The sequence below is a fragment of the Pelomonas margarita genome, from assembly GCF_043555875.1.
Lineage (GTDB): Bacteria > Pseudomonadota > Gammaproteobacteria > Burkholderiales > Burkholderiaceae_C > Pelomonas > Pelomonas margarita.
In genome coordinates, this window is sequence record NZ_JBIGHW010000011.1 from 1 (window position 1) to 111667 (window position 111667).

At 69.1% G+C, this 111667-nt stretch carries 99 protein-coding genes, 1 other RNA gene and 1 pseudogene (1 of these 101 cut by a window edge); 62 read left to right on the forward strand and 39 right to left on the reverse strand.

Translation table 11 applies throughout. The features are described from left to right. The 10 genes from ACG0Z3_RS17765 to tolA all read left to right on the forward strand — a co-directional run. Window positions 1-972, forward strand: a 972-nt coding sequence (locus tag ACG0Z3_RS17765) for a reverse transcriptase domain-containing protein (RefSeq protein ID WP_394399890.1), incomplete at its 5' end; no start/stop codon positions are given. A gap of 117 nt (window positions 973-1089) precedes the next feature. Further along, window positions 1090-2121 carry a bifunctional diaminohydroxyphosphoribosylaminopyrimidine deaminase/5-amino-6-(5-phosphoribosylamino)uracil reductase RibD gene (ribD, locus tag ACG0Z3_RS17770; RefSeq protein ID WP_394399892.1) on the forward strand — a complete coding sequence of 344 codons (1032 nt, stop codon included), beginning with the start codon at window positions 1090-1092 and terminating at the stop codon, window positions 2119-2121. Window positions 2122-2145: 24 nt separating this feature from the next. After that, window positions 2146-3243 (forward strand): bifunctional 3,4-dihydroxy-2-butanone-4-phosphate synthase/GTP cyclohydrolase II, encoded by a 1098-nt coding sequence (gene ribBA / locus ACG0Z3_RS17775; protein ID WP_394399894.1) that lies wholly within the window; start codon window positions 2146-2148, stop codon window positions 3241-3243. A 16-nt stretch (window positions 3244-3259) separates the two neighbouring features. Next, on the forward strand, window positions 3260-3733 hold the full coding sequence (gene ribH / locus ACG0Z3_RS17780; protein WP_394399896.1) for a 6,7-dimethyl-8-ribityllumazine synthase: 474 nt from the start codon (window positions 3260-3262) through the stop codon (window positions 3731-3733). Beyond that, window positions 3730-4221, forward strand: a complete 492-nt coding sequence (nusB, locus tag ACG0Z3_RS17785) for a transcription antitermination factor NusB (RefSeq protein WP_394399898.1) — start codon at window positions 3730-3732, stop codon at window positions 4219-4221. The genes ribH and nusB overlap by 4 nt, the downstream gene beginning before the upstream one ends. Further along, window positions 4221-5411, forward strand: coding sequence for a pyridoxal phosphate-dependent aminotransferase (locus tag ACG0Z3_RS17790; protein WP_394399900.1), 1191 nt, complete (start codon window positions 4221-4223; stop codon window positions 5409-5411). The genes nusB and ACG0Z3_RS17790 overlap by 1 nt, the downstream gene beginning before the upstream one ends. Beyond that, entirely contained in the window at window positions 5408-5803 is a 396-nt protein-coding gene (gene ybgC, locus ACG0Z3_RS17795) for a tol-pal system-associated acyl-CoA thioesterase (RefSeq protein ID WP_394399902.1), read from the forward strand. Before ACG0Z3_RS17790 ends, ybgC begins: the two co-directional genes overlap by 4 nt. Next, complete coding sequence (tolQ, locus tag ACG0Z3_RS17800; RefSeq protein WP_394399904.1) at window positions 5800-6474, forward strand: protein TolQ; 675 nt, start codon at window positions 5800-5802, stop codon at window positions 6472-6474. The genes ybgC and tolQ overlap by 4 nt, the downstream gene beginning before the upstream one ends. A gap of 81 nt (window positions 6475-6555) precedes the next feature. Next, on the forward strand, window positions 6556-6990 hold the full coding sequence (tolR, locus tag ACG0Z3_RS17805; RefSeq protein ID WP_268165972.1) for a protein TolR: 435 nt from the start codon (window positions 6556-6558) through the stop codon (window positions 6988-6990). After that, window positions 6990-7862 (forward strand): cell envelope integrity protein TolA, encoded by an 873-nt coding sequence (gene tolA / locus ACG0Z3_RS17810; RefSeq protein WP_394399906.1) that lies wholly within the window; start codon window positions 6990-6992, stop codon window positions 7860-7862. Before tolR ends, tolA begins: the two co-directional genes overlap by 1 nt. On the opposite strand, the gene ACG0Z3_RS17815 is transcribed toward tolA, so the two are convergent. Genes ACG0Z3_RS17815 through ACG0Z3_RS17830 form a run of 4 tightly spaced genes read right to left on the reverse strand, consistent with a single transcriptional unit; the run spans window position 7846 to window position 10133 of the window. Next, on the reverse strand, window positions 7846-8328 hold the full coding sequence (locus tag ACG0Z3_RS17815; protein WP_394399908.1) for a DoxX family protein: 483 nt from the start codon (window positions 8326-8328) through the stop codon (window positions 7846-7848). The genes tolA and ACG0Z3_RS17815 overlap by 17 nt on opposite strands. Continuing rightward, on the reverse strand, window positions 8325-9026 hold the full coding sequence (locus ACG0Z3_RS17820) for an HvfC/BufC N-terminal domain-containing protein (protein WP_394399910.1): 702 nt from the start codon (window positions 9024-9026) through the stop codon (window positions 8325-8327). The genes ACG0Z3_RS17815 and ACG0Z3_RS17820 overlap by 4 nt, the downstream gene beginning before the upstream one ends. Then, window positions 9023-9856 carry an MNIO family bufferin maturase gene (gene bufB / locus ACG0Z3_RS17825; protein ID WP_394399912.1) on the reverse strand — a complete coding sequence of 278 codons (834 nt, stop codon included), beginning with the start codon at window positions 9854-9856 and terminating at the stop codon, window positions 9023-9025. The genes ACG0Z3_RS17820 and bufB overlap by 4 nt, the downstream gene beginning before the upstream one ends. A 10-nt stretch (window positions 9857-9866) precedes the next feature. Next, complete coding sequence (locus tag ACG0Z3_RS17830; protein WP_394399914.1) at window positions 9867-10133, reverse strand: BufA1 family periplasmic bufferin-type metallophore; 267 nt, start codon at window positions 10131-10133, stop codon at window positions 9867-9869. Between the two features lie 99 nt (window positions 10134-10232). Here ACG0Z3_RS17830 and ACG0Z3_RS17835 point away from each other — a divergent pair, with 99 nt between their 5' ends. Both ACG0Z3_RS17835 and ACG0Z3_RS17840 read left to right on the forward strand, forming a co-directional pair. Beyond that, entirely contained in the window at window positions 10233-10811 is a 579-nt protein-coding gene (locus ACG0Z3_RS17835; protein WP_394399916.1) for a sigma-70 family RNA polymerase sigma factor, read from the forward strand. Beyond that, entirely contained in the window at window positions 10808-11002 is a 195-nt protein-coding gene (locus tag ACG0Z3_RS17840) for an anti-sigma factor family protein (protein ID WP_394399918.1), read from the forward strand. The genes ACG0Z3_RS17835 and ACG0Z3_RS17840 overlap by 4 nt, the downstream gene beginning before the upstream one ends. Before the next feature lies 1 nt (window position 11003). On the opposite strand, the gene pcp is transcribed toward ACG0Z3_RS17840, so the two are convergent. Next, window positions 11004-11654 carry a pyroglutamyl-peptidase I gene (gene pcp, locus ACG0Z3_RS17845; RefSeq protein ID WP_394399920.1) on the reverse strand — a complete coding sequence of 217 codons (651 nt, stop codon included), beginning with the start codon at window positions 11652-11654 and terminating at the stop codon, window positions 11004-11006. A 68-nt stretch (window positions 11655-11722) separates the two neighbouring features. On the opposite strand from pcp, the gene ACG0Z3_RS17850 reads away from it, so the two are divergent. The 14 genes from ACG0Z3_RS17850 to ACG0Z3_RS17915 all read left to right on the forward strand — a co-directional run bounded on the left by ACG0Z3_RS17850 (window position 11723) and on the right by ACG0Z3_RS17915 (window position 28785). Then, complete coding sequence (locus ACG0Z3_RS17850; RefSeq protein ID WP_394399922.1) at window positions 11723-14224, forward strand: GspE/PulE family protein; 2502 nt, start codon at window positions 11723-11725, stop codon at window positions 14222-14224. A 103-nt stretch (window positions 14225-14327) separates the two neighbouring features. Then, window positions 14328-16052: a GspE/PulE family protein gene (locus tag ACG0Z3_RS17855; RefSeq protein ID WP_394399924.1), complete on the forward strand. Its 1725-nt coding sequence runs from the start codon at window positions 14328-14330 to the stop codon at window positions 16050-16052. Window positions 16053-16143: 91 nt separating this feature from the next. After that, a complete protein-coding gene (locus tag ACG0Z3_RS17860) occupies window positions 16144-17394 on the forward strand; it encodes a type II secretion system F family protein (protein ID WP_394399926.1) in 1251 nt (416 codons plus the stop codon). Window positions 17395-17541: 147 nt separating this feature from the next. Continuing rightward, window positions 17542-17946, forward strand: a complete 405-nt coding sequence (locus ACG0Z3_RS17865) for a type II secretion system protein (protein ID WP_394399928.1) — start codon at window positions 17542-17544, stop codon at window positions 17944-17946. After that, a complete protein-coding gene (locus ACG0Z3_RS17870) occupies window positions 17946-18434 on the forward strand; it encodes a type II secretion system protein (protein WP_394399930.1) in 489 nt (162 codons plus the stop codon). The genes ACG0Z3_RS17865 and ACG0Z3_RS17870 overlap by 1 nt, the downstream gene beginning before the upstream one ends. Before the next feature lie 38 nt (window positions 18435-18472). Then, window positions 18473-19027 (forward strand): type IV pilus modification PilV family protein, encoded by a 555-nt coding sequence (locus tag ACG0Z3_RS17875; RefSeq protein ID WP_394399932.1) that lies wholly within the window; start codon window positions 18473-18475, stop codon window positions 19025-19027. Then, complete coding sequence (locus ACG0Z3_RS17880; RefSeq protein ID WP_394399934.1) at window positions 19005-19823, forward strand: PulJ/GspJ family protein; 819 nt, start codon at window positions 19005-19007, stop codon at window positions 19821-19823. The genes ACG0Z3_RS17875 and ACG0Z3_RS17880 overlap by 23 nt, the downstream gene beginning before the upstream one ends. Window position 19824: 1 nt before the next feature. Next, window positions 19825-20289, forward strand: a complete 465-nt coding sequence (locus ACG0Z3_RS17885; RefSeq protein WP_394399936.1) for an agglutinin biogenesis protein MshP — start codon at window positions 19825-19827, stop codon at window positions 20287-20289. Continuing rightward, complete coding sequence (locus ACG0Z3_RS17890) at window positions 20286-24266, forward strand: DUF6701 domain-containing protein (RefSeq protein WP_394399938.1); 3981 nt, start codon at window positions 20286-20288, stop codon at window positions 24264-24266. The genes ACG0Z3_RS17885 and ACG0Z3_RS17890 overlap by 4 nt, the downstream gene beginning before the upstream one ends. Then, window positions 24266-25261, forward strand: coding sequence for a hypothetical protein (locus tag ACG0Z3_RS17895; protein ID WP_394399940.1), 996 nt, complete (start codon window positions 24266-24268; stop codon window positions 25259-25261). The genes ACG0Z3_RS17890 and ACG0Z3_RS17895 overlap by 1 nt, the downstream gene beginning before the upstream one ends. Beyond that, window positions 25261-25932, forward strand: coding sequence for a PilN domain-containing protein (locus tag ACG0Z3_RS17900; protein ID WP_394399942.1), 672 nt, complete (start codon window positions 25261-25263; stop codon window positions 25930-25932). Before ACG0Z3_RS17895 ends, ACG0Z3_RS17900 begins: the two co-directional genes overlap by 1 nt. Next, complete coding sequence (locus tag ACG0Z3_RS17905; RefSeq protein WP_394399944.1) at window positions 25929-26606, forward strand: hypothetical protein; 678 nt, start codon at window positions 25929-25931, stop codon at window positions 26604-26606. The genes ACG0Z3_RS17900 and ACG0Z3_RS17905 overlap by 4 nt, the downstream gene beginning before the upstream one ends. Further along, a complete protein-coding gene (locus tag ACG0Z3_RS17910) occupies window positions 26603-27004 on the forward strand; it encodes a hypothetical protein (protein ID WP_394399946.1) in 402 nt (133 codons plus the stop codon). The genes ACG0Z3_RS17905 and ACG0Z3_RS17910 overlap by 4 nt, the downstream gene beginning before the upstream one ends. After that, on the forward strand, window positions 27001-28785 hold the full coding sequence (locus ACG0Z3_RS17915) for a secretin N-terminal domain-containing protein (protein ID WP_394399948.1): 1785 nt from the start codon (window positions 27001-27003) through the stop codon (window positions 28783-28785). Before ACG0Z3_RS17910 ends, ACG0Z3_RS17915 begins: the two co-directional genes overlap by 4 nt. Before the next feature lie 3 nt (window positions 28786-28788). Here ACG0Z3_RS17915 and metE read toward each other — a convergent pair whose 3' ends face one another. Beyond that, the gene (gene metE / locus ACG0Z3_RS17920; protein ID WP_394399950.1) at window positions 28789-31080 is read right to left on the reverse strand and encodes a 5-methyltetrahydropteroyltriglutamate--homocysteine S-methyltransferase; all 2292 of its coding nucleotides are present in this window, start codon (window positions 31078-31080) and stop codon (window positions 28789-28791) included. 99 nt (window positions 31081-31179) lie between these two features. Between metE and ACG0Z3_RS17925 the strand changes: the two genes are divergently transcribed. Further along, the gene (locus ACG0Z3_RS17925) at window positions 31180-32079 is read left to right on the forward strand and encodes a LysR family transcriptional regulator (protein ID WP_394399952.1); all 900 of its coding nucleotides are present in this window, start codon (window positions 31180-31182) and stop codon (window positions 32077-32079) included. On the opposite strand, the gene ACG0Z3_RS17930 is transcribed toward ACG0Z3_RS17925, so the two are convergent. Beyond that, window positions 32066-32989, reverse strand: coding sequence for a LysR family transcriptional regulator (locus tag ACG0Z3_RS17930; protein ID WP_394399954.1), 924 nt, complete (start codon window positions 32987-32989; stop codon window positions 32066-32068). The genes ACG0Z3_RS17925 and ACG0Z3_RS17930 overlap by 14 nt on opposite strands. A 95-nt stretch (window positions 32990-33084) precedes the next feature. On the opposite strand from ACG0Z3_RS17930, the gene ACG0Z3_RS17935 reads away from it, so the two are divergent. Beyond that, on the forward strand, window positions 33085-33933 hold the full coding sequence (locus ACG0Z3_RS17935) for a uroporphyrinogen decarboxylase/cobalamine-independent methonine synthase family protein (RefSeq protein WP_394399956.1): 849 nt from the start codon (window positions 33085-33087) through the stop codon (window positions 33931-33933). On the opposite strand, the gene mmsB is transcribed toward ACG0Z3_RS17935, so the two are convergent. The 4 genes and pseudogenes from mmsB to ACG0Z3_RS17955 all read right to left on the reverse strand — a co-directional run bounded on the left by mmsB (window position 33917) and on the right by ACG0Z3_RS17955 (window position 38322). Beyond that, a complete protein-coding gene (gene mmsB, locus ACG0Z3_RS17940) occupies window positions 33917-34813 on the reverse strand; it encodes a 3-hydroxyisobutyrate dehydrogenase (RefSeq protein WP_394399958.1) in 897 nt (298 codons plus the stop codon). The genes ACG0Z3_RS17935 and mmsB overlap by 17 nt on opposite strands. Window positions 34814-34839: 26 nt before the next feature. Then, a pseudogene (locus ACG0Z3_RS17945) lies at window positions 34840-35621 on the reverse strand (enoyl-CoA hydratase). A 13-nt stretch (window positions 35622-35634) separates the two neighbouring features. After that, entirely contained in the window at window positions 35635-36795 is a 1161-nt protein-coding gene (locus ACG0Z3_RS17950; protein WP_394399960.1) for an acyl-CoA dehydrogenase family protein, read from the reverse strand. Window positions 36796-36804: 9 nt separating this feature from the next. Further along, complete coding sequence (locus ACG0Z3_RS17955) at window positions 36805-38322, reverse strand: CoA-acylating methylmalonate-semialdehyde dehydrogenase (protein WP_394399962.1); 1518 nt, start codon at window positions 38320-38322, stop codon at window positions 36805-36807. A 122-nt stretch (window positions 38323-38444) separates the two neighbouring features. Between ACG0Z3_RS17955 and ACG0Z3_RS17960 the strand changes: the two genes are divergently transcribed. Beyond that, window positions 38445-39341, forward strand: coding sequence for a LysR family transcriptional regulator (locus ACG0Z3_RS17960; RefSeq protein ID WP_394399964.1), 897 nt, complete (start codon window positions 38445-38447; stop codon window positions 39339-39341). 18 nt (window positions 39342-39359) lie between these two features. On the opposite strand, the gene ACG0Z3_RS17965 is transcribed toward ACG0Z3_RS17960, so the two are convergent. The 4 genes from ACG0Z3_RS17965 to prpC are packed head-to-tail and all read right to left on the reverse strand — an operon-like array spanning window position 39360 to window position 45185. Then, window positions 39360-40220 carry an isocitrate lyase/PEP mutase family protein gene (locus ACG0Z3_RS17965; protein ID WP_394399966.1) on the reverse strand — a complete coding sequence of 287 codons (861 nt, stop codon included), beginning with the start codon at window positions 40218-40220 and terminating at the stop codon, window positions 39360-39362. A 17-nt stretch (window positions 40221-40237) separates the two neighbouring features. Continuing rightward, window positions 40238-41419, reverse strand: coding sequence for a 2-methylaconitate cis-trans isomerase PrpF (prpF, locus tag ACG0Z3_RS17970; RefSeq protein WP_394399968.1), 1182 nt, complete (start codon window positions 41417-41419; stop codon window positions 40238-40240). Then, window positions 41416-44034 (reverse strand): Fe/S-dependent 2-methylisocitrate dehydratase AcnD, encoded by a 2619-nt coding sequence (acnD, locus tag ACG0Z3_RS17975; protein ID WP_394399970.1) that lies wholly within the window; start codon window positions 44032-44034, stop codon window positions 41416-41418. The genes prpF and acnD overlap by 4 nt, the downstream gene beginning before the upstream one ends. After that, window positions 44031-45185 (reverse strand): bifunctional 2-methylcitrate synthase/citrate synthase, encoded by a 1155-nt coding sequence (gene prpC, locus ACG0Z3_RS17980; protein ID WP_394399972.1) that lies wholly within the window; start codon window positions 45183-45185, stop codon window positions 44031-44033. Before prpC ends, acnD begins: the two co-directional genes overlap by 4 nt. A 174-nt stretch (window positions 45186-45359) precedes the next feature. Between prpC and ACG0Z3_RS17985 the strand changes: the two genes are divergently transcribed. Then, a complete protein-coding gene (locus ACG0Z3_RS17985) occupies window positions 45360-46775 on the forward strand; it encodes a short-chain fatty acyl-CoA regulator family protein (protein WP_394399974.1) in 1416 nt (471 codons plus the stop codon). A gap of 15 nt (window positions 46776-46790) precedes the next feature. Here ACG0Z3_RS17985 and ACG0Z3_RS17990 read toward each other — a convergent pair whose 3' ends face one another. After that, the gene (locus ACG0Z3_RS17990; protein WP_394399976.1) at window positions 46791-48635 is read right to left on the reverse strand and encodes a right-handed parallel beta-helix repeat-containing protein; all 1845 of its coding nucleotides are present in this window, start codon (window positions 48633-48635) and stop codon (window positions 46791-46793) included. A 106-nt stretch (window positions 48636-48741) separates the two neighbouring features. Next, window positions 48742-49665 carry a family 43 glycosylhydrolase gene (locus ACG0Z3_RS17995; protein WP_394399978.1) on the reverse strand — a complete coding sequence of 308 codons (924 nt, stop codon included), beginning with the start codon at window positions 49663-49665 and terminating at the stop codon, window positions 48742-48744. Window positions 49666-49808: 143 nt separating this feature from the next. Between ACG0Z3_RS17995 and ACG0Z3_RS18000 the strand changes: the two genes are divergently transcribed. Continuing rightward, the gene (locus tag ACG0Z3_RS18000; protein WP_394399980.1) at window positions 49809-52187 is read left to right on the forward strand and encodes a beta-galactosidase; all 2379 of its coding nucleotides are present in this window, start codon (window positions 49809-49811) and stop codon (window positions 52185-52187) included. Here the strand turns inward: ACG0Z3_RS18000 and ACG0Z3_RS18005 are convergent. From ACG0Z3_RS18005 to ACG0Z3_RS18030, 6 genes are all read right to left on the reverse strand, one after another. After that, window positions 52151-53050, reverse strand: coding sequence for a DMT family transporter (locus tag ACG0Z3_RS18005; protein ID WP_394399982.1), 900 nt, complete (start codon window positions 53048-53050; stop codon window positions 52151-52153). The genes ACG0Z3_RS18000 and ACG0Z3_RS18005 overlap by 37 nt on opposite strands. Next, window positions 53047-53538 carry a methylated-DNA--[protein]-cysteine S-methyltransferase gene (locus ACG0Z3_RS18010; protein WP_394399984.1) on the reverse strand — a complete coding sequence of 164 codons (492 nt, stop codon included), beginning with the start codon at window positions 53536-53538 and terminating at the stop codon, window positions 53047-53049. The genes ACG0Z3_RS18005 and ACG0Z3_RS18010 overlap by 4 nt, the downstream gene beginning before the upstream one ends. Continuing rightward, window positions 53535-54995 carry a DNA-3-methyladenine glycosylase 2 family protein gene (locus tag ACG0Z3_RS18015; protein ID WP_394399986.1) on the reverse strand — a complete coding sequence of 487 codons (1461 nt, stop codon included), beginning with the start codon at window positions 54993-54995 and terminating at the stop codon, window positions 53535-53537. The genes ACG0Z3_RS18010 and ACG0Z3_RS18015 overlap by 4 nt, the downstream gene beginning before the upstream one ends. A gap of 64 nt (window positions 54996-55059) precedes the next feature. After that, window positions 55060-55797: a substrate-binding periplasmic protein gene (locus tag ACG0Z3_RS18020; protein WP_394399988.1), complete on the reverse strand. Its 738-nt coding sequence runs from the start codon at window positions 55795-55797 to the stop codon at window positions 55060-55062. A gap of 50 nt (window positions 55798-55847) precedes the next feature. Continuing rightward, the gene (locus ACG0Z3_RS18025) at window positions 55848-56597 is read right to left on the reverse strand and encodes a LytR/AlgR family response regulator transcription factor (RefSeq protein ID WP_394399990.1); all 750 of its coding nucleotides are present in this window, start codon (window positions 56595-56597) and stop codon (window positions 55848-55850) included. Window positions 56598-56620: 23 nt separating this feature from the next. After that, window positions 56621-57742, reverse strand: coding sequence for a sensor histidine kinase (locus tag ACG0Z3_RS18030; protein WP_394399992.1), 1122 nt, complete (start codon window positions 57740-57742; stop codon window positions 56621-56623). A gap of 150 nt (window positions 57743-57892) precedes the next feature. Between ACG0Z3_RS18030 and ACG0Z3_RS18035 the strand changes: the two genes are divergently transcribed. From ACG0Z3_RS18035 to ACG0Z3_RS18045, 3 genes are read left to right on the forward strand one after another with little or no spacing between them, the layout of a single operon-like run. After that, on the forward strand, window positions 57893-59290 hold the full coding sequence (locus ACG0Z3_RS18035) for a phosphomannomutase/phosphoglucomutase (protein WP_394399994.1): 1398 nt from the start codon (window positions 57893-57895) through the stop codon (window positions 59288-59290). A 7-nt stretch (window positions 59291-59297) separates the two neighbouring features. Beyond that, entirely contained in the window at window positions 59298-59498 is a 201-nt protein-coding gene (locus tag ACG0Z3_RS18040; protein ID WP_394399996.1) for a hypothetical protein, read from the forward strand. Next, on the forward strand, window positions 59495-60784 hold the full coding sequence (locus ACG0Z3_RS18045; protein WP_394399998.1) for a 3-deoxy-D-manno-octulosonic acid transferase: 1290 nt from the start codon (window positions 59495-59497) through the stop codon (window positions 60782-60784). The genes ACG0Z3_RS18040 and ACG0Z3_RS18045 overlap by 4 nt, the downstream gene beginning before the upstream one ends. Here the strand turns inward: ACG0Z3_RS18045 and ACG0Z3_RS18050 are convergent. The 4 genes from ACG0Z3_RS18050 to ACG0Z3_RS18065 all read right to left on the reverse strand — a co-directional run bounded on the left by ACG0Z3_RS18050 (window position 60747) and on the right by ACG0Z3_RS18065 (window position 65855). Then, the gene (locus tag ACG0Z3_RS18050; RefSeq protein ID WP_394400000.1) at window positions 60747-62165 is read right to left on the reverse strand and encodes an efflux transporter outer membrane subunit; all 1419 of its coding nucleotides are present in this window, start codon (window positions 62163-62165) and stop codon (window positions 60747-60749) included. The genes ACG0Z3_RS18045 and ACG0Z3_RS18050 overlap by 38 nt on opposite strands. Before the next feature lie 16 nt (window positions 62166-62181). After that, complete coding sequence (locus ACG0Z3_RS18055; protein WP_394400002.1) at window positions 62182-63768, reverse strand: DHA2 family efflux MFS transporter permease subunit; 1587 nt, start codon at window positions 63766-63768, stop codon at window positions 62182-62184. A gap of 144 nt (window positions 63769-63912) precedes the next feature. Then, complete coding sequence (locus ACG0Z3_RS18060) at window positions 63913-65019, reverse strand: HlyD family secretion protein (protein ID WP_394400004.1); 1107 nt, start codon at window positions 65017-65019, stop codon at window positions 63913-63915. Beyond that, window positions 65016-65855: a pirin family protein gene (locus tag ACG0Z3_RS18065; protein WP_394400006.1), complete on the reverse strand. Its 840-nt coding sequence runs from the start codon at window positions 65853-65855 to the stop codon at window positions 65016-65018. The genes ACG0Z3_RS18060 and ACG0Z3_RS18065 overlap by 4 nt, the downstream gene beginning before the upstream one ends. 89 nt (window positions 65856-65944) lie before the next feature. Here ACG0Z3_RS18065 and ACG0Z3_RS18070 point away from each other — a divergent pair, with 89 nt between their 5' ends. Continuing rightward, entirely contained in the window at window positions 65945-66886 is a 942-nt protein-coding gene (locus ACG0Z3_RS18070) for a LysR family transcriptional regulator (RefSeq protein WP_394400008.1), read from the forward strand. Here ACG0Z3_RS18070 and ligA read toward each other — a convergent pair. Together ligA and ACG0Z3_RS18080 are read right to left on the reverse strand one after the other, a co-directional pair. Next, complete coding sequence (gene ligA, locus ACG0Z3_RS18075; RefSeq protein ID WP_394400010.1) at window positions 66840-68963, reverse strand: NAD-dependent DNA ligase LigA; 2124 nt, start codon at window positions 68961-68963, stop codon at window positions 66840-66842. The two genes, ACG0Z3_RS18070 and ligA, sit on opposite strands and share 47 nt — an antisense overlap. Window positions 68964-69019: 56 nt before the next feature. Then, window positions 69020-70996: a TonB-dependent receptor plug domain-containing protein gene (locus ACG0Z3_RS18080; RefSeq protein ID WP_394400012.1), complete on the reverse strand. Its 1977-nt coding sequence runs from the start codon at window positions 70994-70996 to the stop codon at window positions 69020-69022. Between the two features lie 191 nt (window positions 70997-71187). On the opposite strand from ACG0Z3_RS18080, the gene ACG0Z3_RS18085 reads away from it, so the two are divergent. Together ACG0Z3_RS18085 and ACG0Z3_RS18090 are read left to right on the forward strand one after the other, a co-directional pair. Next, window positions 71188-72927 (forward strand): cytochrome D1 domain-containing protein, encoded by a 1740-nt coding sequence (locus tag ACG0Z3_RS18085; protein ID WP_394400014.1) that lies wholly within the window; start codon window positions 71188-71190, stop codon window positions 72925-72927. Window positions 72928-73000: 73 nt separating this feature from the next. Continuing rightward, on the forward strand, window positions 73001-73321 hold the full coding sequence (locus tag ACG0Z3_RS18090; protein WP_394400016.1) for a c-type cytochrome: 321 nt from the start codon (window positions 73001-73003) through the stop codon (window positions 73319-73321). Here ACG0Z3_RS18090 and paeA read toward each other — a convergent pair. The 4 genes from paeA to smc form a co-directional block, all read right to left on the reverse strand. Beyond that, window positions 73311-74624, reverse strand: a complete 1314-nt coding sequence (paeA, locus tag ACG0Z3_RS18095) for a polyamine export protein PaeA (RefSeq protein ID WP_394400017.1) — start codon at window positions 74622-74624, stop codon at window positions 73311-73313. The two genes, ACG0Z3_RS18090 and paeA, sit on opposite strands and share 11 nt — an antisense overlap. A gap of 31 nt (window positions 74625-74655) precedes the next feature. Continuing rightward, a complete protein-coding gene (locus ACG0Z3_RS18100) occupies window positions 74656-77328 on the reverse strand; it encodes an EAL domain-containing protein (RefSeq protein WP_394400019.1) in 2673 nt (890 codons plus the stop codon). A 202-nt stretch (window positions 77329-77530) separates the two neighbouring features. Further along, window positions 77531-78580 carry a cell division protein FtsZ gene (locus ACG0Z3_RS18105; protein ID WP_394400021.1) on the reverse strand — a complete coding sequence of 350 codons (1050 nt, stop codon included), beginning with the start codon at window positions 78578-78580 and terminating at the stop codon, window positions 77531-77533. Window positions 78581-78632: 52 nt separating this feature from the next. Further along, on the reverse strand, window positions 78633-82145 hold the full coding sequence (gene smc / locus ACG0Z3_RS18110) for a chromosome segregation protein SMC (RefSeq protein WP_394400023.1): 3513 nt from the start codon (window positions 82143-82145) through the stop codon (window positions 78633-78635). Between the two features lie 164 nt (window positions 82146-82309). Here smc and queF point away from each other — a divergent pair, with 164 nt between their 5' ends. The 6 genes from queF to ACG0Z3_RS18140 are packed head-to-tail and all read left to right on the forward strand — an operon-like array spanning window position 82310 to window position 88736. Next, entirely contained in the window at window positions 82310-82750 is a 441-nt protein-coding gene (queF, locus tag ACG0Z3_RS18115) for a preQ(1) synthase (protein WP_394400139.1), read from the forward strand. Further along, a complete protein-coding gene (gene dapC / locus ACG0Z3_RS18120; RefSeq protein ID WP_394400025.1) occupies window positions 82750-83943 on the forward strand; it encodes a succinyldiaminopimelate transaminase in 1194 nt (397 codons plus the stop codon). The genes queF and dapC overlap by 1 nt, the downstream gene beginning before the upstream one ends. Next, a complete protein-coding gene (dapD, locus tag ACG0Z3_RS18125) occupies window positions 83940-84764 on the forward strand; it encodes a 2,3,4,5-tetrahydropyridine-2,6-dicarboxylate N-succinyltransferase (protein ID WP_394400027.1) in 825 nt (274 codons plus the stop codon). Before dapC ends, dapD begins: the two co-directional genes overlap by 4 nt. Window positions 84765-84766: 2 nt before the next feature. Beyond that, window positions 84767-85930 carry a PilT/PilU family type 4a pilus ATPase gene (locus tag ACG0Z3_RS18130; protein ID WP_394400029.1) on the forward strand — a complete coding sequence of 388 codons (1164 nt, stop codon included), beginning with the start codon at window positions 84767-84769 and terminating at the stop codon, window positions 85928-85930. Then, window positions 85927-86787, forward strand: a complete 861-nt coding sequence (prmB, locus tag ACG0Z3_RS18135; RefSeq protein WP_394400031.1) for a 50S ribosomal protein L3 N(5)-glutamine methyltransferase — start codon at window positions 85927-85929, stop codon at window positions 86785-86787. The genes ACG0Z3_RS18130 and prmB overlap by 4 nt, the downstream gene beginning before the upstream one ends. Beyond that, window positions 86784-88736 carry an ATP-binding cassette domain-containing protein gene (locus tag ACG0Z3_RS18140; protein ID WP_394400033.1) on the forward strand — a complete coding sequence of 651 codons (1953 nt, stop codon included), beginning with the start codon at window positions 86784-86786 and terminating at the stop codon, window positions 88734-88736. Before prmB ends, ACG0Z3_RS18140 begins: the two co-directional genes overlap by 4 nt. A 7-nt stretch (window positions 88737-88743) precedes the next feature. Here the strand turns inward: ACG0Z3_RS18140 and ACG0Z3_RS18145 are convergent, their stop codons facing one another. Continuing rightward, entirely contained in the window at window positions 88744-89103 is a 360-nt protein-coding gene (locus tag ACG0Z3_RS18145; RefSeq protein WP_394400035.1) for a DUF1304 domain-containing protein, read from the reverse strand. A gap of 116 nt (window positions 89104-89219) precedes the next feature. On the opposite strand from ACG0Z3_RS18145, the gene ACG0Z3_RS18150 reads away from it, so the two are divergent. Continuing rightward, the gene (locus ACG0Z3_RS18150) at window positions 89220-89714 is read left to right on the forward strand and encodes a MarR family winged helix-turn-helix transcriptional regulator (RefSeq protein ID WP_394400037.1); all 495 of its coding nucleotides are present in this window, start codon (window positions 89220-89222) and stop codon (window positions 89712-89714) included. 64 nt (window positions 89715-89778) lie between these two features. Further along, window positions 89779-90213 (forward strand): organic hydroperoxide resistance protein, encoded by a 435-nt coding sequence (locus ACG0Z3_RS18155; RefSeq protein ID WP_394400039.1) that lies wholly within the window; start codon window positions 89779-89781, stop codon window positions 90211-90213. A gap of 45 nt (window positions 90214-90258) precedes the next feature. On the opposite strand, the gene ACG0Z3_RS18160 is transcribed toward ACG0Z3_RS18155, so the two are convergent. Further along, window positions 90259-91194 carry an asparaginase gene (locus ACG0Z3_RS18160; RefSeq protein ID WP_394400041.1) on the reverse strand — a complete coding sequence of 312 codons (936 nt, stop codon included), beginning with the start codon at window positions 91192-91194 and terminating at the stop codon, window positions 90259-90261. 65 nt (window positions 91195-91259) lie between these two features. Between ACG0Z3_RS18160 and lexA the strand changes: the two genes are divergently transcribed. From lexA to ACG0Z3_RS18180, 4 genes are all read left to right on the forward strand, one after another. Then, a complete protein-coding gene (gene lexA, locus ACG0Z3_RS18165) occupies window positions 91260-91928 on the forward strand; it encodes a transcriptional repressor LexA (RefSeq protein WP_394400043.1) in 669 nt (222 codons plus the stop codon). A 94-nt stretch (window positions 91929-92022) separates the two neighbouring features. Beyond that, window positions 92023-92778 carry a phage major capsid protein gene (locus ACG0Z3_RS18170; RefSeq protein ID WP_394400141.1) on the forward strand — a complete coding sequence of 252 codons (756 nt, stop codon included), beginning with the start codon at window positions 92023-92025 and terminating at the stop codon, window positions 92776-92778. A gap of 123 nt (window positions 92779-92901) precedes the next feature. Continuing rightward, complete coding sequence (locus tag ACG0Z3_RS18175; RefSeq protein WP_394400045.1) at window positions 92902-93054, forward strand: hypothetical protein; 153 nt, start codon at window positions 92902-92904, stop codon at window positions 93052-93054. Continuing rightward, window positions 93051-93746, forward strand: a complete 696-nt coding sequence (locus tag ACG0Z3_RS18180; protein WP_394400047.1) for a hypothetical protein — start codon at window positions 93051-93053, stop codon at window positions 93744-93746. The genes ACG0Z3_RS18175 and ACG0Z3_RS18180 overlap by 4 nt, the downstream gene beginning before the upstream one ends. Before the next feature lie 469 nt (window positions 93747-94215). Here ACG0Z3_RS18180 and ssrA read toward each other — a convergent pair. The 4 genes from ssrA to ompA form a co-directional block, all read right to left on the reverse strand. Next, window positions 94216-94588, reverse strand: a transfer-messenger RNA (tmRNA) gene (ssrA, locus tag ACG0Z3_RS18185). A 13-nt stretch (window positions 94589-94601) separates the two neighbouring features. Next, a complete protein-coding gene (locus tag ACG0Z3_RS18190) occupies window positions 94602-95240 on the reverse strand; it encodes an HAD-IA family hydrolase (RefSeq protein ID WP_394400143.1) in 639 nt (212 codons plus the stop codon). Between the two features lie 35 nt (window positions 95241-95275). Beyond that, window positions 95276-95980: a bifunctional 2-polyprenyl-6-hydroxyphenol methylase/3-demethylubiquinol 3-O-methyltransferase UbiG gene (gene ubiG / locus ACG0Z3_RS18195; protein WP_394400049.1), complete on the reverse strand. Its 705-nt coding sequence runs from the start codon at window positions 95978-95980 to the stop codon at window positions 95276-95278. A 75-nt stretch (window positions 95981-96055) separates the two neighbouring features. Continuing rightward, a complete protein-coding gene (gene ompA / locus ACG0Z3_RS18200; protein ID WP_394400051.1) occupies window positions 96056-96715 on the reverse strand; it encodes an outer membrane protein OmpA in 660 nt (219 codons plus the stop codon). Window positions 96716-96978: 263 nt separating this feature from the next. Here ompA and gyrA point away from each other — a divergent pair, with 263 nt between their 5' ends. From gyrA to ACG0Z3_RS18265, 13 genes are all read left to right on the forward strand, one after another. Further along, a complete protein-coding gene (gene gyrA, locus ACG0Z3_RS18205; RefSeq protein WP_394400053.1) occupies window positions 96979-99621 on the forward strand; it encodes a DNA gyrase subunit A in 2643 nt (880 codons plus the stop codon). 5 nt (window positions 99622-99626) lie between these two features. Then, window positions 99627-100217, forward strand: a complete 591-nt coding sequence (locus ACG0Z3_RS18210) for a DUF2059 domain-containing protein (RefSeq protein WP_394400055.1) — start codon at window positions 99627-99629, stop codon at window positions 100215-100217. Window positions 100218-100230: 13 nt separating this feature from the next. Continuing rightward, entirely contained in the window at window positions 100231-101322 is a 1092-nt protein-coding gene (gene serC, locus ACG0Z3_RS18215; protein WP_394400057.1) for a 3-phosphoserine/phosphohydroxythreonine transaminase, read from the forward strand. Then, a complete protein-coding gene (gene pheA, locus ACG0Z3_RS18220) occupies window positions 101315-102490 on the forward strand; it encodes a chorismate mutase (RefSeq protein ID WP_394400059.1) in 1176 nt (391 codons plus the stop codon). Before serC ends, pheA begins: the two co-directional genes overlap by 8 nt. A gap of 83 nt (window positions 102491-102573) precedes the next feature. Beyond that, complete coding sequence (locus ACG0Z3_RS18225) at window positions 102574-103470, forward strand: prephenate dehydrogenase (protein ID WP_394400061.1); 897 nt, start codon at window positions 102574-102576, stop codon at window positions 103468-103470. Then, window positions 103470-105470, forward strand: coding sequence for a bifunctional 3-phosphoshikimate 1-carboxyvinyltransferase/cytidylate kinase (locus tag ACG0Z3_RS18230; RefSeq protein ID WP_394400063.1), 2001 nt, complete (start codon window positions 103470-103472; stop codon window positions 105468-105470). Before ACG0Z3_RS18225 ends, ACG0Z3_RS18230 begins: the two co-directional genes overlap by 1 nt. Before the next feature lie 185 nt (window positions 105471-105655). Continuing rightward, window positions 105656-107368, forward strand: coding sequence for a 30S ribosomal protein S1 (rpsA, locus tag ACG0Z3_RS18235; protein ID WP_394400065.1), 1713 nt, complete (start codon window positions 105656-105658; stop codon window positions 107366-107368). A 107-nt stretch (window positions 107369-107475) separates the two neighbouring features. Next, window positions 107476-107775, forward strand: a complete 300-nt coding sequence (locus ACG0Z3_RS18240; RefSeq protein ID WP_394400067.1) for an integration host factor subunit beta — start codon at window positions 107476-107478, stop codon at window positions 107773-107775. Between the two features lie 16 nt (window positions 107776-107791). Further along, a complete protein-coding gene (locus tag ACG0Z3_RS18245) occupies window positions 107792-108085 on the forward strand; it encodes a lipopolysaccharide assembly protein LapA domain-containing protein (protein WP_394400069.1) in 294 nt (97 codons plus the stop codon). After that, window positions 108075-109217, forward strand: coding sequence for a lipopolysaccharide assembly protein LapB (lapB, locus tag ACG0Z3_RS18250; RefSeq protein ID WP_394400071.1), 1143 nt, complete (start codon window positions 108075-108077; stop codon window positions 109215-109217). The genes ACG0Z3_RS18245 and lapB overlap by 11 nt, the downstream gene beginning before the upstream one ends. A 4-nt stretch (window positions 109218-109221) precedes the next feature. Further along, complete coding sequence (locus ACG0Z3_RS18255) at window positions 109222-109953, forward strand: glycosyltransferase (protein WP_394400073.1); 732 nt, start codon at window positions 109222-109224, stop codon at window positions 109951-109953. Between the two features lie 7 nt (window positions 109954-109960). After that, window positions 109961-110914 carry a glycosyltransferase family 32 protein gene (locus tag ACG0Z3_RS18260; RefSeq protein ID WP_394400075.1) on the forward strand — a complete coding sequence of 318 codons (954 nt, stop codon included), beginning with the start codon at window positions 109961-109963 and terminating at the stop codon, window positions 110912-110914. Next, window positions 110911-111667, forward strand: the 5' portion of a protein-coding gene (locus tag ACG0Z3_RS18265) for a glycosyltransferase family 2 protein (protein ID WP_394400077.1). 212 nt of this gene lie beyond the right edge of the window; 757 of the gene's 969 nt are visible here — the first part of the coding sequence; it begins with the start codon at window positions 110911-110913; the stop codon falls past the right edge of the window. The genes ACG0Z3_RS18260 and ACG0Z3_RS18265 overlap by 4 nt, the downstream gene beginning before the upstream one ends.

The window sequence follows — 111667 nt, forward strand, 5'->3', positions numbered from 1 at the left end:
GTGCTGGAGCCCATCTTCGAGGAGGACTTCAAGCCGTGCTCGTATGGGTTCCGACCCGGACGCAGTGCAACGATGGCGCTGGAGGAACTCAGGAAACTGGGAGCCCACGGCGTGGATCACGTGCTGGATGCTGACATCGAGAACTACTTCGGCAACATCGAACACGACAAACTGCTGGTGATGGTGGGCCAGCGGGTGAGTGACCGGCGGATGCTCAATCTGGTGAGGCAGTGGCTGCGGGCGGGCGTGATAGAAGACGGCGTGGTGAGCCACCCGGTGGCGGGAACGCCGCAGGGCGGCGTGATCTCACCCTTGCTGTCCAACATCTACCTGCACGTGCTGGACCGGGTGTGGGCGCGACACGGCGCGCAACTCGGGACGCTGGTGCGGTACGCGGACGATTTCGTGGTCATGTGCGAGAGCGCATCGGCCTGCGAACAAGCGCAGAGCCGCATCGAGCATGTGCTGGGCCGGCTGGGGCTGAAGCTGCACCCGGACAAGACCAAGCGAGTGGACTTGGAGCAAGGCGCACAGGGGTTTGACTTCCTGGGTTGCCATCTGCACAAGCGCATGAGTGGCCGCTTGTGGGAGCAGAAGGGGCTCAGGCGGTACTACCTGCAGCGCTGGCCGGGCCACAAGGCGATGAACCGAGTGCGAGAGCGCGTCCGAGATTTGACCCACCGGGATCGCTGTCACCAGGACTTGCGAAGCGTCATTGCTGAGCTGAATCCGGTGTTGCGTGGGTGGGGGCAGTACTTCCAAAAGGGTAACGCGGCCGACCACTTCACGGACGTGGACGACTACGTCGAGAAGCGGCTGCGAAGCCTGCGCGTCAAGCGTGCGGGGCGGCACTTGCGAGCGGGTCAAACCCGGCACTGGGACCGTGCCTACTTCGAAAGCCTTGGATTGCATCGCCTGCGCGGAACGATCCGCTACCCGGGCAAGCCTCCTGGCAACGGGAGCGTCGCGTAATGCTGCGAGCCGACAGACCACCGGTAAGCCGTGTGCGGGAAATCCGCATGCACGGTTTGAGCGGGGGCGTTGGCTCTGAACCCGGCCTTCGGGCCGCTTAGGAACCAACGTCTACCAATGCCCGTTCCCGACATTGACGCCGCGCTGCGGCGTGCCCTCTCGCTCGCCGCGCAGGCCATTGGCCTGACCGATCCCAACCCGCGCGTGGGCTGTGTTCTGCTGGCCGCCGACGGCCGGGAGCTGGGAGCTGGCCATACGCAGCCGGCGGGCCAAGCCCATGCCGAGGTCATGGCGCTGCGCGATGCGGCCGCACGCGGCCACGACGTGCGCGGCGCCATCGCCATCGTCACGCTGGAACCCTGCTCCCACCACGGACGCACGCCGCCCTGCTGCGACGCCCTTATTGCTGCCGGTATCGCAGGTGTCGTCGTCGCCGTGCAGGACCCGAACCCTCAGGTGGCCGGCCAGGGCATCGCCCGCCTGCGGGCCGCCGGCATCGCGGTGGAACTTGCCGACGCCTCAACGGCCGATGTCGCCCGAGAACTGAACATCGGCTTCTTCTCGCGCATGCAACGCGCCCGCCCGTTCGTGCGGCTGAAATCGGCCATCTCGCTGGACGGTCGCACCGCACTGCCCGACGGGCGCAGCCAGTGGATCACCGGCGAGGCTGCCCGCACCGACGGCCACGCCTGGCGCCGTCGTGCAGGGGCGGTGCTGACCGGTATCGGCACCGTGCTGGCCGACGATCCCCGGCTGGACGTGCGGCTGGTGCCGACAGCCAGGCAACCGCTGCGCATCGTTCTCGACCCGCAGCAGCGCATGCCGGCGGATGCACGCATCCTGCAGCCGCCCGGCGAAACGCGCGTCATCGGCCCCGGCCGCGCCGACCTGCCGGCACTGCTGGCCGAACTGGGCAGCCAGGGCATCAACGAGCTGCACGTGGAAGCCGGCCCCACGCTGTCCGGCGCGTTCCTCGATGCTGGCTTGGTCGACGAGCTGCTGGTCTACCAGGCACCCCTGCTGATCGGCGAGGGCCGGCCGCTGGCGACGCTGTCGCCGCTGGCCGGCCTGGACCATGCACGCCGCTGGCGCGTCGTCGAAGCCCTGCCCGTCGGGGCAGATCTTCGTCTTCGGCTGCGCCCGACCTAGGGTCGCCACCTACAATCGCCGGCTATGCCCATCTCCCCCATCCCCGAGCTGGTCGCCGAGCTGGCGGCCGGCCGCATGGTCATCCTCGTCGACGAAGAAGATCGTGAGAACGAGGGCGATCTCGTCCTCGCCGCCGACCTCGTCACGCCCGAGGCCATCAACTTCATGGCCAAGCATGGCCGCGGCCTGATCTGCCTGACGCTGCCGCGTGAGCATTGCGAGCGCCTGCAGCTGCCGCCGATGACGCGCCGCAACGGCACGCAGCACGGCACGGCCTTCACGGTGTCCATCGAGGCCGCCAGCGGCGTCACGACGGGCATTTCCGCCGCCGACCGCGCCCGCACCGTGCAGGCCGCTGTCGCGCCGAATGCGAGCGCGAAGGATCTCGTCCAGCCAGGCCACATCTTCCCGCTGCAGGCCCAGGACGGCGGCGTGCTGATGCGCGCCGGCCATACCGAGGCCGGCTGCGACCTGGCCCGCATGGCGGGGCTCTCGGCCACGTCGGTGATCTGCGAGATCATGAAAGACGACGGCACGATGGCGCGCCTGCCGGACCTGGAGATCTTCGCCGCCGAGCATGGCTTGAAGATCGGCACCATCGCCGACCTCATCGAGTACCGCAGCCGCAACGAGAGCCTGGTCAACCGCGTCGCCGAGCGTCCGCTGGCGACGGCCCAGGGCAAGTTTGACTGCCATGTCTTCACGGACCGCACCGGCGGCACCCACCTCGCACTGACGCACGGCGCCTGGCGCGCCAGCGACGAGGTGCTGGTGCGTGTGCACGAGCCTTTGTCGGTCATGGACCTGCTGGAAGCCGGTTCCTGCGGCCACTCCTGGGGCCTGCCCGCCGCGCTGGCGGCCGTCAAGGCCAGCCCGGCCGGCGTCATTGTGTTGCTGAACTGCGGTGAAGACGCCGCCGGCGTGCTGGCCCGTGCCCGCGACGCGGAGCCTGCCGCGCCCGTCCGCAGTGCGATGGACCTGCGCACCTATGGCGTCGGCGCCCAGATCCTGAAGGCGCTGGGCGTTCACCACATGAAGCTGCTCGGCAGCCCGCGCCGCATGCCCAGCATGACCGGCTACGGGCTGGAAGTGACCGGCTTCGTCGCTCCCCCTACCTGCTGAACCCGAGAGACCCGCGATGCAAGACTCCGACCAAGGCCTGCCCGGCTTCGAAGGCGCCCTCGACGGCAGCGACCTGAGCGTCGCCATCGTGCAGGCCCGTTTCAACGACGCCCTCACCTCTGCGCTGGCCAGCGCCTGCCTGGCCGAGCTGTCGGTGCTGGGCGTGCCGGCCGAGGCCATCCGCCACGTGACGGTGCCCGGCGCGCTGGAAGTGCCGCTGGCGCTGCAAGCGCTGGCCGAGACCGACGACTATGACGCCCTCATCGCGCTGGGCTGCATCATCCGCGGTGAGACCTACCACTTCGAGCTGGTCGCCAATGAAAGCGGCTCGGCCGTCACGCGCGTCGGGCTGGATCATGGCATCCCGATCGCCAACGCCATCCTGACCGTCGAGAACGAAGCCCAGGCCTGGGCCCGCGCCGAGCCCAAGGGCCGCGACGCGGCGCGCGTGGCCGTCGAGATGGCCAACCTGCTGAAAGAAATCGAGTGAACACGCCCAACAAGACCGCACCCAAGACGGCCAACAAGCCCGCCGGCAAGAAGCCGGCCGTCAAGTCAGCCCGCCGCCGCTCCCGCGAGGCCGCGCTGCAAGGCCTCTACCAGTGGCTGCTGACCGGCGAGGACATTGGCGTCATCGTCGCGCTGGGCCGTGAGCAGGAGGGCTATGCCAAGCTCGACCTCAAGCACTACGAGGCGCTGCTGGGCGGCTGCGTGCACGAGGCCGCCGACCTGGATGCCATTCTGTCCCGCCACGTCGACCGCAAGACGACCGAGCTGTCGCCCATCGAGCACGGCATCCTGATGATCGGCGCCTACGAGCTCAAGCACTGCCTTGACATCCCGTACAAGGTTGCCATCAACGAGGCGGTGGAGCTGGCCAAGTCCTTCGGCGGCACCGACGGCCACAAGTACGTCAACGGCGTGCTGGACCGCGCGGCCGTGGACCTGCGCCCCCTCGAGGTCACCGCCAAGCGCTGATGAGACTGGCAGCGCGGCTGGACCGCATCGAGCCTTTCTATGTGATGGAGCTGGCCAAGGCGGCGGCGCAGCTCGCGGCTGGGCCACTGTGCGACCCGGCCCGCGGCGGCCGGCGCATGATCAGGCTCAACATCGGCGAGCCCGACTTCGGCGCGGCGCCCGCAGTGCGCGAGGCTGTAGCGCGCATCGCGCAGGGCGACACGCCCTACACCGACGCGCTGGGCCTGCCGGCACTGCGCGAGGCCATCTCGCGCTGGTACGGTCAGCGCTTCGGCCTGGCCATTGCGCCCGAGCGCATCGCCATCACGGCGGGCGCCTCGGCCGGCCTGCAGCTCGCCTGTCTGGCGCTCTTCGAGCGTGGCAACGAGGTGCTGATGCCCGATCCCTGCTACCCGTGCAACCGCCACTTCGTGACGGCTGCGGACGCCACGCCGCGCCTGCTGCCCACCGGTGCGGCGGAGCGCTTCCAGCTTGGCGCGCAGCAGGTGCGCGACGCCTGGACGCCGGCCACGCGCGGTGTGCTGCTGGCCTCGCCCAGCAACCCAACCGGCACGTCCATCGCGCCCGAGGTGCTGGCCGACATCGCCGGCTTCGTGCGCGATCGCGGTGGCGTCACGGTCGTCGACGAGATCTACCTGCCGCTGAGCTACGACGACCGCTTCGGCCATAGCGCGCTCGGGCTGCCGGGCGGGCTGGGCGACGACATCGTGTCGGTCAACAGCTTCTCCAAGTACTTCGGCATGACCGGCTGGCGGCTGGGCTGGCTGGTGCTGCCCCCGGCCCTCGTGCCCGCCGTCGAGCGGCTGGCGCAGAACCTCTACATCTGCCCGTCCACGCTGGCGCAGAAGGCGGCGCTGGCCTGCTTCGAGCCGGCGTCCATCGCCGAGTTCGAACGCCGTCGCGCGGTGTTGCGCGAACGTCGGGACTACATCGTGCCGGCGCTCAACGCGCTGGGCCTGACCGTGCCCGTCGCGCCCGACGGCGCGTTCTACGCGTGGATGGATGTGTCGCGCTTTCACGCCGACAGTTGGACCTTCGCGCATGAGCTGCTGCAGAGAGCCCAGGTCGCGCTGACGCCCGGCCGTGACTTCGGCCTGGCCGACCCGCAACGCTGGATGCGGCTGTCGTTCGCATCCTCCCTCGACGATCTGCAGGAAGCCGTCGCCCGCCTGCGCGAGGTGCTTGCATGAGTTTCCGTTGGCCGGTCCGCGTGTACTGGGAGGACACCGATGCCGGCGGCATCGTGTTCTACGCCAACTACCTGAAGTTCTTCGAGCGCGCCCGCACGGAGTGGTTGCGCGCGGCCGGCGTCGAGCAGCACCAACTGCGCGAAGACACCGGCCTCATGTTCGTCGTCGCCGCCACCAGCCTGCGCTATGCGGCGCCGGCGCGGCTGGACGACCTGCTCACCATCACCGTCGAGCCCGAGCCGGCAGGCCGCGCCAGCCTCGTCGTGCGCCAGCGCGCGCTGCGCGGTGACACGTTGCTGGCCGAGGGCGAAATCCGCATCGGCTGCGTGCGTGCCGAAGACCTGAAACCCCAACGCCTCCCTGACGCCGTCATCTCGGCGATCGCTTCATGAACCAAGACCTCTCCATCGTCTCCCTGATCCTGCACGCCAGCCTGGCCGTGCAGTTGGTGATCGCCGGCCTGCTGCTCGTGTCGCTTGCGAGCTGGAGCGTCATCTTCGGCAAGCTCATCGGCCTAGGCCAGATCAAGCGCCGCAACGACGCCTTCGAGTCAGAGTTCTGGAGTGGCAAGAACCTCAACGACCTCTACCAGTCGGTGGGAAACCGCCAGGATGGCGCGCCGCTGGAGCGCATCTTCGCGTCCGGCATGCGCGAGTTCCTGAAGCTGCGCGAGAAGCGCGTGGCCGACCCCAGCGCGCTGCTTGACGCCGCCCGCCGCGCGATGCGCGCCAGCTTCCAGCGCGAGCTGGACGCGATGGAAAGCAACCTGTCCTTCCTCGCGTCGGTCGGCTCGGTGTCGCCGTATGTGGGCCTGTTCGGCACCATCTGGGGAATCATGCACGCCTTCGTCGGCCTGTCCAACCTGCAGCAGGTGACGCTGGCCACTGTGGCACCGGGCATCGCTGAGGCGTTGGTGGCCACAGCCATCGGCCTGTTCGCCGCCATTCCGGCGGTGCTGGCCTACAACCGCTTCGCGCGCCAGATCGACCGCACGGCGATCACGCTGGAGACCTTCATCGAGGAGTTCTCCAACATCCTGCAGCGCAACTCCGCGCAAAGCTGAGGTCATGATGCCCCCACGTTCGCTTTGCTCACTGCCCCCCGAGGGGGCGCATCAGCGCCTTCGGGCGGCCGGGCGGCGCTGATGGCCGCCGTCTCCGCCCGCGGCGGCCGCCGGCGCCGCACGATGAACGAGATCAACATGGTGCCGTTCATCGACGTGATGTTGGTGCTGCTGATCATCTTCATGGTCAGCGCGCCCATGATCACAACCGGCCTGGTGGACCTGCCCAGCGTGGGCAAGAGCCGCCAGCAGCCGGATCACGTCATCCAGGTCATCGTCGGCACCGACGAGCGGCTGAAGATCAAGGTCGACCAGCTGGAGCCCGAAAGCATCCCGGTGAACCGCCTGGCCGAGCGCGTCAAGAAAGCCCAGGGGGGTGACGCCAGCAACCCGGTCGTCATCTCTGCGGACAAGAACGTCAAGTACGAGGCTGTCGTACAGGTGATGGACACGCTGCAGCGCGCCGGCGTGCAGCGCGTGGGCCTGGCCGTGAAGAGCGGCGCCGCCTCCAACTGATGTCGACAGCCACCCTGCGCCCTCCCGAAGCCGCCGGCATGGGCCGCGGCCTGCTGTTCGCGCTGGCCGCGCACGGCCTGCTGCTGGCGGCGTTGAGCTGGTCGGTCAACTGGCGCAGCAACAGCGAGCCGGCCTTCGAGGCCGAGCTGTGGTCGTCGGTGCCGCAGATTGCCGCGCCGCGCGAAGAAGCCCCACCCGAGCCAGAGCCCGAGGCGCCCAAGCCGCCGGAGCCCGATCGTGCCGCCCAGCAGCGCGCCGCCGAGGAAGAGGCCGCCGAGCAGCGCGAAGCTGAGATCGCCATCGCCAAGGCCAAGAAGCTGAAGGAAGAAAAGGCCCGCCAGGAGGCCGCCAAGCTCGAGCGCGAGAAAGAAGCCAAAGAGAAGGCTGCCAAGGACAAGGCGGCGAAGGAAAAGGCCGCCAAGGAAGAGCAGGAGCGCAAGAAGGACAAGGCTGCCAAGGACGCCAAGGACGCCAAGGAGGCCAAACTGGCCAAGGAGGCCGATGCCCGCCGCGAGGCGCAACGCCAGGAGTTCCTCAAGCGCATTCAGGGCATGGCCGGCGGTACGCCGGGCTCCACCGGCACGGCCGCGCAGAACGCGGCCCCGTCGGCGGGCTGGGTGGGGCGCGTCAAAGGCAAGGTGCGCCCGCTCATCATCTATGCCGATGACGGCGGCGCCAACCCGATGACCGAGGTGCAGGTGGCCCTGGCGCCGGATGGGCGCATCCTGGGGAGCAAGGTACTCAAGACCAGCGGCGACCCCGAGTGGGACCGCGCCGTGCTGCGTGCCGTCGAGAAGGCCGAGACGCTGCCTCGTGACACCGACGGCCGCGTACCGTCGGTGATCATCCTGACTTTCAGGCCGCGCGAATAAGGCGGTCGGCCGACCAGCGGCCGGCGCCCCACAGCACCACTGCCAGGGCCAGCACGCCCCACAGGGCGTGCTGCGCCTGCGCCGCGGGCGACAGGTCATCGGCGCTCAGCGACAGCACGGCCACGAGGTTCACGACGAACAGCCCTGCGCCGGCAAAGCGCCCCGCCAGGCCCAGCACCAGCAGCACGGGCAACACCAACTCGCCGCTCGTGCCCAGCCAGGCGGCCAGCACCGGCGGCAGCAGCGGCACCTGGTAAATGTCCTGGAACAAGGCCAGCGTGGACGACCAGTCCCGCAGCTTGGTCAGCCCCGACAGGAAGAACACCTGCGCGACATACAGCCGCGCGCCTAGCAGCGCCAGCGATTGCAGGTGGCTGGTGAGCGTACCCAGCGATGCGGGCAGCCGCGTCGGTGCAAGGCCGGGGTCGGTGAAGGCGCGCAGCGCGGCGCAGAGCAGAGCGTTCATGGCATGTCGATCCGGTTCGCGGGGGTCGACCTGACCGCTTGAAGCCAGGCCTTGCGCAGCGCGGCTTGCAGCCACGCGCCGAAGTCGAAGTCGGTTTCGGCGCCCGGACCTTTCACATCGGCGGCGATTTCCAGCGCGGCGGCCAGGTTCGAGCCGTCCAGCAACGCGCGCATGAAGGCGGCATCTGGCGCCGGCAGCGGCTGCGATACACCGCGCCAGCCATCGCGCCACACCAGCACGGCACCGGCCCGCTGCGCCAGCAGCGTGACACCCGGGCGCAGTTGCAGCCACAGGCCGTCGGGTGGCGTGCTGCCCAGCCATTGCAGGGAGTCGGCGTCCAGCGCGGCGTCAGCGGCGCGCTCGGCGTTGTGGATGGCCCAGTCCAGCCTCGCCAAGTCGGGCAGGCCGGAAGCCTCGCCAGCGCGCTCGGCCAGAAACCACGCCAGCGCACCGCCCCATTCGCCCAGGTCACCGCTGCTGGGCGGGTGGGCGCGCCAGAACGTCCAGGCTAACTGCGCGAACTCATCGTCGCCCAGCGCATCTCGCACTCGCGTGAAAGGCACGGCCAACGCCTGCCGGGCCAGCGCGCTGAGGTTGTGGCGGTAGGCTGCGAGGCCGCGCTCGCCGCCGGTCAGCGTGACGGGGGCGTCAGCGCGCCCCAGCAGCGCGTCGACGAAGGCCTGTTGCGCCGCCTTCATCGCTGCAGCGCCCTCGCCTGTGCGGCCTCGGCGAGCAGGACGTCGAGCGCGGGCACGTCGGTGTCCCATTCCACCAGCGTGGGCGTGGGCCCGAAGCGCTGGATGGCGTGCGCATAGACGCGCCAGACCTCATCGCACACGCGGCTGCCGTGGTCGTCGATGACGAGACCGTCGTCCCGCTCGCAGTGGCCTGCCACGTGAATCTCGCCGACGCTGCCGGGCCGGATCGCCTCCACCCAGCGCATCGCCTCGGCCATGGCCGCCGCCGCGTCACGGCCGGCATTGCGCGCGTTGACGAACAGGTTGTTGACGTCCAGCAGCAGGCCGCAACCGCTGCGGCGCGTCAGCTCGTTGAAGAATTCGGGTTCGGCCAGCGTGTCGCCGGCCCAGCCGACATAGGCGCTGATGTTTTCCACGAGCATGGGGCGGCTCAGACGCTGCTGCACCTCGTCCACATGCCGGCACATCAGCGCCAGCGATTCGTCGGTGAAGGGAATGGGCAGAAGGTCGGCCGCATGCAGGCCGGTGCCGGTGCGGGCGAAGCAGGCATGGTCTGACACCCAGCGCGGCTGCGTGCGCTCGACCAGCCGGGCCAGGCGCGCCAGATGGCGTGCGTCCAGCCCAGCCGCCGAGCCCAGCGCCAGGCCCACGCCGTGCAGGCTCAGCGCGTAGGCTTCGCGACCAGCCTCCAGCAGGGCCAGCGTGACGCCGCCCTCGGCGAAGAAGTTCTCGGCATGCACTTCGATGAAGCCCAGCGCCGGCCGCTGGGCCAGCAGGGCTTCGTAGTGCGCATGGCGCCAGCCGATGCCGACGACAGGTTCCGGCGCCATGCGGCGGCCCTTACTTCTTGGCCGGCGGCTTGGTCGAGCCGCCTTCCTTCTCGCAACTGCCCTTGGGCACGAACTTCCATTCGTTGGGGTCCTTGTCAGCCTTGGCCTGGCCGGCACAGGAATGGCTGCCGTTGGCGGAGGCGCAATCGTTCTGGCCTGCCTTGGCGACGCCGTAGCACTTTTCCTTGGCGGCCTTGTCCTGGGCCTCGGCCTGGGCGACGAGGCCCAGGGACAGCGCGGCGGCCAGCGCCGAAGAAACGAGAGCTTGTTGCTTCATGAGGGATCTCCGTATCGGGTGGGGTCCAAAAGGCGGCCGATCATCCAGCCGCAGCGCTGATGTCGCAAGCGCCCGCGCGATCCTTACACTCGCGCCGCCATGCCCAACGCAGATTCCGAGTTCAGCCAGCGCGTCCAAGCCCTCCAGCCGGTGCTGCTCAAGTACGCGCGGCTGCAATTGCGCAACCCGGCCTGGGCCGAGGATGCCGTGTCCGAGACCATGCTGGCGGCGCTGGAGAAGCCGCAGGCCTTTGCCGGTAACAGCCAGCTCAAGACCTGGCTCATCGGCATCCTCAAGCACAAGCTCATCGACCAGATCCGCCGCAACAGCCGCGAGTTGTCGACCACCGCCACCCGCGAGGACGGCGAGGACCTGGACGAGCTGCTGTTCACCGCAGACGGGCACTGGCGCGAGTCGCCACACGACTGGGGCAATCCGGAAGATGCGCTGCGCCAGGTGGATTTCATGAAGGTGCTGGAGCTCTGCGTCGAGAAGCTGCCGGGCCAGCAGGGGCGTCTGTTCATGATGCGGGAGTGGCTGGAGCTGGAGTCCGACGAGATCTGCAAGGAACTGGCGATCACGCCGACCAACCTGTGGGTCATGCTGCACCGTGCCCGGCTCCGCCTGCGCGAATGCCTGCAGCTGAACTGGTTCGGCACGACGGGAGCCGCCACGTGAGCAAGCTGATGATCACCTGCCGCGAAACGACAAGGCGACTGCTCAAGTCGCAGGAGCAACCCTTGGCGCTGGTCGAGCGCCTGGGCATGCTTCTGCATCAAAGCCTGTGCAGGCACTGCCGCCGCTTTGCCGGGCAGATCGCGTTGATGCGCCGGGCCGGCGAGCGTTGGCGCGGCTACAAGGAAGACTGATTCAGCTCGTCGGCGCACCCTCGTCCGCCACGGCGGCGTGCTCCGGGTGGCCTGCCAGTGCGACCGCCAGCGCCAGCCGGATGGCGACCACCTGTGCCGCCAGGCCCATGCTGGGCGGCACCGGCTGCGCCCGCGCGGCCTGTTCGGGCAGCGACGGCAGGTGGATGAAGCCGCTGCGCACGCCCGTGCCCGCCAGCCGGTGCTGCAGCTCGAAGAAGACCTGGTTGCAGACGAAGGCGCCCGCCGTCAGCGACAGCCCCGCCGGATGGCCGGCGTCCCGCAACGCGTCGCGCATGGCCTTGACGGGGAGCGTCGAGAAATAGGCGGCCGGTGCGTCGGCGCGCACCGGCAGGTCCAGCGGTCGGTGGCCGTCGTTGTCGGCGATGCGCGCGTCGATCAGGTTCACGGCGACACGCTCGATCGAAATCTCGGCCCGCCCGCTGGCCTGGCCCAGCGCCACGACCACGGCCGGCGCCAGTTCGGCCAGCGCCCGGGCGAGCTGCTCGGGCGCGCCGGTGAAGCTCGTCGGCAGGCGGCGCGCGTGCACCCGCGCCGCGCCTATGGGTTGGCAATCCAGTGCACGCGCAACCTCCCAGGAGGGGTTGATAGCCTCGCCGCCAAAGGGATCGAAGCCGGTCAGCAGGATGTTCATCGCCGGATTGTCGCCACGCAGGCACGTCGTCGCTCCGAAGGCCTCCGGGGGGCCTCCATAATCACCGCATGACCGACCCATTCGAGCCCCTACCCTGGCCCCATGGAGAGGCCGAGGCCGGCCAGTCTGAAGGCTTTGTCTGGCCCAGCCCGCCCTACGCGGCCTACCCCCAGCCGCAGCGCCAGCAGGACCTCGAAGCCTGCGAGATCCTCGGGCTGAACAACAGCCGCAGCGGCGGCCAGCTGCTGATGCTGGACGTCGCCGAGCGCACGGTGCGCATCAACGTACCGCCGGCGCGCAACAGCATGCCGCTGAAGTTCAGCCAGTTCCGCGCCATCAAGCTGATGCGCGCGCTGGTGGCGTCGCCGCGCGACGACCGGCTGGGCGTGGACCAGCGCCCGCGCAGCGACTTCCGCATCGTCTTCAACGGCGGCGACGAGCTCAAGGGCGTGACCATCGGCCACCAGGTCGACGAGCTGGGACTGTTCCTGTTCCCGCCGCTGTCGGAGGCCGACGACTCCGTGCGCCGCGTCTTCGTCCCGCGCGAGATGCTGGCGCATTTCGAGGTGGGCGAGCGCCTCGGCGCGTTGCTGCTCAAGGACAAGCTGGTCACGCAGGAGCAGCTGGCGGCCGCCGCCGTCGAGCAGACACAGCTGCGCCAGCGCCGCGTGGGCGACATCCTCGTGGAGCAGCACATCGTCACCGCCGAGCAGTTGCTGCAGGCCATCGAACAGCAGGCCAAGATGCCCATGGTGCGCATCGGCGAGGCCTTGCTGGCCCTGGAGCTGGTCAAGCCCGAGCAACTGGAGCAGGCGCTGATGCAGCAGCGCACCGACCGCTCCGTGCCGCTAGGCGAGCTGCTGGTGCGCCGGGGCATCATCAGCCGCGCCCAGCTGCAGTCGGCGCTGGCGCGCAAGATGGGCTACCCGGTCGTCGACGTCGAGAACTTCGCCATCGAGCCCGACGCCGTGCGCAAGCTGCCGCATGCGGTGGCCAAGCGGCTGGAGATGCTGCCGCTGGTCCTGCGGGACGGGCGCCTCATCGTCGCGATGGAGGACCCGACACGGCGCGAGGCCATCGACGAGGTGGAGTTCATCACCCAGCTCAAGGTCGTGCCCACGCTGACCAAGCTGGGGACGCTGCAGTTCGCCATCCCGACCGCCTTCGCCCGCTTCGGCGCCGACGCACTGCCGCATGCCGGCAACGAGGCGCTGCCCGACTTCCAGCCCGACTTCGCGCTGGAGTCCTCCAACAAGCTCATCGAGAGCCTGGAGCGCGACAGCAGCGAACGCACCTCGCGGGAGGACGAGTCGCCCATCGAGCAGAGCGACAACAGCCTGGTGCGGCTGATCAACTCGATGATCATCGAGGCGCACAGTCAGGGCGTATCCGACGTCCACATCGAGACCTACCCGGGCCGCGAGAAGCTCAAGATCCGCTTCCGCCGCGACGGCGTGCTGCAGCCCTACCTGGAGCTGCCACACACCTACCGCAACGCGATGATCGCGCGCATCAAGATCATGTGCGACCTCGACATCTCCGAGCGCCGCAAGCCGCAGGACGGCAAGATCAACTTCGCCCGCTTCTCGCCCCAGCACCGGCTGGAGCTGCGCGTGGCCACCATCCCGACCAACAACAACCTGGAAGACGTGGTGATGCGGCTGCTGGCGTCCAGCAAGCCCATCCCGCTGAACAAGATCGGCCTGACGCCCGCCAACCGGCAGGCGCTGGAGACGGCCGTCGGACGGCCCTACGGCATGGTGCTGTGCGTGGGCCCCACCGGATCCGGCAAGACCACGACGCTGCACTCGGCGCTGGCCCACATCAACACGCCGGACCGCAAGATCTGGACGGCCGAGGACCCGGTCGAAATCACGCAGGCCGGCCTGCGCCAGGTGCAGGTCAACCCCAAGATCGACTGGACCTTCGCCAAGGCGCTGCGCGCCTTCCTGCGCGCCGACCCGGACGTCATCATGGTCGGCGAGATCCGCGACCAGGAGACCGCCGAGATCGCCGTCGAGGCCTCGCTGACCGGCCACCTGGTGCTGTCCACGCTGCACACCAACAGCGCTGCCGAAACCATCACGCGGCTGCTGGACATGGGCATGGACCCGTTCAACTTCGCCGACTCGCTGCTGGCCGTGCTGGCCCAGCGCCTGGTGCGGCGCAGCTGCACCGCCTGCCAGGTGCGCGAGCCGCTGGCCGAGGCGGAGCTGGGCGAGCTGCTGGACGACTACCTGCACGTCTTCCCGGCCGACGCGCGGCCCAGCCGGCTGGCGCTGACGGCGGAGTGGATCAAGCACCATGCCCACGACGGCCGGCTGATGAAGTTCACCAGCCCCGGTTGCCCCACCTGCGGCCACACTGGCTACAAGGGCCGTGCCGGCCTGCACGAGCTGCTGTCGGTCTCCAAGGAGCTGCGCCGCATGATCCAGACCGGCGCGCGCGCCGAGGAGCTGCACCGCGCCGGCCTCGCTGAGGGCATGCGCTCGCTGCGCCAGGACGGCATCGTCAAGGTGCTGCAGGGGCTGACCACCATCGCCGAAGTTCACGCAACCAGCAACGCATGAATACATTCAACACAGCCACAGCGGCACACAGACGCAGAGAGGGCATCGCCCCGCCTCCTCTGTGTCTGTGTGCCTGCGTGGCTGTGTTTGCCTTTTGAATTCCATGCCTGAGACCTCAGACACCGCCGCCGCCCGCCCCAAACTCCGCCTCGGCGACGTCCTCGTCGAGCAGCAGCTGATCTCCGCCGAGCAGCTGACGCAGGCGCTGGAGCTGCAGCGCGCCACCGGCAAGAAGCTGGGGCGCCTGCTCATCGAGGCCAACCTCATCACCGAGGAAGCGCTGGCCCACGTGCTGGCCCGCCAGTTGCGCGCGCCCTTCGTCAACCTGAAGACCTTCCCGCTGAAGACCGAGCTAGTTCGCCTTCTGCCCGAGACGCCGGCGCGGCGTTTCCGTGCCCTGGTGCTGGAGGAGCGCGGCGACACGCTGCTGGTGGCCATGGCCGACCCGCTGGACCTGTTCGGCTTCGACGAGCTGGCCAAGATCCTGAAGCGTCGCCTGGCCATGGCGGTGGTGGCCGACAGCCAGCTCGCCGCCGTCTTCGACAAGCACTACCGCCGCAGCGACGAGATCTCCGGCCTGGCCAAGGCGCTGGAGAAGGACATCGGCGACGCGGTGGACTTCGGCACGCTGCAGGCCAGCGTGGGCCAGGAAGGCGCGCCGGTCGTGCGGCTGCTGCAGAGCGTGTTCGAGGACGCCACGCGCGCCGGCGCGTCCGACGTGCACATCGAGCCGCAGGAAGGCGAGCTGCTGATCCGCAACCGGGTGGACGGCCTGCTGCAGACACTCACGCAGGCCGACAAGCGCATCGCGCCCGCGCTGGCCCAGCGGCTCAAGCTGATGGCCGGCCTGGACATCTCCGAGAAGCGCCTTCCGCAGGACGGCCGCTTCACGCTGCGGCTGTCCGACCGCACGCTGGACGTGCGCCTGTCCACCATGCCAAGCCAGTACGGCGAATCGGTCGTCATGCGCCTGCTGGGGCAGGGCTCGGCGCTGCGCCGGCTGGGCGACATCGGCATGCCCGACGACATGCTCAAGCGCTTCCGCGAGCTGCTGGGCCGCGACTCGGGAATGATCCTCGTCACCGGCCCGACGGGTTCGGGCAAGACCTCCACGCTGTACGCCGCGCTGGCCGAGATCGACGCCGAGCAGCAGAAGATCATCACCGTGGAAGACCCGGTCGAGTACCGCCTGCCAGGCCTCACGCAGGTGCAGGTCAACGACAAGATCGAGCTGGACTTCGCCCGCGTGCTGCGCGCGGCGCTGCGCCAGGACCCCGACGTCATCCTCGTCGGCGAGATGCGCGACGCCCAGACCGCCGAGATCGGCCTGCGCGCGGCCATCACGGGCCATCTGCTGCTGTCCACGCTGCACACCAAGGACACCGTCTCCACGCCGTTCCGCCTGCTGGACATGGGCGCCCCGCCCTTCATGGTGGCCACGTCGCTGCAGGCCGTGCTGGCGCAGCGGCTGCTGCGCGGTGTCTGCAAGCACTGCGCCGAGCCGCACCGCGCCACGCCGCAGGAGCAGGCCTGGGTGGAGCAGGTGATGGCGCTGAACGGCGAGACCGCACCGGTCAGCAGCGTGAAGGGCCGGGGCTGCGCGGAATGCAACGGCACCGGCACGCAAGGCCGGCGCGGCATCTACGAGATGCTGGAGCTGGACCCCGACATGGCGCTGGCCATCCAGCGCAGCGACGCAGGAGCCTTCATCGCCGCGGCGCGCCGCTCGCTGAAGGGCAAGACGCTGGCCGACCGCAGCCTCGCGCTGGTGCGCGAGGGCAAGACGTCGTTGGCCGAGGCGGTCCGCATCAGCGTCGACGCCGAATGAAGACCGAGCAAAGCCGCAGAGGCACCGAGCCACGGGGACGGTGTCGTGGCGCTCCGTCGGTGCCGCAGTGGCTCGGCGTCTGTGTTTGGCCATGCAGGCCTGGGTTCAGGTCATGAACTTCGCCTTCAAGGGCCGCAACGGCCGCGGTGAGCTGGTCGAAGGCATCGTCGATGCCGTCAACAGTGATGCCGTGGCTGCGCAGTTGATGGCCGGCGGCGTCGTGCCGGTCAGCATCGAGGCAACGCCGGATGCCGTCAGCGTGGTCGACGGTGGCAACTGGCTGCAGGCGCTGCTGGCCCGACCCATCACCGGCGAGGACACGCTGGTGCTGACGCGCCAGTTCTACACGCTGCAGAAGGCCGGCGTGCCCATCCTGCGGGCGCTGGCCGGGCTGGAGGCGTCGACCGCTCACCCCGGCATCGTCAACCTGCTGCAGGACGTGCGTGCCAGCCTCGACCAGGGGCGCGAGCTGGCCGCCGCCTTCGCGCGCCACCCCACCGTGTTCAGCGCCTTCTATGTCGCCATGACGCGCGTGGGCGAGCTGACCGGCCGCCTCACCGAGGTGTTCCAGCGCCTGTCCGAGCACCTGGAGTTCGAGCTGGACATCCGCGCCCGCATCAAGCAGGCGCTGCGCTACCCGGTCATGGTCATCATCGCGATGGGCATTGCGCTGGTGGTCATCAACCTGTTCGTGCTGCCCAAGTTCGCCGAGGTCTTCGCGCACTTCAAGAGCGAGCTGCCGCTGATGACGCGCATCCTGCTGGGCTTCTCGGGCTGGACGGTGAAGTGGTGGCCGCTGGTGCTGGCCGGCGGCATCGCGGCCGTGTTCGCCTGGCGCAACTGGGTGGCCTCGACCGGCGGCCGCTACACCTGGGACCGCCTCAAGCTGCGCCTGCCCATTGCCGGGGACATCGTGCTCAAGGCCACGCTGGCCCGCTTCGCGCGCAGCTTCGCGCTGGCCAGCAGCTCGGGCGTGCCCATCAGCCAGGCCATGACGGTGGTGGCGCAGACGGTGGACAACGCCTACATCGGCGCCCGCATCGAGCAGATGCGCGACGGCGTGGAGCGCGGCGAGAGCATCTCGCGCTGCGCGACCGGCACCGGCGTCTTCACGCCCATCGTGCTGCAAATGATTGCGGTGGGCGAGGAAACGGGCGAGCTGGACACGCTGATGACCGAGATCGCGCAGATGTACGAGCGCGAGACCGACTACGCGATCAAGGGGCTGTCCGCCGCCATCGAGCCCATCCTGCTGGCCATCATCGGCGCGCTGGTGCTGGTGCTCGCGCTGGGCGTGTTCCTGCCGCTGTGGAATCTCGGCCAGGCGGCGATGGGCCGCTGAAGGTCGGGTGCGTGACGCCTGCAACGGTTTGCAGGCCGCTTGCACCCAGCCCGCGAAGGCGTGCGCTTTTCACTCCTGCGCAGGCCGGGCTTGCACGATAGTGCGTGCATCCCCGGACGACAGCGCGCAGCGCAGGAAGGACTCCCCATGAACAAGCCCCAACAAGCCGGTTTCACGCTCATCGAACTGGTGATGGTCATCGTCATCCTCGGCGTGCTGGCCGCCGTGGCGCTGCCCAAGTTCGTCAACGTCGACGACGACGCCAAGCAGGCGGCCGTCAACGGTGTCGCCGGCGCGCTGAGCTCCGCTTCGGCGATCAATTACGCCAGCCGCAAGGCCAAGGGCGAGACCGGCAGCGCTTCCACGAACAAGACCGTGGCCATCACGACCTGCGCTGGCGTGGCGAACGCGTTGCAGGGCGGCCTGCCGAGCGGCTACACCATCACCGAGCCGACCAGCGGCAGCCCCATCACCGCAGAGGCCACCATCACCAACTGCGTCGTGACGGGCAATGGCAAGACCGCCAACTTCACGGCCACCGGTATCTCCTGATGCGCCTGCCGCGCAACACGCGTGGCTCATCGAACTGCGGCCGTCGCTGCGGTTTTACGCTGATCGAGCTCATCCTCGTCATCGTGATCACAGCCGCCCTGGCGGTGTTCGCGCTTCCCAAGGTGCTGGACACGACGCTGTGGCGGCTGCGTTCGTTTGGCGACGAGCTCATGGCCCGGCACCAGGGGATGCTGCGCCTGGCGCTGCAGCAGCGCCGCCCCATCGTCGCCACCCTCACAGGCACGGGTGTGAGCTGGGCCTACGCCAGCAGCCCGAGCGGCGCCGTCATCGCCAGCCTGCCCTGCCCTGCGGCCGCATCGCCCTGCATCGCCGAGGGCGGCAGCCGCACCGTCACGTTCAACAGCGCCAACAGCGGCAGCACGGCCACCAGCACGGCCGCCAGCCTGACCGTGACCGTGGCCCATGGCAGCTACAGCCGCGCCTACCGCATCGAGGCTGACACGGGGCTGATTTACCCCGCTCCCTAAGCCTTGAGGCCACCCCTTGCTGGGCTAGCATGATGTGCATGCAACTCCACCGCCGCCAGGCCCAGGGCCTCACGCTGATCGAGCTGCTGCTGTTCATCGCGGTCGTCGGCATTGCGCTGGCGGCCATGCTGCGGGTCTTCACGACCGCCACGGCGGCCAGCGCCGATCCCCTCATCCGCCGCCAGCAACTGGCCATCGCCGAATCCCTGCTGCACGAGGTGCAGCTGATGCCGTTCACCTGGTGCGACCCGGAGGACGCCAACGTGACGACGGCCACGTCGGCGGCGGGCTGTGCCAGCCTGGTCGAAGCCCCGGGGCCGGTCGAGAACAGCGAAACCCGCTACGGCCCCGACTACTTCAACAACGTCAACGACTACGCCGGCTTCACGATGACGGGCATCCGCGACATCACGAACGCCGCCGTCGCGGGCCTCAGCGGCTACACCGCCAGCGTGGCCGTGACTAGCGCCGCACTGGACTCCCTGGCTGCCGCCGAGGCGCTCAGGATCACCGTCACCGTTTCCGGCCCCGACAACAGCAGCGTGGTGCTGCAAGGCTGGCGCACCCGTCATGCTCCGACCGCGCCGTTCTGAGCGGGGTTTCACGCTGGTCGAGGCGGTCATGGTGATCGCGATCACCGGCGTCGTCATCGCCATGGTGTCCATCTTCATCGCGCCGGCCACGCTGTCGTACTTCGCGACCGCCGAGCGCACGCAGCTGGGCGACGAAGCCGATACAGCGCTGCGGCGCATCAGCCGCGACCTGGCCAGCGCACTGCCCAACAGTGCACGCGTCAGCGGCAGTAGCCTGGAGCTGATTCCCATCAGCGGGGCGGCCCGCTACGCTGTCGAGAGCGGCGACACGCTGCTGTTCGGCGTGGCCGACGCCAGCTTCGACATCGTCGGCCCCGCGCTGCGCCTGGCCGCCGGCAACCAGCGGCTGGCCTGGTACAACCTGGGCAACGGCGTGCCCGACGCTGACGCCTACACGCAAGCCAATGTCCGCGTGGCGTCCAACGCGGCGGGCAATGCTGCCAACATCAGCCTCACCGGCGCCGCGTTGCCTAATGCCCTGCTAGCGCCGCCCTACCGGGTCTACGCGATCGAGCAGCCCGTCACCTACCACTGCGACACCGCCGCCGGCACGCTGACCCGCCGCACGGGCTACGGCTTCCTGGCCACGCAGGCCAGCCCGCCGTCGGGAGGCAGTGTCACCGTGCTGGCACGCCATGTGCTGAGCTGCAGCTTCAGCCATGACAGCACCGGCGCGTCGGCCCGCCACGCGCTGGTGACACTGCGGCTGCAGCTCGGTGTCGCCGACGCTGGCAGCCCGGCTCGGGACGAGTCGGTCACGCTGTACCGCACGGTTCACCTGGACAACCTGCCCTGATATGAACACGCGCTTCGCCCGCTCGCCTCGCGGCTTCACGATGATGTCCATGCTGTTCATCCTCGTGGTGCTGGCCGCGCTGGGCACGGCGCTGGCGGCGCTGAGCCAACGCCAGCAGCTGGGCATCGCCGGCGAGCTGGCGGCCGCCAAGGCCTACCAGGCGGCGTTCGCCGGGCTGGAGTGGGGCAGCCACCAGATCCTGCGCGCCGGCGGCCAGCCGGCCTGCTTCGCCACGCGCAGCATCGCAATGACCGATCAGCTCGCGGGCAACACCGTGACGGTCAGCTGTACGCGCACGCCCGCCAGCGGCACGGTCGCCGACGGCGATCAGGCGCTGGCCTTCTACACGCTGGTGGCCACGGCCTGCAATCTGCCGGCCAGCGGCGCCTGCCCCAATGCCGCGACCACCGAACCCACCTACGCCGAGCGCCAGCTCAGCCGCAGCCTGAGCATCGCCACGCCATGATCCGCCGGCTCGTCCACCTGCTCGCCACCGCCGCGCTGGCCCTGCCCTCGCTCGCGCAGGCCGTGGCCTACGACCTGCCCAACAACATGCCGCCGGGCTGCTCGCGCAGTGGCAGCAGCTACACCTGCCAGGGCGGCAACCTGGGCCACAACGACACGGTCACCGTCAGCTCGCCCAAGCCAGCGACGGTGACCATCAACGGCAACTTCGGCACCGAGAACGCGCAGATCAACCAGGCCGGCAGCGCCAGCGACCTCACGCTGATCGTCAAAGGCACGCTGACGCTGGGTTACCAGGCGCGCATCAAGGCCAACATCACCGCCAATGCCGTCAACGACGCCGGCGGCGGCGCGGTCAGCCTGGTGGGCAACCTGACGGCCAATGGCGGCAACATCTCGCTGGCCTACCAGACCTCGGTGACCGGCAATGTCACCACCAGCGGCACCGGAACCATCACCACGGGCCAGAACGGCACCATCACCGGCAATGTGTCGGGTGGCAGTGGCAGCATCACCATCAGCGAGACGAGCAGCGTCACCGGCAGCGTGACCGGTACCGGCAGCATCACCATCGTGCAGCGGGCCGTGGTGGCCGGCAACGTCAGTACCAACGGCAACGTCAGCCTGGGTTTCCAGTCGCGCGTGAACGGCAACCTCAGCACCGGCGGCGCCGTCACGCTGGAGCAGGAGTCGCGCGTGGGCGGCACGCTGACCGGCGGGGCCGGCAACGTGGCGGTGGGCTACGCGGCCACCGTCGTCGGCGCGCTGCAGACCTCCACCGGCACCATCAGCTTCGACCAGAACGCCGTGGCCCAGGCCTGCGTGCGCTCCACCGGCAGCGCCAGCATCACGCTGGGCTATCAAAGCAGCATCCACAGCGTGTGCTGCGGCAGCAGCTGCGGCAACAGCTGCGTCACCAACAACTCCACGTACGCCATGCCGCAGGCCTGTGCGGCCAGCGTCAGCCTGCTGGCCGACTACCGCATGGATGAGACCACCGCGTGGAACGGCAACGCCGCCGAGGTGCGCGACAGCAGCGGCAACGCCCATCACGGCCAGGCGGCCACGGCGTCCGCCGGCACACCGGTCGCGACCACGCTGAGCGGCTCGCCGGCCTATGGCACCACCAGCAGCGGCAGTTGCGGCTACGGCCAGTTCAACCGCGCCAGCCCCAGCACCACGCACGCCTATGTGCAGTTGCCTGCCAGCTTTCCAGCGCTGAGCGGCAGCTTTACCGTCATGGCCTGGATACGCAGCAGCTCGCCATCGTCAGCGAACCAGCGCATCTTCGCGCATGACGACAACCAAAACGGCTGGGCCCTGAGCCTGGGCGACTCGGGCAGCGCCGCCATTCGACTTTTCAACCGGAGACTCGGCGCAACAGGTGCTGTCACCACGGGAGGGACCAACGGCAGCGGTGCCGGAAACGCGAACTGCAACAGCGGCACTTTCTGCCTCGACAGCGCCCCCGTTGTCGCCTCCAACACCTGGTACTACGTGGCGGTGCTGGTCGACAGTGCCCACAAGCAGGCAGAGCTACGGATCTACAACACCAGCGGCACGCTGCTGGCCAGTGCCAGCTCGGCTTTCACCAGCACCTGGGCCACCGGCAGCGGCGGCACGACTGTCGGCGGTGAGTCGGCCAGTTCCAGTGAGGGAAGGAGCAGCGGCTTCCACTTCAACGGCAATATCGACGAGCTTCAGGTCTACAGCGGCCTGCTCACCAGCAGCGCCATCAGCGCCCAGCTCAGTCGCTCGCGCAGCTGCCCACTGCCGGCCATCAGCAGCTTCACGTTCAGCGGCACGGGCAGCGCCTCCACCTGCGCCCCGCAGACGCTGACGATCACGGCGAGGGACAGCAATGGCAACACGCTGACCAACTACACCGGCTCCGTCAACCTCAGCACCAGCACGGGCGATGGCGACTGGAGCGCCGGCACCGGCCCGGCGCCATCGGGCACGCTGACACCCGGCGCCACCAACAGCGGCCAGGCCAGCTACACCTTTGCCGCGGGCGATGCGGGCGTCGTCAGGCTGCGGCTGGCCCACAGCCTGGCGCAGAACCTCACGGCTACGGCGGTGGACAGCGTGGTCTCCAGCACCAGCAGCACGTCCGCCGCCATCACCTACCGCGACAACGCCTTCGTGTGGGATGAGGACACCGGCAACCTCGTCAGCGGCAGTTTCGTCGCCGTGGCCGGCCGCAACCACGACATGCGCGTGCGCCTCTACAAGAAGGACCCGAGCACCGGCAACTGCAACGTCGCGACCGACTACACCGGCACCCGCAACCTCAAACTGTGGCGCACTGATAGCGGCGGCAGCTGGGCGGCGCCCAGCGTCGTCAGCCCCGCGCTCACCGTGCCCGCCACCCGGCCCGCCAGCAACAATCTGACGGCGCTGAGCTTCAACGCTGGCGTGGCCACCTTCAGCCTGGCCACGACCAACGTCGGCAAGTACGCGCTGAGCCTGGAAGACGACTCGCTGGCCTATGCCGCCACGGCCATCACCAGCAACAACGACCTGTTGACCGTGCGCCCCTTCACGTTGGCCATCAACGGGCTGACACTGGCCGGCACGGCCAACCCGGGCGGCAGCGCGGCGATCGACAGCGTCTTCGGCAAGGCCGGCGCGCCGTTCTCGGCCACCGTCACCGCCTACCGATGGAGCAGCGGCGCCGACAGCAACAACGACGGCGTGCCCAACAGCGGTGCCACGCTGGCGCAGGTGTCGGCCGGTGGCGTGGCAACAGGCTTCAACAGCGCCGTGTCGTTGACGGTGGCAGCCGGCTCCGTGACGCCTAGCGGCGGCAGCACCGGCACGCTGACCAACAACGTCATCAGCAGCTTCAGCAGCGGCGTCGGCAGCACCAGCACGCTGAGCTACAGCGAGGTCGGTAGCTTTGCGCTGAACACCAGCGCCGTCGTCGGCGCCTACCTCGGCACCGCTGGCCTGAACCTTGACGCGCTGGTGTTCAAGGCCAGCGGCGAGCAGGACGGCCGCGTGGGCCGCTTCGTGCCCGCCGGCTTCGACGTCGGGAACTTCGTCGTCACGCACCGCAGCTCCATGGGCTGCTCACCGGCCTCCACCTTCAGCTACATGGGCGAGGGCATGAACTTCGCGTTCCGGCTCACTGCGCGCAATGCAGCCGGCGGCACCACCCAGAACTACACCGGCGCTTTCGCCAAGTTCGACGCGAGCAACGCTGCCAACTTCAACGTGGCAGGCATCTCTGGCACGACCATGTGGAAGCCCGGAGGCCGCATGACGACGGCCTTCGGCGCCGGCACCTGGAACAGCGGCGTCGTCAACGTCAGCCTGACCGCCAACGGCCAGCGCGGCAGCAGCCCGGACGGCCCCTTCCCCAATGCACAGTTCGGCATCGCCCCGGTAGACAGCGACGGCGTGGGCATGCTGACGCTGAATCTCGACACCGATTCGCCCACCGACGGCGCAGACCGTGCGCTACTTGGCCAGGTTTCGCTCCGATACGGTCGCTTACGACTGCAGAATGCGATGGCCGCTGCAAAACGAGCGCTCAGGTTACCGCTCACCGCCCAATACTGGGACAGCACCACTGCCACCTTCAAGACCAACGACTTGGACGCCTGCACCCGCATCACCGCCGCCAACCTGAGCTTCGGCAACTTCCGCAAGACGCTCACCACGGCTGACGCCGTCATGAGCCCCAATGCCGTCACTGTCAGCCCTACGCAGCCCGCCTTCATCACGCTGGCGGCGCCGGGCGGCGGGCGCGTGGGCAGCGTGGACGTCGCCATCGCGCTGGGCTCCAACAATGCCGATGCTTCCTGTCTGAGCTGGACGCCGACCACCGCCGCCACGGCCGGTGCCAACCTCAATGCAATGCGCGGCGCTTGGTGCGGCAGCGCCTCCGCCCTGCGCGACCCCAGCGCCCGTGCGACGTGGGGGCTGTACCGCGGCGCCGACGGCGTGCTCTACCAGCGGGAGAACTATTGATGCGCTGGCCCTGGTCACCCCGCCGCAATGGGAACCGCCTGCTGCTTCGACGTGACGGACAGGCCTGGGCCTTCGTGCTGACCGACGGCCCGCCCGGCGAGCAACCGGCCCGGCTGCTGCGCTGGGGCCTGCTGCCCGAGTCAAGACCGGTCCCTGCCGGCGACGCCATCGCCCTGTTAGACCCGACCGACTACCAAGTGCTGAAGGTCGACACGCCCAGTGTGCCGCAGGACGAACTGAAGGCGGCCGCCCGCTGGCAGATCAAGGAACTGGTGGATGCCGACGTGGCCGAGCTGACGCTGGATGTCATGCACGTCGGCGGCGACGCCGAGCGGCCCAACGCCACCAGCGCGCGGCAGCTGTTTGTCGTCGCGGCGCGCAACAGCGCCATCAAGGCGCTGGCCGAGGGTGCCGCTGCCGTCAATGATCAGGTGCGCACGGTCGACATCTGGGAGACCGCACTACGCAATCTGGTGGCGGCGCGAGCCCGGGCCGACGACCTGGCCGCCCGGGCCTGCGCAGCCGTGCTCATCGACGGCCAGCACTGCCTGCTGGTGGTGTGCGTGGGCGACGAGCTGTTCTACACCCGCCGCCTGCAAGCCGACCCGCGGCTGCTGGCGCGCGCGGTTGGCGCGGCGCCCGAGGCGCTCGAGGCCGAGGTGCCCCTGGGCTTCGAGTACCTGCCCGGCGGCAGCTTCGACGGCGGTGAGCCGCAGGAGTCGCCGCTCATCGTCGAGCTGCAGCGCTCCATCGACGTGTGGGAGCGCAGTTGGCCCGACCTGCCACTGGCGCGCCTGTATGTCGCCGCAGCCGCCCACGGTCCCGAACTCGCCGCCCTGATCCAGCGCGAGCTGGGCCAGCGCACGGTGGCACTGGACGCGCTGGCCGCCTTCGCGCCTGGCGCTTCCGAGCCAGAGGGCGACGCTGCTCAAGCACGGGCCGCCTGCCTGCCGCTGTTGGGCGCAGCGCTGCGCCTGGACACCAGAAAGCTGTGATGGCCCAGCAGATCAACCTCCTCACTCCCATACTGCTGGCGCCCCGGCGCCACTTCTCTGCGCTGACACTGCTGCAGGCCAGCGCCCTCTTGCTGGCCGTGGGACTGGTCACCGCGCTGTGGCTGCAACAGCGCGACCGCGCCGCCGACGTCGAGCACCAGGCGCTGCTGGCCCGCTACGCCGCCGAGCGCCAGCAACTCACTGCCGCCCGCGCGAGCCTGCCCGCGCCGCAGGATGCCGGCACCCTGCAGCAGCAGTTGCAGGCGCTGGAAGCCGGCAACGCCCAGCGGCGCGCGCTGCTGCACAGCCTGGCCGGCAGCGACACTGGCGCCGGCCAGCGCCACTCGGAGCTGCTGGCCCTGGTGGCGCGCACCCTGCCGGCCTCGGCCTGGCTGGGCGAGCTACGCTACGCCCCCGGGCGTCTGGAGCTCAGCGGCGGCACGCTGAACACAGCCGTGCTGCGCCCTTGGCTGGCGCAGCTGTCGGCCCATCCGCTGCTGACGGGCCAGCAACTCACCGCTCTACGCGTGGAACGCCTGGGCGCGCCGGGGGGCGACGCCGATAGGCCGCTGCTGCCTGCCGCCGACCGGCTGGCCCAGAGCGGCGTGCCGGTGTGGGCCTACCGCGTGGTCAGCGCGCCGGCCGGCGGCGCCTCGGAGGCCGCGCGATGAAGGCCTCCACGCCCATCAGCCTGGCACCACTGCGTGCGGTCTGGGAGCGCCAGGCGCGGCGCATCGACGCGCTGAGCCTGCGCGAGCGTGCCATCCTCTTCCTGAGCCTCGTCGCCGTGCTGGCCGCGCTGTTCGACACCCTGGTGCTCACGCCACAGACGGCCCGCGCCAAACAGCGCAGCGACGCACGCGTCCAGCAGGAGGCCGAGCTGGCGCAGCTGCGCGAGCTGTTCGTGGCCACCAGCCGCACCACCAGCGACCCGGCCCTGGCCTTAAGAACCCAGTTGGAGGCCGCCAGCGCCGAGCGTGCCCAGTTGGACGAGCAACTACTGCATAAGAACGGCAGCGCCGGGGGCGGCCAGGACCTGGCCGTGCTGCTGCAGCGCCTGCTGGCCCGCCAGCCCGGCCTGGTGCTGGAGCGGCTGACACTGCTGCCCGATGCACCGGTGGCCGCCCCGCAGTCGGGCGCGTCGGCACCGGCCGCGCTGGCCGGCATCACTTGGCAGGGCGTGGAGCTACAGCTGCAGGGCGGCTACACCGAGCTGCAGCGCGAGATGCAGGCACTGGAGCGCGAACTGCCCGGCCTGCGCTGGGGCGATATGCAGCTCAGCAGCAGCAGCGCCGAGGCGCCGCGGCTGCGCGCGCAGGTCTTTCTGTTGAAGGTGCAGCCATGAAGCCGCCCAAGCCCTGGATTCCGCTGCTGCTGGGCCTTGGCCTAGCCCTGCCGCTGCTCGTGATAGCGCAGGAAGGCCAGCGCGACCCGACGGCCTGGCCGGAGGCGCTGCGAAGCGCGATGGCCGCGTCGACGCCGGCTTCCAGCGCGTCTGCCGAACGGGCCGGCATCCGCCAGGTCATCTTCAGTAACGGCCGGGGCTACGTCGTGCAGCGCGGCCGCCGCTACGCCGTGGGGGAGCAGCTCGACGGCGCCCGCATCGAACGCATCACCGAGCAGGCTGTGTGGCTACGCGAGGCCGGCCAGCTGCGCCGCGAGTCGCTGTACAGCGGCGTCGAGAAACGCCCGCCCGCGCCTGCCCGCGCCGCGCCCAAGCATTCCAAGGAGAAGCAGCCATGAAGGCTCCCGCCCCCCGACTCCCGCGCCTGCTGTTGCTGAGCGCCGCCCTCGCGCTGCTGGCCGGCTGCGCCGACAAGCCGCTGCGCGTGGCCCAGCCCAGCCAGGCCCTGCGTGACGAGCTGCAGGCGCCCCGCCCTGCGCCGGCCGCCGCGGTGGAGCGCGCCGCCCAGGCGCTGCCGGTGCCTGCCCCCGCGCCTGCCGCGCCGCCGGAGCCGCGCTTCGACCTCATCGTTAACGGCGCGCCGGCGCGCGACGTGTTCTTGTCCCTGGTCAGCGACACGCGCTACAGCATGCTGGTGCACCCCACCGTGACGGGGCAGCTGTCGGTAACGCTCAAGGACGTCACGATCCGCGAGTCGCTGGACGCCATCCGCGACGTCTACGGCTTCGACTACACCATCGACGGCCGCCGCATCACCGTCTTCCCGCCCACGCTGCAGACCCGCGTGTTCACGATCAACGCGCTGGCCCACCAGCGCAGCGGCCGCAGCGAGGTGCGCGTGAGCTCGGGCGCCGCGCCTATTGGCAGTGGTGGCAGTGGTGGCAGTGGGGGCAGCACAGGCGCAGGCGCCTCCGGCGGCGGCAGCGGCGGTAGCAGCGTGCAGCAGCAGGAGAGCAGCCAGCTCAGCACCAAGGTCGCCACCGACTTCTGGGCCGAGACCGCCGCCGCGCTGCGGGCGCTGGTGGGCAGCGGCGAGGGCCGTACCGTCATCACCAGCCCGCAGACCGGCACGGTAGCCGTGCGCGCCATGCCCGAAGAGCTGCGCCACGTGGAGGCCTGGCTCAAGGCCACGCGCATTGCGGTGGAGCGCCAGGTCATGCTGGAGGCCAAGATCGTGGAGGTCGAGCTGCGCGAGGGCTACCAGAGCGGCATCGACTGGTCGCGCGTGGGCGAGCGCGGCGCCATCGGCCAGACCAGCGCCAACCCGTCCACACCGAGCGGCGTGAACAGCATCATCAACCCGCTGGTCAGCAACACGCGCGGCCTGCCCACGCTGTCCAGCGGCACGCAAAGCCCCAGCTGGCCCGACCTCATCCCCCTGCCCTCGGCCGGCGGCGGCACCTTCGGCCTGGCGCTGGCGCGTGGCGGCTTCCAGGCGCTGCTGAGCTTCGTCGAGAGCCACGGCGACACGCAGATCCTGTCCAGCCCACGCATCGCGACGCTGAACAACCAGAAGGCCGTGCTCAAGGTGGGCACGGACGACTACTTCATCACCGGCATCAGCGGCAGCAACAGCGGCACCAGTACCGGCACCAACGGCAACACCACCAACCAGATCCCGACGCTGACGCTGACGCCCTTCTTCAGCGGCATCGCGCTGGACGTGACGCCGCAGATCGACGCGGCCGACATGATCACGCTGCACATCCACCCGTCGGTGTCGGCCGTCACCGAAAAGGTCAAGCAAGTGGACCTGGGCGAGGTGGGCAACTTCCGCCTGCCGCTGGCCAGCGCCAGCGTCAACGAGAGCGACACCGTGGTGCGCATCCCCGACGGCCACATCGTGGCCATCGGCGGGCTGATGCAGATGGAGTCGTCGCGGCGCGGCTCAGGCCTGCCCGGCGCGGACGCGAACCCGCTGACATCGACACTGTTCGGCAACCGCGCCAACAGCGGCCGCAAGCGCGAGCTGGTGGTGCTGATCAAGCCCAGCATCATCCGCAGCGCGGACGACTGGGCGCAGCACAACCGGCTGGTCAGCGAGTCGCTGAGCGACACCGAGAGCCGCGCCCGTCGCGTCATCCGGCTGGACGGCCCCGCCCCGGCCCCGGCCAAATGAGGCTCAGCCCAGCTCGGCACGCAGCTGCCGGGCGGCGGCCACCATGCGTTGCAGAGCCGGGGTCACCTCGGCCCACTGCCGGGTCTTGAGCCCGCAGTCCGGGTTGACCCACAAACGCTCGGCCGGCACCCGCTCAGCAGCACGTTTCATCAGCGTCACGATGTCCGCCTGGCTGGGGATGTTGGGCGAGTGGATGTCGTAGACGCCCGGGCCAATCTGGTTGGGGTAGCGGAAGCTGCGGAAGGCGTCCAGCAACGCCATGTCCGAGCGCGAGGTCTCGATGGTGATGACGTCGGCGTCCATGGCCGCGATAGCCGGCAGGATGTCGCTGAACTCCGAGTAGCACATGTGGGTGTGGATCTGCGTCGCGTCGGCCACGCCGCCCGCCATCAGGCGGAAGCAAGCCACGGCCCAGTCCAGGTAATCGCCCCACTGAGCGCGGCGCAGCGGCAGGCCCTCGCGCAACGCGGCCTCGTCGATCTGGATGATGGGCAGGCCGGCGCGCTCCAGATCCAGCACCTCCTCGCGCAGCGCCAGCGCGAGCTGCCGGCAGGTGATGGCGCGCGGCTGGTCGTCGCGCACGAAGGACCAGTTCAGCATGGTCACCGGCCCGGTCAGCATGCCCTTCATGGGCCGCTCAGTCAGTGACTGTGCATGGCGGCTCCAGGCCACGGTGATGGGCCGCGGGCGGCTGATGTCGCCGAACAGCAGGGGCGGCTTCACGCAGCGTGAGCCATAGCTCTGCACCCAGCCGAACTGGCTGAAGGCATAGCCGACCAGTTGCTCGCCAAAGTACTCCACCATGTCGTTGCGCTCGGCCTCGCCGTGCACCAGTACGTCCAGCCCCAGCGTCTCCTGGGCCTTCACGCAATGCGCGATCTCTCGGCGCATCGCGTCGTCGTAAGCCGCGGCCGTGACCTCGCCGGCCTTGAAGCGGCTGCGGGCCTGGCGGATCTCGGCCGTCTGCGGGAAGGAGCCGATGGTGGTCGTGGGAAAGGCGGGCAGCTGCAACCGCGCAGCCTGCGTGGCGGCGCGTTGCGCATGCGGCGAGGGGCGCTGGCCCAGCCTGGCATCCACGCGGGCCAGGGCCTGCGCGACCGCCGGGTTGTGCACGCGCGGGGACGCCCGCCGTCCCGCAAGCGCTGCGGCATTGGCGGCCAATTCGGCCTGCACGGCGGCGCGCCCCTCGCGCAGCGCGCGCGCCAGCAGCGCCAGCTCGTCCAGCTTCTGCAGCGCGAAGGCCAGCCAGGACCTGAGCTCGGCGTCCAGTTGCTGCTCCTGGGCCAGGTCCACCGGCACGTGCAGCAGCGAGCAGGACGGCGCCAGCCAGAGCCGCTCGCCCAGTTGTCGGGCCACGGGCTCCAGCCAGTCCAGCGTGGCGTTCAGGTCGGTGAGCCAGATGTTGCGGCCGTTGATGACGCCCAGCGACAGCACACGGTCGCCCGGCAAGGCGGCCAACAGCGGCGCCACCTCGTCCCGGGCGTTGACGGCGTCCAGGTGCACGCCCTGCACCGGCAGCTCGGCGAGCAGTGGCAGGTTCTCGCGCAGCGGGCCGAAATAGGTGGCCACCAGCAGCTGCGCGCGGCGCGTGCCCAGCACGGCATAGGCATCCCGGTATGCCTGGGCCCAGCCAGGGTCGAGCTCGGTCGCCAGCAGCGGCTCGTCGATCTGCACCCAGCGGGCGCCGTGCGCCGCCAACGTGTCCAGCAGCTCGGCATAGACCGCCAGCAATGGCGACAGCAGGTCCAGGCGCTCGCTGCCGTCCTTGGCCTTGCCGAGCGCCAGGTAGGTTAGCGGACCGATCAGCACCGGCTTGGCATGCCGGCCCTGGGCCTGGGCCTCGGCCAGCTGCTGCAGCAGTCGCGAGGCGTCCAGGTGGAAGGTCTGACCGGCCCGGAACTCTGGAACGATGTAGTGGTAGTTGCTGTCGAACCACTTGGTCATTTCGCCGGCTGCGACGCCGCAGCAGGCGCCGTGCCCCGCGACCTGCGGGGCCGACCGCCCGCGGGCGACGCGGAAGTAGTTGTCCAGCTCCGGGCCGTCGAAGCCCTGGAAGCGCTGCGGCAGGTGGCCCAACGTGAAGCTCATGTCCAGCACCTGGTCGTAGAGCGAGAAGTCACCGACAGGTACGAGGTCCACTGCGGCCTGCGCCGCCCAGTGGCGCTCGCGCAGCAGTGCGGCCTGGGTGTTCAGCTCAGCCGCGCTGCTGCGGCCTTGCCAGTAGGCCTCCAGCGCGAACTTGAGTTCGCGGCGCGCGCCGATGCGGGGAAAGCCAAGGTTGTGGGTGCGGGTCATGTCGGTCTGGCCAGGGAGTGAAGTGCAGGGAGCGGCATGCTAGGAATCGAAAACCATGAAGTAAAATGGTCATTTTTCAGAGATCGATCGATTTCATTCATGCTTGAGCGCGCCCACCTGGCCATCATTCGCGAAGTCGACCGCCAAGGTTCGCTGACGGCCGCGGCTGGCGTGCTGTGCCTGACGCAGTCCGCGCTGAGCCACGCGATGAAGAAGCTGGAAGGCCAGCTGGGTACGGACATCTGGCTGCGCGAGGGCCGCTCGCTGCGCCTGACGCAGGCCGGCGAGTACCTGCTGGCTGTGGCCAACCGGCTGCTGCCGCAGCTGGACATGGCCGAGCAGCGGGTGCGCCAGTTCGCGGCCGGCACGCGGGGCGCGCTGCGCATCGGCATGGAGTGCCACCCTTGCTACCAGTGGCTGCTGAAGATCGTCTCGCCCTACCTCGAGGCCTGGCCGGACGTGGAGGTGGATGTACGCCAGAAGTTCCAGTTCGGCGGCATAGCCGCGCTGTTCGGGCACGAGATCGACCTGCTCGTCACACCCGACCCGCTGCACAAGCCGGGCCTGCACTACGAGCCGGTGTTCGACTACGAACAGGTGTTGGTGGTGAGCGAGCGCCATGCGCTGGCCGGCGCGGCCCATGTGCTGCCAGCACAGCTGGCGGAGGAGGTGCTCATCACTTACCCCGTCGCGGTGGAGCGGCTGGACGTCTACACGCAGTTCCTGCTGCCCGCCGGCATCACGCCGCGCCAGCACAAGCCCATCGAGACGACGGACATCATGTTGCAAATGGTGGCCAGCGGCCGCGGCGTGGCCGCGCTACCGCGCTGGCTGGTGCAGGAGTACTCGGCCCGGCTGGACATCGTGCCGGTCAAGCTCGGCGAGCACGGCGTGGCCAAGCAGATCTACCTCGGCGCCCGCGAGAGCGAGCTGCAGGTGGACTATCTGCAGGCCTTCATCGACCTGGCCCGCCGCAGCGGCGCCGCTACAGCAGGCTGACGTTGGGCAGGTGCAAGCGCGAGGTCTCGCGCATGATGCGCACGAAGTCGGCCAGGAAGGGCTTGGCCGCCAGGGATGGGGTGCTGACGGCGTAGAGCCGGCCGGTCAGCCCCTGCGCACCGATGCGCTGCCGTGCCACGTAGCCGCGCGCCAGATAGCCCTCCACCGCCCACAGCGGCAGCGCTGCCACGCCGCGGCCGCTGGCCACGAGCTGCAAGATGGCCACCGTCAGCTCGCTGGTGCGGCGCGGCGGGTTGATGCCAGCCGGCTGCAGCACCTGGCGCACGAGGTCCAGCATGTCGTCGGGTACCGGGTAGGTGATCAGCGTCTCGGCCGCGAAATCGGCGGCCGCCAGCCACGGGCGCGCCAGCAGCGCATGGCCCTTGCGCAGCAGCGCGACGATCTCGAAGCTGAACAGCGGGTGTACCACCACGCCGCCTTCGCCTGCGTCCACGTCGGAGACGATGGCCAGCTCGGCGCGGTCCTGGTGCAGCAGGCCGACGGGGTCGGTGTGGAAGCCAGACACGATGTCCAGCTCCACCTCCGGCCAGCGCTCGCGGAAAGCGTCCATGGCCGGCATCAGCCAGTCGAAGCAGGTGTGGCACTCGACCGCAATGCGCAACTGGCCCGCCGAGCCGGCCACCAGCCGGCGCATGTCGGCCTCGGCCGCGTCCACCTGCGGCAACACCAGGTCGGCCAGCGCCAGCAGCCGCTGGCCGGCGACGCCGAACACCAGGGGTTGGCTCTTGCGCGCGAACAGCTCGGTGCCGTAGTGCACCTCCAGCGCCTTGAGCTGGTGCGACAGCGCCGACTGCGTGAGGTTGAGCGCCTGCGCCGCGCGCGACAGGTTGCCCGCCTCGCGCAGTGCGGCCAGCGTGCGCAAGTGGCGCAGCTCCAGAGGCGTCATCATGAATTAACCTATTGGTTAGCCTGAAATTATTTCGTTTGAATCATAGTCGTGCGGCAGGAATGATGCGAACCAATTTCATCCACATCAAGCCTTCCATGATCCGGATTCATGATTCCCACGCCTGGCACTGGCCATCCTCCCCAGCGTTCGATGCCACGGCAGCGCCAACGGCCGCACTGGACCTGCTGACCGTGGGTGAGCCGCCCATGGCCGACGGCCTGCAGGCCCACTGGCAGCTGCTCGGCTGCGAGGCCCCGACCGAGACGGCAACCTGTCCCTGGACCGGCCAGCCCTACCGCCGCCCCGTGCTCGACGACGCCAGCAGCTTTGCGCTGCTGGCCGAGCCCCTGCTCGCGCGGGTGGATGCCGTCATCGCGCGTCCCGCCAGCCCCAAGGTAGCGCTGCTGGGCCCGGTGAGCCTGCTGTCGCTGTGCGCCGAGGCCCAGCCGGGCGGCGACCGCCTGCGCCGGCTACCCGGGCTGTTGGATGTCTACGTGGCTTTGTTGACGCGGCTGGCCGCGCGAGGCGTGACATGGGTGCAGCTGGACGAGCCGCTGTTGTCACAGCCGCTGTCGCCCGCCTGGCAACAGGCGCTGCGCGAGGCCTATGGCCGCCTGAGCCGGGTCGACCAGCCTCTGCTGATCGCGGCCGGCGCGCTGCCGGATGAGGACAACCTGACGCTGGCCTGCGAGCTGCCGGTGGCCGGCCTGCAGGTGGATGCTGGCGCAGCCGCCCTGCCCCAGCTGGCCCGACGGCTGCCATGGGAGCGCGAGCTGTCGCTGGACCTCAGCCGCGCCAGCGCACCGCTGGCCGTGGCGCGCGAGATCCGCGCGCTGCGCGGTGGCCGCATCTGGCTGGCCCAGCCGCCGGGCGCGGCCGCCGCCGCGCAGCTGGGCGCCCTGCGCCGTGCACTGTGGCGCGAGGACTTCAGGCCTTGTCGCTGATCAGCTTCACGACGCTGGAGAAATCCAGCCCGCCGCGGCCGGCCTGCTTGTTCAGCGCATAGAGGTTGCGCGCCAGCTCGCCCAGCGGAATCGTGGCGCCCACGCCCATCGCGGCCTCGACGGCCAGGCCCAGGTCCTTGAGCATCAGGTCGTTGCCGAAGCCGCCGGTGTAGCCGCGCGAGGCCGGCGCGTTCTCCAGCACGCCGGGCCAGGGGTTGCACACCTCGGTGGCCCAGCTGCGGCCGGTGCTGACGGCCATCATCTGCGACAGCACCTTGGCATCCAGCCCATGGGCTGCTCCCAGGGCCAGCGCCTCGCCAGTAACGGCCATGATGACGCCCAGCGCCATGTTGTTGCACAGCTTGGCTACCTGGCCGGCGCTGCTGGCGCCCATGTGGAAGATGTTCTTGCCCATGGCCTGCAGCAGTGGGCGCGCGCGCTCTAGCACTTCAGCCTCGCCGCCAACGATGAAGGTCAGCGTGCCGGCCGCCGCTCCGGCCGTGCCGCCGGACACCGGTGCGTCCAGCATCGCGATGCCGCGCGCACTGGCCGCCTGCGCCACCTTCAGCACCGAGGCCGGCGCGATGGTGCTGCAGTCGATGACCAGCGTGCCGGCCGGCAGCCGGGCCAACAGGCCGTCGTCCGCGAGGTACAGCGCCTCCACATGCCGGCTGGCCGGCAGCATGGAGATGACGACCTGCGCGCCGTCCACGGCGGCAGCGGCCGTGGCGGCGATGCTCACGCCGGCTTGATCGGCCGCCTTGGCACAGGCCTCGGCGCTGAGGTCGAAGGCCTGCACGGCGTGACCGGCCCTGGCCAGGTTGACAGCCATCGGGCCGCCCATGTTGCCCAGGCCGAGGAAGGCGATGCGTGTGCTCATGTGTTTGTCTCCGTATTGAGGCTGGATCAGCCGTTCTTCCACTTCGGCGCGCGCTTGCCCAGGAAGGCGTTGACGCCTTCGCGCTGGTCCTCCGTGTCGAACAGGCCGACGAACAGTTCGCGTTCCTGGATCAGCACCTGCTGGGCCGGCATGTGGCGTGCGCCCTGGATGAGCCGCTTGCAGGCGGCGACGCTGCTGGGGCTCTGCTTCTGCACGGTTTCTGCCATCTGCAATGCGCGGGCCAGACCCTGGCCCTTGTCGGCAACCTCGTCGGCCAGGCCGATGCGCAGCGCCGTGGCGGCGTCCACGCGCTCGCCCAGCAGCACCATGCGCTTGGCCCAGCTCTCGCCGACGGTCCAGGTCAGCCACTGCGTGCCGCCCGCGCAGGGCAGCAGGCCCACGGCAGCCTCGGGCAATGCCATCACCGCGTGGCTCTCGACGACGCGCAGGTCGCAGGCCAGCGCACATTCGAGCCCGCCCCCATCGCATAGCCGTTGATGGCCGCGATGCTGACGCCGCGGAAAGCAGACAGCGCCTCGAAGGCGTCGCCGAAGCGCTTGGCCATGGTCGCCGCCACGCCCTTGTCGCCGTCGGCAAACAGCTTCAGGTCGGCGCCGGCGCTGAAGAACTTCTCGCCATCGCCGGTGATGATCAGCGCGTAGATCTCACGATCGGCGTTCAGGTCGTGCACCAGGCGCGTCAGCGCCGCGAGGCTGTCGGCCGTCCAGGTGTGGGCGGGCGGGTTGTGCAGCGTGACGAGGGCGGTGTGGCCGCGCTTTTCGAGCTTCAGGCCGGTGTGGTCCGTCATGTCGATTCCTTGTTCAGCGGATGGCGTCACCGGCGTCGTCCTGCAGCACGCGGCGGGACACGATGACACGCATGATTTCGTTGGTGCCTTCGAGGATCTGGTGCACGCGGGTATCGCGCACCAGCCGCTCCAGCGGGAACTCGTTCAGGTAGCCATAGCCGCCGTGCAGCTGCAGCGCCTCGTTGCAGACGGTGAAGCCCGCGTCAGTCGCGAAACGCTTGGCCATCGCGCAGTAGGTGGACGCCTCGGCATGGCCGGCGTCCAGCTTGGCGGCGGCCAGGCGCACCATCTGGCGTGCGGCCACCAACTCGGTGGCCATGTCGGCGATGCGGAACTGCAGCGCCTGCAGGCTGGCCAGCGGCTGGCCGAATTGGCGGCGGTCGTGCAGGTAGCGGCGCGCGGCATCCAGCGCGCCCTGCGCGGCGCCCACCGAGCAGGTGGCGATGTTGATGCGCCCGCCGTCCAGCCCCTTCATCGCGAGCTTGAAGCCCTCGCCTTCGGCGCCCAGCAGCGCCTCCGCGCCGACGCGCACGCCGTCGAACGCGATGGTGCGCGTCGGCTGGCTGTTCCAGCCCATCTTGTGCTCCTGCTTGCCGTAGCTGACGCCCGGCGCATCGGCCGGCACGACGAAGGCCGACACGCCCGACGGCCCGGCGCCGCCGGTGCGCGCCATGACGATGAGCACATCGGTCGCGCCCGCACCCGAGATGAAGGCCTTGCCACCGTTCAGCACCCACTGGGCGCCATCCCACTCGGCACGCGTCTTCAGCGAGCCGGCATCGGAGCCAGCGCCGGGTTCGGTCAGGCAGTAGGACGCCAGCTTGGCGCCGCTCACCAGGTCGGCGCCCCAGCGCTCGCACACGGCATCGCTGCCCCAGATGCCAAGCATCCAGGTGGCCATGTTGTGGATGGTGAGGAAGGCTGTCGTCGACGGATCGGCCGCAGCCAGTTCCTCGAACACCAGCGTCGCGTCCAGCCGCGGCAGCGCCAGGCCGCCAATGCGCTCGGGCGCGTACAGGCCGCAAAAGCCCAGCTCGCCGGCCGCGCGCAGCGTATCGCGCGGGAAGACGTGCTCGCGGTCCCATTGCGCGGCGAACGGCGCCAGCTCGCTGTGCGCAAAGCTGCGCGCGGTGGCAGCGAAGGCACGCTGGTCTTCGCTTAGTTCGAAGTCCATCGCGCGGCCTTACTTGAGGGAGATGGTGGTGTTGACGCCGGTGGACACGTCGTCATCGAACCAGCGCGCGGTGATCGTCTTGGTCTGCGTGTAGAACATGATGACCTGCTTGCCGTAGGGGCCCAGGTCGCCCAGCTTGGACGCGCGTGAGCCGGTGAACGAGAACAGCGGCACCGGCACCGGGATGGGCACGTTGATGCCGACCTGGCCGACGTCAATCTCTTCCTCGAACTTGCGCGCCGCGGCGCCGCTCTGCGTGAAGATGGCTGTGCCGTTGCCGTTGGGGTTGGCGTTGATCATGGCGATGGCCTCGTCCATGGTCTCGGCCTCGGCGATGCACAGCACGGGGCCGAAGATCTCCTGCTCATAGATGCTCATGCCGGGCTTGACGCCCGAGAAGATGGTCGGGCCGACGAAGTTGCCCTCGCGCAGCACGCCGTCCAGCGCCGGCTTGCGACCGTCCAGCTCCAGCCGCGCGCCCTCGGCGATGCCCCGCTCGATCAGCCCTTCCACGCGCTCACGCGCCGCGCAGGAGATGACTGGGCCCACATCGGTGCCGGCCGCGTCGCCCGCGCCGACCTTCAGCGTACGGGCCTTGGCCACCAGCTCGGGCACCCAGCCGCGAGCCTCACCCACGAGGATGGCCACCGACACCGCCATGCAGCGCTGGCCGGCAGCGCCGAAGCTGGCGCCGGCCAGCGCGTTCAGCGTCTGCTCCTTGTGCGCGTCAGGTAGCACGATGGCGTGGTTCTTCGCGCCCATCATGCATTGCACGCGCTTGCCCGAGGCAGACGCACGGTGGTAGACATGGGTGCCGACCTTGGTGGAGCCGACGAAGGACACGGCCTTGATGTCCGGGTGGTCACACAGCGCGTTGACGACGTCCTCGCCGCCGTGCACGACGTTGAGCACGCCAGCCGGGATGCCGGCCTGCAGCGCCAGCCGCACGAGTTCCATCGTCACCATCGGGTCCTGCTCGGACGGCTTCAGTACAAAGGTGTTGCCGGTAGCGATGGCCATCGGGAACATCCACAGCGGGATCATGGCGGGAAAGTTGAACGGCGTGATGCCAGCGCACACGCCCAGCGGCTGCAGCAGCGTGTAGGTGTCAACGCCGCCGGCAACGTTGTGCGCGCGCTCGCCCATCTGCAGGCTGCCGATGTTGGCGGCATGCTCCACCACCTCCAGGCCGCGGAACACGTCGCCCTCGGCGTCGGCCAGCGTCTTGCCCTGTTCGGCGGTCAGCGTCGCGGCCAGTGACTTCATGTTCTCGCGGATCAGCTGCTGGTACTTCAGGAACACACGGGCGCGGGCGCCGATGGGCGTTTTCTTCCAGGTCTTGAACGCGGCCTGCGCGCTGGCGATGGCCGCGGCCACTTCGTCCGGCGTGGCCATGGGCACGCGGGCCAGCACCTGCTGCGTGGCGGGATTCACGACGTCGCGCCAATGCGTCGTGCGGGACTCGACGAACTCGCCGTTGATCAGCAACGGGATGGTGGGCACGGCGTGGGCAAGGCTGGCGGTCATGAGTGTCTCCGGCGGTGTCGGGTGAAGAGGTGTTGCGGTCATCCCAGCTTTGCAAATTTGCCTGAACAAGGCGCAAATTCGCGCCTGCGGTTTGCAAAAATGCAAAATTGACCGAGGTGGCGATGGACTGGAACAACCTGCGTTTTTTCATGGAGCTGGCCCGGGCAGGCACGCTGCACGCGGCCGCGCGACGGCTGGAGGTGGACCACACCACCGTGGCCCGCCGCATCCGGGCGCTGGAGCAGCAGACCGGCGCCACGCTATTCACGCGCGAGGCCGACGGCCACCGCCTCAGCGAGGCCGGCCGGCAGCTGCTACCCAAGGTGGAAGCCATGGAGGCGGCCTTTCGCCAGATGGAGCGCAGCGGGCCGCTGGCGATGGCGGCCGACGAGGGGCTGTCCGGCGTCGTGCGCATCGGCGCCACCGAGGGACTGGCCACACGGGTGCTGGCGCCAGCGCTGGCGCAGTTCTCACGCCTGCACCCACGGCTGGTGGTAGACCTGCTGGCCCTGCCCCGCCTCGTACATCTGTCGCGGCGCGAGGCCGACATCGTCATTTCCCTGGAGCGGCCCGCGCGCGGGTCGGTCGTGGTTGCGAAGCTGGCCGACTACAGCCTGCACCTGTACGCCAGCCGCGACTACCTGGGCGACCAGCACGGGCCGCAGACGGTGGAAGAGCTCGCCGGCCACAGCTTCGTCAGCTACGTGGACGACCTGCTGTTCACCAAGGAGCTGCAGATCCTGGACGAGCTGCACCGGCCACAGCAGTTCGCGCTGCGCTCCACCAGCATCCTGGCGCAGTACGAGGCGGTAGCGGCCGGCGCCGGCATCGCCGTGCTGCCGGCCTTCGTCGCGGCGAGCGACGCACGGCTGGTGCGGCTGCTGCCGCAGCACCACTTCAAGCGCACCTTCTGGATGTCCATGCCACAGGAGGCGCGGCAACTGCCACGCATGCAGGCCGTGTGGGCGCTGCTGCGCGAAGTGGCCGAACGTGAGCAACTTCGCCTGCTGGCGCCCTGACGTGGCGGCCCGCCGGGCTCAGGTGTACTGCTTCTCCAGCGCGTCCCAGCCGGGCTTGCCCACGAGGCGCTGGCGCTCGGCGAATGGCGCCACCAGGCCGCTGCTCTCCAGCACCTGCTTGTCGTCGCGCAGCGCGGTGAGCGCCTTCTGCATGCCCATCACGGCACCCTGCAGCGCAGCGTTGGCATACAGCACGATGCCGTAGCCCAGTTGGCCCAGCTCCTCAGCACCGAAGATGGGCGTCTTGCCGCCGATGACCATGTTCATCAGCTGCGGCTTGCCCAGGCGCTTGGGCAGGGCGCGGACTTCGTCTTCTTTCGTGACCGCCTCGACAAACAGGATGTCGGCGCCCGCCTCGGCGAACATCTGGGCACGCTCGATCGCGGCCTCGAAGCCCAGCGTGGCGGCCGCGTCGGTGCGTGCCATGATCATGAAGTCCGGGTCGCGGCGCGCATCCACGGCGGCCTTGATCTTGGCCGTGGCCTCCTCGGCGGAAATGACTTCCTTGCCCGAGAAGTGGCCGCAGCGCTTGGGCGCGACCTGGTCTTCGAGCTGGATGCAGTCGGCACCGGCGCGCTCCAGCGTGCGCACGGTGTGGATGACGTTCAGCGCGTTGCCGAAGCCAGTGTCGGCGTCGACGATGAGCGGCAGGTTGACCGCATCGCGGATGCGGGCCGTGTGGTCTGCGATCTCGGCCAGACCCATGAAGCCTTGGTCGGGCATGCCGAACCACATGTTGGTGACGCCGGCGCCTGTGACGTAGAGCGCCTCGTAGCCGAGGTCTTCAATGACCTTGGCCGACAGCGCGTTGAACGCGCCTGGCACGATGACGCCACGGCGGGCTTCGACAAGGGCCTTGAGTTGCTTGCGGGTGGACATGACGTGTAGAAGTTGGGTTAGAAGCTGCACGCGGGAACGCGGACGACGCCTTCCATCAGGATGCGGGCGCTGCGGCTCATGACGGCCTTGGTGACCGTCCACTGGCCGTCGACCTGGCGGGCCTGGGCGCCGACACGCAGCACGCCGGACGGGTGACCGAAGCGCACGGCCGCCCGCTCGCCGCCGCCCGCGGCGAGGTTGACCAGCGTGCCGGGAATGGCTGCGGCGGTGGCGATGGCGACCGAGGCCGTGCCCATCATCGCGTGGTGCAGCTTGCCCATAGACAGCGCGCGCACCAGCAGATCGATGTCGCCGGCCGGTACGGCCTTGCCACTGGACGTGGTGTAGTCCGCCGCGGGCGCAACGAAGGCGATCTTGGGCGTGTGCTGGCGCGTGGCGGCTTCTTCGGCCGTCTGGATCAGGCCCATGCGCAGCGCGCCGGCCACGCGCAGCGCCTCAAACTTGGCCAGCAGCGCTGGCGAACCGTTGATGTGCTCGCGCAGCTCGGCGCCGGTATGGCCGATGTCGGCCGCGTTGACAAAGACGGTTGGGATGCCCGAGTTGATCAGCGTGGCCTTGACCGTGCCGAGGCCGGGCACGTCCAGGTCGTCGACCAGGTTGCCGGTCGGGAACATTGCTCCGCCGTCGTCGCCGTCGTCGGCCGGGTCCAGGAACTCCAGCACGATCTCGGCGGCCGGAAAGGTCACGCCGTCCAGCTCGAAATCGCCGCTCTCCTGCACCTGGCCGCTGCGCACGGGCACGTGGGCCACGATGGTCTTGCCGATGTTGGCTTGCCAGATGCGCACGGTGCAGATGCCGTCCTGCGGCACGTCGCGCACGTAGCCGGCATGGATGGCAAACGCGCCTGCGCCGGTCGACAGGTTGCCGCAGTTGCCACTCCAGTCGACAAAGTCCTTATCAATGGACACCTGACCGTAGAGGTAGTCCACGTCATGGCCGGCGCGCGTGCTGGGCGAGATGATCACGCACTTGCTGGTGCTGCTGGTGGCGCCACCCATGCCGTCGATCTGCGCGGCATAGGGGTCGGGGCTGCCGATGACGCGCTGGAACAGCCGGTCGCGCGGCTGGCCGGGCACGCGGCAAGTCTCGGGCAGGTCTTCCAGCCGGAAGAACACGCCCTTGCTCGTGCCGCCACGCAGGTAGGTGGCGGGGATGCGGACCTGAGGCTGCGCACTCATGCCGCGTGCTCCGCGAGGAAGTCCTGCGCAAAACGCTGCAGCACGCCACCGGCGTCGTGCACTTGCACCTCCTCGGCCGTGTCCAGCCGGCAGCGCATGGGTGCGCGGTCGGTGCGGCCGTCGCGGCGGTGGATGACGAGGTTCAGCGTCGCGCCCGGCGCAATGTCGCCCTCGACGTCGTAGACCTCGGCGCCGTCCAGTTGCAGCGTCAGGCGGTTGGTGCCGGGCAGGAACTCCAGCGGCAGCACGCCCATGCCGATCAGGTTGGTGCGGTGGATGCGCTCAAAGCCCTCGGCCACGACGACCTCCACGCCCGCCAGGCGCACGCCCTTGGCGGCCCAGTCGCGCGAGCTGCCCTGGCCGTAATCGGCGCCGGCAATGATGATCAGCGGCTGGCGGCGGTTGAGGTAGGTCTCCATCGCCTCCCACATGCGCATGACCTGGCCCTCGGGCTCCACGCGTGCCAGCGAGCCGACGCGCTGACTGCCATCGGCGTGGCGCACCATCTCGTTCTTCAGCGTCGGGTTGGCAAAGGTGGCGCGCATCGCGGTCAGGTGGTCGCCGCGGTGCGTGGCGTAGGAGTTGAAGTCCTCCTCCGGCAGGCCCATCTTGTGCAGGTACTCACCGGCGGCCGAGTCCATGAGGATGGCGTTGGACGGCGACAAGTGGTCGGTCGTGATGTTGTCCGGCAGCAGCGCCAGCGGGCGCATGCCGCGCCGCGTGCGCGGGTTGGCGGCCAGCGCGCCAACGCCCTCGGTGTCCCAGTACGGCGGGCGGCGGATGTAGGTGGACTGGCGGCGCCATTCGTACTGCGGCGCGGCGCGCTCGGCGCTGTCGCGGATCGCGAACATCGGCTCGTACACGGCGCGGTACTGCGCCGGCTTCACCGCTGCGGCAACGACGGCGTCGATCTCCTCATCGCTGGGCCACAGGTCCTTCAGGCGGATCTCGCGGCCGTCCACGACGCCCAGCACGTCGTTCTCGATGTCGAAGCGCATGGTGCCGGCCAGCGCGTAGGCCACCACCAGCGGCGGCGATGCCAGGAAGGCCTGCTTGGCATAGGGGTGGATGCGGCCGTCGAAGTTGCGGTTGCCGGACAGCACGGCGGTCGCGTACAGGTCGCGGTCAATGATTTCCTGCTGGATCTTGGGGTCCAGCGCGCCGCTCATGCCGTTGCAGGTGGTGCAGGCAAAGGCCACGATGCCGAAGCCCAACTGCTCCAGCTCGCCCAGCAGGTCGGCTTCCTTCAGGTAGAGCTCCACGGCCTTGGAGCCGGGCGCCAGCGAGGACTTGACCCAGGGCTTGCGTGCCAGGCCCAGCGCGTTGGCCTTCTTGGCCAGCAGGCCGGCAGCGATAACGTTGCGCGGGTTGCTGGTGTTGGTGCAGCTGGTGATGGCCGCGATGATGACGGCGCCATCGGGCATCAGGCCCTGCGCCTCCTGGGCGCGGGCCTTGTCTAGATCCACCGCGATACCGCGTTCACGCAGCGCCGAGGTCGGCAGCCGGCGATGCGGGTTGGACGGGCCGGCCATGTTGCGCACCACGCTGCCGAGGTCGAAACGCAGCACGCGCTCGTACTGCGCCGTCTTCAAGTCCTCGGCCCAGAAGCCGGCGGTGCGGGCGTACTGCTCCACCAGGCGCAGCTGCTCGTCGTCGCGGCCGGTGAGGCGCAGGTAGTCAACGGTCTGGCGGTCGATGTAGAACAGCGCCGCCGTCGCGCCGTACTCCGGGCACATGTTGGCGATGGTGGCGCGGTCGCCGATGGACAGGCTGTCCGCGCCCTCGCCGTAGAACTCGAGGTAGGCGCCCACCACCTTCTGCTGGCGCAGGAACTCGGTCAGCGCCAGCACCACGTCCGTCGCCGTGATGCCGGGCGCGCGGCGGCCGGTCAGCTCGACGCCGACGACATCAGGCAGGCGCATCCACGAGGCACGGCCCAGCATCACGTTCTCGGCCTCCAGGCCGCCCACGCCGATGGCGATGACGCCCAGCGCGTCCACATGCGGCGTGTGGCTGTCGGTGCCGACACAGGTGTCGGGGAAGGCCACGCCGTCCTGCACGTAGACGACCGGCGACATCTTTTCCAGGTTGATCTGGTGCATGATGCCGTTGCCGGCCGGGATGACGTCGACGTTGTTGAAGGCACGCTTGGTCCACTCGATGAAGTGGAAGCGGTCCTCGTTGCGGCGGTCCTCGATGGCGCGGTTCTTCGCGAAGGCGTCGGGGTCGAAGCCCCCGCACTCCACCGCCAGCGAGTGGTCCACGATCAGCTGCACCGGCACGACCGGGTTCACCGCTGCCGGGTCGCCGCCTTGCGCGGCGATCGCGTCCCGCAGGCCGGCGAGGTCGACCAGCGCGGTCTGCCCCAGGATGTCGTGGCAGACCACGCGCACCGGGAACCACGGGAAATCTAGGTCGCGCTTGCGGCCGATGAGCTGACCCAGGAAAGCATTCAGCTGCGCGGGCTCGGCGCGGCGCACCAGGTTCTCAGCGTGCACACGGGCGGTGTACGGCAGCGTGGCCCAGGCGCCGGGCTGGAGCGCCTCGACGGCTTCGCGGGCGTCGAAGTAGTCCAGCGCCGTGCCCGGCAGGGGTTTGCGGTGGGCGTGGTTCACTTGCGATCCTGGATGGCGACGAAGGGCTGGTCCTCGGGGCCGGTGTAGTTGGCGCTGGGGCGGATGATCTTGTTGTCGATGCGCTGCTCGATGACGTGGGCCGCCCAGCCGCTGGTGCGCGAGATGACGAACAGCGGCGTGAACATGGCGGTGGGCACGCCCATCATGTGATAGCTGACGGCGCTGAACCAGTCGAGGTTGGGGAACATCTTCTTGACCTCCCACATGACCGACTCCAGCCGCTCGGCGATGTCATACATCTTCGTGGAGCCGGCCTCGTCGGACAGCTGCTTTGCCACACCCTTGATGACGACGTTGCGCGGGTCGCTGACCGTGTAGACCGGGTGGCCAAAGCCGATGACGACCTCCTTGCGCTCGACGCGGGCGCGGATGTCGGCCTCGGCCTCGTCCGGGTTGTCATAGCGCTTCTGGATCTCGAAGGCCACCTCGTTGGCGCCGCCATGCTTGGGGCCACGCAGCGCGCCAATGGCGCCGGCAATCGCTGAGTGCATGTCGCTGCCGGTGCCGGCGATGACGCGGGCCGTGAACGTGGACGCGTTGAACTCGTGCTCGGCGTACAGGTTCAGCGAGGTGTGCATCGCTCGCACCCAGCTGTCGCTGGGCGTGTCGCCGTGCAGCAGGTGCAGGAAGTGGCCACCGATGGAGTCGTCGTCCGTTTCCACCTCGATGCGGCGGCCGTTGTGGCTGAAGTGATACCAGTACAGCAGCATGGAGCCCAAGGACGCCATCAGCCGGTCCGCGATGTCGCGGGCGCCGGGCAGGTTGTGATCATCCTTCTCGGGCAGCGTGCAGCCCAGCGCCGACACGCCGGTTCGCATCACGTCCATCGGGTGGGCGGCGGCGGGCAGGGTCTCCAGCACGCTCATCACTGCATCGGGCAGTCCGCGCAGCGCCTTGAGCTTGGCCTTGTAGGCCTTCAGCTCGGCCCGTGTGGGCAGCTTGCCGTGTACCAGCAGGTGGGCGATCTCTTCGAACTCGCAGACTTCGGCGATATCCAGGATGTCGTAGCCGCGGTAGTGCAGGTCGTTGCCGCTGCGGCCCACCGTGCACAGCGCGGTGTTGCCGGCCGTCACGCCGGACAGCGCCACGGATTTCTTGGGCTTGAAGGTCGGGTTGGGGGTGTCGCTCATGGCGGAAGTCTCCTGGCTGGTGTGACGGCGGCGCGGGCCTGCATGCTGCCTGCGCCCTGGTGGTTCGTCGATGTTCGCAATCTTCGCAGCGCCGTGCGTGTTGCTCAACCAAACGATGGCGTGCAAATGCGAAGATCTCGGCTTGGTTTTGCGAACTTTGCGAACATTCGGGCCATGCGAAAGATCTTTCTGGGCGTGAAGCTCAAGACGCTGCGCGAGCAGCACGGGCTGACGCAGGCGGCGCTGGCGCAGCGACTGGCGCTGTCGCCCAGCTATGTGAACCAGCTGGAGAACAACCAGCGGCCGCTGAGCATGGCCACGCTTGAGCGCCTGCAGGCCACGCTGGGCGTGGACCTGCAGTTCTTCTCCGAGGACGATGAGGCGCGGCGACTGGCGCAGCTGCACGAGATCGTGGCCGAGGCGGCTCGCCCGGGCGAAGCCGGCGGCGGCGTGCCCGATGCGGAGCTGCGCACGCTGGCCCAGCAGATGCCCGCCGTGACCCAGCTGCTGCTGCGCCTGCACGCCCGCGCGCGCAGCGCCGAGCAGCGCCTGGCCAGCCTCGGCCAGGGCCACCGCGATGGCGGCCCGGCGGCAGGCGGCCAGGCCTCGCACGAAGAGGTGCGCGACTTCTTCTACGCCCACCACAACCACATGGACGGCCTGGATCGCGCGGCCGAGGCGCTAGCCCGCCGTCTGCAGGCCGGCGACAGCACGCAGGACCTGGTGCCTCAACTGGAGGCCTACCTGCAGGCCACGCACGGCGTGCAGGTGCGCGGCGTCGTGGAAGGGCGGCTGCGCCGCTTCGACCCCGCCGAGCGCCGGTTGCGCCTGGGCGATACGCTGACGGCTGGCCAGCGTGCCTTCCAGCTGGCCACACAGCTGGCCTACCTGGAGGCCGGGCCGGCCATCGACCGGCTGGTGGCCTCCAACCCCTTCAGCCCCGAGGCAGCGGCGCTGGCGCGCATCGGGCTGGCCAGCTACTTTGCCGGGGCCCTGGTGCTGCCCTACGACCGCTTCCTGGCGGCGGCGCAGGAGTTGCGCTACGACATCGCGCTGCTGGCACGTCGCTTCGGCGTCAGCTTTGAGACCGTGTGCCACCGCTTGTCCACGCTGCAGCGGCGTGGCGCCCGGGGCGTGCCCTTCTTCTTCGTGCGGGTGGACCGGGCGGGCAACATCTCCAAGCGCCAGTCCGCCACCGACTTTCACTTTTCGCGTGGCGGCGGCACCTGCCCGCTGTGGAATGTGTACGAGGCCTTCGCCCAGCCAGGTCGGGTGCTGACCCAGGTGGCCCGCATGCCGGACGGCCGCGCCTACCTGTGGATCGCGCATTGCGAGCCCCGCCCGACCGGCGGCTACGGATCACCCAACCGCGAGTTCGCCATCGGCCTGGGCTGCGACTTGCGGCACGCCAGCCAGTTGGTCTATGCCAAGGGGTTGGCGCTGGACGACTCGGCCAGCGCCACGCCCATCGGCCCGGGCTGCAAGCTGTGCGAGCGCGAGGGCTGCGCGCAGCGTGCCTTTCCGTCGCTGGGCAAGCGGCTGCACATCGATGAGAACGAGCGCGTGGCCCAGCCCTATGCCGCGCAGTAGCGGCCGTTGGCGCCGTCAGCGCGCCGCCGGCAGCGCGCCTGGCAAACGGGTGGGCTCGGTCCAGCCGGTGACCCGGCGCACTTCGGCCGGCACCGGCAGCGGCTGAACACCCTCGGGCACGCGGGCCAGCTCGTAGCGGCGCAGCTCGGGGCTGCGAAAGATCGCGCCCATGGGCGCCGACAGCGCCCTACCCTGCGTCTCCACGCCCGGCACAGCCTGGCGGAAGGCGTCCAGCGTCGCGTGCTGGGCGATGCAAGCTGCGCCCGCCGCAGCGGTCGTGGGCGCCCAGCTGACCAGCGGCTGTCCATCCCCGGCGCGCAGGTAGAGGTTGCCATTCACGCGTGTAGACATGGGCGCCGTGACCTTGCCGCACACAAGCGGCGGCTGCTCGAAGCGCAGCAGCGGGCCCTTGACGCCGGCATCCGCCACCAGCAGGTTGCCCTCGAACACATGGCCCACGCGCTCGTGCACGTCGGGCCCGGTCTGCGGGTGCCAGCCGAAGTGATCGCCCTGCGCGCTGCGCTCGGTGCGGTCGATCAGCACTGGGGAGTTTACGAAGGTGTTGTGGTGGAACTTCGCCCCGGCGGCGTTCAGGATGCGCGCGCCCTGCTGGTTGTTGACGAACACATTGCCGGCCACGGTGAGGCCTTGGGAGATCTCGAAGAAGACACCCGCCATCGTGCCCTCGACATGGTTGTTGACGAACACGGCGTCGCGGTTGCCCACGTCCCACCAGACGCCGTTGGAGTACGGCTGCTCGATGACAAGGTTGTCGCGCACGACGACTCGGTGCGACTGGTTGAAGATCTTCACGGCCGCCGGGTAGTAGCCGGTCAGGCGCTCGACGTTGTTGCGGCGGATCAGGTTGCGCTCCAGCAGCACATCGGACGAGCCGATCACGTAGATGCCCTCGGTGCTGGTGTCGCTGATCAACGAGTTCCGGATGACCAGCCTGTCGCCGCGGAAGAAGCCCGCGACGCGCGAGCAGTGGCTGATCGTGACGTTCTCCAGCAGCGTGCCGACGACCTCCTTGCCGTGCTCGCTTTCGGGCGACGGGCCGACGGGATCGTCCGTGGGCTCCTCGGACACCGGCGTCGACGGCTTCCTACCCTCGATGTCGATCGCGCGGTAAGCGTACTGCGTCAGCGTGATGCCGCGCAGCTGGAAGCCCTTGCGATCCGATGCCTTGCCGTGCACGGCGCGCGAGGGGCGGTGCAGCGCCACGTCATGCGCGGTGATCTCCACGGTCCTGCCCGCCGGGTTCACGCCGATGTAGACATGGCCCTTGGCGTAGTCGATGTAGAAGCCCTTGCTGCCCAGCTCGCCGGGCCAGCCCATGGACTGCAGCGGTTCACCGTCGACGAACACCATGTCGTTGTTGAAGCGGTGTAGCGGCGTGTGCATGGACTCGCGGGCCGCATGCCACCAGGCCAGCGGCTGCGCCGGGAACAGCGTCTTCCAGCTCGTGCGCCAGACGTTGTTGGGCAGTGCCTGCCACTCGGCTGCAACGCGCGTGCCCTTGAGCACCGGGGCTTCGTCCAGGTAGGGCTGGAGGCTGACGCCCTGGTTGAGCTGCAGGCCGCCGGTGCGGTAGATGCCGCCTCGCAGCACGATGGCGTCGCCGGTCACCACACGGGCGACGGCAGCCTCCAGCGTGGTGGGCTCGCCCAGAGAGTTGCCGATCGCGTCGGCACGGCCATCCGGGGCGACGAAGTACACATGGGCAGCCTGCGGCACGGCGTAGCGCTGCGGCACAGGGCCGTACGGGCCGCCCGAGGGTTGGCCCACGGCCGCGGTGGCGGCCAGCAGGCCGAGCGCGCCCAGCCAAGGGCGCAGGGTCTTGCAGAGGTCAGAAAGCATGCAGTCTCCAGAGGATTTTCATCACAAAGGTATCGCTACCATTTGCTGTGGAGCGCACGCTACCACGACCGCGCGACGCCCGCCGCTGCCGGGAATCAGGCGCTGGTCAGCGCAGTGGGACGGGGCGGATGCCGCCCTGCTCGTCGTAGCTCAGCGGCGCCCAGGTGATGGCGCGCCGGTGGCTGCCGCCACCAGGCAGCAGCGCGTCATGGAAGAACAGGTAGCTGCGGCCCTCGTGCTCGACGATGGCCTGATGGTTGGTGGAGATCTTCAGGTAGTCCAGGATCACGCCCCGGTACTGAAAGGGCCCCAGCGGCGAGCTGCCCGTGGCGTAAAGGATCTGCCCTGGCCAGCCCGACGAGAAGCTGAAGTAGTAGATGCCGCCGCGTTCATGCAGGAACGGTGCCTCACCATAGGTCTTTTTCGGGTCGGGCAGTCCGTGGATCTCGACGTTGCGGATGGCGCCGTCCAACGTCTTCATGTCGGCCTGCAGCCTGACCACCTTGGGCACGCGGGTGCCGAAGTACAGGTAGGCGTGGCCGTCCTTGTCGACAAAGACGGCCGGGTCGATGGGTTCGTCGCCCGCATTCGCGTCGCGGGCCTTGTCTACCAGCGCATCGCCGCGGGCGTCGACGAAGCCACCGTCCGGCCTGTCGGACACGGCCACGCCGATGCGGTCCCCGCCCACCGGTGCGTAAAAGTAGTAGCGCCCGTGCCGGTAGGCCGCCTCCGGTGCCCAGGCCTTGGCATCGGGCCGTGCCCACTTGAAAACCGACACGTCCAGCGGAACGCCGGCGTCCGTCCAGGCCTGCAGATCCGGTGAGGTGTAGAGGCGCCAGCTCGTCGAATCCCAGTACTTGCCGGAGTTGGACGCGTCGTCGGTCGCGTAGACGTGGAAGGCGCCGCCGGCCGCCGTGCGGAAGAAGTGCGGCGACGGGTCGGCCGCGAAACGGGGCGAGATCGGCTGGCGGCCCTGGGCGCCGGCGGCTGCAGCCGCCGAGAGCAGGCAGAGGGTGAAGAGTGCGCGCATGCGCCAGTCTAGGAAGCGCCACCGCGCCGCAGGCGCTGCCTGCCGCAATCGCTCATGCGGATGACCGTAGCACGCTGATTTGCATAGCTGTGACGAAAAAAGGAATCCCAGCCGCTGGGTTCGCGTCGCTAGCATCGCAGTGCATGTCCCGACCGATTGACCGCGTTTCTCGCCGCCGCCTGTTGCAGGGCGCCGCCCTGAGCAGCTCGCTGCTACCCCTCACGCCGCTGACGGCCCAGGTGCTGGACGCGCCCTCCCCGCGCTTCGCGGTCGGCACGCAGCACTTCCTGCTGGACGGCCAGCCGCTGCAAATCCGCTGCGGCGAGATGCACTTCGCCCGCGTGCCGCGAGAGTACTGGCGGCACCGCCTGCAGGCCATCCAGGCCATGGGCCTGAACGCCGTCTGCGCCTACCTGTTCTGGAACTTCCATGAATGGCGCGAAGGCCGCTACGACTGGGCCGCCCAGCGTGATGCCGCCGCCTTCTGCCGGCTGGCGCAGGAGCTGGGCCTGTGGGTCATCTTGCGCCCCGGCCCCTACGCCTGTGCCGAGTGGGAGATGGGCGGCCTGCCCTGGTGGCTGCTGAAGAAGTCGCCCAGCGATGCCTTCCTGCGCACGCGCGACCCCGCCTATGTGGCGCCGGCCCGGCGCTGGATGCGCGAGGTGGGCCGTGAGCTGGCGCCGCTGCAGATCACCCGCGGTGGCCCCATCCTGATGGTGCAGGTGGAGAACGAGTACGGCTTCTTCGGCGAGGACTTGGCCTACATGCGCGAGATGCGCCAGGCGTTGCTGGACGGGCAGTTCGACGTGCCGCTGTTCCAGTGCAACCCGACCAACGCCGTCGCCAAGACTCACATCCCCGAACTGCTGTCGGTGGCCAACTTCGGCAGCGACCCCCAGCGCGGCTTCAACGCGCTCAAGGCCGTGCAGCAAGGCCCGCTGATGTGCGGCGAGTACTACTCCGGCTGGTTCGACACCTGGGGCACGCCGCACCGCAAGGGCGACGCCGCCAAGGCCGTGGCCGACCTCGCCTGGATGCTGAAAGCCGGTGGCTCCTTCAGCCTATACATGGCCCATGGAGGCACCAGCTTCGGTCTGTGGGGCGGCTGTGACCGCCCCTTCCGCCCCGACACCACCAGCTACGACTACGACGCCCCCATCAGCGAGGCTGGCTGGACCGGTGAGAAGTTCCAGGCCTACCGCGAAGGCCTGCGCCCCTTGCTCCCTGCCGGTGAGACGCTGCCTCCGCCCCCGCCGCGCCAGCCCGTCATCGCCATTCCCCCCTTCCCGCTGAAGCAAGCGGCGCCGGTACTGGCCAACCTGCCTCCGCGCCGGCTGCGCGTGGACAGCCCGCAGCCCATCGAGGCCTACGACATCAGCCGGGGCCTCGTCGCCTACCGCACGACGCTTCCCGCCGGACCGGCCGGCGTGCTGGAGGTGGCCAAGGCCCGCGACCTGGCCTGGGTGCACGTGGACGGACAGGCCGTCGGCAGCTTCGACACCCGCCACCGCCGCTACCGCGTGCGGCTGCCGGCACGCGCCAAGGCGGTCAGCGTGGAGATCCTGCTCTACACCATTGCCCGCGTGAACTTTGGCGTGGAAGTGCATGACCGCAAGGGCCTGCACGGCCCGGTGAGCTTCACGCCCGTCGGTGGCGAGCAGCAGCCCGTCACGGGCTGGGAGATCCGTGCCATCGACTTCGACGCCGATGCCGCGCTGCCGCCGCTGAAGTTCCGCGCGGCCCGGCCCGCGGACGCCACGACGGCCGCGTTCTGGCGCGGCAGCTTCCGGCTGGACGAGGTGGGCGACAGCTTCCTGGACCTGTCCCCCTGGGGCCAGGGCATCGTCTGGGTCAACGGCCAGTGCCTGGGCCGCTACTGGAGCATCGGCCCCACGCAGACGCTGTACCTGCCGGCACCGTGGCTGCGCCGGGGCCGCAATGACATCGTCGTGCTGGACCTGACCGGCCCGCGACGCGCCGAGATCGCCGGGCTCACCACGCCCATCCTTGATCGCCTGCGGCCCGAACTGGACCTGCCCCAGCCTGCCCACCACGCCCGCCCGCAGCTGGACGGCGTCACACCAGTGCTGGACGGCGAGTTCGCGCCCGGCGGCGCCACGCAGGTGCTGCGCTTCGCGGGGCCGGCCACGGGCCGCTTCTTCGCGCTGGAGGTGCCGGACCAGGCCATAGCGGCCATCGCCGAGATCGCGCTGCTGGACACGTCCGACAAACCGCTGAACCAGTCCAACTGGACCATCGCCTACGTCAGCAGCGAGGAGCGGCTCAGCACCGACGGCTCGGCGCTGAATGCCATCAACGGCCAGAACTCCGACTGCTGGATCAGCGCCCACAGCCAGGCCCCGGTTACGCCGCTGCCGCACCGGCTCATCGTGGATATGGGCCGCAGCGTTGAGGTCGCGGCGCTGCGCTACACGCCGCGCCAGGGGCCCGACGGCGTGGCCGGCCGCATCCGACGCTACCGCGCCTACCTGGGCGACGGCCTCGTGAACAGGCCCGACTGAACCAGGCCCAGCGCCAGCGCAATGCCAACCAGCACGATGGCGCCGCCCATCAGCATCTGCGCCGTGACGGGCTCGCGCAGGAACAGCCAGCCCCACAGGATCGCGAACAGCGGGATCAGAAAGGTCACCGACACCGCATTGGTGGGCCCGACGCGGCTCATCAGCCGGAAATACATCAGGTAGGCCAGCGCCGTGCACAAACTGGCCAGCGCCAGCGCGCTGCCCCAAGCCACGGCGCCCGGCAGCGCCGCGGGCCATTGCCATAGGGCCGGCAGCACCAGCAGCAGCGCGGCCGCCGCCTGGCTGCCCGTGGCCACGGCCAGCGGCGGCACGCCGGTCAGCCAGCGCCGGGTGGCGTTGGCGGCAAGGCCATAGCACAGCGTGGCCACCGCGCAGGCCAGCACGGCCCACAGGCCCGCATGGTCGGAGCCGGGTTTGAAGCTGGCCTTGTCCCAGGCCAGGAAGGTTACGCCCGCGAAGCCGATCGCCAGCCCCAGCACGCGCAGCCGCGTCAGGCCCTGGCCCAGCCAAGCGAAGGCCACCACGGCCGTCCACAGCGGCGTGGTGGCGTTCACGATGCTGGACAGCCCGGCCGTGATGGACAGCGCCGCGAACGAGAACAACGCGAAAGGGATGGCGCTGTTCAGCGCCCCGACGACCAGCAGGCCGCGCCAATGTGTGCGCAGCTCGGCTAGCTGCCCCCGCGAGGCCAGCAGCGGCAGCAGCAGCACGCTGGCCAAGCCGACCCGCACGAAGGCCAGGGCCAGCGGCCCGAACTCGTGTGCACCCAGCCGCATGAACAGGAAGGACGCGCCCCACAGCGCCGCGAGCAGCACCAACTCGCCGAGATCGAAGGGCTTCATGCGGCAGCGCGCTCCAGCGCCAGCAGCGCCTGCTTGCGCGCCAGGCCGCCGGCATAGCCTGTCAGCGAGCCGTCGGCCCCGACGACGCGGTGGCAGGGCACCAGCACCGAGATCGGGTTGCGCCCCACGGCCGCGCCGAGGGCCCGGGCCGCGCTCGCGCGCCCCAGGCGCTGCGCCAGCCGGCCGTAGGTGTCGGGCGCGCCGGGCGGGATGTCCAGCAGCGACCGCCACACGGCGCGCTGGAAGGCAGTGCCGGCCGGGTCCAGCGGCGGCAGCGTGAACGGACGGCCGCTGAAGTAGGCGGCCAGCGCGTCCGCCGTGGCGGCCAGCACAGGGTCCTGGCCGTCGTCCACCGGCACGGTCAGCGCGCCGGGGTGGTGCTTCTGGCCGTCAAACCACAGGCCCGACAGGCCGGCGGCACTGCGCGCGGCGGTCAGCGGGCCCAGCGGCGTCGCCAGGCGGCGCTGCAGCAGGTGATGGGAAGTCATGCATGTCTCCAGAGGTGCAGCACGGCGTAGCTGCGAAACGGGCGGCAGCCCTCGGCGGCTTGCTGGTAGGCGCGCGGCGACAGCGGCGGGCCGTCGCCGCTGAGGGCCTTGCGCAGCACCACGTCGCCGGGCGGGAAGGCGTCGGGCCAGCTCCAGCCGCGCATCAGCATGTAGGCCGCCGTCCAGGGGCCGATGCCGGGCAGCTGCGTCAGCTGCTCGGCAGCCGCCTCGGGCGTGCCGTCGCGGTGCGCGTACGCGAGCTGCGGCCAGGCCTGGGCCAGCGCGATGAGGCTGTCGGCCCTGCGGCCGATGATGCCGAGCGAGGCAATGTCGTCCCGCGTGGCGGCGGCGATGCGCTCGGGCGTGGGGAACAGGCGCTGGCAGCCCTCGGGCGCCTCCGCCAGCAGCTCGCCGAAGCGCTCGACGAAGCGGCCCGCCAGCGTGCGCGCCGCCGCCACCGTGATCTGCTGGCCCAGCACCGCGCGCACCGCCAGCTCGAAACGGTCCAGGCAGCCGGGCAGCCGCTGTCCCGGCACGGCAGCCGGCCCGGACACCTGGCCCAGCGCAGCGGCGATGGCGGCGGGGTCGGCGTCCAGGTCGAGCCAGCAGCGCAGTCGCGGCAGCAGCGCGCCGACGGCGGGCCACAGCCCCGGCGACAGCTCGACCGTCACTTCGCCGAGCTGCGCAAAGCCCACCCGCAGCCAGCCGGCATAGCGCTGGCTTGCGTGCACCAGCGCCAGCGAGCGCGTGATGGCGCCATCGGCCACCTGCTCGACGCCGGCCACCGCGCGCGGGGCCAGGAAGGCCAGCACGCCCGGCACGTCGTACGGCGCCCGGTAGGCCAGCCGCAGCCGCGAGGCCGGCGGCGCGCTGCCCTCGCGCCCGGCGCGGCGCAATGCCGTGGGCTGCAGCCGGTAGTGCTCGAGAAAGGCCGCGTTGAAGCGCCGCAGGCTCGCAAAGCCGGCCGCGTGCGCCACGGCCTGCACGGTCAGCGCGCTGTCCGTCAGCAGTGACTTGGCCAGCAGCAGCCGACGCGTCTGCAGGTACTGGAGCGGCGACACGCCGTGCTCGGCCTGGAAGATGCGGCGCAGGTGCCGGCTGCTGACGCCGAGGTGGGTGGCCAGGCCCTCCACGCTTGCCTCGGGGTCGTCACAGGCATCCAGCCACCGGGCGGCCTGCTGGGCCAGCGTGCGGGAGGCGTCAGCTGTCGTCCACGGCAGGTCCTGCGGGGCGAGTTCGGGGCGGCACTTCATGCAGGGCCGAAAGCGCTGTGCCTCGGCCTGCGCGGCCGACGCGAAGAAGCGGCAGTTCTCGCGGCGCGGCAGCCGCACGCGGCAGACGGGTCGGCAGTAGATGCCGGTGGACGTCACACCCACGTAGAGCCGGCCGTCGAAACGCGCATCACGCGCCTGCAAGGCGGCGTAGGCGGCATCGGGCGGCAGGTTGGCGTGAGACATGCAGCCAGTCTAGGCGGCCGGCCCGCCGTCGACTGGCAGTTTCCGGACATGTCCCCGCGGCCGCTCAGCCCGGCGCGAGTGCCTCCGGGTGGGCCTTGCGCAGCTGTGCGACGACACCGGCGTCCACCAACTGCTGGTAGGCCGCCCGCACACGCGCCACAGTGGCCTCGGGCATGGCCGGGCCGGCGGCGGCGTAGAAGTCGAAACCGTTGTCCATCAGCGTGACGCGCAGGCCCACACCGCCGTCGCGCGCCTCGGTGGAGCGCAGCACCGCCTCGGGCCCGACGACGGCATCGACGATGCCGCGCCGCAGCAGTGCCAGCAGTTCAGCGTAGTCCTTGCCTTCCACGACGCCGGCGATGCCGGCCTGCTCCAGCCAGCCCCGGCCCACCGAGGCGCGCAGCGAGCCCACACGCAGCCCCTTGAGCTGGGCGATGGTCGACGGCGCCGGCCCGGCGCCGGGCAGCGTGAACACGGCAAACCGGAAGCGCCCGACCGGGAACAGCCAGCGAAAGCGCGCCTCGCGCTCCGGGGCGCGTGTGAACACCAGTGCCGCTTCGGCATGGCCGGCCTCCAGCATGCGCAGCGCGCGCGCGAAAGGCACGAACTGCAGCTGCACGGCCAGCCCCGCCTGCCGCGCGACCTGCTCGTACAGCCGGAAGGCAAAGCCCTCCATGCCTCGCTCGCCCTGCCACACATAGGGCGGCACGTCATGGCACACCCACAGGCCGCCCATGGCGCGCGCGGCGCCGCCCGTGCCTGCGAGCAGGCCGGCCAGGGTCAGGGTGCGGCGGTTGAGCATGGGGCGCGGGTGGACTGCCCCGACTCTAGGCGCTTTCCGCCCGGCGAGCGCTACATCGCCTTGAACAGGTGGACGTAGGCACGGCTGACGGGCAGCTCGCGCGCCACGCCGCGCACGCGCACGAACAGGCGACTCTGCTCGTCGCGGCGCGTGCCGGCGACATGGTCGAGGTTGATGATGGTGGCCCGGTGCACCTGCCAGAAGCGGTCGGGGTCCAGCTGCGCGGCCAGCTCGGCAATCGGCGTGCGGATCAGGTGCTCGGCGGTCGCCGTCTGCACGACGGTGTACTTGTCGTCGGCGTGAAAGAACAGCACATCCTCCACCGCCAGTTGGTGCATCAGGTCGCCCTGGGCGGCGCGCACGTAGCGCAGTCGCGTGGGCGTTCCCGGCTGGGCCAGCAGGCGGCGCAGCGTGTCGGCCAGGGCGCCCTCGCCGTCCGCAGCGGGCGGCGCGGCCTGCAGCCGGCCAACGCAGGCGGCCAGCCGCTCGGCCTTCAGCGGCTTGAGCAGGTAATCGACCGCGCGCGCCTCGAAGGCCTCCACGGCGTACTGGTCGTAGGCCGTCACGAAGACCACGCGGGTGGCGCCCTCGATGCCCTGGGCAACTTCCAGCCCGGTCAGGCCCGGCATCTGGATGTCCAAGAAGGCGATGTCAGGCTGCAGCTCGGCGATGGCGGCCGCGGCCTCCACGCCGTTGGCCGCCAGGCGCAGCACCTGCAGGTCGGGCCAGGCCTGCGCGAGCTGGGCCTTCAGGTACTGGGCGAGATGGGGTTCGTCGTCGGCGATCAGGGCAGTCGTCATGGGCTGGCTCGGAATCAGTAGGGTCAATTGGTATGGGGAATGCGGATCAGGGCCAGCGTCCCGCCGCCGTCGCGCGGCGCCAGCGTCAGCGTGGCGGTGGCGCCCCAGCGGGCGGCGAGTCGGGCACGGATGTTGTCCAGCGCGACGCCGTTGCCAGGCCGCCGGCGCGGGGCGTCCAGCCCCTGGCCGTCGTCGGCGACGCTGATGCACAGACCTTGGGCGTCGCGCTGCGCCGAGATGGTGATCTCGCCGCCATCAATCTTGGGCTCCAGGCCGTGGTGCACGGCGTTCTCCACGAGCGGCTGGATCAGCAGCGGCGGCAGCGCCACGCCGGCCAGCTCTGGCGGCAGCACCAGCCGCATGCGCAGCCGCTCGCCCATGCGCAGCTGCATCAGGCCGAGATAGGACTCCAGCATCGCGAACTCCTGGGCCAGCGTCGTCGACTCGCCGCGCAACTGGCCCAGGCTGGCGCGCAGATAGTCGGTAAAGCGCTCCAGCATGAGCTTGGCGCGCGGCGGGTCGAAGTCGATCAGGCTCTGCACATTGGCCAGCGTGTTGAACAGGAAGTGCGGCTCGATCTGGCCCTGCAGCAGGCGCAGCTGGGCCTCGGTCACGCGGGCCTGCAGGCGTTCCTGCTTCCAGCGCGCGCGGTAGCGCAGGCCCAGCACCAGCGAGATCAGCAGCGAGATGGCGACAAACTCGCCCCAGAACGCCGGCCGCGCCAGCGCGCGGTACCACCCGGGCATGGACCACACCGCGTCGACGGCCGCCAAGCCGATGACCAGGCCGGTCACCGAGCACAGCATGGCCGTGCCCGAATAGAACAGGCCGGCCCGCCAGTCGCGCCAGCTGTTGATCGTGTCCAGCCAGTGCTGCGGTGCCAGCCGCTCGAAGCCCCGGAAGGCGAAGAAGAAGCAGGCTGTCACGCAGGCGCTGACCAGCATATGGCCGGGTACCGTGCTACGCCACCAGGCAGCCGTCCCCAGGCGGCCATGCTGCAGCCCGTAGATGCTGGCGAAGAAAAATCCAAAGCCCAGCATCCACACGGCCATGATGATCAGCCGCATCCGCAACCGGTCGGGCCGATGCTTCATCAGTATGCGCTGGTGGCGCAGCGCCTGGGCGAGTTCCTGGGTGAATGTCATGGGGCGCGAGTGTAGGAAGCCCTCACGGCATGCCCCTTGCATGAGCGACGAATCGACAGCCGGCGCGACGGATGGCGGGTCATGAAGCGTCATGGGCCATGCCTACAATCCGCCGCGATTTCAAAACCATCCAGATTCCAAAGGGATTCCATGCAGGTCAACGCATCCATCTTCAAGGCCTACGACATCCGTGGCGTCGTCGGCAAGACCTTGGACGAAGCGCTCGCTGAAGCGCTGGGCCGCGCCTTCGGCACCGAGGCCAAGGCGCTGGGCGAGAAGGCCGTGGCCGTGGGCCGCGACGGCCGCCTGTCGGGCCCGGGCCTGGTGGCCGCGCTGATCCGTGGCATCGCGTCGACCGGCCTGGACGTCGTCGACATCGGCGCCGTGACCACGCCCATGCTGTACTACGTCGCCGCCACGCGCGGCAAGCATGGCTGCAACTCCGGCATCATGGTCACGGGCAGTCACAATCCGAAGGACTACAACGGCTTCAAGATGGTGCTCAAGGGCGCCGCCGTCTATGGCGAGCAGATCCAGGGCCTGAAGAAACGCATCGAAGCCGAGGATTACGCCACTGGCAAGGGCCGCGTGGGCCAGATGGACATCGTTCCCGAGTACAAGGCCCGCGTCGTCAAGGACTGCAAGCTGGCCCGCCCGATGAAGATCGTCGTCGACAGCGGCAACGGCATCCCCGGCGCCTCGGCCCCGGCCATCCTGCGTGCGCTGGGCTGCGAGGTCATCGACATCTTCTCCAAGGTGGACGGCGACTTCCCCAACCACCACCCCGATCCCAGCCGCCCCGAGAACCTGGAAGACCTGAAGAAGATCGTCCACGCCACCGACGCCGAGCTGGGCCTGGCCTTCGACGGCGACGGCGATCGCCTCGGCATCGTCACCAAGGACGGCGAGATGATCATGCCGGACCGCCAGATCATGCTGCTGGCTGCCGACATCCTGAAGCGCAAGCCCGGCGCCGAGATCATCTTCGACGTCAAGTGCACGCAGCGCCTGGCGCCGTGGATCAAGGAACACGGCGGCAAGCCACTGATGTGGATGACCGGCCACTCTCTGGCCAAGGCCAAGCTGAAGGAAACCGGCGCGCCGCTGGCCGGCGAGCTGTCGGGCCACATCTTCTTCGCCGAACGCTGGTACGGCTTCGACGACGCGCTGTACACCGCCGGCCGCATGCTGGAAATCCTGTCGCGCAGCGCCGACCCCAGCGCCGTGCTCAAGGGCCTGCCCAACAGCTTCAACACGCCCGAGATCAACGTGCCCTGCGCCGAAGGCGAGCACCACGAGGTCGTCAAGCAACTGAAGGCGCTGGTGACCACCGCCGACCTGCCGGGCGTGCTGGAGATCAACACCATCGACGGCATGCGCTTCGAGTACGCGGATGGCTTCGGCCTGATCCGCCCGTCCAACACCACGCCGGTGCTGGTGCTGCGCTTCGAAGGCCACACGCCCGAGGCGCTGGAGCGCATCCAGCACGACGTGCTGGCGCAGCTCAAGCGGGTGAAGCCCGACGCCACCTTCGCCGCCGGCCACTGAGCACGCAATGGGCGAGCTGGGCTTGATCCTGATGGTGCTGGGCTTCCTGGCGCTCTACGTCACGCCGGCCTTGCTCGCCATCGGCCATGTGCTGCGAAACAACCAGCCCCGGCTCTGGTTCGTGGTGTTTTTCTGCATGCCACTGCTGGGGCCGCTGCTGTACCTCATGTGGCCCAAGGGCTCGGCCTCCCGGCCGCGCGCCCGATGATCGAGTACCTGTGCGGCTGGGCCTACGCTGGCCTGCTGCAACTGCTGACGCCCTTCTACCTGCTGCGCCTGTGGCGGCGTGGCCGCCAGGAGCCGCTGTACCGGCATGCCCTGGGCGAGCGGCTGGGCTTCTATCCACAGCCGACCGAGCACGGCCGGCTGTGGATACACGCGGTGTCGCTGGGTGAGACGCGCGCGGCCAGCGCGCTGATCGGCGCGCTGCGCGACCGCGACCCGTCGCTGCGCCTGCTGCTCACCCATTCCACCGCCACCGGCCGCGAGGCCGGCCAGGCGCTGCTGCGCGAGGGCGATGCGCAGACCTGGCTGCCCTACGACACGCCCGGCGCGGTGCGGCGCTTCCTGCGCCACTGGCAGCCGCGCCTGGGTGTGCTGATGGAAACCGAGGTCTGGCCCACGCTGCAGCGCGAGGCGGAAGCGGCGAGCCTGCCCATGGTGCTGGCCAATGCGCGGCTGTCGGAGAAAAGCCTGCGCCAGGGCCGGCGCTTTGGCGCGCTGCTGCGCCCGGCCGCGCGGCGCATGACACTGGCGCTGGCGCAGACCGAGGCCGATGCGCAGCGCATCCGCGCCATGGGCACGGCCCGTGTCGAGGTGGCCGGCAACCTGAAGTACGACATCGCCATGGACCCGGCGCTGATTGCCCGCGGCCGGGCCTGGGCGCTGCAGCTGGGCCGGCCCGTGCTGATGCTGGCCGTCAGCCGCGAAGGCGAAGAGGCCGCGCTGTTGGCAGCGTGGGCGCAGCAGCCCCTCCCTCGCCCGCTGCTGGCCATCGTGCCGCGCCACCCGCAACGCTTCGACGAGATCGCCGGCCTGATCCAGGCGGCTGGCTTCACGCTTGCGCGGCGCAGCCAGTGGGGCGACGAACCGCCGGCAGACGCGCTGCAGGCGGAGGTGTGGCTGGGCGACTCCATGCGCGAGATGCCGCTGTACTACGGCTTGGCCAGCGTCGCGCTGCTGGGCGGCAGCTTCGAGCCGCTGGGCGGGCAGAACCTCATTGAGGCGGCGGCCTGCGGCTGCCCGGTGCTGGCCGGGCCGCATACCTTCAACTTCGCCGAGGCCACCGAGCTGGCGCTGGCCGCCGGTGCCGCCGAGCGCTGCGACGGCCTCAGCGCAGCCGTGCTGCGCGGGCTGCAGCTGTGCGGCGACGCGGCGCCCTCACGCCAGGCGATGGCGGCGCACGCGCTGGCGTTCGCGGCCGCTCACCGCGGCGCGGCGGCGCGCATGGCCGGCGTCATCCTTTCACTGCCCAGCCGCCGCCCAAGGCCTTGACGAGCTGCGCCGTCGCCGCCCACTGCGCGCCGCGCAGCTGGGCCAGCGCACGCTCGGTGGCCAGCGGTGTGCGCTCGGCCTCGGTCACATCCAAGTAGCTGACGGCGCCCTGGGCGTAGCGGCTGCGGGCCACGGCCAGCGCCTGGCTGCTGGAGGCCAGCGTGCGCGCCTGCGCCTCGACGACCGCCGTGCGGCCCTGCAGCTCGGCCAGCGCATCGTCCACCTCACGCAGCGCCTGGAGCATGCGGCCCCGGAAGGCGGCCAGGGATTCGTCCACCGCCGCCTTGGCCGACGCCAGGCTGGCCTGGTTGCGCCCGCCGTCGAACAGCGGCAAAGAGAGGCTGGGGCCGACGTTGTAGAGCCGTGCCGGCGCGGAGAGCAGCGCGCCCAGGTCCTCGCTCGAGTAACCGAAGCTGCCGGTCAGCTTGATGGATGGGTAGAAGGCCGCCTCGGCGATGCCTACCTGGGCCGTCGCCGCATGCAGCTGAGCCAGGCTTTGCGCCAGGTCGGGGCGGCGCTGCAGCAGCTCCGACGGCAGGCCCGCGCGCAGCGGCGGCGGCGTGGTCAGCTGCGATGAAGCAGCGGCCTGCAGCTTCAACTCGGCGGCGGCCTGGCCGGTCAGCGCGGCCAACTGGTTCAGCACCAGCGCCTGGCGGCGCGGCAGGTCGGCCACATCGGCGTCGGCGGCGGCCAGCTCAGCGCGCACGCGTGCCAGGTCTTGCGTCGTCGAGGCGCCGGCGTCAAAGCGCGTCTGCGCGACGCGCAAGGCCAGGGCACGGCTGTCGCGCACCCGCTGCAGCGCGCCCGTCTCGTCGGCCAGCGCTCGCCACTGCCAGTAGGCGGCGGCAACGTCAGCCGTCAGCGCCACGCGGGCGGCGGCGGCGTCCAGCGTGGAGGCGTCCAGCTGGGCCTGAGCCGCCTCCTGCTGGCGCTTCACGCGTCCCCACAGGTCCAGCTCCCAGCCCAGGCTGGCAGTCAGGCCAAAGCTCTCGCCCTCGAAGCTGACGGCGCGGCCGTTCAGCACCGGCGTCGTCGTAGCCCGGGCCGAGGTGCGCAGACCGCCGGCATTGGCGCCGACGTCCACGCGCGGCAGTTGGTCGGCCGTCGTCGCGCCGAAAACGGCACGGGCCCGCGCGATGCGTGCGGCGGCGGCGGCCAGCGTGGGGCTGGCCTGCAAGGCCTGGGCCTGCAGCGTGTTGAGCTGGGCGTCGCCAAACATCAGCCACCAATCGCGCTGCAGCTCAGCACCCACCACCGAGCTGGCGGCGCGGTAGGCGGTGGGCGCAGGGGCAGCCGGGGGTTGGTAGTTGGGCCCCAGCGTTGTGCACGCAGCCAATGCGGCCGTGGCGACAAGGGTGAGGACGGTCTTGAGTTGGATCATGGTGGATCTCCCGGATTCAATGGGCGGCTTCGGCGGCGCCAGCCGCGCCACCCATGACCTTCTTGCTCATCCAGACGATGGCCACGCAGCTGAGCAGCGCGAAGCCGAGGATGAGGAAGGCATCGTTGTATGCCATGACAAAGCTGTCGCGGCGCACGAGGTTGTCCAGCGCCTTCAGTGCCATGTCCTGCGCCGTGGAGGCATCAAAGCCCTTGGCCGCGAAGCTGGCCGCCAGCGCCTCCAGCCGCGCCTGCGTGGCGCCGTCGTACAGTGTCACGGCCTCGCCGATGCGGGCGCTGTGCAAGTGCTCGCGATTGGTCAGCAGCGTGGCCAGCAACGCAATGCCGACCGAGCCGCCGAGGTTGCGCATCATGTTGAACATGCCCGACGCGCTGGGCAGCAGCTGGGGCGGGATGCCGCTGACGGCGAAGTTGGTCAGCGTGATCATGATGAGCGGCTGGCCCAGCGCACGCACGATCTGCGCGGCAATCAGCTCGGGGCCGGCCGTGTCGGCGCTCATGTGCGTGTTCATGAAGCAGGACAGCGCGAACAGGCCCAGGCCCAGGCTCATCATCACGCGGTTGTCCAGCCGGGTGGAAAGCTTGGCGGCGAACGGCATGATGAACAGCTGCGGCAGGCCCATCCACATGATGACCAGACCGATCTGCATGGGCGTGTAATTCGCGATCTGGCCGAGGTACAGCGGCAGGATGAAGGCCGAGCCGTAGAGGCCCATGCCGGTCGTGAACGCGATCACCGCCGCGATCAGGAAGCTGGGCCGGCCGAGGATGTGCAGGTCGATGAAGGTGTTCTTGCGCGTCAGGCCGCGCCAGGCCCAGCCATACAGGCCGGCCACCGCCAGTACCGCCGCGCCGACGATGAAGGGGCTGGCGAACCAGTCCTTGGCATTGCCCTCCTCGATCATCGCGGTCAGCGAGCCCAGGCCCAGGGCCATGCACAGGATGCCGAACCAGTCCACGTCGCGCAGCGCCTTGAGGTTCATGGGCTCGCGATCCAGGCCGTAGGCCACGCCGAAGATCAGCAGCAGGCCGGGCACCCAGTTGATGTAGAAAATGCTGGGCCAGCCGTAGAGCTCAGTCAGGTAGCCGCCCACGGTGGGGCCGAGCGTGGGCGCCAGCGTGGCCGTCATGCCGAACAGCGCCAGGCCCACGGGCCGCTTGTTCAGCGGCAGCTTGCGGGTGACCAGCGTCATCGCCATCGGAATCATCACGCCGCCAGTGAAGCCCTGGGCGGCGCGGAACACGATCATGCTTTCCAGACTCCAGGCCATGCCGCACAGCGTGCTGAACACCAGGAACAGCGCGACGTTAACGAGCAGGTAGCGCCGCGTGGAGAACACCATGGCCAGGAAGCCGGCTAGCGGGATGACGACGATCTCGGCGACAAGGTAGGCACTGGAAATCCAGCTGCCCTCTTCCTGTGTGGCCGACAGCGCGCCGAGGATGTCGCGCAGCGAGGAGTTGGTGATGGCGATGTCCAGCACCGCCATGAAGGCGCCCAGCAGGCTGGCCAGCACGGCGATCCAAGTGCGGCCGCTGACGCGCTGGTCGGGCGGCGGTGGGAGGTGGTGGTCGTTACCCATGTCGGTTGTCCGTCGCGAACTGCGGGCCGAGCGCGGGGCCGCTACCAAGCCGGCCCAACAAGGCGATGTGCACGGGCCTCAACGGCGCATGCATTGCCGTACACGCAGGGGATCGACCAACGTACTCATTGGACGAGGGGCACATCAGACTTCGACTTCCACCTGCACGGACAGGCCCGGCACCAGGCGAGAGGCGGCCTCGCCCAGTGCCTTGAGGCTCTCGGGCTCGAACAACAGCTTCACCGGCACGCGTTGGACGATCTTGGTGAAGTTGCCGGTCGCGTTGTCCGGCGGCAGCAGCGCGAAGCTGGCGCCCGAGGCCGGCGCGAAGCTGTCGACCTTGGCGACCAGGTCGTGGCCGGGGAAGGCATCGACATGCACATGCACCTTCTGGCCCGGCTTCATCCTGGCGAGCTGCGTTTCCTTGAAATTCGCGACGATCCAGGTGTCCGCCTCAACGATGGCGGCCAGCTGCTGGCCCGGCTGCACCCGCTGGCCCACCTCCACGGTGCGCTTGCCGATGCGGCCGTCGCTGGCGGCCTTCAGCTCCACATAGCCGAGCTGGTTGTGCGCGTCCTGCAGCTGCGCCTGCGTGGCGAGCTTCTGCGCCTGTGACGACTGGCGCGCGCTCTCTGCGGCAGCCACCGCCTCTTTGGCGGCAGCGGCGCTGGCCTTGCGGGCGGCCACGTCGGCACGGGCCACGTCACGGGCAGCGAGCGCGGCGTCCAGCTCCTGCTTGCTCGTCGCGCGCAGTTCGGCGCCGAACAGCGCCTGGCTGCGTTTGGCGTCCAGCTCGGTGCGGGCCAGCACGACCTCGGCCTGGGCCACCTGCGAGGCGGTGGCCCAGGCCTGCGCCTTGGCCTGCGCGATCTGCGCGGCGCTGGTGGCGATGGCCGCATCGGCCTGCGCCATCTGCGCCTTCAGCCGCTCCACCTGCACGGCAGCATCGGCCGGGTCCAGGCGCAGCAGCACGTCGCCGGCCTTGACCGTGGCGTTGTCCTGCATGCGCATCTCGGTCACGACACCGGCCACGCGCGTGGCGACGGGGTGGATGCGGCCGGCGATGAAAGCGTTGTCCGTCTCCACCAGGTGCTGGCTGCGCCACCACATGCGGCCTCCCAGCCCGATGCCGCCGATCAGCAGCGCGGCGCCGATGACGAGCAGCGGCACGGGCGGGCCGCTCTTCTTGCCGCTCATCGGGCTGTTCTGGTGGGGCTGGGGCGCGGAGGCCTGGCCTTGCGGTGCGTTCATGACAGGGAATCCTCAGGAGCGGTGCGGGTGTTTCGGGGAGCAAGGCGGCCCATGCCGCCGGAATGGAAGCGCTGCAGCGCGGCGACCACCTGGCTCTCGTCGCTCATCGCGAACGGGCCGTGGCGCACCAGCGGCTCGCGCAGCGGGCGGCCGCTGAAGCAGGCCAGGCGCAGCGCCTGCGTGGCCTGCACGCGCATGGCGGCGTGATCGGGCAGATGCCAGGCGCAGCCTGGGGCCAGCGCAAGCGCGCCCACGCGGCCCTCGCCGTGCACGACAAGGGCAAAGCCCTGCTCGCCGACGGCCGGTGCGGTGTCGACATGGGCGCCGGCATCGATGTCCACGATGACCAGCGCCGCCGGCCAGCAAAGGGGCAGCGGCGCGGCACCACCGAACACCTGCACGGCACGCCAGCCATCGCCCTGCCGGCGCGGCATCTGCGCGGCCGCCAGCTGCAGGACCTCGGGCGCGCGCAGCTTTTGGTCGGCCGGCAGGTTCACGAAGATCTGCAGGCCGTGCGCTTCGCGGCCGGGCTGGGCGGGGAATTCGTCGTGCATGACGCCGCGGCCAGCCAGTGTCCAGTGCAGGCCGCCGGGGGCGATCGGGTGCGTGCCGCCCAGCGAATCGCGGCTCACCATGCCGGTGGCCGAGTCGTCGAACAGATAGGTCACGGTCGAGAGGCCGGCATGCGGGTGCGGCGCGAACACCGGCTCGCGCAGGCGGAAGTGGTCGACCTGGATGAACGGGTCCAGCAGCGCCAGCGGCTCGCGCCAGCCCGTGGCCTGGAAGCCGACGCCGATTCGGTGCGGCTGGGCGGGGAGCAGGCGCGGTGTTGACATCGTGCGACGGACTGTAGAGAGTTCCACTTATGGCGCATAGGCGCAAAACTCAAACGCTACGTTCCATAAACGAAACGATACAAACCGAGATGCGAGTCGACGACCTGCTGCTACTGGCCCAGGTGCACAAGGCGGGATCGCTGTCCGAGGCGGCCCGCCAGTTGGGCGCGCCCAAGGCCACGCTGAGCCGGCGGCTGGCGGCGCTGGAGACGGCCGTGGGCGCGCGGCTGTTCGTGCCCGGCGCCAGCCGGCTGACGCTGACCGAGCTGGGCGAGCAGCTGGCCGAACGCGCCGCGCGGCACGACGACGACATCGCCGAGACCCGCCACTGGCTGGCCTCGCGCGACGCCACGCCGCAGGGCAAGGTGCGCGTGTCGGTGCCGGCGGAGTTCGCGATGCTGGTGTTGGCCGACAGCTTTGCCCGCTTCGTGCGCCGCTACCCCAAGGTGACGTTGGAGCTGGACACGACGCCGCGCCGCGTCGACCTCTTCAACGAGCCCTACGACGTGGCCGTGCGCATGGGCCCCGTGGACGAGCCCGAGCTGGTGGCGCGCCAGTTCATGCTGCTGGAGCGCGGGCTGTACGCCAGCCCGGTTTACCTGCACTCGCGCCCGGCGCCTCAGACGCCGGACGAGCTGGCCGCGCATGACTTCGTGCTGCTGAGCCAGGCCCGCGCTATGAGCCGCGTGCTGCACCTCGGCCGGCAGTCGGCCGAGGTGCCGCTGCGCGGCCCGCTGGAGGCCAACTCCATCGGCCTGGTGCTGTCGCTGACGCGGGCCGGTGGCGGCATCGCCAGCTTCCCGTTCGGCATGGTGGCGCCCGACGTCGCCGCCGGCACGCTGGTGCCGGTGCTGCCCGGCTGGTGCTATGAGCCGCTGCCAGTGCACTTGCTGACCGCCAGCAGGCGACTGATGCCCGCCAAGACGCGGGCCTTCATCGACCACCTGTTCGAGACCGCCCCCGACTGGGCGCGGCTGCCGCTGCTCAGCCCGCGAGCAAAGCCAGCAGACCCGCTTCGTCCAGCACCGTAACACCCAGCGTGCGTGCCTTCTCCAGCTTGCTGCCGGCCTCCTCGCCGGCGATGACGTAGCTGGTCTTCTTGGATACCGAGCCGCTGACCTTGCCGCCGGCGGCCTCGATCAGCGCCTGCGCCTCGTCGCGGGACAGCGTGGGCAGCGTGCCGGTCAGCACCAGCGTCTTGCCCAGCAGCGGACGCGGGCGGTCATCGCCCTCGCCTTCGCTTTCCTTCGGCTGCACGCCGGCCGCCAGCAACTGCTCGACAACCTCGACGTTGTGCGGCTGCGCAAAGAAGGTATGGATGCTGGCCGCGACGATGGGGCCAACGTCAGGCACCTCGAGCAGTTGCTCGATGCTGGCGCCCATCAGCTTGTCCAGCGTGCCGAAGTGACGCGCCAGGTCCTTGGCCGTGGTCTCGCCCACTTGCCGGATGCCCAGCGAGAACAGAAAGCGCGCCAACGTGGGCGTCTTGCTCTTCTCCAGCGCGTCGATGATGTTCTGCGCGCTCTTCTCGGCCATGCGGTCCAGCGCGGCCAGCTTGGCGACGCCCAGCTTGTAGAGGCCCGGCAGGCTCAGCACGATGCCCTGATCCACCAGCTGCTCGACGAGCTTGTCGCCCAGGCCCTCGATGTCCATCGCGCGCCGTCCGGCGAAGTGCAGCAGCGCCTGCTTGCGCTGGGCCGGACAGAACACGCCACCGGTGCAGCGGTAGTCCATGCCGCCGCGCTCGCGGGCCGCCGCGCTGTTGCACACCGGGCAGGCGCGCGGCATGTGGAAGTTGGGCACATAGGGGAAACGCTCGACGGGCACCGACCGCGCGCCGGGCCGCTCCCAAGCAAGGGCGGCAGCCCCCTCGGGGGGCGTGCTCGCGTACTCGTGAGCAGGGGGCTCACGGTACCTGCTGACGACCTCGGGGATCACGTCGCCCGCGCGGCGGACGATGACGCGGTCGCCCAGGCGCACGCCCTTGCGGCGCATCTCGAACAGGTTGTGCAGCGTTGCGTTGCTGACCGTCGTGCCGCCGACGAAGACCGGGTCCAGGCGCGCCACCGGCGTCAGCTTGCCGGTACGGCCAACCTGAATGTCGATGGCCAGCAGCGTCGTGACCTGCTCCTGCGCCGGGTACTTGTGCGCCACCGCCCAGCGCGGCTCGCGGGTCTTGAAGCCGAGCTGCTGCTGCTGCGCCCGCGAGTTGACCTTGTAGACGATGCCGTCGATGTCGAAGGGCAGCGCGTCGCGCTTGGCCGCCATGGCCTGGTGGAAGTCGATCAGCCCGCGCACGCCCTGCGCCACCACGCGGTCGCCATTAACCGGCAAGCCGAAAGCCGCCAGCGCGTCCAGCATCGCGGCGTGCGTAGCCGGGATGTCCCAGCCCTGCACCTCGCCCAGACCGTAGGCGTAGAAACACAGCGGCCGCTGGCGCACCAGCGCCGGGTCAAGCTGGCGGATGGCGCCGGCCGCCGTGTTGCGCGGGTTCACGAAGGTCTTCTCGCCCTTCTCGCGCTGGCGCTCGTTGAGGCGCTCGAAGTCGTCACGGCGCATGTAGACCTCGCCGCGTACCTCCAGCACGGCCGGCGCCTCGCCCTGCAGCCGCAGCGGGATCTGGCCGATGGTGCGCACGTTCTGCGTGACGTCCTCGCCCGTCTCGCCGTCGCCGCGCGTGGCGGCCTGCGTCAGCAGGCCGTGCTCGTAACGCAGGCTCATGGCCAGGCCGTCGAACTTCAGCTCGGCGGCGTATTCCACCGGCGGGTCTGTCTCGGCCAGCGCCAGTTCGCGGCGAACGCGCGCGTCAAACGCGATGGCACCGCCCTCGGTAGTGTCGGTCTCGGTCGTGATGGACAGCATGGGCACCACGTGCTGCACCGGCGTGAGCCCGGGCAACACCGCGCCGATGACGCGCTGCGTGGGTGAATCCGCCGTCAGCAGCTCGGGGTGCGCGGCCTCCAGCGCCTGCAGTTCTGCGAACAGCCGGTCGTACTCGGCATCCGGCACCTCCGGAGTGTCGAGCACGTAGTAGCAGTGGGCGTGGTGGTTGAGCTGGGCACGCAGTGCGGCGGCGCGTTGGGCGGGCGTGGCGGAGGCGTCGGTCATCGCGGCATTGTCGCGGGCGACGACGAGGCCGCATGGCCATGCGCCGCCAGAGGGCGTCACCAGCGCCCTTCGACGCCGATGCGACAGCTGCGCGGCAATTCCTCCCAGGCGAAGAGACTGGACTTGGCGGCCAGCCGCGTGTTGGTGACGTTGTCGATGCCAGCGCGCAGGTTCAGGCCATGCCCCAGCGCGACGCTCGCGTGCAGGTTCGCCATCGTGACTCGCGGCACGGCCTGCGGCGGCTGGCCCGCCACCGTGGCGGCCAGGCGCAGGCCGCTCTGCGTCGTCACATCGCCGCCGGCCCGCCAGTCGCCCTGCTGCCAGTCGGCCCGCAGGCCCCAGCTGCGGCGCGCGCGCTTCTCCAGCCATACGCCGTGGTCGTCACGCGCGCTGAGGAGGCCGGCCTGGGCCTGCAGCGTGAGGCCGCCGTGGCGCCAGCCGGCCGCAGCCTCCAGCCCTTGGATGACCGCTGCATCGATGTTGCGGAACTGGTAGGTGCCGCTGGCCGGCGTGCCACTGAGCCGCACCGGCACGATGAGATGGCGCACGCGGTTGCGGTAGGCCGTCAGCGAGGCGCCGGTTCCGGCGGCATCCCAGGCCAGCGTGGCCTCCACGTTGTCGTTGGTCTCGGCCTTCAGCCCGGCCTGACCGACATAGGTGTTGGGGCCCTCGTCCTCGCGGTAGTCGGGGTTGCTCTGCTTCAGCGTGGGCGCCTTGAAGCCGTGGCCGATGCCACCTTTGACGACCCAACCCGCGCGAGGCTTCCACACGGCGTACAGCCTGGGGCTGAATTCGGTGCCGAAGCGGCTGGCGTGGTCGGCCCGGGCGCCGGCCGTGAGGCTGAGCGCCGGCGTGAGCCGGGCCTCGTTCTGCAGGTAGAGCCCGACATGCGTGGCCCGGGCGAGACCGCCGGGCAGGCCGGCGTTGTCCAGACGCTCGTCGCGCAGCTCCCCGCCTGTCGTCCACAGCTGGCCAGGCCCGCCGGGCAGGTTCGCCTGGCCTTCGAGCACGCGGTCAGTCAATGTGTTGGGGCGCAGCGAAGCGACGCCCTGAGTCTTGATGTTGCTCACGGCCAACCGGTTCTGATAGGCCCGCAACAGGGTCTCGCGGCCCTGGCCCCAATCTGCCTCCCATTGCAGCGCGTGATGGTCGCGGACGAGGTGGTGCAGGCTCTGGTGGTAGCGCCGCAGTCCGGTGCGCTCGCGTGCGTCCAGCCAGCGCTGCTCGTCGCTGTGGCGGCTGTCGACGGCGATGCGCTGGCCGGGCTGGGCCTGCCACTGCAGCTTGAGCGCCGCCTCGCGCGGCTGGCGGCCTTCGACGGCGCTGACGCGGGCGTCGGTGATGGACGGCGTCGCCGCCCGGCGCGCGTCGCTCAGGGCCAGGCCGAAGTCCAGCCCGGGCGCCAAGCTGCCGCGTAGCGCGCCGCCCAGCCGATGCCCGTCGCCACTGCCGCCACTGCCGCCGCTGCCGCCGCTGCCCTGGCGGCCCTCGACGAAGGCGCGGGCCTGCAGGTCGCCGGTCAGCGGCTGCGTGATGACGTTGATGACGCCGCCCAGCGCCTCGGCGCCGTACAGCACGGACATCGGCCCGCGCACGACCTCGATTCGGGCGATGTCGACAGCGGCGGTCCAGTCGAGCTGGAAGTCCGAGGCGCCCACGAGCCCGTCACTGGCCGAGACACGCTGGCCGTCCACCAGCACCAGTACATGGCGCGGGTCCATGCCGCGCAGCGACAGCGACTTGCGCCCGCCGGTGGGGCGCCCGAAGCTCGCCACGCCGGGCTCCACGCGCAGGGCCTGCAGCAGGTTGTCGGTGCCGCGCTCGGCCAGGGTCAGCGCGTCCACCACCGTCACGGCGGCTGGCGCGTCGGCCAGCGGGATGGCGTGCCGCGTGGCGCTGACCACCACGCGCTCCAGAGACTCGGGGGCCGCGTTTGCGCTCGTGAGACCTGACAGCGCCAGCACTGCGGCGGCAGCCAGCGGCGTCGACCGGCAGCAACGAAGGAATGGGGCATGCGCAGGGAGGGTGTTCATGGCCGGCAGCCTCGGCCCACGCGCAGGCCGGCGCCTTGACCGGGTTCAAGTTCACGGCCCGGCGGCGCGCGACCGCCATGCGGTTTGCGCTGGATCAATACCGCCCGATATGCGGCAAAACTTGAACCGGTTCAAGGAAGACATCAGCGCCGACTCCGAGCATGGCCGCACCGACCACTGAAGGAGCACTGATGAGAACCGCCCTCCCCCGCGCTGTTGCCTTGGCTGCCAGCCTGGCCCTTGCTGCGCCGCTCGCCGCCTTTGCCCAAGGGGCCGCGGACGCCGCCAAGAAGGACGTGCTGCCCGCCGAGGTGAAGTACCACTCCGGCCCTTCGCCCGTGGGCGCCGTGGCCATGGTGGAAAGCCGCAACCCCAAGGCGCCTGCGATGACGCAGGCCGAGTTCGACGCGGCGCGCCGCATCTACTTTGAGCGCTGCGCCGGCTGCCACGGCGTCCTGCGCAAGGGTGCCACCGGCAAGGCGCTGACGCCCGACATCACCACCGCCAAGGGCACGGACTACCTCAAGGTCTTCATCGCCTACGGCAGCCCGGCCGGCATGCCTAACTGGCAGACCAGCGGCGAGATGACTGAGGCGCAGGTCGACATCATGGCCCGCTACATCCAGCACGAGCCGCCGACGCCGCCCGAGTTCTCCATGGCCGACATGAAGGCGACGTGGAAGGTCATCGTGCCGCCCGAGGCGCGGCCGAAGAAGAAGGAGAACAGCTTCAACATCGCCAACATCTTCAGCACCACGCTGCGCGACACCGGCGAGGTGGCGCTGATCGACGGCGACACGAAGAAGATCATCAACATCGTCAAGACCGGCTACGCGGTGCACATCTCGCGCACGTCGGCCTCGGGACGCTACCTGTACGTGATCGGGCGTGACGCCAAGATCAACATGATCGACCTGTGGATGGCTATTCCCGACAACGTGGCCGAGGTGCGCGTCGGACTGGAGGCGCGCTCGGTGGACACGAGCAAGTTCAAGGGATTCGAGGACAAGCTGGCAATTGCCGGCAGCTACTGGCCGCCGCAGTACACGATCATGAAGGGCGACACGCTGGAGCCGCTGAAGATCGTCTCCACGCGGGGCAACACGGTGGACAGCCAGGAGTACCACCCCGAGCCGCGCGTGGCCTCCATCGTCGCCAGCCACTACAAGCCCGAGTTCGTCGTCAACGTGAAGGAGACCGGTCAGACGCTGCTGGTGGACTACAGCAGCGTGGACGCGCTGAAAGTCACCACCATCGGCACCGCGCGCTTCTTGCACGACGGCGGGCTGGACGCCTCGCACCGCTATTTCATGGTGGCCGCCAACCAGAGCAACAAGATCGCGGCCGTCGACCTGAAGGAAGGCAAGCTGGCCAAGCTCATCGACGTAGGCAAGATCCCGCACCCGGGCCGCGGCGCCAACTTCGTGCACCCGCAGTTCGGCCCGGTCTGGAGCACCGGCCACCTGGGTGACGACACCATCTCGCTGATCGGCACCGACCCCGTCAAGCACCCGGCCCAGGCCTTCAAGGTGGTGGCGACGCTGAAGGGCCAGGGCGGCGGCTCGCTGTTCCTGAAGAGCCATCCCAAGAGCCAGCACCTGTACGTGGACACGCCGCTGAACCCCGACCCGGCCGTGGCCCAGTCGGTGGCCGTCTACGACATCAAGGCGCTGGACAAGGGCTACAAGGTGCTGCCCATCGCCCAGTGGGCCGGCCTCAGTGACGACGGCGCCAAGCGCGTCGTGCAGCCCGAGTTCAACAAGGCGGGCGACGAGGTGTGGTTCTCGGTCTGGTCCGCCAAGGACAAGCAGTCGGCCTTGGTCGTCGTGGACGACAAGACCCTCAAGCTCAAGGCCGTCATCAAGGACCCGCGCCTGATCACGCCGACCGGCCACTTCAACGTCAACAACACCCAGTACGACGTCTATTGACCTCGCCTGGCCTCGCGCCAGCACCGGCCCGGCCTTCGAGCCGGTGCTGGCGCCACCTCACGGAGGAACATATATGCGACCCCGATTCGATCTCCTGCTCGCCGGCCTGCTGACGCTGGCGACCACCGCGGCATGGGCCGGCCCGGCCGATGCGGCGCTGGCCAAGGCCGGCTGCGTGGCCTGCCACGCACCGGACAAGAAGCTCATCGGCCCGTCCTTCAAGGACATCGCGGCCCGGTACAAAGGCCAGAAGGACGCGCCCGCGCAACTGGCCGACAAGGTTCGCAAGGGCGGCAAGGGCAGCTGGGGGCCCATCCCCATGCCGCCCAGCGGCGAGGACAAGATCAGCGAGGCCGACCTCAAACTGGCGCTGGACTGGGTGCTCAGCCAGTGAGCGCGGCCACCCCGCCGAGTGCGGCGGTGATCATGACCTGGTCCACGCGGTAGCTGTCCACGTCCACCACCTCGAAGCGCCAGCCCTGCCATTCGACGACGTCGGTGCGGCGCGGGATGCGGCGCAGCATCACCATCAGGAAGCCGGCCAGCGTGTCGTAGGTGCCGGCGTTGGGCCAGTCGGCGATATCCAGTGCCCGGGCGACATCGGGAATGGGTGTGATGCCGTCTGCGAGAAAGGAACCGTCCTCGCGGCGCACGATCTGCTCCTCGTCATGCGGCGCCACCAGCGCGCCCATCACCGTACTCATCACATCGTTGAGCGTCACGACGCCCACCACCAGGCTGTACTCGTTGACGATGACGGCAAAGTCTTCATGCGCCTCGCGGAACTGCGTCAGTACCTCCGACAGCGTCAGCCGGTCCGGCACGATGAGCACCTTCTTGACGATGACGCCACCGTCCTCGCGCAGCGACAGCGGCTCGTCGCGCAGCACGCGCTGGAACAGGTCGGTCGCGTCCACATAGCCGGCCACGCGGTCAATGTCGCCGCCGTCGCAGACGAGGTAGGTGGAGTGCGGCGTGTCGGCGATGCGAGTGCGGATCAGCGCGTCATCGTCGTCGCGCGAAAAGAACACGATGCGCTCGCGGTTGGTCATCACCGTCTCGACGGTGCGGGTGTCCAGCTCGAACACATTGGCGATGACCTGCTGTTCCTCGCCCGCCACGACGCCGGCCTGGTAGCCCGCCTCGGTCAGCGCCAGGATGTCGCGGTGGCTGATGGTCTCGTCGCGCTTGGCCGGCAGGCCCAGCAGCCGGATCAAGCCCTCGGTGATGCCGCTGAAGGCCCAAGCCAGCGGCTTGAGCAGGCGGCACAGCAGCAGCATGGGCCCCACCAGCGCCATCGCGACGCGCTCGGGCTCGTTCATGGCCAGGCGCTTGGGCACCAGGTCGGCCATGACGATGAACAGCGCCGTGATGGTGGCGAAGGACGCCGCGAAGCCCAGCGTGGCCGCCAGCTCCGGCGCCACCACGACGCGCAGCGCCGCCTCGAAATGCGGCGTGAACGCGCCCTCGCCCACGATGCCGGCCAGGATGGCCACGGTGTTGACGCCGATTTGCACGACGGTGAAGTAGTCCCCCGGGTGCGCCTGCACGGCCAGCACCTTGGCCGCGCGTGCATCACCGGCATCGGCGCGCTGCTGCAGGTTCAGCCGGCGCGACGCGGCCAGCGACAGCTCGGCCATCGAGAAGAACGCGCTGGCAGCAATCAGGAGCGCAAGCAGCAGCAGGCTGTTGGTCAAGCCGGGCACCGAGGGATGTCAAAAATTCAGTTTAGCCGTCGCCTTGAGGAGCGCCTGACGGCTGAACGTCCAGCAGGGCCGCCGCGTCCCGCGCCGGCAGGGGGCGCGCGTAGCCGAAGCCCTGCATCATGTCGCAACCCCAGTCACGCAGGCAGCGCTCCTGACGGTCGTCCTCCACGCCCTCGGCGACCACCGTCATCCCCAGGCTGTGTGCCAGCTGGATGAGGGCTTGCACGATGGCGGCGCCTTCGTCGTCCTGTCCGAGATCGCGAATGAAGCTGCGGTCGATCTTCAGCCGGTTGATCGGGAAACGTCTGAGATATGCCAGGCTGGAGTAGCCGGTGCCGAAGTCGTCGATGGCCAGATGCAGGCCCAGGCGCCGCAACTCGGCCATTTTGGCGATGGTGGCCTCGGCGTCGTCCATCATCGCGCCTTCGGTGATCTCCAGTTCGATGCGATGCGGGTCCACCCCGCTGTGGTCCAGCGCCTCGTGCACCATCGCCATGAAGTCGGGATGCTGGAATTGGCGCGGTGAAATGTTGATGGCCATCACCGGCTTGCCAAGGCCGGCGTCGTGCCATGCCTTGGCCTGGCGGCAGGCTTGTTGAAGCACCCATCGCCCGATCGGCACCATCAGGCCCGACTCCTCGGCCACCGGGATGAAGCGATCGGGCGGGATCAAGCCCTCCGGGCCGCGCCAGCGCAACAGGGCTTCGAAACCCGTCAACTGGCGCCCCTGCAGATCGCACTGGGCCTGGTAGAAGAGCTCGAACTCCCCCTTGTCCAGCGCTTGCGACAGCCGCGCTTCCATCAGCAGGCGGTCCTGCTGCTCCAGCATCAGCTCGTCCGTGTAGAGCACGGCGGCGTTGCCGGGCTGGCGCTGGGCGTGGCGCATCGCCAGCTGGATGGCCTTGGCCACCTCGGCCAGCCGCCTGCCGTGCCGAGGCAGCTCCGCGGCGCCAATGCTCAGCGTGACCGCCAATTCCTGGTGCTGCACGAGGAAGACCGGCTGCATCGCCTGCAGCAATTCGTCCAGCAGGCCAGCCAGTTGCGCACCGCCGGCCAGCGCCGGCAGCGTCACGCCGAAAGACAGCCCGTCCAACCGGTACAGGCACCCGCCCTGGCGTTCGACGATGGGCTTGAGCCTCCCTGCCACCTGGCACAGCAGTTCGTCCCCCACCGCATGCCCGAGGCTGCCCATGATCAAGCCCAGGCGCTTGATGACGATGCCCAGCCCCGTGAAGCCCTGGCTCTCCAGCGTTCTCGCGTCGCGCTCCAGCGAGCGCCGGTTGGGCAGGCCGGTCACGCGGTCATGCAGGCTGACGTGGGCCAGCTCTGCGTTGTGCTGCTGCAGCGCCAGGTTGGCCTTGCGCGCCCGCTGGTGCAGGGCCACCGTCAGTATCACGACGACCAGCATCGCCACCGCCAGGCCCAGGGTCAGGCGACGTTCGCTGTCATGGCGGGCCAACTGGTTGGCCTGCAGTTCGTTGTCGTGCGTCAGCGCCTCCAGCGCTCGCTGGCTTTGCTCGAAGCTGGAGCGTCGCTGCAGGTCCAGCACGGTGCTAACCCGGTCATTGCGCACCAGTTCCGCCTCCAGCCCGAGGGCTTTGCGCGACTGGCGCAAGGCACCGGCAGCGTCGCCCAGTTCATCCAGCAATTCGGCATGGCGGTTGAGCTGCTCCAGCAGCCTCACCTTCAGTCCCTGCTTCTCGAGCGAAGCCAGGCCTGCGTCCACCAGCGGCGCACCGGCAGCACGCCGCCCCAACCCAAGCCTGGCCAAGCCCACACTGATGCGGGCCAGGTCCACCGCTTCTGCCCCCGTCTCCTCGCCGGCCAGGCGCAGCGCGCGTTCGGCATAGCGGAGCGCGGCATCGAACTGACGCGCGCTCAGGTGCAAGTCGGCCATCTGCTGCTGTACCTGCGCCTGGCTGCCCGCCCAGCCGGGCGTCCCCACGCTGCCGGCTGCGGCGCTGGCGGCTGGCGCCAGGGCGCGGGCCAGTTGCTCGGCCTGGTCATGGGCCAGATCACCGGCCGCCTGCCGACCCGCCTCTTGCTCGGCGGCAGCCTCGATGAGCTTGGCGGCCAGTTGCAGCGGCAGCACGCCGGCATGCCCGGCCAGGCGGAAAGCCTCCTGGGCGTCCGCCCGGGCGCTGTCCACATCGTGCAGCGCCAGCCGCAGCGGCGCCAACCCGATGCGCGCCTGGGCGCTGCGCCGCGCATGGCCCTGGGCCTGGGCGGAACGGTCCGCCGCCTGCAACAACGCCACCGCTTGCTGCAGGTGGCCAGTCCACACGTTCAGGTCGCCCGCCGTCATGAAGACCCAGTAACGGAGCGCCTCGTCTTGCGTCTTTTCCGCCCAGGGCAAGGCCGCCGATATCCACTCGTGCGCAGCACCCAGACGGCCGGAAAACTGCAACAGGGTCGCCCGCAAGGCAAAAGCCGAGGCCATGGCTGCGGCATTGCCCTCGCGCTCGCCGAGATCGATGAGTTCAGCCGTGGCGGCATCGGCCACGGTGAGCTGGTCCAGGGAACCATGGGCAAAGCCCCATGCGGCCAGGAAAGCCCGCAGGCCGTCGCCTCCGGCAGCGCGTGCCTGCGCTTCCAGCGGGCGCAGCCGCGCCACGACCTCAGCCGGCTCGCTGCCGTAGCTGGATTCGATGGCATCGATCTGTTGAGCCAGCGTCGGCGCCGCCCACGCTGGCAAGCCTCCCAGCGCCAACAGCCAAGCACACGCCCACAGCCCGATGCGGCGAGCGGTGACGTGAAGTGCGTTGGCGAGTAAGAGGTGACGGCTGCTGCGCATCAGGCCGGTAGAGCCCATCGACGCGGCGACTGTAGGGGCATCGCCCCCCTGCAATCCCTGGCAAGGCCCCCCGCTTTCGAGCCCAAAGTCACGCCGACGGCGATCAGCTGAACAGCCGTCGCGCCGCCGGCGATCCCGCCGCCAGATCCCGCTCGGCCAGCGCCTCGTACAGCTTCTTCAGCTCCACGTCGATGGCCGCGAACGCATGCAGGCCCAGCACCTGGCCGCGGTCGTCGCAGACCTCGGCCTCCAGGTCGCGCGACAAGGCGCGCGCCGACTCCTGCCACAGCGCGAAGGGCTCGGCCTCGGCCGGCGTCTGCGGCACGTCCAGCGCCAAGGTCAGCTCGCGCAGCGACAGCGCCTCGGGGTCTTCCGCCAGTGCGGCCTGGGCGTCGAACTGCAGCGTCAGCACCGGCGGTGCGCCCTCTTCGGCGGCCGGCAGCACGAGGCGCCCGGGCAGCGCACCGGCCACGAAGCCGTGCCGCGCTGCGGACTGCTGCACGAAGCCCGGCGTCCATGCCGCCGCCTTGGCACGCAGCAGCAACGCCAGCTGGGCGTCGTGGCTGGCGGCGAACTGGTCCAGCTCGCGGGCGCGGGACACGACGTCCAGCATGTCGGGGAACTGCACGTAGCCGCCGACACCATCGGCGAAGGCCTGCACCTTCTGCACGAACTCCGAGTACTCGATTTCGGTCATCGCACCGCTGCGGTTGGCCATCTTCAAGCCGGCCTGGAACTCGCTGTAGCGCTGGCCCGGCGCCGGCAGCTCCCAGTCCCCGGTCTCGGCATTCAGGCCTTCAATCTGGAAGGGCTTGGTACCGGCGCGGCGGCTGCCCGGCTGGTGCTGCAGCGCCAGCTCGCCCGCCACCGGCTGCTCAACAGTGATGGTGGCAATGGCGTCGATCAGCGCATCGATGCGGGCTGACGGCTTGCGCTGCGGCCGGGCGACGGCGGTCAGCGTGGGGTCCAGCGCCTCCAGTCCCTCCAGCGGGGTGGCGGCTTCGGCCGGCAGCGCCTGGGCCGGCAGGTCGAAGCTGGGCTCCTCCTGCAGCGGCTGCGCCCGCTTGGGCCCGGCCTTGCGCGCGGCCCAGGCGCCATGCGCCACGACACCCACCAGCACAACCCCGCCGGCGATGGCAAGGAGTTCAGTCAAGGTCAGACTCATTCACTCATCCGTTCTGCATTCAAGTCGGCCCTGTCGGGCCTCAGACCTCAGCCATTGCCAGGGCCTTGTCCATGTCCACGGCCACGATGCGGGACACGCCCTGCTCCTGCATCGTCACACCGATGAGCTGCTCCGCCATCTCCATCGCGATCTTGTTGTGCGAGATGAAGAGGAACTGCGTGCCGCTGCTCATCTTGCTGACGAGCTTGGCGTAGCGCTCGGTGTTGGCGTCGTCCAGCGGTGCGTCCACCTCGTCCAGCAGGCAGAACGGCGCCGGGTTGAGCTGGAAGATCGCAAACACCAGCGCGATCGCCGTCAGCGCCTTCTCACCGCCGGACAGCAGGTGGATGGTGCTGTTCTTCTTGCCCGGCGGCTGCGCCATGACCTGCACGCCAGCGTCCAGGATTTCCTCACCCGTCATCACCAGCCGCGCCTGCCCGCCGCCAAACAGCTCGGGGAACATGCGGCCGAAGTGCTCGTTGACCTGGTTGAAGGTCGAGCCCAGCAGGTCGCGCGTCTCCAGGTCGATCTTGTGGATCGCGTCTTCCAGCGTCTGGATGGCCGAGTTCAGGTCGGTGCACTGCGAGTCCAGGAAGGTCTTGCGTTCGCGCGCCGCGGTCAGCTCGTCCAGCGCCGCGAGGTTGACCGCACCGAGCGCGGCGATCTCCCGGTTGATGCGGTCGATCTCGCCCTGCAGGCCGTAGAGCTTGACGCCACCGTCCTCGATGGACCGGGCCAGTGCGTCCAGGTCCACCGCGGCGGCTTCCAGCTGCTCGCGGTACTGCGCGCCTCCCAGCTGCGCGGCCTGTTCTTCCAGCTGCAGCTTGGTGATGGCCTCGCGCAGCGGGTCCAGGCTGCGCTCGAAGCTCAGGCGCTGCTCGTCGGCCTTGCGCAGGCGCAAGCTGAGGTCGTCGTAGCTGGCACGCACGGCAGAAAGCTGCCCCTCGCGCTCGACCTTCAGCGCCAGCGCGTCCTGCAGGCCGGCCTCGGCGGCGGCGTCGTTGAAGCCGTCCAGCTCGGCCTGCAGGCTGGCCGCCGAGGCGGCCACCTGCTGGATCTGCGCCTGCGCGGTCTCAATGCCGCGCTGCAGCTCGCCACGGCGTGCGGCCAGCGATTGCGTCGCGAAGCGGGCCTCCTGCGCGCGGCGCTCCAGCATGCGCAGCTGCTCGCGGGCGTCGGCCAGCTTGCGTTCGGCAGCGATGGTGCCATCTTCCAGCTCGGCATGGCGCTGCTGCGCGTCGCCTAACTGAATGTCCAGCTCCTCGAAGCGCGCCTCGCCGAGCGCACGGCGCTCCTGCAGCGCCTCCTGCTGCTCGGCGATCTCGGCCAGCTCCGCGTCCAGCGCGCTGCGGCGCTGCTGACTGGCTTCGGCCTGTTGTGTCAGGCGCAGCAGCTCAACCTGAAGCTGATGTGCCCGCGTCTGTGTCTCGCTGGCCTCACGGCGCAGCGCGGTGAGCCGGCCGTTGGCGTCGTTGAACTGGTGCTCCAGCCGCGTGAGCGTGATGCGGGCTTCGTCGGCAAGGAGGTTCTGCGCACGCTGCGCCGTCGTCAGCTGCTCGATCTCCTGAGCGCGGGCCAACAGGCCGGCCTGCTCAGAGTCCGGCGCATAGAAGGTCACCGAGAACTGGCCGACCGCATGGCCTTGCGGCGTCAGGATCAACTCGCCATGCGTCAGCTTGTCGCGTGCCGCCAGCGCGGCATCGAGGTCGGGCGCCGTGTAGACACCTTCCAGCCAGTCGTTCAGCAGCGCCATCAGGCCGGCGTCATCAAGCTTCAGCAGCGACGTCAGCGTCGGCAGCGTTTCGTGCGAGTTGGCAATGGCGCCCGGCGGCGATGAGTAAAAAGCCAGTCGAGCCGGCGGGGCGTCCTGCTCGAAGGCGCGCACCGTCTCCAACCGGCCCACGCTCAAGGCGCCCATGCGCTCGCGCAGCGCGGCTTCGAGCGCGTTCTCCCAGCCAGGCGTGATGTGCAGCTTGGTCCACAGGCCTTGCAGCCCGTCCAGGCCATGCTTGGCCAGCCAGGGCTTCAACTTGCCCTCGGTCTGCACTTTTTCCTGCAGCGCCTTGAGGGCCTCCAGGCGGGCGGTCAGTTCAGACTGCCTGGCCAGCTGCGCGTTGGCGTCCTGCTGCGCTGCGCGGCGCTGCTCTTCGAGCTGGGGCAGTTGCTCAGCGAGTTCCTGCAGCCGGCCCTCCGACAGCTCGCGGGCTTCGTCGGCCGCCGCACTGCGCTCGCGCAGCGCTTCGAGCGCGTCATGGTCGGGCGCGCCCAGTGCGCGCGACTCGGCCGTCAGCCGATCCTCGCGCTGGCGCAGCGCCTTGACCTGCTCGTCCACGCTGCGGCTCTCGGCCGCCAGCACCTGGATCTGTTGCTGCACCTGCGCCACCAGCGCGCGTTGTTCGTTCGCGCGGGCCTGCGCGCTGCGCACGGCGTCTTCGCTGTTGGGCAACTGTGCTTGCTGCTCTTCGGCCTGCGCGGCGAGGATCTCGCTCTGCTCGTCGGCGCCGGCGATCTGCTCGGCAATGCCTTCCAGTTCCGTCGTCGACTGCTCGACGCGATCGCGCCACTGCCGGTCCTGCGCATGCAGCTCCGCGAGGCGCGCTTGAGCCCGGTTGCGGCTCTCGACGACGAAGCGGATGCGCTCCTCCAGCCGGCTCACCTCCAGCTGCGCATCGGCATAGCGGCCTTGTGACGCGTGCAGCTCGTCGCCGGCGGCGTAGTGCTGTTGGCGCACCTCCTCCAGCTCGGCCTCCACTGCACGCAGCTCGGCCGTGCGGGCCTCCAGCGCCGTCAGCGCCTCGGCATGCGCGAGCTTTACCCGCGTGGCCTCGTTGCCGGCGTCGCGCGCCTTCAGGAACCACAGCTGGTGCAGCTTCAGCGTGCCACTGTCCTGTAGGCTGCGATAGCTGGCCGCCACCTCGGCCTGGCGCTCCAGCTTCTCAAGATTGGCGTTCAGTTCGCGCAGGATGTCGTCGACGCGCGTCAAGTTCTCGCGCGTGTCCTTGAGCCGGTTCTCGGTCTCGCGGCGGCGTTCTTTGTACTTGGAGACACCCGCAGCCTCTTCGAGGAACAGCCGCATCTCCTCGGGCTTGCTCTCGATGATGCGCGAGATGGTGCCCTGGCCGATGATGGCGTAGGCGCGTGGGCCTAGGCCCGTGCCAAGGAACACGTCCTGCACGTCGCGGCGGCGCACAGGCTGGTTGTTGATGAAGTAGCTGCTCGTGCCGTCGCGCGTCAGCACGCGCTTGACGGCGATCTCGGTGAACTGGTTCCACGGCCCGCCGGCGCGCGCCGATTGGTTGTCGAACACCAGCTCCACGCTTGAGCGCCCCGCCGGCTTGCGGTTGCCGCTGCCGTTGAAGATGACGTCCTGCATGGACTCGCCGCGCAGCTCGCTGGCCTTGCTCTCGCCCAGCACCCAGCGCACCGCATCCATGATGTTGGACTTGCCGCAGCCGTTGGGCCCGACGACGCCGACCAGCTGCCCGGGCAGCTGGAAGGTCGTGGGTTCAGCGAAGGATTTGAAGCCGGCCAGCTTGATCGAGTTCAGCCGCATGTAGCTCGGACGTAAGCCCTTGATTTGGCTAAAGAAAAGCGCCCCTCAGGGGCGCTCCGACGGGGCTGGATGATAGCATTCGCCCCCTCTCAGAACGCCTCACTGCCATGGCCACCAAGAAGTCCGCCGCTGCCGCCCCCGCTAAGAAGAACGCCAAGCCCAAGATGCGCGAGGTGCCCCCGAATCCGCCGAGCAAGCCCAGCAAGGACATTCTGGTCTTCCCGAACCCCAACCCGGAGCGCGATTTCGTCATCCAGTTTCAGGTGCCCGAGTTCACCTGCCACTGCCCGCTGACCGGCCAGCCCGACTTCGCGCACTTCACGATCGACATGATCGCGGATGAGCTCTGCGTGGAGCTCAAGAGCCTGAAGATGTACTTCTGGAGCTACCGCAACGAGGGCTCGTTCCACGAAAAGGTGACCAACAAGATCCTGGACGACATCGTCAAGGTCACCGACCCGCGTTTCATTCGCATCACGGCCAAGTGGTACGTGCGCGGCGGCATCTATACCAACATCGTCGCCGAGCACCGCAAGGCCGGCTGGACGCCCGCGCCGCGTGTGGACCTCCCTGCCCACGGTTTTGAATCGGGAATGCTGGGCTGATGAATCCGTTGCTCGACAGGCTGAATCCCTATCCGTTTGAACGCCTGCGCGAGCTGACGGCAGGCATCACGCCCAACCCGGACCTCACCCCCATCTCGCTGGGCATCGGCGAGCCCCGCCATGCTGCGCCGGCGCTGATCGCGGAGGCCATCGCCGGCTCGATGAAGAGCCTGGCCGCCTACCCAGCCACCGCCGGCACGCCGGCGCTGCGTGAGGCCATTGCCGGCTGGATCGCTCGCCGCTACGGCCTGACGCTGGATCCGTTGACGCAGGTGCTGCCCGTCAACGGCTCGCGCGAGGCGCTGTTCGCCATCGCGCAGACGATGGTGGACGGCAGTCGCGCCGGCGCCACGGTCGTGTGCCCCAACCCCTTCTATCAAATCTACGAAGGCGCGGCGCTGCTGGCCGGCGCCGACGTGGCCTTCGCCAACGCCGACCCGGCACGCAACTTCGCCGTGGACTGGTCGCAGATCGATGACGCCACCTGGGCGAAGACGCAGCTGCTCTACGTCTGCTCGCCCGGCAACCCCAGCGGCGCCGTGATGCCGCTGAGCGAGTGGCAGGCGCTGTTCGCACTGAGCGACCGCCACGGCTTCGTCATCGCGTCGGACGAGTGCTACTCGGAGATCTACTTCCGTGACGAGGCGCCGCTGGGCGGCCTGGAAGCTGCGGCCAAGCTGGGCCGCAGCGACTTTAAGAACCTCATTGCGTTCACGTCGCTGTCCAAGCGCTCCAATGTGCCGGGGCTGCGCTCCGGCTTCGTCGCGGGCGACGCCGCATTGCTGAAGAAATTCCTGCTCTACCGCACCTACCACGGCAGCGCCATGAGCCCCATCGTGCAGGCCGCCAGCATCGCGGCGTGGGGCGACGAGGCCCATGTCGTCGAGAACCGCGCTCGCTACCGCGAGAAGTTCGCTGCCGTCACGCCGCTGCTGGCCGACGTGCTGGACGTGGCGCTGCCTGACGCAGGCTTCTACCTGTGGGCAGGCGTGCCCGGCGGCGACGACGTCGCCTTCGCCCAGGGCCTGCTCGCTCAATACAATCTCGTGGTGCTTCCGGGCAGCCTGCTGGCCCGCCAAGCCCACGGCAACAACCCTGGCGCCGGGCGCATCCGCCTGGCCCTGGTGGCCGACGAGGCCGAATGCCTCGAAGCCGCCCGCCGCATCGTCTCCTTCACGAAATCCCGCCCATGAACACCGCCGAACTCCAAAGCACGATCGACCTCGCCTGGGACAACCGCACGTCGCTCGACCCCGTCAACGCACCGGAAGTGCGCCAGGCCGTCGACCACGTCATCGCCGAGCTGGACGCCGGCCGCCTGCGCGTGGCCACCCGTGAAGGCGTGGGCCAGTGGGCCGTGCACCAGTGGGTCAAGAAGGCCGTACTGCTGTCGTTCCGCCTGAACGACAACCGCATCATGGGCGACAAGGACCTGACCTTCTTCGACAAGGTGCCCACCAAGTTCGCCGGCATGAGCGAAGCCGAGCTGCGCGCCACAGGCGTGCGCGTGGTGCCGCCAGCCGTCGCCCGTCGCGGCAGCTACCAGGCCAAGAACGTCATCCTGATGCCCAGCTACGTGAACATCGGCGCCTACGTCGACGAAGGCACGATGGTGGACACGTGGGCCACCGTCGGTTCCTGCGCGCAGATCGGCAAAAACGTGCACCTGTCGGGCGGCGTGGGTATCGGCGGCGTGCTGGAGCCGCTGCAGGCCAACCCGACCATCATCGAGGACAACTGCTTCATCGGCGCCCGCTCCGAGGTCGTCGAAGGCGTCATCGTCGAGGAGAACTCGGTCATCTCCATGGGCGTCTACATCGGCCAGAGCACGCCGATCTACGACCGCGCCACGGGCGAGGTGAGCTACGGCCGCATCCCGGCCGGGTCCGTCGTCATCTCGGGCTCGCTGCCCAAGGATGACGGCCGCTACAGCCTGTACGCCGCCATCATCGTGAAGCGCGTGGACGCGCAGACCCGCTCGAAGACGAGCATTAACGAACTGCTGCGCGCCTGAGCATGGCCACCAGCGGCAACATGGAGCGCATCCTGCGGCTGATGGCCGACAAGGGTGCGTCGGACTGCTACCTGTCAGCCAACATGCCGGTGCTGATCCGCATCAACGGTCAGACGGTGCAGCTGTCCGATCAGCTCCTGACGCCGCCGCAACCACGCCAGCTGATCGCGGAGGTCGTCGACCCCGCCAGCCTGTCCGAGCTGGACGCGTCGGGCGAGCTGAACATGGCCGTGTCGGTCAGCGGCGTGGGCAGCTTCCGCCTGTCGGGCTTCCGCCAGCGGGGCTCGATTGCGGGCGTGTTCCGGCACATCCCGCACGACATCCCGACGATGGACAGCCTGGGCCTGCCGCCCATCCTCGGCGGCATGGTCAAGGAAAAGCGCGGCCTGATCCTGATGGTGGGCGCCACCGGCACAGGCAAGAGCACGACGCTGGCCTCCATGCTGGAGCTGCGCAACCAGACCATGAGCGGGCACATCCTCACCATCGAGGACCCGATCGAATACCTGTTCAGCAACAAGCGCTCGGTGGTCAACCAGCGCGAGATCGGCCGCGACACCGCGTCGCTACAGATCGCGCTGAAGAACGCCCTGCGCCAGGCGCCGGACTGCATCCTCATCGGCGAGATCCGCGACCGCGAGACCATGACGGCCGCGATCAGCTACTCGCTGTCGGGTCACCTCGTGCTGGCCACGCTGCATGGCAACAACACCTACCACGCGCTGAACCGCATCCTGTCCTTCTACACGCCGGAGTCCCGACCGGCGCTGCTGAACGACCTGGCGGCGGGCCTGAAGGCCATCGTGTCGCAGCGCCTCGTTCGCGCCACGGCCGGCGGCCGCGTGCCGGTGCTGGAGATCCTGCTGAACTCCAAGCTGGTGTCAGAGCTCATCGAGCAGGGAGACTTCGCCGGCGTGAAGGAGGCGATGGAAAAATCCATCGCCGAGGGCTCGCAGACCTACGAAGAGCACTTCGCCAAGCTCATCACCGACGGTGTCATCACCCGCGAGGAAGGCCTGGCATTCGCCGACTCGCCCACCAACCTGCTGTGGCGGCTGCAGAACGAGGCACCCGGCGCACGCCTCGCGACCGCCCCGCGCAAGGAAGAGAAGGCTGGCGACGAAGCCAGCTTCACCGAAATTACCCTGGACGTCCGCGGCACTTGAAACTCATCGACTGCATCGACACCCAAGCCGCCCGCCTCGCCCAGGCGGGCTTGTTTTTTGGCCATGGCACGACGAACGCCTTCGACGAGGCCGCGTGGCTGGCCTTGTGGCGCCTGGGCCTACCACTGGACGCCCTGGACGAGCATGAGGAACGCGAGCTGACCGGCGCCGAGTCGGCCGCCATCACCGCCCTCGTCGACGAGCGCATCAGCACACGCAAGCCCGCCGCCTACCTGACCGGCGAGGCCTGGCTGCAGGGCGTGCCGTTCACCATCGACGAGCGCGCCATCGTGCCACGCAGCTTCATTGCCGAGCTGATCGCCGACGCCAGCATCGACCCCTGGCTGAACCCGGCCAGCCGCCGCGTGCTGGACCTGTGCACCGGCAACGGCAGCTTGGCCGTGCTGGCAGCGATGGCATGGCCCGATGTGGCGGTGGATGCACTGGATCTCAGCGTCGACGCGCTGGCCGTGGCGACACTGAATGTCGAACGCCATGACCTGACGTCGCGCATCCGCCTGCTGCAGGGCGACGGCCTGGCCGGCGCTGAAGGCCCCTACGACTTGATCCTCTGCAACCCGCCATACGTGAACAGCGCCAGCATGGCCGCGCTGCCCGCCGAGTACCTGGCCGAGCCCGAGCTGGCGCTGGCCGGCGGCCGGGACGGCATGGACTTCATCCGAGAGCTGCTGCGCGCAGCGCCCGCCGCGCTGAACGACGACGGCGTGTTGGTGCTGGAGATCGGCAACGAGCGCCAACACTTTGAAGCCGCCTTCCCGACGCTGGAAGTCGTGTGGATGGACACCTCCTCCGGCGCCGACCAGGTGCTGCTGGTGACGAAAGAAAACCTGCTGTGATCACTCTCCGCGACATCACCCTGCGCCGTGGCGTCAAGGTCGTCCTCGACAACGCCTCAGCCACGCTGCAACCGGGCGAGAAGATCGGCCTCGTCGGCCGCAACGGGGCCGGCAAGTCCAGCCTGTTCGCGCTGCTGACCAACCGCCTGGGCAACGACCGCGGCGAGGTGGAAGTGCCCAAGCACTGGCGCCGCTCCGAAGTGGCCCAGAACATGCCCGAGACGGAAGACGGCGCGACCGACTACGTGCTGCAGGGCGACCTGACCCTGGTGGCTGCCCGTGTGGCGCTGGCCGAGGCCGAAGCCGCCGAGGACGGCCATGCGATGGCTGACGCGCATGCCGCGCTGGCCGACGCTGGCGCCTTCGACGCCCGGGCGCGCGCGCAGGCGCTGCTGATGGGCCTGGGCTTCAAGACCGAGCAGCTCGACGCGCCCGTCAACAGCTTCTCCGGCGGCTGGCGCATGCGCCTGCAGCTGGCCCGCGCGCTGATGTGCCCGGCCGAGCTGATGCTGCTGGACGAGCCGACCAACCACCTGGACCTGGACGCGCTGGTCTGGCTGGAAGCCTGGCTGCAACGATACGACGGCACGCTGATCATCATCAGCCACGACCGCGAGTTCCTCGACGCGATCACCAAGGTCACGCTGCATCTGGACGAAGGCAAGCTGGTGCGCTACGGCGGCAACTACACCAGCTTTGAGACTCAGCGCGCCGAACGCATGGTGCTGCAGCAGGCGGCATACGCCAAGCAGCAGGACCGCGTGGCCCACCTGCAAAAGTTCATCGACCGCTTCAAGGCCAAGGCCAGCAAGGCCAAGCAGGCGCAGAGCCGCGTGAAGGCGCTGGAGCGCATGGAGAAGCTGGCACCGGTGCTGGCGTCTGCCGACTTCAATTTCGAGTTCCGCGAGCCGCTGAACCTGCCCAACCCGATGCTGATGTTCGATGAACTCAGCGCTGGCTACCGTACCGACGAGGGCGACAAGATCATTGTGCGCGGCGTGGACCGCTCCGTGCTGGCCGGCCAGCGCATCGGCATCCTCGGCGCCAACGGCCAGGGCAAGTCCACTCTGGTCAAGACCATTGCCCGCGCACAGGCCCCCATGGGCGGCAAGCTGACCGAGGGCAAGGGCCTGTCCATAGGCTACTTTGCCCAGCAGGAGCTGGACGTGCTGCGGCTGGACGAAGGCCCGCTGGAGCACATGGTGCGGCTGGCCCGCGAGGTCGGCCCGCAGGGCCGAGAGCAGGAGCTGCGCGACTTCCTCGGTCAGTTCCGCTTCACCGGCGACATGGTCAACCAGCAGGTTGGCAGTCTGTCGGGCGGTGAGAAGGCGCGGCTTGTTCTGGCGATGCTGGTGTGGCAACGGCCAAATTTGCTGCTGCTGGACGAGCCGACCAACCACCTGGACCTGAACACCCGCGAGGCGCTGTCGATGGCGCTGAACGAGTTCGAGGGCACGGTCATGCTGGTCAGCCACGACCGGGCGCTGCTGCGCGAGGTCTGCGACGAGTTCTGGCTGGTCGCCGATGGCGCGGTCAAGCCCTTCGACGGCGATCTGGACGACTACCAGCGCTGGCTGCTGGAGCAGAGCAAGGAGGCCGCCCGCGCCGCCAAGAAGCAGGCGTCTGCCCCGGCACCCAAGCCCAAGGCTGCCGCAGCAGCCCCCTCACCTGCACCGGCCGCACCCGTGGACCGCAAGGCCTCGGGCCAGGCACGCGCCAAGCTGGCCGAGCAGACGCGCCCACTGCGCAAGGAGATGGAAGCCATCGACAAGCGCATGCATGCGCTGGCGACCGAGCGCACGGAGATCGAAGCCCAGCTCGCCGAAGGCGCCGCCGCGTCGGCCATCGCCGAGATGGGCAAGCGCCTGAAGGCGATCGGCGACCAGCTCGAAGCCGACGAGATGCGCTGGCTAGAGCTGGGCGAGCAAATCGAGGCGCTGTCCGCCTGACGGCGGATCAGGCTGCCAGCGCGGCCGCCAGCGTCAACGCGCCTGGCAGCGCCTGCACGAACAGGATCTTGCGCGACGCGGTGGCTGCGCCGAACACGCCAGCCACCACCACGCAGCCTGCGAAGAAGATCATCCACGGCCGGCCGACCACCACTCCCTGCATCACGCCCCAGGCCAGGCCCGCCGCCAGGAAGCCGTTGTACAGCCCCTGATTGGCTGCCAGCGCCTTGCTCTGCTCGGCGAAGTCCGCCTTCAGCCCAAAGGCCTTGCGCCCCAGCGGCTTGGTCCAGAAGAACATCTCCAGCACCAGGATGTAGACGTGTAGCAACGCGAGCAGCGTTGCGAGCACCAAAGCCAGGGTCTGCATGGCCTCTCCTCTTGAAGTTGAAAGATACGCATGCTCTCAGAACGGCATGCGCAGGGCTGTCACACAAAAGACCATTTCAATAGTGTGCAATTTAATTGCCATCTACATTCTCGTCCATGCCACGCCTCAAGGTCAGCGCCGCCAACGTCAAGCCCACGCCCGATGCCCGGGAGCAGTGGCTGCTGCTGGACCGGCAGCTCTGCTTCGCGCTCTACAGCAGCTCGCTGGCCATGACCAAGCTCTACAAGCCGCTGCTGGCCCCACTGGGCCTGACCTACCCGCAATACCTCGTGATGCTGGTGTTGTGGGAGACCGACGGCCTGGCCGTCGGCCAACTGGGCCAGCGGCTGTCGCTGGACTCCGGCACGCTCACCCCGCTGCTCAAGCGGCTGGAGCTGCTGGGCCACATCGAACGCCGACGCGCGCAAGACGATGAGCGCCGCGTAGACATCTTGCTGACGTCATCAGGCCGCAAGCTCCGCAGGCAGGCACTGGACATCCCCGGCCAGTTAGCCTGCGCAAGCGCCTGCGAACTCAACGAGCTCGCCTCGCTGACCACCCGGTTGCACGAACTGCGAGGCCAGTTGACGGCGGCCATTGCTGCCGGTTGATTTCCCCCCCGCGACGTTTCCCCTGTTCCCGAGTCCCTTTCACCCCGACCCCAAGGAGCCCACTATGGCCATCGAGAAAGCCCTCTACACCGCCACCGCCACTGCCACCGGCGGCCGCGCCGGCACTGCCAAGTCGTCCGACGGCGCCCTGGACGTGACGCTGTCCACTCCGGCCCAGCTGGGCGGCGCAGGCGGCCCCGGCACCAACCCGGAGCAGCTGTTCGCAGCCGGCTATTCCGCCTGCTTCATCGGCGCCATGAAGGCCGTGTCGGCCCGCCAGAAGATCGCACTGCCGGCGGAAGTCAGCATCACCAGCGACGTCGCCATCGGCCCGCACGCCGACAAGCCCGGCGCCTTCGGCATCCAGGTCGACATGAAGATCTCCGTGCCCGGCATGGACCGCGCCCAGCTGGAAGCGCTGGTGGCCACGGCCCATGAGGTCTGCCCCTACTCCAACGCCACCCGTGGCAACGTGGACGTCACGCTGACCATCGTCTGATGTGCCGACGCTCCCGAACCCGCAAGGGTTGCGGGAGCGCGCCGTTCAGTCCGCCAGCAATGCCAGCATCAGCTCGATGCGCGCCTTGACAGGGCTGAGCGCACCGGCTGTCGGCAGCAGGCCGGGCAGGTGCATGACCGGGCCTGCATCACAGCGCGTGCTGCGCAGCACGCGCACACCGGCTGCCTGCGCCTCGCGCAGCGCCGCCTCCAGCTGCCAGGACAAGGTGCCGTTGCCCGTGCCAGCGGCCACGATGCCATCCACGCCCGCCGCCAGCAGCGCCCGCACGAGGCGGCCGTCTGCGCCGGCATGGTTCATCACGATGTCCACGCGCGGCCAGTCAGCCGCTGGCGCTGCCATGCGCGCCAGACCCAGCGCATCACCGACAGGCCAGCGCCCCAGCAGGCGCACGGAGCCCTCTTCCACCCGCGCCACCAACGCCCCGTCCATCGACTCGAAGGCATCGACGCGATAGCTGTGCGTCTTGCGCACCTGCACCGCATCATGAACCCGCCCCGCGAAGGCGACGACCACGCCCGCCGCGCCTTGCGCCGCCGCCACCTGAACGGCGTCCGCCAAGTTCTGCGGCCCGTCCGGCGCCAGCGCCGTCGCCGGCCGCATCGCAGCGGTCAGCACCACCGGCTTGGCCGGGGCCAGCACGCGGTGCAGCAAGTAGGCCGTCTCCTCCAGCGTGTCCGTGCCATGGGTGATGACGATGCCGCCGACCTCCGGCCGATCCAGCTGCTCGTGCACCGCAGCGGCTAGCGCCTGCCAGGTGGCCACGTCCATGTCCTTGCTGTCCAGCTGCGCCACCTGGTGCGCCTCAAGCCGCCGCCCGGCCAGCGTCGGCACGGCCGCCAGCAAGTCCTCCACGCGAAGTTGCGCTGCCGTGTAGCCCACACCATCCGCAGCGCTCTGTGCGGTGCCGGCGATGGTGCCGCCCGTGCCAAGAATGACGATCAAGGGCTCAAGGGTTTGCAATTTTCAATTCCTGGATAAAAATACAGATACTGGATACACAACCAGCTCAACTCACAAGGCCGCTCGTGCAAGACCAACCCAAGCTTACCGCCCGCCAACAGCAGATCTTCGACTTGGTCCGCAACGCGATCGAAAGCACCGGCGCTCCGCCCACCCGCGCCGAGATCGCTGCCGAGCTGGGCTTCAAGTCCGCCAATGCCGCCGAGGAACACCTGCAGGCATTGGCCCGCAAAGGCATGCTGGAGCTGGTGGGTGGCACATCCCGCGGTATCCGGCTCAAGTCCGACACGCTCAGCGCGGTCAACCGCGCCCGCCAATTCAGCCTGCCCATTCCCAGCCTGGCGCAATTGACCTTGCCGCTGATTGGCCGCGTCGCTGCCGGCGCCCCCATCCTGGCCCAGGAGCATGTCGAGCAGACCTACACCGTCGAGCCCAGCCTGTTCGCCAAGAAGCCCGACTACCTGCTCAAGGTCAAGGGCATGAGCATGCGAGACATCGGCATCCTCGACGGCGACCTGCTGGCGGTGCAATCAGCCAAGGAGGCCCGCAACGGCCAGATCGTGGTCGCACGCGTCGGCGAGGACGTGACCGTGAAGCGTTTCAAGCGCGGGCCTGCGGGCATCGAACTCCTGCCCGAGAATGCCGATTTCCAACCCATCGTCGTCAGTGAGGACGAGCACTTCAGCATCGAGGGTCTGGCCGTCGGGCTGATCCGTGGGCAGGGATTCAACTGAACGCCGGGACGGTGGTTCAATTCCCCCCGGCTCCACCAGATAAGGTTCCGTCGCCAACTTCCCTGCGAAACACATCGTGGGCGACGGCCGAGCCATGGGCTCCGGCTGGGCTGACGAGCAGAGCAACCGCGCAGACACTGACCCGCCGCTCCCCAAGGTGGTGGAGGTGGCAGCCGGCGAGTGGTACGCGCTGCCGGCGGTCACGGAATGGGCGATCACCGACCTGGCGTTCGACGTGGTCGGCTGGTTGCTGCAGGAGCTGGCCGACGAGTACTCGGAGAACGTCATGTCTTCGATCGTTTCCGGCGCAGGCAACAACAAGCCCACCGGCTTTCTCGGTAGCCCGGCGCCGGTCGCCACCAGCGATGCCGCCGGCCGGGCCTTCGGCACCCTCCAGTACATCGCCTCGGGCCTGGCAAGCGCGTTGCCAGCGACGACATCGGGCGTCATCGACTTGCTACTCGATGTCGTGCACAGCCTGCGCTGGAAGCACCGGCAGAACGCGCACTGGACGATGAGCGCTCTGACCATGTCGGCGCTGCGGAAGTACAAGGACGCTGATGGCCGGCCAATCCTGCTGGACTCGATGATCTCCGGCCAGCCCGCGACGTTGCTGGGTTACCCGCTGGTCGAGTGCGAGGCGATGCCCAACGTCGCGGCCGGCGCCTTCCCCATCGCATTCGGCAACTTCGATGCCGGCTACGTGTTGGATCGCGATGCAGGTGCCATGCGCATCACGCGCGACGACATCACCACGAAGGGCTTCGTGAAGTTCTATGCCCGCACCCGCGTCGGCGGGAAGGTGCTGGACAGCGAGGCGATCAAGCTGGTCAAGATCGCGACCAGCTGATCTGAAGGAGGGGCGGCACGGCCGCCCCATCACAGATTCCGCCGACGGGGCGCGTCTGGGCTTGGCAGCCGTGCACGCGCCAGCCACTGCTTCGTCGCCAGCCCCACCTTCCAGGAGAACACCATGCCACCTGTCATCATCGCCGCGGCCTACGCAGTTGCGATTGGCACCACTGCCGCTTGGATCTCGGCAGCAATCACTGCCCTCACCCCCTCGCTCAACTATCGCCGGGGCCGCGCCTGCCCGCTCGCTGCGTCGCAGGAGAAACAACAATGAGCATCGTCAATGCCCGATCCACGAAGGACGAACTGATCGTTGAAGTCGACTCGCTCGGCGGGCTACCGCCAGGCTTGGTCGTGCCAGAGTCACAGCGCGGCGCTGCCCTCGTGAGGGTGCCGAAAGTGGCTGTAGTTCCACATCAGCGCCTCGTGGTGGCTGCTAGGGGCGCGACGCTTTTTCACACCGTCTTGGCGGGGCCGATGAGCATTGCCCCCTTCGATTCTCCGGACGATCTCATGGACCACGTGCCGGATTTCCTGAAGGAGTCGCACAGGATGTTTCTGCAGCTTGCGGCCCCCACTCCTGATCTGCGCAAGTTGGACAACGACGGCGTCATCGGCATCTACTCGCCGCGGTTGGGCAGAATTCGCGCGCTGACGTTTCAGGTAACAAGCCAGGGAGAGGTGACTATCGACGAGCTGTCGAAAGACGGGGGCATCGACGTTCACCTGACCCCTTGGTTCGACGAGTTGGAGCAGGTGGAAGCGGATGCTCTGTCAACACGCGGCTCAATTGCGGCAGCGCCTGCCGAGCAGCTACGACTCGTGCACAAGCACCATCCGGATCTGATGACAGGTGGCGAGATAGTCTCTGTGCGCCTCACGCGTCACGGCATCAGCACTCGCGTCCTGCCCGAGCCGAATTGGAGGCCTCAACCCTGGTCGCTTCCTCAGGGTCTTCAGAGCTGACGATCGCCCCCCCCCCCCCGGGTGCTGCGGGGCTGGCAGGGCCATCCACGCAGCTCGGGGGGGCCCTTCAGTCTCTGGGGTGCCTGCGGCCCGGACCGCACAGTCCCCCATTCGCGGGTCTTTTTCCTGCGGCCGGAATTTCGGCCGGCAGCTCTGGACTGTAAAAGATTGTGGGGCGCCGGGCCTTCGCTGGGCCTCCCTCGCGGCCCCGCTCCAGCACGCACACGCCGAACTTATCCGGTGCTCTGCCGCTTGCTATCCGGTTTGTTGTCCGGTGGGATGGTCGCGGAGATTGCCCCACCTGCAGCCGTGCCCGTCCCTGGCCCCAGCCCCCGCACTCGACGCGCACCGGACAACAAACCGGACAACTGCGTGTCGACGGCGCAACGTTTCATAGAGCCGTGCGGGTGACCCCGGCCCACCGAATTGAAAAAGGCCCGTGTCACCGACACGGGCCTTTCGTTTTGGATGGTGGAGCCGGGGGGAATTGAACCCCCGTCCGCAAGCCATCACCGGGCAGATCTACATGCTTAGCCGGCTGGTTTGAATCTCACGGTCAACTCGCGCAGTGGCACGCTAGCTTTCCCGCCAGTCACTTGATCTCACGCCCAACCGAGTGACCCGGTCAGACGCCAGCCGATGTGAGTGACTTCTCAGCCTTGCCCCTTGCGGAACTCAGCCCGGCCCATCGGCCTGCCGTTGAGAAGCTCATCCGCAATTAAGCGGCGAGTGCGAACGTAGAGTCGTTTGCAGTTACTTTGTTTCCAGTGGTTTTACGAGCGGACTGGTGCTCGGCATGCCCTACTCCGGATCCGCACCCACGTCGAAACCAGGTCGGCCCCAGAGCGTCGTAGTTTAGGGCAGACCGAGCAGCTTCAAGAGATCGCCTGGCGAATTCAGTGCCGCGTCGGCGCGCCAATCGACGTACCGGGCCTGCGGCCCCAGATAACCCCAGGCGGCCACCGCTGTGGCCATGCCCGCAGCGCGTCCGGCCACCACATCGCGCTCGTCGTCGCCGACGTACAGACAGGCCGCCGGCGCCACACCCAGGCGGCGCGCCGCTTCCAGCAGAGGCGCCGGATGCGGCTTGGCATGGACTGTGGTGTCGCCACCAACAACGACCGCCGCACCCAGCCGCAGCGAGGCCGTCAGCGGCAGCGCGAAACGCTCGGCCTTGTTCGTCACGATGCCCCACGCCAGGCCCGCCTCGACCAGCCCCGACAGTGCCACCAGGATGCCGGGAAACGGCTCCGTGCTGTCGTACATCAGGCCCTCGTAGCGATCGAGGAACTCGCGCTTGAGGTCGTCATAGCACGGCTGCCCGGGGGCGACGGCGAAGGCCTGGCTCAGCATGCCGCGCGCGCCTGAGCCACCGTGTGGTCGGTATTGCGCAAACGGCAAAGGCGGCAGGCCACGCGTCTCACGCATGGCATTGGCCGCACGGCCCAAATCCCGGGCACTGTCGATGAGCGTGCCGTCCAGATCGAACAGCACGGCTTGCAAGTGCGCCCAACGCGGCGCCAGCTGCATCAAAGCGGGCGCCGGCAGGCCAAGAGGTAGTTGACGTCGGTATCCGTGCCCAGCGCATAACGCTGCGTCAACGGGTTGTAGGTCAGCCCGCGGCTTGCCTGCAGGTCCAGGCCGGCATCGCGGCAGAACTGCGCCAGCTCCGATGGCTTCAGGAACCGGGCGTACTCATGCGTACCCCGAGGAAGCATGTTCAACACGTACTCTGCGCCGACGATGGCAAGCAGAAACGCCTTGGCATTGCGGTTCAGCGTCGACAGGAACACCCAGCCGCCTGGCTTCACCAGTGCCGCGCAGGCCCGCACCACCGACGCCGGATCAGGCACGTGTTCCAGCATTTCCATGCAAGTCACGACATCGAAGCCGGCCGGCTGTTCGGCCGCCAGCGCTTCGACGGCGATCTCGCGGTACTCGACGCCCTCGGTGGCGGCTTCCATCGCGTGCAACTCAGCCACACGCAGCGGCTTGGTCGACAGGTCGATGCCCAACACCTGGGCACCTGCGCGGGCCATGGAATCGCTGAGGATGCCACCGCCACAGCCGACGTCCACGACGCGCTTGCCGGCCAGCGAGCACAACTGCTGTATCCAGCCCAGGCGCAGCGGATTGATCTGGTGCAGCGGCTTGAAGTCGCTCTCGGGGTCCCACCAGTGGTGGGCCAGCTCGCCGAACTTGGCGAGCTCTTGAGGATCGGCGTTGATCGTCATGTTGTGCAGAAAATGAAAAAGCCCCGACGGGCGGGCCGTGCGGGGCTTTGTGCAAAGCGCCCGAAGGCGCTGAGCTTACTTGTTGCGCGTACCGACGACTTCGATCTCAGTGCGACGGTTCTTGGCGCGGCCATCGGCGCTCTTGTTGTCCGCCACAGGCTGCTTCTCGCCCTTGCCTTCGGTGTAGACGCGATTCGGCTCGACGCCCTTGCTCACCAGGTAGGCCTTGACGGCTTCCGAGCGGCGGATCGACAGCTTCTGGTTGTACTCATCGCTGCCCACCGAGTCGGTGTGGCCCACGGCGATGATGACTTCCAGGTTGATGCCCTTGGTCTTGCCGACCAGGTCATCCAGCTTCGCGGTGGCTTCTGCCTTAAGCGTCGCCTTGTCGAAGTCGAAGAACGCGTCAGCCGCGAACGTCACCTTCTCGCTGACGGGTGCCGGGGGCGGCGGGGGAACCGGCTTCGGCGGGGCGGGCGGAGCGACCGGGGGCTGCGCGGGCTGCGCCGGCGGAGCGGGCGGCTTGACAGCCGGCTTGATCTCGCCATCGCAGCCCTTGGCGGCCGTGGCAGGCGTCCAGAAGCCGTCGCGCCAGCAGTATTCGTTGGTGCCGTTCTTCCAGACGGTGCCGTCGGTCGCGCGCCAGTTGTCGATGGTCTGTGCCGATGCGCCCGATGCAGCAACAGCGACCGCAGCCACCGCAAACAGCGACGCCACGCGATTCAATTTCTTCATGATTCTCCTCTCAAGGAATGCCGCAGTTGCCCTGCGAGAGTCAGTACTCGAACCTCTAACCACAGGAAAAACTCTAGGGTTTCTCCTAGGGACTCGACGATTGTGCCATGTGGGCACCGAGACCTACGCATTGTGGCGGCCTACGTTCATGGGCACGGTGACGATGTTGCGCTGCTGCTACAGGGTGGCGGCAGCCTTAGAATCCGCGCCTTTCACCTACCTTCCAGGACGCCGCGCCCACGTGGGCGCGCGTCACGCTGCGCATGACCCAGTTCGCCAAGGAAACCCTGCCGATCAGCCTCGAGGAGGAGATGCGCCGCTCCTACCTTGATTACGCCATGAGCGTGATCGTGGGGCGGGCCCTGCCGGATGCGCGGGACGGCCTGAAGCCCGTGCATCGCCGTGTGCTGTACGCGATGAACGAGATGGGCAACACCTACAACGCCAAGTACCGCAAGTCGGCACAGGCGGTGGGTGAAACGATGGGCAAATACCACCCCCACGGCGACTCGGCCATTTACGACACCATCGTCCGCATGGCACAGCCTTTCAGCCTGCGCCACATGCTGATCGACGGCCAGGGCAACTTCGGTTCCATCGACGGCGATAACGCCGCGGCGATGCGATACACCGAAATCCGCCTCGACAAAATCGCCCACGAAATGCTGGCCGACATCGACAAGGAAACTGTCGACTTCGGCCCCAATTACGACGGCAGCCATAAGGAACCGCTGGTCCTGCCGACCCGTTTGCCGCAATTGCTGGTGAATGGCTCGGCGGGTATTGCCGTGGGTATGGCGACCAATATCCCGCCGCACAACCTGAACGAAGTCGTCGACGCCTGCCTGTTTGCACTGAGGAAGCCGGAGTGCACGATCGACGAGCTGATGGAGATCATCCCGGCGCCCGACTTCCCGACCGCCGGCATCATCTACGGCCTGGCCGGCGTGCGCGACGGCTACCGCACGGGCCGCGGCCGCGTCGTGATGCGCGCCAAGGTGCACTTCGAGGACATCGACAAGGGCAACCGGCAGGCGATCATCGTTGACGAGATTCCCTACCAGGTCAACAAGAAGAGCCTGCTCGAGCGCATCGCCGAGCTGGTGCACGAGAAGAAGATCGAGGGCATCAGTCACATCCAGGACGAGTCCGACAAGTCGGGCATGCGCGTCGTCATCGAGCTCAAGCGCGGTGAAGTCCCCGAGGTGGTGCTCAACAACCTCTACAAGCAGACCCAGCTGCAGGACAGCTTCGGCATGAACATGGTCGCCCTCGTGGACGGCCAGCCCAAGCTGTGCAATCTGCGCGACATGGTCATCGTGTTCCTGGAGCACCGCCGCGAGGTGGTGACCCGCCGCACGATTTTCGAGCTGCGCAAGGCGCGCGAGCGCGGCCACGTGCTGGAAGGCCTGGCCGTCGCGTTGGCCAACATCGACGAGTTCATCGAGACCATCAAGACCTCGCCGACGCCGCCGGTCGCCAAGGCGGCGCTGATGGCCAAGAGCTGGGATTCGTCGCTGGTGCGCGAGATGCTGACGCGCACCGACGGTGGCGGCCAGGCCTACCGCCCGGAAGGCCTGGAAGCCGAGTTCGGCATGCAGCCCGACGGCCTCTACCGCCTGTCCGAGGCGCAGGCCGGCGAGATCCTGCAGATGCGTCTGCAGCGCCTGACGGGCCTGGAGCAGGACAAGATCGTCGGCGAGTACAAGGAGGTGATGGCCGAGATCGCCGACCTGCTGGACATCCTGGCCACGCCGTCGCGCGTGACGACCATCATCGGCGACGAGCTGACGCAGCTGAAGACCGAGTTCGGCCAGACCAAGCTGGGCGCACGCCGCTCGGTCATCGAGCACAACGCGCAGGAACTCGGCACCGAAGACTTGATCACGCCGACCGACATGGTCGTGACGCTGTCCCACACCGGCTACATCAAGAGCCAGGCGCTTAGCGAGTACCGCTCGCAGCGCCGTGGCGGCCGCGGCAAGCAAGCCACGGCGACGAAGGACGACGACTGGATCGACCAACTCTTCATCGCCAACACGCACGACTGGCTGCTGTGCTTCTCCGACCGCGGCCGCGTCTACTGGCTCAAGGTCTGGGAAGTGCCGCAGGGCAGCCGCAACTCGCGCGGCAAGCCCATCGTCAACATGTTCCCGCTGCAGCAGGGCGAGAAGATCACTGTCGTGCTGGCGTTGACCGGCGAATTCCGCGTCTTCCCTGAAGATCATTTCATCTTCATGGCCACGGCGATGGGCACGGTCAAGAAGACGTCATTGAAGGACTTCAGCAACCCGCGCAAGGCCGGCATCATCGCCGTCGACCTGGACGAGGGCGACCATCTGATCGGCGCCGCGCTGACCGACGGCCACCACGACGTGATGCTGTTCAGCGACGGCGGCAAGGCCGTGCGCTTCGACGAGGACGACGTGCGCCCCATGGGCCGCACCGCCCGCGGCGTGCGCGGCATGATGCTGGAACCCGACCAGCGCCTGATCGCGATGCTGGTGGCCGAGGACGAGACGCAGAGCGTGCTGACCGCCACCGAGAATGGTTATGGCAAGCGCACCTCCATCGTCGAGTACACCCGCCACGGCCGCGGCACCAAGGGCATGATCGCCATCCAGCAGAGCGAGCGCAATGGCCGCGTCGTCGCCGCGACGCTGGTGCGCCCGGAGGACGAAATCATGCTGATCACCGACAAGGGCGTGCTGGTGCGCACCCGGGTCGGCGAGATCCGCGAGCTCGGCCGCGCCACGCAGGGCGTCACGCTGATCGCGCTGGACGATGGCAGCAAGCTGTCCGGCCTGCAACGCATCGTCGAGAACGACGCCAATGAAGCCGACGCCGCTGCCGAAGGCAGCGATGGCGCCGACACGCCCGAAGCCTCGGAATCCCCCAAGGACTGACTGACATGACTTCTCGCAAGCTGGGCCTGGCCCTGGCACTCGCCCTGGCCGCCAGCTCAGTGCTGGCTCAACCCCCCGCGTCCAAGAAGGCGCTCATCGACAAGATCGTCGCGCTGCAGCAGCAAGGCTTGGCTGATGGCCTGGCGGCCAGCCTCGTGCAGGGGCCGCTGCCCCAGTTGATGCAGGCTGGCCGCGCCGCGCTGCAGCAGGTGCCGGCGGAAAAGCGCGAAGCCACGGCCAAGGCCATGGACACGGAGCTGAAGAAGTTTGTCGAGGAGAACGTGCCCTACCTGAAGGACAAGATCTCCAAGGCCGTGCCAAACACGGCTTCGGCGCTGCTGGACGAACGCTTCAACGAGGACGAACTGAAGCAGATCCTGGCCTGGGCAGAATCGCCGGTCAGCCAGAAGTTCGGCATGGCCAGCATGGAGCTGCAGAAGGCTGTCGCGCAGAAAGTGATGACCGAAGCCGGCCCCACGCTGGAAGGCCGCCTCAAGACGCTGCAGGCCAACCTGGCCAAGCAACTGGGGCTGCAGTCGCAGGCCGCGCCCGCAAAGCCTGCTGCGCCTGCCGCCACCGCCCCGAAGAAGCAGTAAACCCTCCTGATCGATGACCTCAGCCCGCCCGTTCAATTTCTCCGCCGGCCCCGCGGTCTTGCCTGAACCGGTGCTGCACCAGGTGGCGGCAGAGATGCTGGACTGGCACGGCAGCGGCATGAGCGTCATGGAGATGAGCCACCGCGGCAAGGAGTTCGGCAGCATCCTGGAAGCCGCTGAGCGCGACCTGCGCGAACTGCTCGCGGTGCCGGCCAACTTCCGCGTGCTGTTCATGCAGGGCGGCGGGCTGGGCGAAAACGCCATCGTGCCGCTGAACCTGAGCCGCGGCAGCAAGGTGGACGTCGTCGTCACCGGCTCCTGGTCGCGCAAGAGCGCGGCCGAGGCGCGCCGCTACGCCGACGTGCAGATCGCCGCCGACATCGGCAAGGGTCACAAGATCCCGACCGACTGGGCGTTGCGCGACGACGCGGCCTATGTGCACGTCTGCACCAACGAGACCATCGACGGCGTCGAGTTCCATGAGCTGCCGCAACTGACCCACGGCGCGCCGCTGGTGGCGGACGTGTCGTCCCACGTTCTGTCGCGCCCCATCGACTGGAGCCGTGTCGGCTTGGCCTTCGGCGGTGCGCAGAAGAACATCGGGCCAGCCGGCCTGACGCTGGTGTTCGTGCGCGATGACCTGCTGGGCCGCGCGCTGGACATCTGCCCGTCGGCCTTCAACTACGAGACCGTGGCGGCCAACCAGTCCATGTTCAACACGCCGCCGACCTTCGCGATCTACGTCGCCGGCCTCGTGTTCCAGTGGATCAAGGGGCTGGACTACGCCGGCAAGCAAGGCCTGGCCGCCATCGAGCAGCGCAACATCGACAAGGCCGCCCTGCTCTACGGCGCGCTGGATGCATCCGGCTTCTACGAGAACCGCGTCGACGCCAGCTGCCGCTCACGCATGAACGTGCCCTTCTTCTTGAAGGATGAGAAGCTCAACGACGTCTTCCTGGCCGAAGCCAAGGCTGCCGGCCTGCTGCAACTCAAGGGCCACAAGTCGGTGGGTGGCATGCGCGCCTCCATCTACAACGCGATGCCGCTGGAAGGCGTGCAGGCGCTGGTCGGCTTCCTGAAAGCTTTCGAGGCCCGCCATGGTTGAACCCGTCGCCTCCCAGGCGCTGCTGGCGCTGCGCGACCAGATCGACGGCCTCGACAAGCAACTGCTGGCGCTGCTGAACCAGCGCGCCCACGTCGCCGAGCAGGTGGGCGAGATCAAGCGCGCCGAAGGCACGCCGTTCTTCCGCCCCGACCGTGTCGCGCAGGTCATCGAGAAGATCCGCGCCGCCAACCCCGGCCCGCTGAAGGGCGAGCATGTGGCGGCCATCTGGCGCGAGATCATGTCCGCCTGCCTGGCGCTGGAGTCGCCGCAGCGCGTCGCCGTGCTGGGCCCGGTCGGCACCTTCTGCGAGCAGGCCGCCATCGAGTACTTCGGCGGCGCTGCCGACATGACGTACTGCGCCAACTTCGACGAGGTCTTCCACGCGACGGCGTCGGGCAGCGCGCAGTTCGGCGTCGTCGGCGTCGAGAACATGACCGAGGGCGTCGTCACGCGCTCGCTGGACCTGTTCCTGCACACGCCCTGCCACGTCGTCGGCGAAGTCAGCCTGCTGATCCGGCACAACCTGATGCGCAAGGAGCCGGGGCCAGCGCCGGGCCGCTCCCAAGCGGGCCCGCCCCTCTCGGGGGGCAGCGCCGGTACTCCGGCGCCTGGGGGCCACGGTCTGCACGGCATCGAGGCCGTTCTGGCGCATCCGCAGGCGCTGGCGCAGTGCCAGAACTGGCTGAACAAGCACCTGCCCGACGTCGAGCGCCGTGCGGTGTCCAGCAACGCCGAGGGCTCACGCCTGGCCGCCACCAACCCGGCCTGGGCCGCGCTGGGCAGCGAGCGCGCATCGACGCTGTTCGGCCTGCACATCACCGCGCACGCCATCCAGGACGAGGCCTACAACCGCACGCGCTTCGCCGTCATCTGCCTGCCGCAGACGATGGCCACGCCGCCCGCCACTGGGCGTGACTGCACCAGCCTCGTCGTCTCCGTGCCCAACCGCCCGGGCGCGATGCATGACCTGCTGGTGCCGCTGAAGACCCACGGCGTGTCCATGACGCGCCTCGAATCCCGCCCGGCCCGCACGGGTCAGTGGGACTACTACTTCTACATCGACCTCGACGGCCACCCCAGCCAGCCCAACGTCGCGGCGGCGCTGGCGGAGCTGCGCGAGAACTGCGCGTTCTTCAAGATGCTGGGTGCCTACCCGGTGAAAAACTGAGGAATCATGAGCCACCACGGTCACTTCGTTCCCTGCCCCCCGAGGGGGCGCTCAGCGCTCTTCGGGCGGCCGGGCGCGCGCTGATGTTCCAGCAGCTCGGCGTCATCGGATGTGGCCTGATGGGCGGCAGCTTTGCGCTGGCGATGAAGAAGGCCGGCCTGGTCAAGCGCGTCGTCGGCTACAGCAAGTCGCCGTCCACCACCAAGCAGGCCAAGAAGCTGGGCATCATCGACGTCGCCGCCGAGTCGGCGCTGCTTGCCGTGTCGGGCTCGGACATCGTGTTGATCGCCGTGCCGGTGTCGGCCACCGAAGCCACGCTGAAGGCCATCCGCCACCTCGTGAACCCCGGGGTGCTGTTCATGGACGTGGGCTCGACAAAGTGCGACGTCATCGAAGCCGCGCGCCGCGCGCTGGGCGAGCGCGCTGCCAGCTTCGTGCCCTGCCACCCCATCGCCGGCAAGGAATCGGGCGGCGTGCAGCATGCCGAGGCGACGCTGTACGAAGGCCGCCAGGTCATCCTGACGCCGCAGCCGTTCACGAACCCGCAGCTGGTGCAACTGGCCACCGACGTGTGGTCGGCGCTGGGCACGACGGTGCTGAAGATGCGGCCGCACAACCACGACGCCGCGTTTGCCGCCGTCAGCCATTTGCCGCATCTGCTGGCCTTCGCCTATTTCCAGGCCATCGCCGAGCAGCCCGCCGCGCGCGACTACCTGAGCCTCGCCGGCCCGGGCTTCCGCGACTTCACGCGCATCGCCGCCGGTGAGCCCGGTGTCTGGCGCGACATCCTGCTGGCCAACAAGCACGAGGTGCTGGCGCAGTCCAAGCGCTTCCGCACGATGCTGGACCAGCTCGAAGCCCTCATCGAAGCCGGCGACGCCGCCGCGCTCGAAGCCGCGCTGCGCCCGATCGCCGAAGGCCGCTCGGCCTGGAACCTGTCTTCTTCCGCTGTCCCTCCCGGCCGCCCTCCGGCTAAGTGATGTTCAAGATCCCCTTCCTCGACCTGCCGCCGCTGCGCGGTGCCGCGGGCACGGTGCGCCTGCCCGGCTCCAAGAGCATTTCCAACCGCGTGCTGCTGCTGGCGGCGCTCAGCGAGGGCAAGACCTTCGTGCGCGACCTGCTGGCGTCGGACGACACGGCCGTCATGCTGGAGTCGCTGCGCACACTGGGCTGTGGCGTCTGGCGCGAGGGCGACGCGGTCGTCATCGACGGCCTGGGCGGCCAACTGCGCGCCAAGGAGGCCAAGCTGTTCCTCGGCAATGCCGGTACGGCAATGCGCCCGCTGACGGCCGCGCTGGCGCTGCTGGCCGCCACGCAGGGCGGCAGCTTCGAGGTGTCGGGCGTGCCGCGCATGCACGAGCGCCCCATCGGCGACCTCGTCGACGCGCTGCGCGGCCTGGGCTGCGAGATCGACGACCTCGGCAACGCCGGCTACCCGCCGCTGCGCCTGCGCGGCCCATCCAAGCTGGCGCTGGACACGCCCGTGCGCGTGCGCGGCGATGTGTCCAGCCAGTTCCTGACGGCTTTGCTGCTAGCGCTGCCGCTCGTGGCCGAGCGCAGCATCCGCATCGAAGTCATCGGTGAGTTGATCTCCAAGCCCTACATCGAGATCACGCTGGCGCTCCTGGCGCGCTTCGGCATCGCCGTGCAGCGTGAAGGCTGGGAGGCATTCGTCATCCCGGCCGGCAGCCGATACGTGTCGCCGGGCGAGGTGTTCGTTGAAGGCGACGCGTCGTCGGCGTCGTACTTCGTCGGCTTGGGCGCCATTGCCGCCACCGACACGCCGATCCGCATCGAAGGCGTCGGCAGCGAATCGCTGCAGGGCGACGTGCGCTTCATCGAGGCCGCCGCCGCGATGGGCGCCGAGGTCAAGGCCGGCCCGAACTGGCTGGAGGTCAAGCGCGGCGCCTGGCCGCTCAAGGGCCTGACGCTGGACTGCAACCACATCCCCGACGCGGCGATGACGCTGACCGTCATGGCGCTGTACGCCGACGGCCCGACGACGCTGACCAACATCGCCAGCTGGCGCGTCAAGGAAACCGACCGCATCGCCGCGATGGCCACCGAGCTGCGCAAGCTGGGCGCGACGGTCGACGAAGGCCCGGACTGGATCCGCGTGCAGCCGCTGAAGGACTGGCAGGCCGCGGCCATCCACACCTACGACGACCACCGCGTCGCGATGTGCTTCTCGCTGGCGGCCTTCAACGGCCTGGTCACTGCCGCCGCCAAGCCGGTCCGCATCCTGGAGCCGCACTGCGTCGCCAAGACCTTCCCGGACTATTTCGAGACGCTGTTCGGCGTCGTCAGCGTCGACGCCGCCGACGTGCCGGTCATCACCATCGACGGCCCGACGGCGTCCGGCAAGGGCACGCTGGCCGACGAGGTGGGCAAGCTGCTGGGCTTCAACGTGCTGGACTCCGGCGCGCTGTACCGCGTGACCGGCCTGGCCGCCCGCCGCGCCGGCCTGGACCTGGACGACGGCGACGCCGTGGCCGCCATCGTGCCGACGCTGCAGCTGCGCTTCGCCGACGGCCACGTCTTCCTGGGCCAGGAAGACGTCAGCGCCCGGCTGCGTGCCGAGGCCACAGGGCTGCTGGCGTCGCAGGTGGCCGTGCACCCGCAGGTGCGCCGCGCGCTGCACCAGCTGCAGCTGGACTTCCGCCGCCTGCCCGGCCTCGTCGCCGACGGCCGCGACATGGGCACGGCCATCTTCCCGGACGCCGCGCTGAAGGTCTTCCTCACCGCCAGCGCTGCCACGCGCGCAGAGCGTCGGCATAAGCAATTGATTTCCAAGGGTATTTCGGCTAGTATCGAAGGCTTGCGTGAAGATTTGGAGGCGCGAGACGAGAGGGACAAGAACCGCTCGACCTCGCCTCTGGAGCCAGCGCAAGACGCGCAACTGCTCGACAACTCGGCGCTGACCATCGAAGCCTCGGTGGACCAGATGTTGGCTTGGTGGCAGCAGCGCAGGCCCTTCTGAACTGAACCGCAGAGGGGCCACGGCCCGCCGGCCAGCATCGGGCGCCCGCCCGGTTGCCATGAGCGACGCAAGTCGCCTGGCTTGTGACGAGCAACGCAAGTTGCTCGGCCGGTGATGTCAACAACCTAACCCCGCAGGCTCGCCTGCAACGCGCGCCGTTCCACGGCGCATCAGGATCAACCAACATGTCCCAAACCCAAACCGCCTCTTTCGGCATGGAATCCTTTGCCGCGATGTTCGAGGAGTCGCTGCAGCGCTCCGACATGCGCGCCGGTGAAGTGATCTCGGCCGAAGTCGTTCGTGTCGAACACAACTTCGTCGTCGTCAACGCCGGCCTCAAGTCCGAAGCGTATGTGCCCATCGACGAGTTCAAGAACGACCAGGGCGAACTGGAAGTCCAGGTCGGCGACTTCGTCTCCGTCGCCATCGACGCCATCGAAAACGGCTACGGCGACACCATCCTGTCGCGCGACAAGGCCAAGCGCCTGGCCTCGTGGCTGAGCCTGGAAACGGCCCTGGAGTCCGGCGACTTCGTGACCGGCACCGTCTCCGGCAAGGTCAAGGGCGGTCTGACCGTTCTGGTCAACGGCATCCGCGCCTTCCTGCCCGGCTCGCTGCTGGACACGCGCCCGGTGAAGGACATGAGCCCGTTCGAGGGCAAGACCATGGAATTCAAGGTCATCAAGCTCGACCGCAAGCGCAACAACGTTGTGCTGTCGCGTCGTGCCGTGGTCGAAGCCTCCATGGGTGAAGAGCGCGCCAAGCTGCTCGAGACGCTGTCCGAAGGCGCCATCGTCAACGGCGTGGTCAAGAACATCACCGAATACGGTGCGTTCGTCGACCTGGGCGGCATCGACGGCCTGCTGCACATCACCGACATGGCATGGCGCCGTGTCCGTCACCCGAGCGAAGTGGTGACGGTCGGCCAGGAACTGACGGCCAAGGTCCTGAAGTTCGACGCCGAGAAGAACCGCGTCTCGCTGGGCATCAAGCAGCTGGGCGACGACCCGTGGTTCGGTGTGGCCCGCCGCTACCCGACCAGCACCCGCCTGTTCGGCAAGGTCACGAACATCGCCGACTACGGCGCGTTCGTCGAGATCGAGCCGGGCATCGAAGGCCTGGTGCACGTCTCCGAAATGGACTGGACCAACAAGAACATCGCCCCCAGCAAGCTGGTCACGCTGGGCGACGAAGTCGAAGTCATGGTCCTGGAGATCGACGAGGACAAGCGCCGCATCAGCCTGGGCATGAAGCAGTGCAAGGCCAACCCGTGGGAAGAGTTCGCCGAGAACGTCAAGCGCGGCGACAAGGTCAAGGGCCCGGTCAAGTCCATCACCGACTTCGGCGTGTTCGTGGGCCTGGCCCAGGGCATCGACGGTCTGGTGCACCTGTCCGACCTGTCTTGGGACGAAGCCGGCGAGACCGCTGTGCGCAACTTCAAGAAGGGCCAGGAAGTCGAAGCCGTCGTGCTGGCCGTGGACGTCGAGCGCGAGCGCATCTCGCTGGGCATCAAGCAGCTGGACAGCGACCCGTTCACCGCCTTCACCACGATCAACGACCGTGGCGCTTCGGTGACCGGCAAGGTCAAGACCGTGGACCCGCGCGGCGCTGAAGTCGAACTGGCTGACGGCGTGATGGCCTATCTGCGCGCTTCGGAAATCTCCCGCGACCGCGTGGAAGACGCCCGCAACGTGCTGAAGGAAGGTGACGAAGTCACCGCCGTCATCGTCAACATCGACCGCAAGACCCGCAACATCCAGCTGTCGATCAAGGCCAAGGACAACGCCGACCAGCAGGAAGCCATGCAGCGCATCAGCCAGACGAACGAGCGTGAAAACGCCGGCACGACCAGCCTGGGCGCCCTGCTGCGCGCCAAGCTGGACAACCAGGGCAACTAAGCTCTCGGTCGACCACCCGGCCTGCATGCAGGCCGGGTATGCTCCCCACAGGCTCGCCGGCCTCGCCAGCGAGCCTGTTTCAATTCTGATCCCTGCAAATTCCTGCCATGACCCGCTCTGACCTCGTCGCCGTGCTCGCCGAACGATTTGGCCAACTGACCCAGCGGGACACCGAATTCGCGGTCAAGACGATCCTGGACGCCATGAGCGACGCACTGGCCAGGGGGCACCGCATCGAGATCCGCGGCTTCGGCAGCTTCTCCATCAGCCGCCGCCCGCCCCGCTTGGGCCGCAACCCGCGCAGCGGCGAACAGGTCATGATCCCCGAGAAGCTGGCGCCGCACTTCAAGCCCGGCAAGGCGCTGCGCGAAGCGGTCGACCAGCACCTGCCGGTGACCGACGCCTGAGCCAGAATCCGGGGCCATGCGCACCCTCGTCTGGCTCCTGCGAGCCCTCGTCTTCTTCACGCTGTTCGCCTTTGCGCTGAACAACGGCCACGACGCCGTCGTGCGCTGGTTCTTCGGCCACGAATGGCGTGCCCCGCAGGTGATCATCGTGCTCGTGGCCTTCGCGGCCGGCGCCGCGTTCGGCGTGCTGGCGATGGTGCCGACCTGGTGGCGCCACCGCCGCGCAGCGCAGCGCGCCGAAACCTCCGCCCCCACTCCCGCGCCCGAGGCGCCTGCCGTTCCCTACGCCGCCCACCAAGATGGAGTTTGATCCACGCTGGCTGCTGTTCGTCCTGCCCGTCGTCTTCGTCCTCGGCTGGCTGGCTTCCAAGCTGGACTCCAAGCAGTGGAAGCTGGAGCAGCGTGAATCGCCCAAGGCCTATTTCAAGGGGCTCAATCTGCTGCTGAACGAGCAGCAGGACAAGGCCATCGACGCCTTCATCGAAGCCGTCCAGAACGACCCCGACACGTCGGAGCTGCACTTCGCGCTGGGCAGCCTGTTCCGCCGTCGCGGCGAGACCGAGCGTGCCGTGCGCGTGCATGAGCACCTCATCCGGCGCGGCGACATCGCCAAGGCCGACCGCGACCGCGCCCAGCACGAGCTGGCGCAGGACTTCTTCAAGGCCGGCCTGTTCGACCGCGCCGAGGCGGCCTATGCCGAGCTGCGCGGCACTGCGTTCGAGCGCGAGGCGCGCCTGGCGCTGCTGTCGCTGTACGAGCGCTCGCGCGACTGGGCCAAAGCGGCCGAGGTGGCCGCCGAGCTGGAAGCTGCCGGCACGGGCTCGTTCTCTGGCCGCATTGCGCACTACCTGTGCGAGCAGGCGCTCGTTGCCCAGTCGCAAGGCCATGCCGACCTTGCACCCGAGTTACTCGACCAGGCCCAGCGCCGCGCGCCCGAGGCCGCCCGCGCCTACGTCCTGCAAGGCCAGATAGCCTTGAAGGCCGGCCATCCCGAGACCGCGATGGCGGCCTTCACGACGCTGCTGGCCGCGAACCCGCCGGCCTTCAACCTCGTCGCCGCCGACTGCGCGGCTGCGGCCAAGGCCCTGGGCCAACCCGAGCGCGCCATCGCGATGCTCACCGAGCAATACCAGCGCGCGCCCAGCATGCACCTGCTGCGCGCACTGGCCACACTGCAACCCGGGCCGCAGCGCGAGCGCCTGGCAGCCCACCTGCGCGAGCAGCCCGCGCTGTCGGCCGCGACGGATCTGCTCAAGCTCAATGCCGCCGCGCTGCCTGCCGATGAGGCCGGCCCGCTGGTGCAGACGCTGGAGAAGGCGACGAAGCCCTTGCTGCGCTACCGCTGCGCGGCCTGCGGCTTCGAAGCCGCCCACTATTTCTGGCAGTGCCCAGGTTGCCTGAACTGGGATTCCTATCCTCCCCGGCACGTGGAAGAGCTGTAACTCGATGCGCCATATCGTCTGCATGAAATGGGGCACCAAGTACGGCCCCGAGTACGTCAACCGGCTCTACGCGATGGTGCTCCGGCACCTGCGCGGCGACTTCAGGTTCGTCTGCCTGACCGACCGCACCGACGGCATCCGCCCCGAGGTGAGCTGCTTCCCCATCCCCGAGCTCACGCTGCCCAATGGCGAGCCCGAGCGCGGCTGGAAGAAGCTGACCACCTTCAGCCCCGTGCTAGTCAACGACTACGGTCTGCGCGGCACGGCACTGTTCCTGGACCTGGACGTCGTCATCGTCGATGACATCACGCCGTTCTTCGAGCTGCCGGGCGAGTTCCTCGTCATCCACGACTGGAAGCGCCCCTGGCGCATCACGGGCAACTCCTCGGTCTACCGCTGGGAGCTCGGCGCGCACCAGGACGTGCTGACCGAATTCGTCGCCGACCAGGCCAAGGCCAAGGCCGAGTTCCGCAACGAGCAGGCCTTCCTGTCGGCCGTGCTGCACCGCCAGGGCAAGTTGAAATACTGGGATGACGCCTGGTGTGCCAGCTACAAGTACCACTGCCTCCCGGCCTGGCCGACGAGCTACTGGCGTGACCCGTTCATCCCCGACGGCGCCCGCATCCTGATCTTCCACGGTGTCATGAACCCGCCCGACGCGCTGGCCGGCCGCAGCAACGGCAACTGGCGGCATGCGCGCCCGGCGAGCTGGATCGCGGACCACTGGCGCGAATGAGCGGCGCATGACCCTCGTCGTCCTGATCCTCAAGGGCCTGCTGATCCTCGGCACGCTGCTGTTCCTGCGAGAAGTCTGGACCGTGCTGCGCGCCCGCGTGCCCGAGCGCACGCACGAGACCACTGTCGGCGCCGCCCGGTGCGACACCCCCATCCCCCAGGTGATCTGGACCTACTGGCACGCCTCGCCGCCGCCGGACTTCATCCAGGCCTGCCTGGAGAACTGGCAGCGCTGTGCACCCGACCACGAGATCCGCCTGCTCGACCGCGACGGCGCGCTGAACTGGCTGCCCGCGCTGCGCGCCGACTTCGACACCCTGCCCGCCTACCGCCAGGCCGACTGGCTGCGCATCCAGCTGCTGGCCCGCCACGGCGGCGTGTGGATGGACGCCTCCATCCTGCTGGCCCGCGACCTGGACTGGCTGCATCAGCAGCGCGAGCGGCGCGCGGCGAGCTATGTGGGCTTCTACATCGACCGGTTCACGACTCGCCCCGAAAAGCCCATCGTTGAGAACTGGCTGATGGCCGCCGCGCCCGGGTGCCCTTTCACGCAAGCGTTGGCAGACGCCTTCGACCAGGCGCTGGACGAGGGTGCCGAGGCCGTGCTTTCGCGCCTGGCCACACAAGGCCGCGCCGCATGCGTGCTGCAAGGGCTGGACACGGATTCGCAGCGCTACCTGCTGATGCACGTCGTCGCGGCCGACCTGCTGGACCGCCACGCCGACGCCTACCGACTCGTGCTCATGCGGGCCGAAGACGGACCCCTCGCCTGGCTCAGCCAGGTGGGCTGGCGCAAGACGCATCTCTACGTCCGCATCGCGCTGACGCCCTGCCCACGCCGCCTGCCGGCGCTGCTGAAGCTGCGCGGCAACGACCGTCGCCTCGTCGAGAAGCACTGGCTGCGCGGCCGCGTGCTGCCCGGCAGCGCGCTGGACAGCCTGCTGCGACGGCGCACGTCATGAGCTGGCTCAGCCTGCTGCTGCCGCTGTACCGCGTGCAGGCCTGGCTGCCAGCCTGCATCGAGTCGCTGCGGCCGCAGCTGGACGACGGCGTGGAGATCATCTGCGTGGACGATGCGTCGCCCGACGACTCCGCCGCGCTGGTGCAGCAGTTGCTGCCGCAGGCCCGCGTCATCCGTTTGCCCGCCAATGGCGGCGTCAGTGCGGCGCGCAACCGGCTGCTGGACGAGGCCCGGGGCGACTACCTCTGGTTCATCGACCCCGACGACCTCGTCGAGCCCGGCGTCATCCCGCGCCTGAAGGCCTTGCTCGCCCAGCACCAGCCCGACCTGCTGACGCTGGACTTCCGCCTCTTCGACGACGGCCCGTGCACCCATTCCATCAAGCCGCGCCACCGCCACCTCAGCAGCTTCGCCGGCCCGGGCCACGTCGTCATGGACGACGTGAACCTGCGGCTGCGCGGCCTGTTCGCCAACGGCCAGTTCCATCCCTGGAGCAAGGTCGTGCGCCGGGCCTGCTGGCCGACGTCGCTGCGCTTCCCCGTCGGCCGCATTTACGAGGACCTCGCGCTGTACCCGCGCCTGGCCCTGCACACGCCGCGCCACCTCCACATCCCCGAAGTCTGGATGGCCTACCGCCAGCGCGGCGGCAGCCTGATGTCGGCCCTGTGCACGCAGCGGCTGGACGACTGGACGGCCGCGCTGGACGGCCTCGCCGCCGAGCTGCCGCCGCTGGATGAGGACACCCGCTTCGAGA

Excerpts from the sequence above, each read along its gene's own strand:
- ACG0Z3_RS17905 (WP_394399944.1), top strand. The coding sequence starts at position 25,929 with ATGAAGGCCTCCACGCCCATCAGCCTGGCACCACTGCGTGCGGTCTGG.
- ACG0Z3_RS17875 (WP_394399932.1), top strand. The coding sequence starts at position 18,473 with ATGCAACTCCACCGCCGCCAGGCCCAGGGCCTCACGCTGATCGAGCTG.
- ACG0Z3_RS17855 (WP_394399924.1), top strand. The coding sequence starts at position 14,328 with ATGCCTGAGACCTCAGACACCGCCGCCGCCCGCCCCAAACTCCGCCTC.
- ACG0Z3_RS18060 (WP_394400004.1), bottom strand. The coding sequence starts at position 65,019 with ATGAACGCACCGCAAGGCCAGGCCTCCGCGCCCCAGCCCCACCAGAAC.
- ligA (WP_394400010.1), bottom strand. The coding sequence starts at position 68,963 with ATGACCGACGCCTCCGCCACGCCCGCCCAACGCGCCGCCGCACTGCGT.
- ompA (WP_394400051.1), bottom strand. The coding sequence starts at position 96,715 with ATGAAGAAATTGAATCGCGTGGCGTCGCTGTTTGCGGTGGCTGCGGTC.
- ACG0Z3_RS17885 (WP_394399936.1), top strand. The coding sequence starts at position 19,825 with ATGAACACGCGCTTCGCCCGCTCGCCTCGCGGCTTCACGATGATGTCC.
- ACG0Z3_RS17910 (WP_394399946.1), top strand. The coding sequence starts at position 26,603 with ATGAAGCCGCCCAAGCCCTGGATTCCGCTGCTGCTGGGCCTTGGCCTA.
- ACG0Z3_RS18070 (WP_394400008.1), top strand. The coding sequence starts at position 65,945 with ATGCGAGTCGACGACCTGCTGCTACTGGCCCAGGTGCACAAGGCGGGA.
- ACG0Z3_RS18155 (WP_394400039.1), top strand. The coding sequence starts at position 89,779 with ATGGCCATCGAGAAAGCCCTCTACACCGCCACCGCCACTGCCACCGGC.
- ribH (WP_394399896.1), top strand. The coding sequence starts at position 3,260 with ATGCAAGACTCCGACCAAGGCCTGCCCGGCTTCGAAGGCGCCCTCGAC.
- ACG0Z3_RS18225 (WP_394400061.1), top strand. The coding sequence starts at position 102,574 with ATGTTCCAGCAGCTCGGCGTCATCGGATGTGGCCTGATGGGCGGCAGC.
- ACG0Z3_RS18170 (WP_394400141.1), top strand. The coding sequence starts at position 92,023 with ATGGGCTCCGGCTGGGCTGACGAGCAGAGCAACCGCGCAGACACTGAC.
- ACG0Z3_RS17865 (WP_394399928.1), top strand. The coding sequence starts at position 17,542 with ATGAACAAGCCCCAACAAGCCGGTTTCACGCTCATCGAACTGGTGATG.
- dapD (WP_394400027.1), top strand. The coding sequence starts at position 83,940 with ATGAACACCGCCGAACTCCAAAGCACGATCGACCTCGCCTGGGACAAC.
- ribBA (WP_394399894.1), top strand. The coding sequence starts at position 2,146 with ATGCCCATCTCCCCCATCCCCGAGCTGGTCGCCGAGCTGGCGGCCGGC.
- ACG0Z3_RS17960 (WP_394399964.1), top strand. The coding sequence starts at position 38,445 with ATGGACTGGAACAACCTGCGTTTTTTCATGGAGCTGGCCCGGGCAGGC.
- ACG0Z3_RS17880 (WP_394399934.1), top strand. The coding sequence starts at position 19,005 with ATGCTCCGACCGCGCCGTTCTGAGCGGGGTTTCACGCTGGTCGAGGCG.
- ACG0Z3_RS17820 (WP_394399910.1), bottom strand. The coding sequence starts at position 9,026 with ATGAAGGCGGCGCAACAGGCCTTCGTCGACGCGCTGCTGGGGCGCGCT.
- ACG0Z3_RS17915 (WP_394399948.1), top strand. The coding sequence starts at position 27,001 with ATGAAGGCTCCCGCCCCCCGACTCCCGCGCCTGCTGTTGCTGAGCGCC.
- ACG0Z3_RS18025 (WP_394399990.1), bottom strand. The coding sequence starts at position 56,597 with ATGACGACTGCCCTGATCGCCGACGACGAACCCCATCTCGCCCAGTAC.
- lapB (WP_394400071.1), top strand. The coding sequence starts at position 108,075 with ATGGAGTTTGATCCACGCTGGCTGCTGTTCGTCCTGCCCGTCGTCTTC.
- ACG0Z3_RS18035 (WP_394399994.1), top strand. The coding sequence starts at position 57,893 with ATGCAGGTCAACGCATCCATCTTCAAGGCCTACGACATCCGTGGCGTC.
- queF (WP_394400139.1), top strand. The coding sequence starts at position 82,310 with ATGCGCGAGGTGCCCCCGAATCCGCCGAGCAAGCCCAGCAAGGACATT.
- ACG0Z3_RS17900 (WP_394399942.1), top strand. The coding sequence starts at position 25,261 with ATGGCCCAGCAGATCAACCTCCTCACTCCCATACTGCTGGCGCCCCGG.
- ACG0Z3_RS17925 (WP_394399952.1), top strand. The coding sequence starts at position 31,180 with ATGCTTGAGCGCGCCCACCTGGCCATCATTCGCGAAGTCGACCGCCAA.
- mmsB (WP_394399958.1), bottom strand. The coding sequence starts at position 34,813 with ATGAGCACACGCATCGCCTTCCTCGGCCTGGGCAACATGGGCGGCCCG.
- ACG0Z3_RS18130 (WP_394400029.1), top strand. The coding sequence starts at position 84,767 with ATGGCCACCAGCGGCAACATGGAGCGCATCCTGCGGCTGATGGCCGAC.
- smc (WP_394400023.1), bottom strand. The coding sequence starts at position 82,145 with ATGCGGCTGAACTCGATCAAGCTGGCCGGCTTCAAATCCTTCGCTGAA.
- tolA (WP_394399906.1), top strand. The coding sequence starts at position 6,990 with ATGTCGACAGCCACCCTGCGCCCTCCCGAAGCCGCCGGCATGGGCCGC.
- ACG0Z3_RS18175 (WP_394400045.1), top strand. The coding sequence starts at position 92,902 with ATGCCACCTGTCATCATCGCCGCGGCCTACGCAGTTGCGATTGGCACC.
- ACG0Z3_RS18230 (WP_394400063.1), top strand. The coding sequence starts at position 103,470 with ATGTTCAAGATCCCCTTCCTCGACCTGCCGCCGCTGCGCGGTGCCGCG.
- ybgC (WP_394399902.1), top strand. The coding sequence starts at position 5,408 with ATGAGTTTCCGTTGGCCGGTCCGCGTGTACTGGGAGGACACCGATGCC.
- ACG0Z3_RS18245 (WP_394400069.1), top strand. The coding sequence starts at position 107,792 with ATGCGCACCCTCGTCTGGCTCCTGCGAGCCCTCGTCTTCTTCACGCTG.
- ACG0Z3_RS18255 (WP_394400073.1), top strand. The coding sequence starts at position 109,222 with ATGCGCCATATCGTCTGCATGAAATGGGGCACCAAGTACGGCCCCGAG.
- ACG0Z3_RS18210 (WP_394400055.1), top strand. The coding sequence starts at position 99,627 with ATGACTTCTCGCAAGCTGGGCCTGGCCCTGGCACTCGCCCTGGCCGCC.
- ACG0Z3_RS17815 (WP_394399908.1), bottom strand. The coding sequence starts at position 8,328 with ATGAACGCTCTGCTCTGCGCCGCGCTGCGCGCCTTCACCGACCCCGGC.
- ACG0Z3_RS18045 (WP_394399998.1), top strand. The coding sequence starts at position 59,495 with ATGATCGAGTACCTGTGCGGCTGGGCCTACGCTGGCCTGCTGCAACTG.
- ACG0Z3_RS17930 (WP_394399954.1), bottom strand. The coding sequence starts at position 32,989 with ATGATGACGCCTCTGGAGCTGCGCCACTTGCGCACGCTGGCCGCACTG.
- pcp (WP_394399920.1), bottom strand. The coding sequence starts at position 11,654 with ATGAACATCCTGCTGACCGGCTTCGATCCCTTTGGCGGCGAGGCTATC.
- ACG0Z3_RS18150 (WP_394400037.1), top strand. The coding sequence starts at position 89,220 with ATGCCACGCCTCAAGGTCAGCGCCGCCAACGTCAAGCCCACGCCCGAT.
- ACG0Z3_RS17955 (WP_394399962.1), bottom strand. The coding sequence starts at position 38,322 with ATGACCGCCAGCCTTGCCCACGCCGTGCCCACCATCCCGTTGCTGATC.
- ACG0Z3_RS17935 (WP_394399956.1), top strand. The coding sequence starts at position 33,085 with ATGATCCGGATTCATGATTCCCACGCCTGGCACTGGCCATCCTCCCCA.
- tolQ (WP_394399904.1), top strand. The coding sequence starts at position 5,800 with ATGAACCAAGACCTCTCCATCGTCTCCCTGATCCTGCACGCCAGCCTG.
- ACG0Z3_RS17965 (WP_394399966.1), bottom strand. The coding sequence starts at position 40,220 with ATGTCCACCCGCAAGCAACTCAAGGCCCTTGTCGAAGCCCGCCGTGGC.
- prpC (WP_394399972.1), bottom strand. The coding sequence starts at position 45,185 with ATGAGCGACACCCCCAACCCGACCTTCAAGCCCAAGAAATCCGTGGCG.
- ACG0Z3_RS18040 (WP_394399996.1), top strand. The coding sequence starts at position 59,298 with ATGGGCGAGCTGGGCTTGATCCTGATGGTGCTGGGCTTCCTGGCGCTC.
- ACG0Z3_RS17860 (WP_394399926.1), top strand. The coding sequence starts at position 16,144 with ATGCAGGCCTGGGTTCAGGTCATGAACTTCGCCTTCAAGGGCCGCAAC.
- tolR (WP_268165972.1), top strand. The coding sequence starts at position 6,556 with ATGGCCGCCGTCTCCGCCCGCGGCGGCCGCCGGCGCCGCACGATGAAC.
- ACG0Z3_RS17895 (WP_394399940.1), top strand. The coding sequence starts at position 24,266 with ATGCGCTGGCCCTGGTCACCCCGCCGCAATGGGAACCGCCTGCTGCTT.
- ACG0Z3_RS18005 (WP_394399982.1), bottom strand. The coding sequence starts at position 53,050 with ATGAAGCCCTTCGATCTCGGCGAGTTGGTGCTGCTCGCGGCGCTGTGG.
- ACG0Z3_RS18010 (WP_394399984.1), bottom strand. The coding sequence starts at position 53,538 with ATGACTTCCCATCACCTGCTGCAGCGCCGCCTGGCGACGCCGCTGGGC.
- ACG0Z3_RS17990 (WP_394399976.1), bottom strand. The coding sequence starts at position 48,635 with ATGCTTTCTGACCTCTGCAAGACCCTGCGCCCTTGGCTGGGCGCGCTC.
- ACG0Z3_RS18085 (WP_394400014.1), top strand. The coding sequence starts at position 71,188 with ATGAGAACCGCCCTCCCCCGCGCTGTTGCCTTGGCTGCCAGCCTGGCC.
- bufB (WP_394399912.1), bottom strand. The coding sequence starts at position 9,856 with ATGGCGCCGGAACCTGTCGTCGGCATCGGCTGGCGCCATGCGCACTAC.
- ACG0Z3_RS17835 (WP_394399916.1), top strand. The coding sequence starts at position 10,233 with ATGCCCAACGCAGATTCCGAGTTCAGCCAGCGCGTCCAAGCCCTCCAG.
- ACG0Z3_RS18065 (WP_394400006.1), bottom strand. The coding sequence starts at position 65,855 with ATGTCAACACCGCGCCTGCTCCCCGCCCAGCCGCACCGAATCGGCGTC.
- ACG0Z3_RS18145 (WP_394400035.1), bottom strand. The coding sequence starts at position 89,103 with ATGCAGACCCTGGCTTTGGTGCTCGCAACGCTGCTCGCGTTGCTACAC.
- ACG0Z3_RS17870 (WP_394399930.1), top strand. The coding sequence starts at position 17,946 with ATGCGCCTGCCGCGCAACACGCGTGGCTCATCGAACTGCGGCCGTCGC.
- ACG0Z3_RS17995 (WP_394399978.1), bottom strand. The coding sequence starts at position 49,665 with ATGCGCGCACTCTTCACCCTCTGCCTGCTCTCGGCGGCTGCAGCCGCC.
- rpsA (WP_394400065.1), top strand. The coding sequence starts at position 105,656 with ATGTCCCAAACCCAAACCGCCTCTTTCGGCATGGAATCCTTTGCCGCG.
- serC (WP_394400057.1), top strand. The coding sequence starts at position 100,231 with ATGACCTCAGCCCGCCCGTTCAATTTCTCCGCCGGCCCCGCGGTCTTG.
- ACG0Z3_RS18090 (WP_394400016.1), top strand. The coding sequence starts at position 73,001 with ATGCGACCCCGATTCGATCTCCTGCTCGCCGGCCTGCTGACGCTGGCG.
- ACG0Z3_RS18260 (WP_394400075.1), top strand. The coding sequence starts at position 109,961 with ATGACCCTCGTCGTCCTGATCCTCAAGGGCCTGCTGATCCTCGGCACG.
- ACG0Z3_RS18015 (WP_394399986.1), bottom strand. The coding sequence starts at position 54,995 with ATGTCTCACGCCAACCTGCCGCCCGATGCCGCCTACGCCGCCTTGCAG.
- metE (WP_394399950.1), bottom strand. The coding sequence starts at position 31,080 with ATGACCCGCACCCACAACCTTGGCTTTCCCCGCATCGGCGCGCGCCGC.
- ACG0Z3_RS18030 (WP_394399992.1), bottom strand. The coding sequence starts at position 57,742 with ATGACATTCACCCAGGAACTCGCCCAGGCGCTGCGCCACCAGCGCATA.
- ACG0Z3_RS18240 (WP_394400067.1), top strand. The coding sequence starts at position 107,476 with ATGACCCGCTCTGACCTCGTCGCCGTGCTCGCCGAACGATTTGGCCAA.
- pheA (WP_394400059.1), top strand. The coding sequence starts at position 101,315 with ATGGTTGAACCCGTCGCCTCCCAGGCGCTGCTGGCGCTGCGCGACCAG.
- ACG0Z3_RS17890 (WP_394399938.1), top strand. The coding sequence starts at position 20,286 with ATGATCCGCCGGCTCGTCCACCTGCTCGCCACCGCCGCGCTGGCCCTG.
- gyrA (WP_394400053.1), top strand. The coding sequence starts at position 96,979 with ATGACCCAGTTCGCCAAGGAAACCCTGCCGATCAGCCTCGAGGAGGAG.
- ACG0Z3_RS17950 (WP_394399960.1), bottom strand. The coding sequence starts at position 36,795 with ATGGACTTCGAACTAAGCGAAGACCAGCGTGCCTTCGCTGCCACCGCG.
- ACG0Z3_RS17830 (WP_394399914.1), bottom strand. The coding sequence starts at position 10,133 with ATGAAGCAACAAGCTCTCGTTTCTTCGGCGCTGGCCGCCGCGCTGTCC.
- ACG0Z3_RS18080 (WP_394400012.1), bottom strand. The coding sequence starts at position 70,996 with ATGAACACCCTCCCTGCGCATGCCCCATTCCTTCGTTGCTGCCGGTCG.
- ACG0Z3_RS17790 (WP_394399900.1), top strand. The coding sequence starts at position 4,221 with ATGAGACTGGCAGCGCGGCTGGACCGCATCGAGCCTTTCTATGTGATG.
- ACG0Z3_RS18050 (WP_394400000.1), bottom strand. The coding sequence starts at position 62,165 with ATGATCCAACTCAAGACCGTCCTCACCCTTGTCGCCACGGCCGCATTG.
- ACG0Z3_RS18180 (WP_394400047.1), top strand. The coding sequence starts at position 93,051 with ATGAGCATCGTCAATGCCCGATCCACGAAGGACGAACTGATCGTTGAA.
- ACG0Z3_RS18055 (WP_394400002.1), bottom strand. The coding sequence starts at position 63,768 with ATGGGTAACGACCACCACCTCCCACCGCCGCCCGACCAGCGCGTCAGC.
- dapC (WP_394400025.1), top strand. The coding sequence starts at position 82,750 with ATGAATCCGTTGCTCGACAGGCTGAATCCCTATCCGTTTGAACGCCTG.
- ACG0Z3_RS18000 (WP_394399980.1), top strand. The coding sequence starts at position 49,809 with ATGTCCCGACCGATTGACCGCGTTTCTCGCCGCCGCCTGTTGCAGGGC.
- ACG0Z3_RS18020 (WP_394399988.1), bottom strand. The coding sequence starts at position 55,797 with ATGCTCAACCGCCGCACCCTGACCCTGGCCGGCCTGCTCGCAGGCACG.
- ACG0Z3_RS17850 (WP_394399922.1), top strand. The coding sequence starts at position 11,723 with ATGACCGACCCATTCGAGCCCCTACCCTGGCCCCATGGAGAGGCCGAG.
- prpF (WP_394399968.1), bottom strand. The coding sequence starts at position 41,419 with ATGAGTGCGCAGCCTCAGGTCCGCATCCCCGCCACCTACCTGCGTGGC.
- ribD (WP_394399892.1), top strand. The coding sequence starts at position 1,090 with ATGCCCGTTCCCGACATTGACGCCGCGCTGCGGCGTGCCCTCTCGCTC.
- ACG0Z3_RS17985 (WP_394399974.1), top strand. The coding sequence starts at position 45,360 with ATGCGAAAGATCTTTCTGGGCGTGAAGCTCAAGACGCTGCGCGAGCAG.
- ubiG (WP_394400049.1), bottom strand. The coding sequence starts at position 95,980 with ATGACGATCAACGCCGATCCTCAAGAGCTCGCCAAGTTCGGCGAGCTG.